Source organism: Streptomyces sp. NBC_01260, from assembly GCF_036226405.1.
In the GTDB taxonomy this organism is placed as follows: Bacteria; Actinomycetota; Actinomycetes; order Streptomycetales; family Streptomycetaceae; genus Streptomyces; species Streptomyces laculatispora.
The window spans coordinates 2810794-2925637 of sequence record NZ_CP108464.1; the positions used below are offsets into that span (position 1 = coordinate 2810794).

106 protein-coding genes and 1 pseudogene (2 of these 107 running past the window's edge) are annotated in these 114844 nt (G+C 69.5%); 47 read left to right on the plus strand and 60 right to left on the minus strand.

What is annotated here, in order from left to right; translation table 11 throughout:
- A protein-coding gene (locus tag OG322_RS12065) for a M18 family aminopeptidase (RefSeq protein ID WP_123462426.1) crosses the window boundary here: on the plus strand, positions 1-8 show its 3' end. It extends 1291 nt beyond the left edge of the window; 8 of the gene's 1299 nt are visible here — the last part of the coding sequence; its start codon lies beyond the left edge, outside the window; the stop codon is at positions 6-8.
- A 56-nt stretch (positions 9-64) separates the two neighbouring features.
- Here the strand turns inward: OG322_RS12065 and OG322_RS12070 are convergent, their stop codons facing one another.
- A complete protein-coding gene (locus OG322_RS12070; RefSeq protein WP_266411067.1) occupies positions 65-1591 on the minus strand; it encodes a ricin-type beta-trefoil lectin domain protein in 1527 nt (508 codons plus the stop codon).
- Between the two features lie 107 nt (positions 1592-1698).
- Here OG322_RS12070 and OG322_RS12075 point away from each other — a divergent pair, with 107 nt between their 5' ends.
- The 3 genes from OG322_RS12075 (at position 1699) to OG322_RS12085 (ending at position 6328) form a co-directional block, all read left to right on the plus strand.
- A complete protein-coding gene (locus OG322_RS12075) occupies positions 1699-3123 on the plus strand; it encodes a class II fumarate hydratase (protein ID WP_124284931.1) in 1425 nt (474 codons plus the stop codon).
- 182 nt (positions 3124-3305) lie between these two features.
- The gene (fomD, locus tag OG322_RS12080; protein ID WP_123461352.1) at positions 3306-4025 is read left to right on the plus strand and encodes a cytidylyl-2-hydroxypropylphosphonate hydrolase; all 720 of its coding nucleotides are present in this window, start codon (positions 3306-3308) and stop codon (positions 4023-4025) included.
- Between the two features lie 386 nt (positions 4026-4411).
- Entirely contained in the window at positions 4412-6328 is a 1917-nt protein-coding gene (locus tag OG322_RS12085; protein ID WP_123461351.1) for an ATP-binding SpoIIE family protein phosphatase, read from the plus strand.
- 92 nt (positions 6329-6420) lie between these two features.
- Here OG322_RS12085 and OG322_RS12090 read toward each other — a convergent pair whose 3' ends face one another.
- Positions 6421-8718, minus strand: a complete 2298-nt coding sequence (locus OG322_RS12090; RefSeq protein WP_123461350.1) for a transglycosylase domain-containing protein — start codon at positions 8716-8718, stop codon at positions 6421-6423.
- 222 nt (positions 8719-8940) lie between these two features.
- Here OG322_RS12090 and OG322_RS12095 point away from each other — a divergent pair, with 222 nt between their 5' ends.
- From OG322_RS12095 to OG322_RS12115, 5 genes are all read left to right on the plus strand, one after another.
- On the plus strand, positions 8941-9912 hold the full coding sequence (locus tag OG322_RS12095) for an SPFH domain-containing protein (RefSeq protein ID WP_123461349.1): 972 nt from the start codon (positions 8941-8943) through the stop codon (positions 9910-9912).
- Positions 9909-10151, plus strand: a complete 243-nt coding sequence (locus tag OG322_RS12100; protein ID WP_123461348.1) for a hypothetical protein — start codon at positions 9909-9911, stop codon at positions 10149-10151. The genes OG322_RS12095 and OG322_RS12100 overlap by 4 nt, the downstream gene beginning before the upstream one ends.
- Positions 10152-10261: 110 nt before the next feature.
- A complete protein-coding gene (locus tag OG322_RS12105) occupies positions 10262-10786 on the plus strand; it encodes a PadR family transcriptional regulator (protein WP_123461347.1) in 525 nt (174 codons plus the stop codon).
- The gene (locus tag OG322_RS12110; RefSeq protein WP_124284929.1) at positions 10783-11469 is read left to right on the plus strand and encodes an ABC transporter ATP-binding protein; all 687 of its coding nucleotides are present in this window, start codon (positions 10783-10785) and stop codon (positions 11467-11469) included. The genes OG322_RS12105 and OG322_RS12110 overlap by 4 nt, the downstream gene beginning before the upstream one ends.
- Positions 11466-13862, plus strand: coding sequence for an ABC transporter permease (locus OG322_RS12115; RefSeq protein ID WP_329306395.1), 2397 nt, complete (start codon positions 11466-11468; stop codon positions 13860-13862). Before OG322_RS12110 ends, OG322_RS12115 begins: the two co-directional genes overlap by 4 nt.
- 22 nt (positions 13863-13884) lie before the next feature.
- Here OG322_RS12115 and OG322_RS12120 read toward each other — a convergent pair whose 3' ends face one another.
- A complete protein-coding gene (locus OG322_RS12120; RefSeq protein ID WP_123461344.1) occupies positions 13885-14850 on the minus strand; it encodes a hydrogen peroxide-inducible genes activator in 966 nt (321 codons plus the stop codon).
- A gap of 132 nt (positions 14851-14982) precedes the next feature.
- Between OG322_RS12120 and OG322_RS12125 the strand changes: the two genes are divergently transcribed.
- Together OG322_RS12125 and OG322_RS12130 are read left to right on the plus strand one after the other, a co-directional pair.
- Positions 14983-15537, plus strand: a complete 555-nt coding sequence (locus OG322_RS12125; RefSeq protein ID WP_123461343.1) for a peroxiredoxin — start codon at positions 14983-14985, stop codon at positions 15535-15537.
- Positions 15538-15549: 12 nt separating this feature from the next.
- Positions 15550-16083, plus strand: coding sequence for an alkyl hydroperoxide reductase (locus tag OG322_RS12130; protein WP_123461342.1), 534 nt, complete (start codon positions 15550-15552; stop codon positions 16081-16083).
- Positions 16084-16157: 74 nt separating this feature from the next.
- On the opposite strand, the gene OG322_RS12135 is transcribed toward OG322_RS12130, so the two are convergent.
- From OG322_RS12135 to OG322_RS12150, 4 genes are all read right to left on the minus strand, one after another.
- Entirely contained in the window at positions 16158-17558 is a 1401-nt protein-coding gene (locus OG322_RS12135; RefSeq protein ID WP_123461341.1) for an AI-2E family transporter, read from the minus strand.
- 136 nt (positions 17559-17694) lie between these two features.
- Positions 17695-18408, minus strand: a complete 714-nt coding sequence (locus tag OG322_RS12140; protein ID WP_123461340.1) for a transglycosylase SLT domain-containing protein — start codon at positions 18406-18408, stop codon at positions 17695-17697.
- A 390-nt stretch (positions 18409-18798) separates the two neighbouring features.
- Positions 18799-20121 (minus strand): PhoH family protein, encoded by a 1323-nt coding sequence (locus tag OG322_RS12145; RefSeq protein WP_123461339.1) that lies wholly within the window; start codon positions 20119-20121, stop codon positions 18799-18801.
- A gap of 473 nt (positions 20122-20594) precedes the next feature.
- The gene (locus OG322_RS12150) at positions 20595-21356 is read right to left on the minus strand and encodes an isoprenyl transferase (protein WP_123462424.1); all 762 of its coding nucleotides are present in this window, start codon (positions 21354-21356) and stop codon (positions 20595-20597) included.
- 190 nt (positions 21357-21546) lie between these two features.
- On the opposite strand from OG322_RS12150, the gene mgrA reads away from it, so the two are divergent.
- A complete protein-coding gene (mgrA, locus tag OG322_RS12155) occupies positions 21547-22587 on the plus strand; it encodes an L-glyceraldehyde 3-phosphate reductase (RefSeq protein ID WP_123461338.1) in 1041 nt (346 codons plus the stop codon).
- Positions 22588-22926: 339 nt separating this feature from the next.
- Here mgrA and OG322_RS12160 read toward each other — a convergent pair whose 3' ends face one another.
- The 3 genes from OG322_RS12160 to OG322_RS12170 all read right to left on the minus strand — a co-directional run bounded on the left by OG322_RS12160 (position 22927) and on the right by OG322_RS12170 (position 25268).
- Entirely contained in the window at positions 22927-23385 is a 459-nt protein-coding gene (locus OG322_RS12160) for a hypothetical protein (protein WP_123461337.1), read from the minus strand.
- Positions 23386-23454: 69 nt separating this feature from the next.
- On the minus strand, positions 23455-24267 hold the full coding sequence (locus OG322_RS12165) for a class I SAM-dependent methyltransferase (RefSeq protein WP_124284926.1): 813 nt from the start codon (positions 24265-24267) through the stop codon (positions 23455-23457).
- A 107-nt stretch (positions 24268-24374) separates the two neighbouring features.
- Positions 24375-25268: a prepilin peptidase gene (locus tag OG322_RS12170; RefSeq protein WP_329306396.1), complete on the minus strand. Its 894-nt coding sequence runs from the start codon at positions 25266-25268 to the stop codon at positions 24375-24377.
- A 103-nt stretch (positions 25269-25371) separates the two neighbouring features.
- Between OG322_RS12170 and OG322_RS12175 the strand changes: the two genes are divergently transcribed.
- The 3 genes from OG322_RS12175 (at position 25372) to OG322_RS12185 (ending at position 27783) form a co-directional block, all read left to right on the plus strand.
- On the plus strand, positions 25372-25755 hold the full coding sequence (locus OG322_RS12175) for a DUF192 domain-containing protein (RefSeq protein ID WP_123462422.1): 384 nt from the start codon (positions 25372-25374) through the stop codon (positions 25753-25755).
- Positions 25756-26017: 262 nt separating this feature from the next.
- Positions 26018-27370, plus strand: coding sequence for a Hint domain-containing protein (locus OG322_RS12180; RefSeq protein WP_148085526.1), 1353 nt, complete (start codon positions 26018-26020; stop codon positions 27368-27370).
- Positions 27367-27783 (plus strand): DUF6188 family protein, encoded by a 417-nt coding sequence (locus OG322_RS12185; protein WP_123461333.1) that lies wholly within the window; start codon positions 27367-27369, stop codon positions 27781-27783. The genes OG322_RS12180 and OG322_RS12185 overlap by 4 nt, the downstream gene beginning before the upstream one ends.
- A 189-nt stretch (positions 27784-27972) precedes the next feature.
- Here the strand turns inward: OG322_RS12185 and OG322_RS12190 are convergent, their stop codons facing one another.
- From OG322_RS12190 to OG322_RS12230, 9 genes are all read right to left on the minus strand, one after another.
- Positions 27973-28746 carry a hypothetical protein gene (locus OG322_RS12190; RefSeq protein WP_329306397.1) on the minus strand — a complete coding sequence of 258 codons (774 nt, stop codon included), beginning with the start codon at positions 28744-28746 and terminating at the stop codon, positions 27973-27975.
- Between the two features lie 107 nt (positions 28747-28853).
- Complete coding sequence (locus tag OG322_RS12195; protein WP_124284923.1) at positions 28854-30059, minus strand: glycosyltransferase family 39 protein; 1206 nt, start codon at positions 30057-30059, stop codon at positions 28854-28856.
- 147 nt (positions 30060-30206) lie between these two features.
- Entirely contained in the window at positions 30207-30599 is a 393-nt protein-coding gene (locus OG322_RS12200; protein WP_329306398.1) for a hypothetical protein, read from the minus strand.
- Positions 30596-31051 carry a hypothetical protein gene (locus OG322_RS12205; RefSeq protein WP_266411073.1) on the minus strand — a complete coding sequence of 152 codons (456 nt, stop codon included), beginning with the start codon at positions 31049-31051 and terminating at the stop codon, positions 30596-30598. The genes OG322_RS12200 and OG322_RS12205 overlap by 4 nt, the downstream gene beginning before the upstream one ends.
- Entirely contained in the window at positions 31048-32610 is a 1563-nt protein-coding gene (locus tag OG322_RS12210; RefSeq protein WP_329306399.1) for a polymorphic toxin-type HINT domain-containing protein, read from the minus strand. The genes OG322_RS12205 and OG322_RS12210 overlap by 4 nt, the downstream gene beginning before the upstream one ends.
- Positions 32611-32876: 266 nt before the next feature.
- A complete protein-coding gene (locus OG322_RS12215) occupies positions 32877-33260 on the minus strand; it encodes a hypothetical protein (protein WP_206432360.1) in 384 nt (127 codons plus the stop codon).
- Positions 33257-33466: a hypothetical protein gene (locus OG322_RS12220; RefSeq protein ID WP_124284921.1), complete on the minus strand. Its 210-nt coding sequence runs from the start codon at positions 33464-33466 to the stop codon at positions 33257-33259. Before OG322_RS12220 ends, OG322_RS12215 begins: the two co-directional genes overlap by 4 nt.
- Positions 33467-33578: 112 nt before the next feature.
- On the minus strand, positions 33579-34943 hold the full coding sequence (locus tag OG322_RS12225) for a hypothetical protein (protein WP_123461326.1): 1365 nt from the start codon (positions 34941-34943) through the stop codon (positions 33579-33581).
- 2 nt (positions 34944-34945) lie between these two features.
- Positions 34946-37411, minus strand: a complete 2466-nt coding sequence (locus OG322_RS12230) for a Flp family type IVb pilin (RefSeq protein ID WP_329306400.1) — start codon at positions 37409-37411, stop codon at positions 34946-34948.
- Positions 37412-37824: 413 nt separating this feature from the next.
- Between OG322_RS12230 and OG322_RS12235 the strand changes: the two genes are divergently transcribed.
- Positions 37825-38415, plus strand: a complete 591-nt coding sequence (locus OG322_RS12235; protein ID WP_123461323.1) for a hypothetical protein — start codon at positions 37825-37827, stop codon at positions 38413-38415.
- 79 nt (positions 38416-38494) lie between these two features.
- Here OG322_RS12235 and OG322_RS12240 read toward each other — a convergent pair whose 3' ends face one another.
- Complete coding sequence (locus OG322_RS12240; RefSeq protein WP_123461322.1) at positions 38495-39088, minus strand: hypothetical protein; 594 nt, start codon at positions 39086-39088, stop codon at positions 38495-38497.
- A gap of 364 nt (positions 39089-39452) precedes the next feature.
- On the opposite strand from OG322_RS12240, the gene OG322_RS12245 reads away from it, so the two are divergent.
- Positions 39453-39956 (plus strand): DinB family protein, encoded by a 504-nt coding sequence (locus OG322_RS12245; RefSeq protein ID WP_329306401.1) that lies wholly within the window; start codon positions 39453-39455, stop codon positions 39954-39956.
- Here OG322_RS12245 and OG322_RS12250 read toward each other — a convergent pair.
- Positions 39953-40945, minus strand: a complete 993-nt coding sequence (locus tag OG322_RS12250) for a YihY/virulence factor BrkB family protein (RefSeq protein ID WP_443066541.1) — start codon at positions 40943-40945, stop codon at positions 39953-39955. The two genes, OG322_RS12245 and OG322_RS12250, sit on opposite strands and share 4 nt — an antisense overlap.
- 420 nt (positions 40946-41365) lie before the next feature.
- A complete protein-coding gene (locus OG322_RS12255) occupies positions 41366-42331 on the minus strand; it encodes an SMP-30/gluconolactonase/LRE family protein (protein WP_329306402.1) in 966 nt (321 codons plus the stop codon).
- A 207-nt stretch (positions 42332-42538) separates the two neighbouring features.
- Here OG322_RS12255 and OG322_RS12260 point away from each other — a divergent pair, with 207 nt between their 5' ends.
- On the plus strand, positions 42539-43567 hold the full coding sequence (locus OG322_RS12260) for a helix-turn-helix domain-containing protein (protein ID WP_123461318.1): 1029 nt from the start codon (positions 42539-42541) through the stop codon (positions 43565-43567).
- Here OG322_RS12260 and OG322_RS12265 read toward each other — a convergent pair.
- A complete protein-coding gene (locus tag OG322_RS12265; RefSeq protein ID WP_123461317.1) occupies positions 43491-44516 on the minus strand; it encodes a hypothetical protein in 1026 nt (341 codons plus the stop codon). The two genes, OG322_RS12260 and OG322_RS12265, sit on opposite strands and share 77 nt — an antisense overlap.
- A 121-nt stretch (positions 44517-44637) precedes the next feature.
- Between OG322_RS12265 and OG322_RS12270 the strand changes: the two genes are divergently transcribed.
- A complete protein-coding gene (locus OG322_RS12270; RefSeq protein WP_241200115.1) occupies positions 44638-44895 on the plus strand; it encodes a TetR family transcriptional regulator in 258 nt (85 codons plus the stop codon).
- Between the two features lie 7 nt (positions 44896-44902).
- On the opposite strand, the gene OG322_RS12275 is transcribed toward OG322_RS12270, so the two are convergent.
- A complete protein-coding gene (locus OG322_RS12275) occupies positions 44903-45886 on the minus strand; it encodes a nitroreductase/quinone reductase family protein (protein WP_123461316.1) in 984 nt (327 codons plus the stop codon).
- Positions 45887-46316: 430 nt separating this feature from the next.
- Here OG322_RS12275 and OG322_RS12280 point away from each other — a divergent pair, with 430 nt between their 5' ends.
- Positions 46317-47321: a hypothetical protein gene (locus tag OG322_RS12280; protein ID WP_329306403.1), complete on the plus strand. Its 1005-nt coding sequence runs from the start codon at positions 46317-46319 to the stop codon at positions 47319-47321.
- A gap of 170 nt (positions 47322-47491) precedes the next feature.
- On the opposite strand, the gene OG322_RS12285 is transcribed toward OG322_RS12280, so the two are convergent.
- Positions 47492-48004 carry an ATP-binding protein gene (locus OG322_RS12285; protein WP_329306404.1) on the minus strand — a complete coding sequence of 171 codons (513 nt, stop codon included), beginning with the start codon at positions 48002-48004 and terminating at the stop codon, positions 47492-47494.
- A 311-nt stretch (positions 48005-48315) separates the two neighbouring features.
- Between OG322_RS12285 and OG322_RS12290 the strand changes: the two genes are divergently transcribed.
- Together OG322_RS12290 and OG322_RS12295 are read left to right on the plus strand one after the other, a co-directional pair.
- The gene (locus OG322_RS12290; RefSeq protein ID WP_124284911.1) at positions 48316-49167 is read left to right on the plus strand and encodes a DUF5753 domain-containing protein; all 852 of its coding nucleotides are present in this window, start codon (positions 48316-48318) and stop codon (positions 49165-49167) included.
- Between the two features lie 11 nt (positions 49168-49178).
- Complete coding sequence (locus OG322_RS12295) at positions 49179-49370, plus strand: hypothetical protein (RefSeq protein WP_124284910.1); 192 nt, start codon at positions 49179-49181, stop codon at positions 49368-49370.
- A gap of 392 nt (positions 49371-49762) precedes the next feature.
- Here the strand turns inward: OG322_RS12295 and OG322_RS12300 are convergent, their stop codons facing one another.
- Positions 49763-50065 (minus strand): hypothetical protein, encoded by a 303-nt coding sequence (locus OG322_RS12300; protein WP_124285293.1) that lies wholly within the window; start codon positions 50063-50065, stop codon positions 49763-49765.
- A gap of 150 nt (positions 50066-50215) precedes the next feature.
- On the opposite strand from OG322_RS12300, the gene OG322_RS12305 reads away from it, so the two are divergent.
- The 4 genes from OG322_RS12305 (at position 50216) to OG322_RS12320 (ending at position 55769) form a co-directional block, all read left to right on the plus strand.
- On the plus strand, positions 50216-50485 hold the full coding sequence (locus OG322_RS12305; RefSeq protein ID WP_124284909.1) for a hypothetical protein: 270 nt from the start codon (positions 50216-50218) through the stop codon (positions 50483-50485).
- A 51-nt stretch (positions 50486-50536) separates the two neighbouring features.
- Entirely contained in the window at positions 50537-52444 is a 1908-nt protein-coding gene (locus tag OG322_RS12310) for a S1 RNA-binding domain-containing protein (protein ID WP_329306405.1), read from the plus strand.
- Between the two features lie 221 nt (positions 52445-52665).
- Positions 52666-53088 (plus strand): hypothetical protein, encoded by a 423-nt coding sequence (locus OG322_RS12315; protein WP_329306406.1) that lies wholly within the window; start codon positions 52666-52668, stop codon positions 53086-53088.
- Positions 53089-53093: 5 nt separating this feature from the next.
- Positions 53094-55769 (plus strand): KGGVGR-motif variant AAA ATPase, encoded by a 2676-nt coding sequence (locus tag OG322_RS12320; protein WP_124284907.1) that lies wholly within the window; start codon positions 53094-53096, stop codon positions 55767-55769.
- 53 nt (positions 55770-55822) lie between these two features.
- Here the strand turns inward: OG322_RS12320 and OG322_RS12325 are convergent, their stop codons facing one another.
- From OG322_RS12325 to OG322_RS12410, 18 genes are all read right to left on the minus strand, one after another.
- Positions 55823-58459 carry a TniQ family protein gene (locus OG322_RS12325; RefSeq protein ID WP_329306407.1) on the minus strand — a complete coding sequence of 879 codons (2637 nt, stop codon included), beginning with the start codon at positions 58457-58459 and terminating at the stop codon, positions 55823-55825.
- Positions 58456-59535, minus strand: coding sequence for an ATP-binding protein (locus OG322_RS12330; protein ID WP_241200114.1), 1080 nt, complete (start codon positions 59533-59535; stop codon positions 58456-58458). The genes OG322_RS12325 and OG322_RS12330 overlap by 4 nt, the downstream gene beginning before the upstream one ends.
- Positions 59536-59567: 32 nt before the next feature.
- Positions 59568-61706 carry a helix-turn-helix domain-containing protein gene (locus OG322_RS12335; protein WP_124284905.1) on the minus strand — a complete coding sequence of 713 codons (2139 nt, stop codon included), beginning with the start codon at positions 61704-61706 and terminating at the stop codon, positions 59568-59570.
- Positions 61703-62401 carry a TnsA-like heteromeric transposase endonuclease subunit gene (locus OG322_RS12340; protein ID WP_329306408.1) on the minus strand — a complete coding sequence of 233 codons (699 nt, stop codon included), beginning with the start codon at positions 62399-62401 and terminating at the stop codon, positions 61703-61705. Before OG322_RS12340 ends, OG322_RS12335 begins: the two co-directional genes overlap by 4 nt.
- A 235-nt stretch (positions 62402-62636) precedes the next feature.
- A complete protein-coding gene (locus tag OG322_RS12345; protein ID WP_329307730.1) occupies positions 62637-63284 on the minus strand; it encodes an OmpA family protein in 648 nt (215 codons plus the stop codon).
- Between the two features lie 8 nt (positions 63285-63292).
- A complete protein-coding gene (locus tag OG322_RS12350; protein ID WP_124284904.1) occupies positions 63293-63889 on the minus strand; it encodes a hypothetical protein in 597 nt (198 codons plus the stop codon).
- Between the two features lie 31 nt (positions 63890-63920).
- Positions 63921-64592: a pilus assembly protein TadG-related protein gene (locus tag OG322_RS12355; RefSeq protein WP_124284903.1), complete on the minus strand. Its 672-nt coding sequence runs from the start codon at positions 64590-64592 to the stop codon at positions 63921-63923.
- On the minus strand, positions 64592-64834 hold the full coding sequence (locus tag OG322_RS12360) for a hypothetical protein (RefSeq protein ID WP_124284902.1): 243 nt from the start codon (positions 64832-64834) through the stop codon (positions 64592-64594). The genes OG322_RS12355 and OG322_RS12360 overlap by 1 nt, the downstream gene beginning before the upstream one ends.
- Positions 64835-65116: 282 nt before the next feature.
- Positions 65117-66232 (minus strand): response regulator transcription factor, encoded by a 1116-nt coding sequence (locus tag OG322_RS12365; protein WP_124284901.1) that lies wholly within the window; start codon positions 66230-66232, stop codon positions 65117-65119.
- Positions 66233-66278: 46 nt separating this feature from the next.
- Positions 66279-67595, minus strand: a complete 1317-nt coding sequence (locus OG322_RS12370; protein WP_124284900.1) for a sensor histidine kinase — start codon at positions 67593-67595, stop codon at positions 66279-66281.
- A gap of 51 nt (positions 67596-67646) precedes the next feature.
- A complete protein-coding gene (locus tag OG322_RS12375; RefSeq protein ID WP_124284899.1) occupies positions 67647-68531 on the minus strand; it encodes a DUF5936 domain-containing protein in 885 nt (294 codons plus the stop codon).
- A 15-nt stretch (positions 68532-68546) separates the two neighbouring features.
- On the minus strand, positions 68547-69485 hold the full coding sequence (locus OG322_RS12380; RefSeq protein WP_124284898.1) for a type II secretion system F family protein: 939 nt from the start codon (positions 69483-69485) through the stop codon (positions 68547-68549).
- Positions 69486-69495: 10 nt separating this feature from the next.
- Positions 69496-70833 (minus strand): CpaF family protein, encoded by a 1338-nt coding sequence (locus OG322_RS12385; protein ID WP_124284897.1) that lies wholly within the window; start codon positions 70831-70833, stop codon positions 69496-69498.
- A 66-nt stretch (positions 70834-70899) separates the two neighbouring features.
- The gene (locus OG322_RS12390) at positions 70900-71250 is read right to left on the minus strand and encodes a TadE/TadG family type IV pilus assembly protein (protein ID WP_241200113.1); all 351 of its coding nucleotides are present in this window, start codon (positions 71248-71250) and stop codon (positions 70900-70902) included.
- A gap of 21 nt (positions 71251-71271) precedes the next feature.
- Positions 71272-71676, minus strand: a complete 405-nt coding sequence (locus OG322_RS12395) for a TadE/TadG family type IV pilus assembly protein (RefSeq protein ID WP_124284895.1) — start codon at positions 71674-71676, stop codon at positions 71272-71274.
- A 16-nt stretch (positions 71677-71692) separates the two neighbouring features.
- Complete coding sequence (locus tag OG322_RS12400) at positions 71693-72967, minus strand: AAA family ATPase (protein WP_124284894.1); 1275 nt, start codon at positions 72965-72967, stop codon at positions 71693-71695.
- 7 nt (positions 72968-72974) lie between these two features.
- Positions 72975-73682 (minus strand): Flp pilus assembly protein CpaB, encoded by a 708-nt coding sequence (gene cpaB, locus OG322_RS12405; RefSeq protein WP_123461302.1) that lies wholly within the window; start codon positions 73680-73682, stop codon positions 72975-72977.
- Positions 73683-73850: 168 nt separating this feature from the next.
- On the minus strand, positions 73851-74717 hold the full coding sequence (locus tag OG322_RS12410) for a hypothetical protein (RefSeq protein ID WP_123461301.1): 867 nt from the start codon (positions 74715-74717) through the stop codon (positions 73851-73853).
- Between the two features lie 697 nt (positions 74718-75414).
- Here OG322_RS12410 and OG322_RS12415 point away from each other — a divergent pair.
- The 3 genes from OG322_RS12415 (at position 75415) to OG322_RS12425 (ending at position 80755) form a co-directional block, all read left to right on the plus strand.
- On the plus strand, positions 75415-77148 hold the full coding sequence (locus tag OG322_RS12415; protein ID WP_311316955.1) for a chitinase: 1734 nt from the start codon (positions 75415-75417) through the stop codon (positions 77146-77148).
- Positions 77149-77415: 267 nt separating this feature from the next.
- Complete coding sequence (locus OG322_RS12420; protein WP_329306409.1) at positions 77416-79680, plus strand: serine/threonine-protein kinase; 2265 nt, start codon at positions 77416-77418, stop codon at positions 79678-79680.
- 143 nt (positions 79681-79823) lie between these two features.
- Positions 79824-80755, plus strand: a protein-coding gene (locus OG322_RS12425; protein ID WP_266411293.1) for an IS5 family transposase whose coding sequence is annotated in 2 segments (ribosomal slippage) — positions 79824-80171 and positions 80174-80755 — 930 coding nt in all. Because the reading frame shifts where the segments join, the coding sequence is not laid out codon by codon here.
- Positions 80756-80770: 15 nt separating this feature from the next.
- Here OG322_RS12425 and OG322_RS12430 read toward each other — a convergent pair.
- The 4 genes from OG322_RS12430 to OG322_RS12445 form a co-directional block, all read right to left on the minus strand.
- Positions 80771-82285 carry a GntP family permease gene (locus OG322_RS12430; protein WP_123461300.1) on the minus strand — a complete coding sequence of 505 codons (1515 nt, stop codon included), beginning with the start codon at positions 82283-82285 and terminating at the stop codon, positions 80771-80773.
- A 133-nt stretch (positions 82286-82418) separates the two neighbouring features.
- The gene (locus tag OG322_RS12435; protein ID WP_024493266.1) at positions 82419-82829 is read right to left on the minus strand and encodes a RidA family protein; all 411 of its coding nucleotides are present in this window, start codon (positions 82827-82829) and stop codon (positions 82419-82421) included.
- Positions 82830-82835: 6 nt separating this feature from the next.
- Positions 82836-83594, minus strand: coding sequence for an IclR family transcriptional regulator (locus tag OG322_RS12440; RefSeq protein WP_123461299.1), 759 nt, complete (start codon positions 83592-83594; stop codon positions 82836-82838).
- Complete coding sequence (locus tag OG322_RS12445) at positions 83591-84670, minus strand: sugar kinase (RefSeq protein WP_329306410.1); 1080 nt, start codon at positions 84668-84670, stop codon at positions 83591-83593. The genes OG322_RS12440 and OG322_RS12445 overlap by 4 nt, the downstream gene beginning before the upstream one ends.
- Before the next feature lie 220 nt (positions 84671-84890).
- On the opposite strand from OG322_RS12445, the gene OG322_RS12450 reads away from it, so the two are divergent.
- Together OG322_RS12450 and OG322_RS12455 are read left to right on the plus strand one after the other, a co-directional pair.
- Complete coding sequence (locus OG322_RS12450; protein ID WP_123461297.1) at positions 84891-86189, plus strand: alanine racemase; 1299 nt, start codon at positions 84891-84893, stop codon at positions 86187-86189.
- 114 nt (positions 86190-86303) lie between these two features.
- Entirely contained in the window at positions 86304-87923 is a 1620-nt protein-coding gene (locus OG322_RS12455; protein WP_329306411.1) for an N-acyl-D-amino-acid deacylase family protein, read from the plus strand.
- 12 nt (positions 87924-87935) lie between these two features.
- Here OG322_RS12455 and OG322_RS12460 read toward each other — a convergent pair whose 3' ends face one another.
- Positions 87936-88775 carry a siderophore-interacting protein gene (locus OG322_RS12460; protein ID WP_329306412.1) on the minus strand — a complete coding sequence of 280 codons (840 nt, stop codon included), beginning with the start codon at positions 88773-88775 and terminating at the stop codon, positions 87936-87938.
- A gap of 91 nt (positions 88776-88866) precedes the next feature.
- Between OG322_RS12460 and OG322_RS12465 the strand changes: the two genes are divergently transcribed.
- A complete protein-coding gene (locus OG322_RS12465) occupies positions 88867-89685 on the plus strand; it encodes a TetR/AcrR family transcriptional regulator (protein WP_329306413.1) in 819 nt (272 codons plus the stop codon).
- Positions 89686-89706: 21 nt separating this feature from the next.
- Here OG322_RS12465 and OG322_RS12470 read toward each other — a convergent pair whose 3' ends face one another.
- A complete protein-coding gene (locus OG322_RS12470; protein WP_185095377.1) occupies positions 89707-89874 on the minus strand; it encodes a hydrophobic protein in 168 nt (55 codons plus the stop codon).
- A 120-nt stretch (positions 89875-89994) separates the two neighbouring features.
- Between OG322_RS12470 and OG322_RS12475 the strand changes: the two genes are divergently transcribed.
- The gene (locus OG322_RS12475; protein WP_123461292.1) at positions 89995-90846 is read left to right on the plus strand and encodes a DUF1206 domain-containing protein; all 852 of its coding nucleotides are present in this window, start codon (positions 89995-89997) and stop codon (positions 90844-90846) included.
- Between the two features lie 60 nt (positions 90847-90906).
- Here the strand turns inward: OG322_RS12475 and OG322_RS12480 are convergent, their stop codons facing one another.
- The gene (locus OG322_RS12480) at positions 90907-91800 is read right to left on the minus strand and encodes a S1 family peptidase (protein ID WP_329306414.1); all 894 of its coding nucleotides are present in this window, start codon (positions 91798-91800) and stop codon (positions 90907-90909) included.
- A 298-nt stretch (positions 91801-92098) separates the two neighbouring features.
- Here OG322_RS12480 and OG322_RS12485 point away from each other — a divergent pair, with 298 nt between their 5' ends.
- The 4 genes from OG322_RS12485 to OG322_RS12500 all read left to right on the plus strand — a co-directional run bounded on the left by OG322_RS12485 (position 92099) and on the right by OG322_RS12500 (position 95179).
- Positions 92099-92311: a DUF4287 domain-containing protein gene (locus OG322_RS12485; protein ID WP_123461290.1), complete on the plus strand. Its 213-nt coding sequence runs from the start codon at positions 92099-92101 to the stop codon at positions 92309-92311.
- Between the two features lie 45 nt (positions 92312-92356).
- Entirely contained in the window at positions 92357-93190 is an 834-nt protein-coding gene (locus tag OG322_RS12490; protein ID WP_329306415.1) for an arylamine N-acetyltransferase family protein, read from the plus strand.
- A 258-nt stretch (positions 93191-93448) separates the two neighbouring features.
- Positions 93449-94660, plus strand: a complete 1212-nt coding sequence (locus OG322_RS12495; protein WP_123461288.1) for a pyridoxal phosphate-dependent aminotransferase — start codon at positions 93449-93451, stop codon at positions 94658-94660.
- 102 nt (positions 94661-94762) lie between these two features.
- On the plus strand, positions 94763-95179 hold the full coding sequence (locus OG322_RS12500) for an SCO4983 family protein (protein ID WP_123461287.1): 417 nt from the start codon (positions 94763-94765) through the stop codon (positions 95177-95179).
- A 125-nt stretch (positions 95180-95304) separates the two neighbouring features.
- Here OG322_RS12500 and OG322_RS12505 read toward each other — a convergent pair whose 3' ends face one another.
- A complete protein-coding gene (locus OG322_RS12505) occupies positions 95305-97131 on the minus strand; it encodes a phosphoenolpyruvate carboxykinase (GTP) (protein ID WP_123461286.1) in 1827 nt (608 codons plus the stop codon).
- Between the two features lie 213 nt (positions 97132-97344).
- Between OG322_RS12505 and trhA the strand changes: the two genes are divergently transcribed.
- The 3 genes from trhA to OG322_RS12520 all read left to right on the plus strand — a co-directional run bounded on the left by trhA (position 97345) and on the right by OG322_RS12520 (position 100373).
- On the plus strand, positions 97345-98040 hold the full coding sequence (gene trhA / locus OG322_RS12510; protein ID WP_123461285.1) for a PAQR family membrane homeostasis protein TrhA: 696 nt from the start codon (positions 97345-97347) through the stop codon (positions 98038-98040).
- Between the two features lie 171 nt (positions 98041-98211).
- Positions 98212-99729, plus strand: a complete 1518-nt coding sequence (locus tag OG322_RS12515; protein ID WP_266411097.1) for an MFS transporter — start codon at positions 98212-98214, stop codon at positions 99727-99729.
- 11 nt (positions 99730-99740) lie between these two features.
- Positions 99741-100373 (plus strand): TetR/AcrR family transcriptional regulator, encoded by a 633-nt coding sequence (locus tag OG322_RS12520; protein ID WP_123462413.1) that lies wholly within the window; start codon positions 99741-99743, stop codon positions 100371-100373.
- A gap of 6 nt (positions 100374-100379) precedes the next feature.
- On the opposite strand, the gene OG322_RS12525 is transcribed toward OG322_RS12520, so the two are convergent.
- Together OG322_RS12525 and OG322_RS12530 are read right to left on the minus strand one after the other, a co-directional pair.
- Positions 100380-102425: a thioredoxin domain-containing protein gene (locus tag OG322_RS12525; protein WP_329306416.1), complete on the minus strand. Its 2046-nt coding sequence runs from the start codon at positions 102423-102425 to the stop codon at positions 100380-100382.
- Positions 102426-102434: 9 nt separating this feature from the next.
- On the minus strand, positions 102435-103358 hold the full coding sequence (locus OG322_RS12530; protein WP_124284889.1) for a restriction endonuclease subunit S: 924 nt from the start codon (positions 103356-103358) through the stop codon (positions 102435-102437).
- 241 nt (positions 103359-103599) lie between these two features.
- Between OG322_RS12530 and OG322_RS12535 the strand changes: the two genes are divergently transcribed.
- Together OG322_RS12535 and OG322_RS12540 are read left to right on the plus strand one after the other, a co-directional pair.
- On the plus strand, positions 103600-103872 hold the full coding sequence (locus OG322_RS12535; protein ID WP_124284888.1) for a hypothetical protein: 273 nt from the start codon (positions 103600-103602) through the stop codon (positions 103870-103872).
- Entirely contained in the window at positions 103869-104276 is a 408-nt protein-coding gene (locus OG322_RS12540; RefSeq protein ID WP_124284887.1) for a PIN domain-containing protein, read from the plus strand. Before OG322_RS12535 ends, OG322_RS12540 begins: the two co-directional genes overlap by 4 nt.
- A gap of 32 nt (positions 104277-104308) precedes the next feature.
- Here OG322_RS12540 and OG322_RS12545 read toward each other — a convergent pair.
- Positions 104309-104465, minus strand: a pseudogene (locus OG322_RS12545) (DUF255 domain-containing protein); the annotation flags it as partial.
- A 402-nt stretch (positions 104466-104867) separates the two neighbouring features.
- Here OG322_RS12545 and OG322_RS12550 point away from each other — a divergent pair.
- The gene (locus OG322_RS12550; RefSeq protein ID WP_329306417.1) at positions 104868-108137 is read left to right on the plus strand and encodes a tetratricopeptide repeat protein; all 3270 of its coding nucleotides are present in this window, start codon (positions 104868-104870) and stop codon (positions 108135-108137) included.
- 137 nt (positions 108138-108274) lie between these two features.
- Here OG322_RS12550 and OG322_RS12555 read toward each other — a convergent pair whose 3' ends face one another.
- Positions 108275-108520: a hypothetical protein gene (locus OG322_RS12555; RefSeq protein ID WP_123461280.1), complete on the minus strand. Its 246-nt coding sequence runs from the start codon at positions 108518-108520 to the stop codon at positions 108275-108277.
- 1 nt (position 108521) lies between these two features.
- A complete protein-coding gene (gene mca / locus OG322_RS12560; protein WP_123461279.1) occupies positions 108522-109403 on the minus strand; it encodes a mycothiol conjugate amidase Mca in 882 nt (293 codons plus the stop codon).
- Positions 109404-109552: 149 nt separating this feature from the next.
- On the opposite strand from mca, the gene OG322_RS12565 reads away from it, so the two are divergent.
- On the plus strand, positions 109553-109969 hold the full coding sequence (locus OG322_RS12565) for a DUF4307 domain-containing protein (RefSeq protein ID WP_123461278.1): 417 nt from the start codon (positions 109553-109555) through the stop codon (positions 109967-109969).
- Between the two features lie 183 nt (positions 109970-110152).
- The gene (gene greA, locus OG322_RS12570; protein WP_024488974.1) at positions 110153-110650 is read left to right on the plus strand and encodes a transcription elongation factor GreA; all 498 of its coding nucleotides are present in this window, start codon (positions 110153-110155) and stop codon (positions 110648-110650) included.
- A 68-nt stretch (positions 110651-110718) separates the two neighbouring features.
- On the opposite strand, the gene OG322_RS12575 is transcribed toward greA, so the two are convergent.
- The 3 genes from OG322_RS12575 to ilvA all read right to left on the minus strand — a co-directional run bounded on the left by OG322_RS12575 (position 110719) and on the right by ilvA (position 113955).
- Positions 110719-111570 (minus strand): ABC transporter permease, encoded by an 852-nt coding sequence (locus OG322_RS12575; protein WP_123461277.1) that lies wholly within the window; start codon positions 111568-111570, stop codon positions 110719-110721.
- Positions 111567-112571, minus strand: a complete 1005-nt coding sequence (locus OG322_RS12580) for an ATP-binding cassette domain-containing protein (protein WP_123461276.1) — start codon at positions 112569-112571, stop codon at positions 111567-111569. The genes OG322_RS12575 and OG322_RS12580 overlap by 4 nt, the downstream gene beginning before the upstream one ends.
- Positions 112572-112725: 154 nt before the next feature.
- Positions 112726-113955, minus strand: a complete 1230-nt coding sequence (ilvA, locus tag OG322_RS12585; RefSeq protein WP_123461275.1) for a threonine ammonia-lyase — start codon at positions 113953-113955, stop codon at positions 112726-112728.
- A gap of 156 nt (positions 113956-114111) precedes the next feature.
- Between ilvA and OG322_RS12590 the strand changes: the two genes are divergently transcribed.
- The gene (locus tag OG322_RS12590; RefSeq protein ID WP_123461274.1) at positions 114112-114642 is read left to right on the plus strand and encodes a MarR family winged helix-turn-helix transcriptional regulator; all 531 of its coding nucleotides are present in this window, start codon (positions 114112-114114) and stop codon (positions 114640-114642) included.
- Positions 114643-114760: 118 nt separating this feature from the next.
- On the plus strand, positions 114761-114844 hold the start of the coding sequence (locus tag OG322_RS12595; RefSeq protein WP_123461273.1) for a sigma factor-like helix-turn-helix DNA-binding protein. It continues 411 nt past the right edge of the window; the window shows 84 of its 495 coding nt (coding positions 1-84); its start codon is at positions 114761-114763; its stop codon lies off the right edge, out of view.

Here is a 114844-nt window from a genome sequence, read left to right on the forward strand (position 1 = left end):
CCGGCTGACCGGGCACGGGGAGGGGCCGTGTGCACCCCTCCCCGCACCGCGGGGGTGCCGCCGGCTACGCGAAGCGCTGGTTCGCGCTCCCGTCGCAGGCCTGGAGCCTCAGCGGGTCATGGGCGCCCGCCAGGGTCGCGCACAGCCCCGTCGAGGCGGCCGGGCGCAGGGTGCCCGACTGCCGGACGAACTGCTGGTTGGCCGCGCCCGCGCAGTTGTAGAGGATGAGGGCGGCGCCGGCCTTGTAGCCGGCGCCCGGTACGTCCAGGCAGCGGTCGTGGCTCAGCTGGGTACGGACGGTCTTCGTGCCGGAGTCGTACCACCAGCCCTGGTTGCGGCCGCCGTGGCAGTCCCAGCCGGTCACTCCGGTGTTGTTGCGGGTGACCGAGGCGGGGGCGTCCAGGCAGCTGCTGGTGGCCTCGTTGGTCAGCGGCTTGAAGACGTCGTCCCAGGCGGCGGGCTGCAGCACGGGCTTGCCGGTGCTGGCCGGGTCGGCGCAGCTCGCCTCGCGCAGCCCCGAGTTGTAGATCTGGGTCAGACAGGAGGCGAAGGCGCCGTGGCCCGCGGCGTTCGGGTGGAAGGACTGCCGGACGGAGTTGGAGTCCGGCGGGAAGTGCGACAGGTCGATGAAGAGGCCGCGGGCCCAGGTGGACTCGCTGCACACCTCGTGACCGTGGAAGAGCCGGGAGTTGTCCAGGTAGACGGCTCCGGTGTCGGCGGCGGCCTTGCGCATCCCGCGCTCGAAGGCGGGAACGGCGGTGTTGCGGCCCCAGGCGGCGTCGGAGTCGTATCCGGCGCAGCCACCGGGAATCTTGCCGGGGAAGTTCGGGTTGTCGTAGAAGTCCGGGCCGATGGGGCTCGGGTAGCCCATGACGACGAGCTTGTAGTCGCTGCTGGCGTATCCGGCGTTCGTCATGACGGTCCGCAGGTCGCCCACGGTCTTCTCGACCTTGGGCACGAGGCCGTCCACGCGCGCCTGCCAGCCGCCCTCGTACTTCGGCTGGCACACGCCCTGGATGAGGACCCAGCGCTCGACGCAGTCCGTCATGACCGGGCCGAACTGGAGGTCGTCGTTGGCGCCCGCCACCAGCAGGATCATCTTGATGCGGGTGTTGCGCGCCTTGATGGCGAGGTTGTCGCTCTGCACCAGTTCGTCGGCGTACTGCTTCGATCCGCCGATGACGATGTTGCCGGTGTACGCGCCGGAGCAGGCGACGTTGTACGTCTCGTCGGCCGGGATGCCGGTGCGGTGGATGGCGGAGTCGGGGGAGCGGTGGCACCAGTTGTCGGGGCCGTTGGTTCCCGCCTCGTACGTGCCGACGCCCTCGCCCGAGATCTCGCTGTCGCCGAGCGAGATCAGCCCGGTCTTGCGGTCGGCGAGCGGGCGCTCGGCCGGGGTGCCGTACAGCTGGGTGGCCTCGCGGGCGCGGATGGCCTCCAGTTCGGGCGAGAGTGCGGTGGCTGAGGTAGTGGTGGTGCCGGACTGTGCCGCGCCTGCCGGTCCGGCGGCCGCGGTCATCCCGCCCAGTGCCGCCGCCGTGGCGGCGACGGCCGCGACGGTACATCGGAGTCTGAACCTTGTGCGCCTCATTGCGCCTCCCGAATTTGTTGTTACCCACGGTATTTACTGGTCGGTAGGCGACTTGGGAATACATAGAACAAGACAAGTGCTCATCTTTTTCAGGAGGTTGAACCAGAATGGACGACGCACAGACCCCCGCGGACGACGTCACGGCCGGTGGGACGTACCGCATCGAGCACGATTCGATGGGCGAGGTGAAGGTCCCCGCGGGCGCCAGGTGGCGGGCCCAGACCCAGCGGGCCGTGGAGAACTTCCCCATCTCCGGACAGCGCCTGGAGCGGGCCCACATCGAGGCCCTGGCCCGCATCAAGGCCGCCGCGGCCAAGGTGAACGCCGAGCTGAAGGTGCTCGACCCGGAGATCGCGCAGGCCATCCAGGACGCCGCGGCCGAGGTCGCCGGGGGGCGGTGGGACGCGCACTTCCCGATCGACGTCTTCCAGACCGGCTCCGGCACCTCGTCGAACATGAACACCAACGAGGTGGTGGCCACCCTCGCCACCGAGCGCCTGGGCCGCGAGGTCCACCCCAACGACCACGTGAACGCCTCGCAGTCCTCCAACGACGTCTTCCCGTCCTCCATCCACATCGCCGCCACGGGCGCGGTGACCGGCGAGCTGATCCCGGCCCTGGACCACCTCGCGGCCGCCCTGGAGCGCAAGTCCGTCGAGTTCGCGGACGTCGTGAAGTCGGGACGCACCCATCTGATGGACGCCACCCCGGTGACCCTGGGCCAGGAATTCGGCGGGTACGCCGCACAGATCCGCTACGGCATCGAACGGCTGTACGCCTCACTTCCCCGCCTCGCCGAGCTGCCGCTGGGCGGCACGGCCGTCGGCACCGGAATCAACACCCCGCCCGGCTTCTCGGCCGCCGTGATCGCCGAGGTCGCCCGCGTCACCGGGCTGCCGCTCACCGAGGCCCGGGACCACTTCGAGGCGCAGGGCGCGCGGGACGGTCTCGTGGAGACCTCCGGCCAGCTCCGTACCGTCGCGGTCTCGCTCACCAAGATCTGCAACGACCTGCGCTGGATGGCCTCGGGGCCGCGCACCGGACTGGCCGAGATCAGCCTCCCCGACCTCCAGCCGGGCTCGTCGATCATGCCGGGGAAGGTGAATCCGGTCATTCCCGAGGCGGTGCTGATGGTCGCCGCCCAGGTGGCGGGGAACGACGCGACGGTCGCCGCGGCGGGAGCCGCGGGCAACTTCGAGCTGAACGTGATGCTCCCGGTCATCGCGAAGAACCTGCTGGAGTCGGTGCGGCTGCTCGCCAACGTGTCCCGGCTGCTCGCGGACCGCACGGTCGACGGGATCACCGCGAACGTGGAGCGGGCCAGGGAGTACGCGGAGTCCTCACCGTCCGTCGTCACCCCGCTGAACAAGTACATCGGTTACGAGGAGGCGGCGAAGGTCGTCAAGAAGTCCCTCGCCGAGCGCCGGACGATCCGCGAGGTGGTGCTGGCCTCGGGTTATGTCGAGCGCGGGGACCTCACCGTGGAGCAGCTCGACGAGGCACTGGACGTGCTGCGCATGACCCGCCCGTGACGCGCGTCGCCGCGGTGGGGCCGTCCGCTCACCAGGCCGACCGGCAATCGGGGGGTACGTGCAGCCGCGAGGCGGAGGATTGCGGCAACGCGGAGCGTTGTTGATTGACGACAACGCCGCAGATGCGCGTACCCGGCCCGGCGACGCCGTCCCCCAATTGCCGGTCGGCCTAAGATCCCTCCATGACAGGTACCGGAGAGACCGAGCGCTGGGCGCCGGGTGATCAGATCCTGTGGCGCTACCGCGGCAACGGACCGCTGCGGCACGGTCCCGCGCCCGGCCGGACGCCGAACCCGGTGCACATCTGCCGACCCGTCACCGTCGTCCAGGACACCGACGAGCTGCTCGCCGTCTGGGTGGCACCCGGCACCGAGTGCGTGAAGCCGGTGCTGGCGAACGGCACCGAGGTGCACGCCGAGCCGCTCGCCACCCGCTACACCTCGCCGCGGACCACCGCCCGCTCGCCCTGGCTGGGCAACGGGGTGCTGAAGCTGGCCCGGCCCGGCGAGCCGTGGTCGGTCTGGCTGTTCTGGGAGCAAGGCTGGCAGTTCCGCAGCTGGTACGTGAACCTGGAGGAGCCGCGTACCCGCTGGGCCGGCGGCATCGACTCCGAGGACCATTTCCTCGACATCTCCGTCTACCCGGACCGCAGCTGGCTCTGGCGCGACGAGGACGAGTTCGCCCAGGCCCAGGAGGTCGGCCTGATGGCCCCCGCGACCGCCCGGCGGGTGCGGGCGGCGGGGCGCGCGGCGGTCGGGGTGATCCGCGACTGGGGGGCGCCGTTCCGGGACGGCTGGGAGGACTGGCGGCCGGATCCGCGGTGGCGGGTACCCGCACTTCCGGACGACTGGGACCGGCTTCCGGATGACTGGGACCGTACCCCCTCCGCCATGCCGTCGTGAGACCCTTGATGCACCCCAGGGGGAGAAACGTAGGATCGTCCCGAGGACGGACGATCCACCCCAACCCACGGGCGCCGCACACGAGCTGACCGTAAATCACCAAGTCATCGCGCTGGTTGCACGCTTCATGACCCGCATCAGTCGTATGAGTCGCACGAGTTGCCAGATTCGCATGAGCCACTACGAGGGGGTGGAGACGTGCTCACAGTCCGCCGCTCCACCGCCGAAAACGTTGTCACCGCTCCCGTTCGCGGACGTCCGGTTTCGGCCCGGTGTTCCGGGGCATGCGATGTCAGCCGTTGTTATTGCCGCTCATGCCGGGGCACAGTAGCGCCCCACAAGGTGATTGCCTCATACAACCGGCCCGGACGGACGGAACCCCAAGCGTGACGGAGCATCCCACCTCCCACGAAGGCCGGCAGCCTCTCGCCGCCCGGTCGCAGGAACGCGCCCGGCCGCGGCAGCGGGACGCCGCGTCGGCGCCCGCCGCTGCCGCCACAACGATCCCGGCCCCGGCCAAGGGCCCCGGTCCGGCCACCGGCGGGTCGGGCCCCGCGGCGGGCCCCGATCCGCAGGCGGCGGCCCGCCGCGAGGGCGACCGGCTGCGCTTCGTGGGCGCCGCGACCCGCCGGATCGCCCGCGGGATAGATCTGGACGAGATCGTCCTGGGTCTGTGCCGGGCCAGCGTCCCGACGTTCTCCGACGCCATACTGGTCTATCTCCGCGACCCGCTGCCGGTCGGCGACGAGCGCCCCGTCAACCCGTTCGTGCTGCGGCTGCGCCGCTCCGACCGGCTGCGGCTGAGCGACGAGATCACCGACGGGCTGTCGGAGAGCGAGCGGCTCCGGCCGGCCGCCATCGATCCGCAGACCGATCTGGCGCCCGCCGCCGAACTGTGCGAGGTCCGCCCCGGCGGTGCGCTGGCCGAGGTGCTGCGCGGGGTGCGCCCGGTCTTCGGCGACTCCGCCGCGGCCCGTGCCGCCCTGCCCGAGCTGCTCGGCGCGGGCCGTACGGTGCCGTCGGGGCACCGGGCGATCCTGGCCCCGCTGCGCGGCCGGCGCCGGGTGATCGGCGCGGCGGTCTTCCTGCTCGGCACCGAACGCCCGCCGTTCGAGGCCAACGACCTGCTGGTCGCGGCCCAGCTGGCGACGCACACCGCGCTCGGCATCGACAAGGCCGTGCTGTACGGGCGCGAGGCCTACATCGCCGACGAGCTCCAGCGCACCATGCTGCCCGACTCGCTGCCGCAGCCCACCGGGGTCCGGCTCGCCTCCCGCTACCTGCCGGCCGCCGAGACGGCCCGGGTCGGCGGCGACTGGTACGACGCGATCCCGCTGCCCGGAAGCCGGGTCGCCCTGGTCGTGGGCGACGTCATGGGCCACTCCATGACCTCCGCCGCGATCATGGGCCAGCTGCGCACCACGGCACAGACCCTGGCCGGCCTCGACCTGCCGCCGCAGGAGGTGCTGCACCACCTCGACGAGCAGGCGCAGCGGCTCGGCAGCGACCGCATGGCGACCTGCCTGTACGCGGTGTACGACCCGGTCGCGCACCGCATCACCATCGCCAACGCCGGTCACCCGCCGCCCGTGCTGCTCCACCTCGGCGGCCGCGCCGAGGTGCTGCGGGTACCGCCCGGCGCCCCGATCGGCGTCGGCGGGGTGGACTTCGAGGCCGTCGAGCTGGACGCGCCCGCGGGCGCCACGCTGCTCCTGTACACCGACGGCCTGGTGGAGTCCCGCCTCCGGGACGTCTGGACCGGCATCGAGCAGCTGCGCGAGCGGCTCGCCACCACCGCCCGGCTGACCGGCCCGGACCACTCGCCACCGCTGGAGGCCCTCTGCGACGACGTGCTGGACATGCTCGGCCCCGGCGACCGGGACGACGACATCGCGCTGCTCGCCGCCCGCTTCGACGGGATCGCGCCGAGCGATGTCGCGTACTGGTTCCTGGAACCGGAGGACTCCGCCCCGGGCCGGGCCCGCAGGCTGGCCCGCCGCGCGCTCAGCCGATGGGGTCTGGACGAGATGTCGGACTCGGTGGAACTGCTGGTCAGCGAGGTGGTGACCAACGCCGTACGGTACGCGGAGCGGCCGGTGACGCTGCGGCTGCTGCGGACCGACATCCTGCGCTGCGAGGTCGGCGACGACTCCCCGCAGCTGCCCCGCCAGCGCCGCGCCCGGGACATGGACGAGGGCGGCCGCGGTCTGTTCCTGGTGAACCGGCTGGCCCGGCGGTGGGGTGCGACGCGGCTGTCGACGGGCAAGGTCGTCTGGTTCGAGATGCCGACCCGGGGCCAGTAGCCGGGCCCCGCGGGGGGACCGTCAACGGCGGTTGAACGCCCGAACGGGCGGGGTACGAGGAGTTCTCCTCGTACCCCGCCCGTTCCGGTTGGTCAGCGCGTCACGCTGTTGTCGCCGTTGAGCCCGTTGTCCCCCGGTTTCACCGGGAGCTCGGCCGTGTTGGTGGGGCCCGGTTCGGTCGACGGATCGGTGGGCAGGTCGGTCGACGGGTCCCCCGACGGGGAGGGGGGCGGCGAGGACGCCGGGGACTGGGTCTCCTTCGGCGGATCGGACGACGGGGGCGGGCTGGACGGCCGCTTCGACGGGGAGACCTCGTCGGAGGGCGAGGTGGTCGGGCTCGGCGAGCTGGTGTCCGGCGGCGGGGCGACCGCCGCGCCCATGTCGGTGTCCAGGACGAACTTGCCCGGCTCGCCCATCGCCTGAGCGGTGAAGTCCGCCCAGATCTCGGCCGGGAAGCCACCGCCGTTGACCCGGCCGCCGCCGCCGGCGCCCTTCAGGGGCACCTGGGAGCTTGCCTGCACCTTCTTGCCGCTGTCATCGGTGCGGGTGAAGGCCGCCTCGCCGAAGAGACCCACGGAGGTGACCAGGTCCGGGGTGTAGCCCGTGAACCAGGCCGACTTGTTGTCGTCCGAGGTGCCGGTCTTGCCCGCGATCTGCTGGTCGGCCAGCCCCTCGGCGTTGCGCACCGCCTGGTGGGCCGTACCGTCGTCGACCACACCGGTCAGCACGGAGGTCACGGAGTCCGCGGCCTGGCGCTTGATCACCTGGTCGCCGATCGCGTCGGGCAGCTTGATCGGTGACTCGCCCTGCTTCTGGGCCGACTTCACGATCTGCGGGGTGACCTTCTTGCCGTGGTTGTCGAGGGTCGCGTAGATCCCGGCCATCTCCATCGGGCTCGCGCCCATGGAGCCGAGGGTCTGCGCCGGCACCGCCGGGAGCCCCTTCACATCCATGCCGAGTTCGCCCGCGGTCTGCATCACGCGGTCCATGCCGACGTCCACGCCCATCTGCGCGAAGACGGAGTTGATGGACTTGTTCATCGCGGTCTGGACGGTGACCTGGCCGTAGTCCGCGTCGTCCTCGTTCTCCGGCGCGAAGGCGACGTCGCTGCCCTTGACCGGGCGCTTGCTGGTGCCGTCGTAACGGGTGCTGGCGGTGATCCGCTGGTTGTCCTGGGTCTGCGACTCCTGGTCGAGTGCGGCCGCGAGGATGATCGGTTTGAAGGTGGAGGCGGGCTGGTAGTCGCGCCGGGTGGCGTTCGACGTCCAGTGCTCGGTCAGGCCGCGTCCGCCGTACAGGGCGACGACGGCGCCGGTCTTCGGGTTGACCGAGGCCGCACCGGCCTGGACGTCCTGGTCGAGCTTGCGGCCCTTGGTGTCCAGCTTGTCGGTCAGCTTGGTCTTGACCGACTTCTCCAGCTCCTGCTGCTTCTTCCGGTCGATGTTGACGGTGATCGTCCAGCCGCCGGCGTCGAACTGCGCGTCGGTGATGTTCTCCTGCTTCTGCACCGCCGCGCGCGCCGCGTTGACGATGTAGCCCTTCTGGCCGGAGAGCCCCTGCGTCGGCTTGGGGGTCTGCGGAACCTTGAACTTCATCCCCTGGCGCGCACCGGCGTCCAGCCAGTGCTGGTCGACCATGTTGTCCAGCACGTAGTTCCAGCGCTCCTTGACGAGCGCCTTCCCGTTCGGGGTGGCGACGGCCCAGTCGTACTGGCTCGGGGCCTGGAGCAGGGCTGCGAGGTAGGCGCCCTCGGTGACGTCCAGGTCCTTGGCGTCCTTGCCGTAGTACGCCTGTGCCGCGGCCTGGATCCCGTAGGCGCCGCGGCCGTAGTAACTGGTGTTGATGTACCCGGCGAGGATCTCGCTCTTGCTTCTCTTCTGGTCGACCTTCAGCGAGATGACCAGCTCTTTGAGCTTGCGGGTGACCGTCTGGTCCGCGTCGAGGTAGTAGTTCTTGACGTACTGCTGGGTGATGGTCGAGCCACCCTGCTTGCCCTTGCCGGAAACGGTGTTGATCAGGCCGCGGGCGGTGCCTTTGAAGTCGACGCCGTGGTCGTCGTAGAAGGACTTGTTCTCGGCGGCGACAAAGGTCCGCTGAACGTCCTTGGGTACCTCGGCGAGGCTCACGATCTCCCGGTTGACCTCGCCGGTCCGGGCCAGCAGTTTGCCGTCGGAGTACTTGTAGACGTTGGCCTGGAGCTTGGCCTGTGCGTTGCCCGCCGGCACCTGCACGACCATGTAGAGCACGGCGAACGCGCCCATGCCCAGCAGGCAGACCCCGAAGGCCGTGCCCAGTAGTTTTCGCCAGGTGAAGAGCCTGCGTATGCCGCCGCTCTTCACGGCCCGCCGCGACCCGTGCCGCTGGGCTCGTCGCGCATCCGCTCGACCCATTGCTGTGTTGCTCCCGTTTCTCTGCTCGACCGGATCAGCTCGGACCTGCCAGCTAACACCGTTGGCAAGGACAGAAAGCCAACGATCCACCCTTTTCCGGACGTGACAATCAGCACCTGTCTTCAAGGGAACCGACTCACGAGGGGTGCGCAAGGTTGCCACATCGGTTAATGTGTAATCACATTGCTAGCGCTGAGCTAGCCCGTACAAACGGGGGATTCCATGACCGATCCACAGGTTCCGACCACTCCCGCCGCACCGTCGGCCGACCTCACGCCGGACGCGCCGCAGATGCCGGAACCGCAGGTCCGCGAGACGACGGCGCACAGCATCGCGGGCGGCATCGGCCTGCTGCTGACGGTGATAGGGGTGATCGTCGGCGTCGGACTGGCCATCGTCGGCGGCGTCGTCGGGTCGAACGGGAACAACGGCGTCGGCATCCCCGTCTGCATCCTCGGGGTGCTGCTCGCCATCGCCTCGTTCTTCTGCATGGGCGGTGTGAAGATGGTCGCACCGGGCGAGGCCCGGGTCATCCAGCTCTTCGGCCGGTACGTGGGCACGATCCGCTCCGACGGTCTGCGCTGGATCAACCCGCTGACCTCCAGCCGCAAGATCTCCACCCGGGTCCGCAACCACGAGACCGCGGTCCTCAAGGTCAACGACGCCTACGGCAACCCGATCGAGCTGGCCGCGATCGTCGTCTGGAAGGTCGAGGACACCGCACAGGCCCTCTTCGAGGTCGACGACTTCCTGGAGTTCGTCGCCACCCAGACCGAGGCGGCCGTCCGGCACATCGCGATCGAGTACCCCTACGACGCCCATGACGAGGGCGGCCTCTCGCTGCGGGGCAACGCCGAGGAGATCACCGAGAAGCTGGCCGTGGAGCTGACCGCACGGGTGCAGGCCGCGGGGGTACGGATCATCGAGTCGCGCTTCAGCCACCTCGCGTACGCCCCCGAGATCGCCTCCGCGATGCTCCAGCGCCAGCAGGCCGGCGCCGTGGTCGCGGCGCGGCAGCAGATAGTGGAGGGCGCCGTCGGCATGGTCGAGATGGCGCTCACCCGGATCGCCGAGCAGGACATCGTCGAGCTCGACGCGGAACGGAAGGCGACCATGGTGAGCAATCTGATGGTGGTGCTGTGCGGTGACCGCGCGGTGCAGCCGGTCCTCAACACGGGCACGCTCTACCAGTGACCGAGGAGACGCCGCGGCGCAGGCCGCCGAAGCCGCAGCAGCGCAAGCAGATGCTGCTGCGGCTGGACCCCGCGGTGCACGACGCACTGGCGCGCTGGGCCTCGGACGAGCTGCGCAGCGCGAACGCGCAGATCGAGTTCCTGCTGCGGCGGGCGCTCGCGGAGGCGGGGCGGCTGCCGGGCGGGGCGGCGCCGATCCCGCGCCGGGGGCGGCCGCCGAAGGCTCCCGGGCCGGAATGACCTCCCGGGGGCCCGCCCCGGAGAGTCACCCGTGGGCCCGGCCCCGGGCCCACGGAGGACGGCACAGCCGGTATACACACCAGGTATACACGCCGTGTACAGTGCTCCGCATGTCTATCGGCCACACCCTGCTCGGGCTCCTTGAGTCCGGTCCCCGCCACGGTTACGACCTGAAGCGGACCTTCGACGAGAAGTTCGGTCACGACCGCCCGCTGCACTACGGACAGGTCTACTCGACCATGTCCCGGCTCCTCAAGAACGGCCTCGTCGAGGTCGACGGTGTGGAGACCGGCGGCGGTCCCGAGCGCAAGCGCTACGCCATCACCGACGCCGGCGTCACCGATGTCGCCACCTGGCTGGCGCAGCCCGAGAAGCCGGAGCCGTACCTCCAGTCGACCCTGTACACCAAGGTCGTCCTGGCGATGCTCACCGGCCGCAGCGCCGCCGACGTGCTGGACGCCCAGCGCTCCGAGCACCTGCGCCTGATGCGCATCCTCACCGACCGCAAGCGCCGGGGCGACCTCGCCGACCAGCTGATCTGCGACCACGCCCTGTTCCACCTCGAAGCGGATCTGCGCTGGCTGGAACTGACCGCCGCACGGCTCGACAAGCTCGCCGAGGTGGTGGCCCCGTGACCCCCGCCGGCTCCCTGCTCACCGCCCACGACCTGTACAAGACCTACGGGTCGACCCCCGCGCTCGACGGCGCCTCGTTCTCCGTCCACCCCGGCGAGGTCGTCGCCGTGATGGGCCCCTCCGGCTCCGGCAAGTCCACCCTGCTGCACTGCCTCGCCGGGATCATCACGCCCGACTCCGGCACCATCACCTACGCCGGCCGCGAGCTGTCCGCGATGTCCGACGCCGAGCGCAGCGCCCTGCGCCGCAGCGAGTTCGGCTTCGTGTTCCAGTTCGGCCAGCTGGTCCCCGAGCTGACCTGCGTGGAGAACGTGGCCCTGCCGCTCCGGCTGAACGGCACCCGGCGCAAGGCCGCCGAGCGCACCGCCCTGGAGTGGATGGAGCGCCTGGAGGTCGAGGACCTCGGTGCCAAGCGCCCCGGCGAGGTGTCCGGCGGCCAGGGCCAGCGCGTCGCCGTGGCCCGCGCACTGGCCGCCTCCCCGAAGGTGATCTTCGCGGACGAGCCGACCGGCGCCCTGGACTCCCTCAACGGCGAGCGCGTCATGCAGCTGCTCACCGAGACGGCCAGGTCCGCCAACGTCGCCGTGGTCCTGGTGACCCACGAGGCCCGGGTCGCCGCCTACTCCGACCGCGATGTCACCGTCCGCGACGGCCGGGCCCGCGACCTGGAGCACGCCGCATGACGCTGCTCGACGAGAAGAGGCCCCCGGCCGGCCCGGTGCCTCCTCCGGGACCCCCCTCCCGCACCGCTCCCTGGCTGCGCGATCTCGCGCTCGGCATCCGGTTCGCCGCCGGGGGCGGCCGCGAGGGCTGGACCCGCACGCTGCTCACCGCCGTCGGTGTGGGACTCGGCGTGGCGCTGCTGCTCACCGCGGCTTCCGTGCCGCACATGCTCGACGAACGGTCCGCCCGGGACCAGGCCCGCTCCGAGACCAAGATCTCCGACTCCCCCGACGCCTCGGCGAAGAAGTCGGACAGCACGGTCCTGCGGATAGAGGCGAGCACCGAGTTCCGCGACCGCTCCATCACGGGTTTCCTCATGCGCGCGGACGGCGGCCACCCGGTCGTCCCTCCGGGCATCGCCGCCTTCCCCGCCCCCGGCGAGATGGCGGTCTCCCCCGCGCTCGGGAAACTCCTCGACGCCCCGGAGAACGCGCTGCTCAAGGAGCGGCTGCCGTACAAGGTGACCGGCACGATCACGGAGGCGGGGCTGCGCTCGCCCGGCGAGCTCTGGTTCTACGCCGGCAGCGACACCCTGACCAGCGCGTCGGGCGGCCACCGGATCGCCGGATACGGCGACCCCGGACCGTCCGATCCGCTGCCGCCGATGCTCATCGTGCTGGTCATCATGATCTGTGTGGTGCTGCTCGCCCCCGTGGCCATCTTCATCGCCACCGCCGTGCGCTTCGGAGGCGACCGCCGCGACCGCCGGCTCGCCGCCCTGCGCCTGGTCGGCACGGACATCCGGATGACCCGCCGGATCGCGGCCGGTGAGGCGCTCTTCGGCTCGGTGCTCGGCCTCCTCATCGGAGTGGCCCTGTTCCTGACCGGGCGCCGGTTCGTCGGCCATGTCGAGGTCTGGGACGCCAGCGCCTTCCCCTCCGACCTGGCCCCCGACGCCCGGCTGTGTGCGCTGATCGCCCTCGCGGTTCCGCTCACCGCGGTGCTCGTCACCCTGGGTGCCATGCGGTCCGTGGTGATCGAGCCGCTCGGCGTCGTACGCAACAGCCGCGGCGGCAGGCGCCGCCTCTGGTGGCGGCTGCTGCTGCCGGTCGCGGGGCTCGCGGTCTTCGGAATCACCGGCAAGTTCGAGGCGTACGGACCCGTCAACCCGTACCCGATCGCCGGAGGCGCGGTGCTGGTCCTGGTCGGGCTGGCCCTCCTCCTGCCCTGGCTGGTCGAGGCCTGCGTCAACCGGCTGCGCGGCGGCCCGGTCCCCTGGCAGCTGGCCACCCGCCGGCTCCAGCTGAGCAGCGGTACCGCCGCCCGCGCGGTCAGCGGCGTCACCGTCGCCGTGGCCGGTGCGGTGGCCCTGCAGATGCTGTTCGCCGCGATGAACGACGACTTCAACAAGGTCACCGGGCAGGACCCGTTCCGCGCCCAGTTCTACGCCCACTCCGAGATCGTCAGGGGCGACGCCGCCATGCACTCGATCAAGGAGTTCCGCGCCACCAAGGGCGTCACCCAGGTCATCGGCACGGTCGAGGCGTACGCGACCAAGCCGGGAACGTACACGGACGACGAGATCCAGCCCACCACCTCGTTCACCATCGGGGACTGCGCGACCCTGCGCGAGCTCGCCCGGATCCCGTCCTGCCGGGACGGCGACACCTTCGTCTCCCACCCCGCCGACAAGGGGCAGGCCGGCTGGGTCGACCAGACCGCCCGCAAGGGCAAGGTGATCGAGTTCGACACCTACGGCCGGGGCAAGCCGCTGCACTGGACGCTGCCGGCCGACTCCCGGACCGTCAGGGCCCGGACCGACCCGATGGGCGAGGAACACTCGGGCATCCTGGTCACGCCCGGGGCGATCGACGCACAGACCCTGCCGGGAGCCTCGACCGTCTCGCAGATCCGCATCGACGAAGACGTCCCGGACGCCGCCGAGTACGTACGCAACACGGCTGCGCGGCTCGACCCCGGTATGCGCCTGGCCACCATCAACTCGGTCGAGCGCGACCGGCAGTACGCGAGCATCCAGACCGGTCTGCAGGTCGGCGCGACCGCCACTCTGCTGCTGATCGCCGCGTCCATGCTGGTCTCCCAGCTGGAGCAGCTGCGTGAGCGCAAACGGCTGCTGTCGGTCCTGGTCGCCTTCGGCACCCGCCGGACCACGCTCGGCTGGTCGGTGCTGTGGCAGACCGCCGTCCCGGTGGTCATCGGGCTCTCGGTGGCCGTGGCGGGCGGCCTCGCCCTCGGTGCCACCCTGTGCTGGATGGTCGACAAGGCGGTGACCGGCTGGTGGCTGTTCCTGCCGATGGTGGGCGCGGGGGCGGCCCTCATCCTCCTGGTGACCCTGTGCTCCCTGCCGCCGCTGTGGCGCATGATGCGCTCGGACGGGCTGCGCAGCGAGTGAGACCGGCCGGCCGGACCTGTGCTCAGGTCCGGCCGGCCGTCGCCACCCGTACCGGAAGCGTCGCCATCGCCCCGCGCAACGCCTCGGCGAACTCCTCGAACTCCTCGTGCCGGGCCGCCCCCGTCCGCATCCCCAGCGCCACCCGCCGGGCGGGCGCCGGATGCGCGAAGTACCCGGTGGTCAGCGCCTCGTTGCGGGCGGTCTCGACCGTGACCGCGGTGCGCGGCAGCAGCGTCACCCCGAGTCCGCCGGCCACGAGCTGCACCAGGGTGGAGAGCCCGGCCGCGGTCGTGGTGACCGGCGCGCCCTCGGTACGTCCCGCCTCCCGGCAGATGTCGAGCGCCTGGTCGCGCAGGCAGTGCCCCTCGTCCAGGAGCAGCAGCGGCAGCTCGCGCAGCGCCTCGCGCGGGATGTCGGCCCGGCCGCCGAGCCAGTGGCTGCGCTCCATCACCAGCACGAAGTCCTCCTCGAAGAGCGGGAGTTCACTCACCCCGGGCACTCCGAGGGGCACCGCGAGCAGCAGCAGATCGAGCCGCCCGGCAGCCAGCCCCTCCAGCAGCGAGGACGTCTGCTCCTCGTGCACCTGGAGGTCGAGGTCCGGATAGCGCTCATGGACCAGCCGCAGCACGGTCGGCAGCAGGTACGGGGCGACGGTAGGGATCACGCCGAGCCTGAGCACCCCGGTGAAGGGCGCCCGCACCGCCTCGGCCTCCTCCATCAGCTCACCGACGGCCTCCAGCACGGCGCGGGCCCGCACCGCGAGCCGCTCCCCGGCGGGCGAGAGCAGCACCTTACGCGTCGTACGCTCGATGAGCTGGACACCCAGTGCCTCCTCCAGCGCCGACACGGCCCCGGAGAGCGCGGGCTGACTCATCCCGATTGCTGCCGCCGCGTCCCGGAAGTGCAGATGTTCCGCCACCGCCGTGAAGGCGCGCAGCTGCGAGAGGCTGGGCTGTTTGGGCCGATTGCCCTGGTATATCTGCGCCACTGATAGGCACCTCCGATCATCACGACCGAGTGTAGCTATTTCCGTGATCAATGCACTCTGTGCCAAGGTGGAGGTCGTCCAACCCTCAGGAACTCCCCCAAAAAGGGAATTCCTACGCTGCAAGGAGAACGCGTGCTCACTGTCGGTGACAAGTTTCCCGAGTTCGATCTGACCGCCTGCGTTTCGCTGGAGAGCGGCAAGGAGTTCGAGCAGATCAACCACAAGACCTACGAGGGTCAGTGGAAGATCGTCTTCGCGTGGCCGAAGGACTTCACCTTCGTGTGCCCCACCGAGATCGCCGCCTTCGGCAAGCTGAACGAGGAGTTCGCCGACCGCGACGCCCAGATCCTCGGCTTCTCCGGTGACTCCGAGTTCGTGCACCACGCCTGGCGCAAGGACCACCCGGACCTCACCGACCTGCCGTTCCCGATGCTGGCCGACTCCAAGCACGAGCTCATGCGGGACCTCGGCATCGAGGGCGAGGACGGCTTCGCGCAGCGCGCCGTCTTCATCGTCGACCAGAACAACGAGATCCAGTTCACGATGGTGACCGCCGGTTCCGTGGGCCGTAACCCCAAGGAGGTCCTGCGGGTCCTCGACGCCCTGCAGACCGACGAGCTGTGCCCCTGCAACTGGACCAAGGGCGAGACGACCCTGGACCCGGTCGCGCTCCTCTCGGGCGAGTGAGCTGACACCCACATGGCACTCGACGAACTGAAGGCCGCCGTTCCGGACTTCGCCAAGGACCTGAAGCTGAACCTCGGTTCGGTCATCGGGAACAGCGAACTGCCGCAGCAGCAGCTCTGGGGCACCGTCCTCGCCTGCGCGATCGCCTCGCGCTCGCCGAAGGTGCTGCGTGAGCTGGAGCCGGAGGCGAAGGCCAACCTCTCCGCGGAGGCGTACACCGCCGCGAAGTCGGCCGCCGCCATCATGGCGATGAACAACGTCTTCTACCGGACCCGGCACCTGCTGTCGGACCCCGAGTACGGGACACTCCGTGCGGGCCTGCGGATGAACGTGATCGGCAAGCCGGGCGTGGAGAAGGTCGACTTCGAGCTGTGGTCGCTCGCCGTCTCCGCGATCAACGGCTGCGGCCAGTGCCTGGACTCCCACGAGCAGGTGCTGCGCAAGGCCGGCGTGGACCGTGAGACCATTCAGGAAGCCGTCAAGATCGCCTCGGTGATCCAGGCGGTCGGCGTGACCCTCGAAGCCGAGGCAGTCCTCGCCGAGTAACACCAGCAGTACCCAGGTACGAGAAGGGCCCCGAGGACGACCGACCGTCCACGGGGCCCTTCTTCTGTGTCCGCTCAGGGTTCCTTCGGCGCGTCCGCCACCGGCTCCTCGTCGCTGCCGTCGTCGATCTCGTCCGGCGGCGATCCGGGCGCCGGGGTCGGCGCCGCGTCCAGTGCGGTCGCCCCGTGCGGCGGCGGCGCATGGCGCTGGGACTCCTCCTGCCCGTACGACCGCAGGTAGCCGACCACGGTATTGGTCACCGCGACCAGCGGCACCGCGACGACCGCACCCCCGATGCCCGCGATCATGCCGCCCGCGGCGACCGAGAGCACCACGGCCAGCGGGTGCACGCGCACCGCGCGGCCCAGGATGAACGGCTGCAGGATGTGGCCCTCGATCTGCTGCACCGCCAGGACCACCACCAGCACCATCAGCGCGGTGAACACGCCCTCGGTGACGAGCGCGACCACGACGGCCAGTGCCCCGGAGACCACCGCTCCGACGAGCGGGATGAAGGCGAAGAGGAAGATGAAGACGGCCAGCGGTACGGCCATCGGCACATTGAGGAAGTAGATCCCGAGGCCGATGAAGATCGCGTCGATCAGCGCGACTATGACCGTGCCCCGCACATAGGCGGTCAGCGTCCGCCAGGCACGCGGACCGGCTCCGGCGACACCCGGCCGCGCCTGGGCGGGCACGAGCTTCAGCACCCAGTGCCAGATGCGTTTGCCGTCGTACAGCAGGAAGAGCGTGGAGAACATCGCCAGCAGCATCCCGGTGAGGAGCTCCACCATCACCGTGACGCCCTGGAGTCCGGCGGAGGTTATGGCCTCGGTGTTGGTGCCGACGGTGTCGCTGAGGTTCTTCGCGATGTCGTTGATCTGCTGGTCGGTGACATGGAACGGGCTGTCCAGCAGCCAGTTCTTCAGATCCTCGATACCCGTCCGCACCTTGTCGGAGAGGGTGTCGATGTTGTCCATCACCTGCCAGACCACGAACCAGCCGACCAGGCCCATGATCACGAAGCCCAGGACCGCGGTGACGGCGGTGGCCAGTCCGCGCGGCAGTCCGTACCGCCTCAGCCGGGCGACCGTCGGCTGGAGCATCGCGGTGACGAGCAGCGCGGCGACGAAGGCCAGCACCACCAACTGCACCGCGCTGATGACCCGCATGAGCACCCAGAGGGTGCCCGCGAGCACGAGCAGCCGCCAGCCGGCCTCGGCGGCGACCCGCATCCCCCAGGGGATCGCGGCTACCGGATCGGGGCGCGCGGCGACCGAGGGGGCGTACGCGGGCGGCGGCGGCACATGATCGGCGGCAGCGCCCCCCGGCTCGGTGCGGGCCGTCGCCGACGAACCCTCGCGTGCCGCCTTGTCGTCCTCGTCGTCCGCCTCGACGCGGCGTTCCTCCAGGCGCTCACCCATCCTGGTCAGTTCAGCACCCAGTTGTCCGAGCCATCCCGGCAGTTTTGACATAACGGTTCCTCTACCCCCGTCCGCACTCCCCACCGCTCCCCCCGGGAACGGTCCCGCACGACCGTACATGCGCGAAGCCCCCCACCGTAGGACGGAGGGGGGCTTCGTGAGGTTGAGAACTGAACCTCGGAAGGTTCTAGTACCAGCTGTTGGCCTGCCAGAAGGACCAGGCACCGCACGGGCTGCCGTAGCGGCTGTCCATGTAGTTGAGGCCCCACTTGATCTGGGTGGCCGGGTTGGTCTGCCAGTCGGCACCGGCGGACGCCATCTTCGAGCCGGGCAGCGCCTGCACGAGGCCGTAGGCACCGGAAGACGGGTTGCTCGCCCGGTAGTTCCAGGTCGACTCGTGGTTCACGATGTTGCTGAAGCACTGGAACTGGTCGCCAGGAATCATCTGACGGGCCATCGCCTGAACCTCGGACACGGAGTACGAGCCCTGGGTGGCGAAGGCGGAGGCACTGCGGACCTCGGAACGGCTGGCACGCTCGGCCGCGTCCTTCTTGTCCTGCTCGGCCTTCCGCTCCTTCGCCAGCTGGTCCTCGGCCGCCTGCTTCTTCGACTTGGCGTCCTTGGCAGCCTGGATGCGGGCCGACTCCTCAGCGGACTTCTTCGCCGTCGCGTCGGCCGCGGACGCCTGGGCGTCGGCCTGCTGCGTCAGGGAAGCGGTCTGCACCTGGGCCTGCTGGCCCGCGGGGATGTCGGCGAGCAGCGTGGTGTCGGCTGCGGTGGCCTCGAAGTTGTTGTCGCCGACAGCAGGAGTGCTGCCCGCTGCAACTCCTACGACGGCGCCTACGGTGGTTACAGCTGTGGCAGATGCCACGGCGAACCCCCGGACCGAGATCCGGCTCACACGGTGTCCTTCCAGCATCGCCCGCTTAGGTGACCTCGCGGGCGCAATCGTGCCCCTGACGCTGGCCTCCCTACTGCTTGGGTCACGGGAGGCACGGGCCCGGTGGGCGACTCCCCGGAGGGAACGCCGCGTGGTGCTCGCGGGCGGCATACGGACGGCGGCTGTTGAGTTGTGTGCTGCGTTGCACCTCTGGAGGTGCGGGTGTGCCGTATGCGGGGCCTGACGGAAGCAAGACTCTGCCGGAACGGGACGCCGGGAAGCAATTCTCTGTTGCGTGTGAAAGCTCACACCTCGTTTGGAGCAAGTGAATTACGGAAATGGCACCGCAACACAGTGCCGCCCGGCTAAGCTGCTTCGCTCGCCGGGCGGCACCAACTGTCCTATCCCCTGTCAGATGTGGCCTTCCTCCAGCATTTCGGTCACCAGCGCGGCGATGGGGGAGCGCTCGGACCGGGTGAGCGTGATGTGCGCGAAGAGCGGATGGCCCTTCAGCTTCTCGACCACGGCGACCACTCCGTCGTACCGGCCGACCCGGAGGTTGTCCCGCTGGGCCACGTCATGCGTGAGCACCACCCGGGAATTCGCCCCGATCCGGGACAACACGGTCAGCAGGACGTTCCGTTCGAGCGACTGGGCCTCGTCGACGATCACGAAGGCGTCGTGGAGCGACCGGCCCCGGATGTGGGTGAGCGGCAGCACCTCCAGCATCCCGCGCCCCAGGACCTCCTCGATGACCTCGCGCCCGGCGACCGCCGAGAGCGTGTCGAAGACGGCCTGCGCCCAGGGGCCCATCTTCTCGGCCTCGGAACCGGGCAGATAGCCGAGATCCTGCCCGCCGACCGCGTACAGCGGCCGGAAGACCATCACCTTCTTGTGCTGCCCCCGCTCCAGCACGGCCTCCAGACCGGCGCAGAGCGCCAGTGCGGATTTACCGGTGCCGGCCCGGCCGCCGAGCGAGACGATGCCGACGTCCTGGTCCAGCAGCAGATCCAGGGCGATGCGCTGCTCGGCGCTGCGTCCGTGGATACCGAAGGCCTCCCGGTCGCCGCGGACGAGCCGGACATCGCCCTCCGGCGTCACCCGGCCGAGCGCCTTGCCGCGCTCGGACTGGAGGACCAGACCGGTGTGCACGGGCAGATCGGCGGCCTCGGGGACGTACAGCGTCTCCTCTCCGAAGAGCAGGTCCACCTGTTCGGCGGAGAGCGGCAGTTCGCCCATCCCCATCCAGCCCGAATCGGTGATGGCGAGTTCGGCGCGGTACTCCTCGGCGAGGAGGCCGACCGATGACGCCTTGATGCGCAGCGGCAGGTCCTTGGAGACGACCGTGACGTCGTACCCCTCGGCCTGGAGATTGCGCGCGACCGCGAGAATCCGTGAGTCGTTGTCCCCCAACCGGTAGCCGGCGGGCAGTACGCCGGGATCGGAATGGTTGAGTTCGACGCGCAGCGTCCCGCCCAGATCCCCGAGCGGGATCGGGGCATCCAGCCGGCCGTACCGGACCCGGAAGTCGTCCAGCAGGCGCAGGGCCTGCCGGGCGAAGTACCCGAGCTCCGGATGGTGCCGTTTGGCCTCCAGTTCCGTGACCACGACGATCGGGAGCACGACTTCGTGCTCGTCGAACCGGGACATGGCGTTCGGATCGGCCAGCAGGACGCTGGTGTCGAGAACATAGGTGCGCCTGTCGGGCATGCGGCGCTTTGTGCTGGTCACCACGGAAGGACGTACCCCCTCGGACGAGGTTGGGGTGCGACGACGTCGCGGAGCATCCCAAAGGGAGAGGACGGACCGGGCTTCGGCCACCTTGCACGGGCCGAGCGCCGGCCCTCGACGTCAGCCGCACTGTATGTACGGTCCTTCGTGTGCAAAGGGCCTCCCGGGCGAGCGGACTCCATGCCGCTCACTTGGTGACGACATCCGCCTGGTTTCTGACCGGACGTCGACCTGTCAGGGGTATTCCCTCGAACACGCGAAGCCATGCCGCCCGAGCCGCTCAAGCCCGTCCGGCATTGAGGACGCAACCGGTAGGACAGTGGGCGGCGGCCCGTCGGGCGGGTTCGGGCACACCACCCGAACGGCCCCTTCCCCGGCCGCAGGGCGGGCCTGAAAAGGACGCGGCCCGCCCGGACACGCGGGGCGGGCCGGAGAGGCCGGGCCCGGACACGCCGGGCGGTCCGGAAGGGCTGTCGTCAGCCGCCGTAGCGGCGGTGGCGGGCCGCGTAGTCACGCAGGGCCCGCAGGAAGTCGACCCGGCGGAAGGCCGGCCAGAAGACCTCGCAGAAGTAGTACTCGGAGTGCGCGCTCTGCCAGAGCATGAAGCCCGACAGGCGCTGCTCCCCGCTGGTCCGGATCACCAGGTCCGGGTCGGGCTGGCCCCGGGTGTAGAGGTGCTCGGAGATCAGGTCGGTGGAGACGATCTCCGCCAGGTCCTCGAAGGACGTGCCCTTCGAGGAGTGGTCGAGCAGCAGGGACCGCACCGCGTCGGCGATCTCCTGGCGGCCGCCGTAGCCGACGGCGACGTTGACCAGTATTCCGTCGACCCCGACCGTGTCCTGCTCGGCCTCCTTGAGGACCGTCTGGGTGTGCGCGGGCAGCAGGTCGAGCGTGCCGACGTGGTGGACCCGCCACCGGCCGTCCGCGACGAGGTCGCGCACGGTGTTCTCGATGATGCCGAGGAGCGGGATGAGCTCCGACTCGGGCCGGTCGAAGTTGTCCGTGGACAGCATCCAGAGGGTGACGACTTCGACGTCGGTCTCGCTGCACCAGCCGAGGAGTTCCTTGATCTTGTCCGCACCCGCTTGGTGCCCCTCCGCGGCGGTGCCGCCGGACGCCTTCGCCCAGCGCCGGTTCCCGTCGAGGATGACACCGATGTGCTTGGGCACCTGGGCGTGATCGAGGCGGGCCTCCACCCGGCGGGCGTAGAGCCCGTACACCAGGTCGCGCAAGTTCACTGAGTCCACCTCTCGGTTCCGTGCGGGCCCGCCCGCCGCCTCGCCCGGGGCTGACCCCCTGGGGATCGTCGCACCGGTAGAGGGCCGATCGCCCCGCCGTGCCGTGGCAGTCCCGAAGCCGCCACATTACTGCGCAGGCGCCGCACCGGCCCAACCCGGCCTGTCACAAGTCCGTGATAAAGAGGGAAACGTGACTGAATCCTCTTCCTCTTATCTGGCCGCAGGGTCGCGCTACGACTCCATGGAGTACCGGCGCACCGGCCGCAGCGGCCTCAAGCTCCCGGCCGTCTCCCTCGGCCTCTGGCACAACTTCGGCGACGACCGCGCGCTCGACTCGCAGCGCGCCATCCTGCGCCGCGCCTTCGACCTCGGCGTGACGCATTTCGACCTGGCCAACAACTACGGCCCGCCGCCCGGCTCCGCCGAGCTCAACTTCGGGAAGCTCTTCCGGCAGGACTTCGCCCCGTACCGAGACGAGCTGGTGATCTCCACCAAGGCCGGGTACGACATGCACCCCGGTCCCTACGGCGAGTGGGGCTCGCGCAAGTACCTGCTGTCGTCGCTCGACGCCTCCCTCAAGCGGATGGGCCTCGACCACGTCGACATCTTCTACTCGCACCGCTTCGACCCGGACACCCCGCTGGAGGAGACGATGGGGGCCCTGGCCTCCGCCGTGCGGCAGGGCAAGGCGCTGTACGTCGGGGTGTCCTCGTACAACTCCGAGCAGACCGCCGAGGCGGCCCGGCTGCTCAAGGAGATGGGGGTGCCGGCCCTGATCCACCAGCCGTCCTACTCGATGATCAACCGCTGGACCGAGGACGACGGCCTGCTGGACACGCTGGAGGCGGCCGGCATGGGCTGCATCTCCTTCGTGCCGCTCGCCCAGGGGCTGCTGACCAATAAGTACCTGAAGGGCATTCCGGCGGGTTCGCGCGCCACCCAGGGCAAGTCCCTCAACCCGGACCTGCTCTCGGACGAGGTGGTGCGCCGGCTCAACGGGCTGAACGACATCGCGCACCGGCGTGGCCAGTCGCTGGCCCAGCTGGCCCTCAACTGGGCGCTGCGCGACAGCCGTATGACGTCGGCCCTGATCGGCGCGTCGAGTGTGGAGCAGCTGGAGGAGAACGTCGCGGCGCTGGCCGGTCCGGCGCTGTCCGCAGGGGAGCTGAAGGAGATCGACACCTTCGCCGTGGACACCGCGGGAACCAATATCTGGGCCGGACGGGCCTGACGGGCCTCACCTCGGCGGGTGCCGCGCCCCCGTTCGCGCCGGGGCACAAAAAAAACGGGCCGGTCCGTGGGGGGGGGTTACGGACCGGCCCGAGGGGGGGTTTCCACCATAACCCTTCGTAAGTGATGCTGCGTGCATCGCCGCCGAATAATTACTCTCCGGATGTGCGGGACTCCGTTGTGAGCACGGAATCCGGGGCTCCGCAGCCCTTGGACCTGCACGGACGCCCGGGGGTGTCGCCTTGACGCCGAAAGCGTCCACGAGACGTGCACAGGACGTGCACATTCCGGCTGCGGGCGGCCGCCGGCGGGGTCCGCACCCCCCGGCCGCCGCCTGCCGTCAGGTCGCCGACGCCGCGCCCCGGTGGCCCCGGGTGAACCTGATTCCCACGGTGTCGCCGCCGATGACCACGAAACGGCCGCCCTCGCAGCGGATGACGGCCTCGTGGACCTCACCCCGCTCGTCCCGGCGCTCCTCGGTGCTCAGCACCGTCCAGCCGCCCTCGGGCGGCTGCGGCAGATTCGCCATCGTGGCGAACTCCCACTGCGCGGCCGGTACGCACCAGTCGGGCAGACGCGGCCAGGTACCGGCGCCCACGTGCAGGGTGCCGTCGGAGGCACAGGTGAGAAGCACCGACTGACTGTCGGACAGCAGGAATTCAACGGCCTCCGGCTCGCCCATCCGCCCCTCGGGGCGGTAGAAAACGCCGAGGACGCCCACGATCCGTGCGCCTCTGAGCCATTCGGAGTTCCCCTGCCGCGGGCTGCGCGTGGCTTCCTCGTCGCTGCCGACCCTCATGGCCTGCTCCTTCCCCGTGCGCTCAGCGACCAGAGTGCCATTCTTCGGGCGCGGGAAGGGCATACGGCCTCAGACCGGCCGCCCCGGTTTGCGGGCCTCGATCAGAAAGCGGGTGGTGTGTGCGACGAACGGCCCCTCGTCCTCGATCTGCTGGTGCAGCGCGGCGAGTTGCGGCCGGTACCGCTCGACGGTGAAGCCCGGCACCATCCAGATCACCTTGCGCAGGAAGTAGACGACGGCGCCGATGTCGAAGAACTCGGTACGCAGTCGCTCGGGCCTCAGGCCGACGACTTCGAGACCGGCCGCCTCGGCCGCCGCGCGCGCCTGTTCCGGGTCGCGTCCGCCACGTACCTCCGGCGGCTGCGGGCCGAGGAAGTACTCGACGAGTTCGAAGACGCTGGCGGGGCCGACCTGCTGCGAGAAGTACGTGCCGCCGGGCACCAGGACCCGGGCGATCTCGTCCCACCAGGTGGTCACCGGATGCCGGCTGACGACGAGGTCGAAGGCCGCGTCGCCGAACGGCAGCGGCGGCTCGTCCGCGTCCGCGACGACGGCCGCGCCGAGCGGGTGCAGCAGGGCGGTGGCGCGGGCGATGTTCGGCGGCCAGGACTCGGTGGCGACGGTCAGCGGCGGCAGCTTCGGCGCGGAGGCGAGCACCTCGCCCCCGCCGGTCTGGATGTCGAGCGCGGCGCTCGCCCGGCCCAGCCGCTCCCCCATGGCGCGGGCGTACCCCCAGGAGGGCCGTTCCTCGGTGGCCCGGCCGTCGAGCCAGGAGAAGTCCCAGCCGGCCACGGAGACGGTGTCCGCCTCGGTGACCAGGGCATCGAACCGGGCACGCCGGGCCGCCTCTGCCGCTTGCGTGTCTTCGGGTGTTCCGGGCATACGGAAATGGTCTCAGCCGGGCACCGCCGCGCGCGAGCGTAATAGGGCGAGGCAGGGCGGGGGCGGAAGACGGACGGGGACGGGCTCAGAGGCCGCCCGACAGCCTCTCAGGCGGCCAGGCCGCCGAAGAGGATTCCCAGCAGTGCACCGGCGATCATGAACGGGCCGAAGGGGATGCCCGTCTTGCGCCCGGCGCGGCGCATGATCATCAGCGCGAGACCGTACGCCGCACCGAACAGGAACCCGGCGAAGCCCCCGGCGAACACGACGGCCCAGCCGTACCAGCCGAGTGCCACGCCCAGCGAGAGCGCGAGCTTGACGTCGCCGAAGCCCATTCCGTTGGGGTTGATGAGGAAGAGCAGGAAGTAGAAGGCGCCGAGCGCGACGCCGCCGAGCAGGGCGGACAGCCAGGAGCCGCCGTGTTCCGGCAGCAGTACGGCAATGCCCAGGAGGACGGCGGCGGCTCCCGCGGCCGGCAGCGTCAGCTCGTCCGGCAGCCGGTGGACGCGGCGGTCGATGGCCGCGAGGAGCACGGCGACGGGGGCGAGCAGCAGCCACACGGCGAGTTCGGGGCGGGCCCCGGTGGTCGCGGCGACGGCGGCGCAGCCGAGGGCGGAGACGACGGGGACGAGGAGGGAGGGCGCGTAGCGCGGGCCGCCCCGGTACGGCGTCGGGGCGACTGCGGCCGAGTCCGTGCCGCTGTCCGCGCCCGTACCGATATCGGTGCCGGTGTCCGTGTTTGTCTCGACATCCGGGCCCGGCCGGGCGACTCCCGACCCGGTGGCCGTGTGCACGGCGACGGCCGCCCCCACCTCCGCGCAGGTAGTACAGCGCGTGGAGCCGAGCCAGCCGCGGCCCGGCCCGGTGAGGGCGTGGCCGGCTGGGCAGGCGTCCCGCCATGCGTCCTCGGGTTCGACGGAGAACCGGTAGGCAGCGCGCGGAACCAGCAGTCCGGTCGCGGCACCCCAGAGGGCGGCGACCCCTATCAGCATGGCGTACACGTCATCGACCCTAGGTGCCGGACGCACAGCGGTCATGGGCCCTGGGGCCCACTGCCCGCCGTTACGGGCCCAGAGGCCGTCACGTGGCGCTACCGTCATGGCCATGGCTCGATGGCGCAATGGCACAGGAACGCTGACGATCACGGACCCGGAGGGGGAACGGGAGACAGGGATACCGCTGCGGATCGCGGCCTCGTACCGTCACCGCAGCCGTGGGCTGCTCGGACAGGACGGCATCGACGGCGCGCTGCTGATCACGCCGTGCGGGAGTGTGCACTCCTTCCGCATGCGGTTCACGATCGATGTGGCCTACCTGGACCGGAAGTTGAACGTGGTGGCGGTCCACACGATGAAGCCGGGACGGCTGGGCCTCCCCCGGCTCCGGGCCCGGCACGTGATCGAGTCGGAGGCCGGTGCGATGGCGAAGTGGGGGCTGCGGCCGGGCGTGCGGGTGGGAATCACCCAGAGCGACGGGCCTCTCGGCTGAACGACCGCTGCTGAGACCGGAGATGGGGCCTGAGGGCCCAAGACACCCGGGTACCCCGGCGCCTAGTGTCGAAAACATGTCACAGCTGGGGGACGTCCGTCGGGTACGCCGAGTACATCGCAGGTTTCGGCATGCCGTGCCGCGGACGGATGTGCGGTTGTTGGGGTTGCGTGGTGGGCGTGGGCGTGGGCGCCGTGGCCGGGGTGGGCGGTGTGACCGGGGTCAGGGTGCGCTGGAGTATCTGGGTCTGGTCCTGGTGGTCGTGGCGATCGTCGGCGCGTTGGTCGCGACGGGGATCGGCGCTGATCTGTCGGAGAAGATCGGTGTTCAGGTCTGCCGGATCAGTGGCGGTGGCAACTGTGGCGGTGACGGCAACGCCGACGCGCAGGGCGGTGGTTCGAACAGCCCGGGCAACGGTGACCCGGCCTCCGACAAGAATCCGGACGGTTCGCAGAAGTCTCCGGCGCAGATCGAGTACGACAAGGCACTGAAGGGCCTTGAGGACGCGAAGAAGGACGAGAAGTCCAACGGTGACAAGGCGCTCGACGCGGCGAAGGAACTCGCGAAGATCCTCGCCGACGAGCTGGGCATCACCGACGCCCTGGACTGCATCACCAAGGGCGACATGGGTGCCTGCACCGAGACCCTGATCAACGTCCTGCTCAGCCTGATCGGCGGCGCGGTCGGGAAACTCGGGGCGAAGTACGGGGCGCCCTGGAAGTGGAAGAAAGCCTACAAGCTCATCAAGAGCCTGAAGAAGCACGGCGGCGACCTCTACGACGGCCTCAAGGGCCTCATCAAGAGCCGCAAGAAGGTCAAGGACGCCGAAAAGGCCCTGGAGAACGCCGGAAAGAAAGTCGACGGCGAGAAGAAGAGCCCACCCAAGAAGGACGACAAACCCGACGAGAAGAAGCCCGAGAAGCCGAACTGCCCGGTCAAGCACAGCTTCCCGGCAGGCACCCCGGTCCTCCTGGCCGACGGACGCACCGTGCCCATCGAGGCGGTCCGCCCCGGCGACCTGGTGACCGCAACCGACCCCTCCAGCGGCACGACCGCCGCGCGGCGCGTCGAGCGGGCCATCACCACCGAGGACGACAAGGACTTCACCCGGCTGACCTTCCGCACCCTCGGCGGGCCCGCGGTGATCACCGCGACCGACACCCACCCGTTCTGGATCACCGGGGAGCGGCGCTGGGCCGACGCGGGCGACATCACACCCGGCATGAAGCTGCGCACCCCCGACGGGTCCGTACTCGCCGTCGCCGGTGTCTCCCGCTACACCCAGCGCCAGACCACCCACGACCTCACCGTCAGTGGCATCCACACCTACTACGTGGTCGCCGGCGGGACGTCCGTGCTCGTCCACAACGACGACCCCTGCGGGATGGTGTCCAAGCCGAACGCCTTGTCGCAGAAGACTGGGTACACGGTCAAGCAGATCAAGGAGGCCATCCACAAGGTGAAGAACCAGGGTGGCTGGCGCGGCAACGGCGCCAACCGGAATCCGGACATGCTCATCGACCCGAATACCGGCGAGGTCTACCCGCAGATGCCCGACGGGTCCCCCGGTGACAGCATCGGTAACATCTTCGATCATCTTCCGGAGGAACCGTGAGCGAACCGTCCCTCGACAGCAGCGCGGACCGCTGGGTCCTGCGCGGTCTGAGATCCGCGCGGGTGCTGGGCGTCTTCGGCGCACCGGACGGCTCACGGCTCGACCTCACCCTGGACGGCGGGACCCGGCTCACGGTCGTCGGGCCCGTGCGGATCACGCACGGCCCGGCCACCGCACCCGAGCCGGTTGTCCTGCCGCCCGGGGAGGCCGGCGTGCTGAACGGCGCGACGGTGCTGTCCGCCGTCGCCTTCAGGAGCGGTTCGTTGCGTCTGGTGTTCAGTACCGGCCATCATCTGACCGTCCGCGGCAGCGATCCCGGTGTACGGGCCGAGCTGTGCCGGCCGGGAGAGTTCACCTGGGTGACGCAGCAGGGGGTCGGCCAACTGACGGAATCCGGTCCGGGTTCCGCGTAACGCCATCCGGTCTCGCTTCCGCGACACGGCAATGCGCTGCGGGCGGCCGCCCGAATGGACGGCCGCCCGAATAGGTTCCCTCGTCCGCATGAGAAGCGGTGGGCTGCCGGCCCGGTCGGGGGCCCGATCGCGGTATTCGGGCCCGCGGTGAGAGCCCGTGGACGACGCCACGTGCGCTCCCGCCCCGGGTCAGGGCAGCTTCGCGGCCTGGGCGGCGACCAGTTCGGCCGGGAGCTCAGGAGTCTTCGGGTCGATGAAGTTGGCCACGTAGAAGGTGACGACGGTCGATCCCGTCCGTACCAGCTGGAAGACCAGCGGCACCTTGTCCCCCTCGATGCCCCCGGTCACCTGGTAGGCGATGCTCTCCTGGCCCGCCCGGGGCAGGTTCAGCTGCTTGACCTGGGTGTACGAGGAGGGGCCGTCCTCACTCGATGTACGGAATCCGCCCTTGCAGGCCTGGACCGCGTCCCGGACACCGCGCATGAGCTGCTGCGCGGAACCGTCGGGGTGCGAGGTGAGGATCTCGGTGACGACGGTCTGGTCGTCCTTGCCCTCTTCGGACTTGTCCATGACGGTACGGAAGACGGTGGCGGTCGCGGCGGGTTCGGGGGCGCCGTTGATCACGGCGACCAGGGGCCGGCAGTCGTCGTTCTCGGACTTCTCGGTGCCGGTCTCGTCGCCGCCCTGCATCGGCGTGACCTCGTAGTCCGCCACCTCGCCGGTGGTCAGGGCGGCCTTGGCCAGCTCGGCCTTGCTGAGGACCTTGCCGCTGCTGGAGGGCGTCGAGGTGGGGGCGGCGGAGGCACTGGCGGCCGGGTCCGGGGTGTCCGTACCGCTCGGCTTCGCGGAGGTGGCGGCCGCCTTGCCGTCCTTCTCGGACTTGTCGTCGGAGGGGCCGCAGGCGACGGCCGCGAGGCAGAGCACTGCTGTGGTGGCCGCCATGGCTGCCGTACGTGCCTTCATTTTCTCCCCGTTCCTGCCCGGCGAACCGTTGCGCCGGCACTCATACCGCACGGACTCCGCACGCTAACAACTGATGCCCTGCGGATGCGTGGGTCCGTGGGCCCAACTCACGGCGGGCCGGAGCCGAGCAGCGTCCACGCACCGTACGCCGCCGAGGCCGCGGCGAGTACCGCGAGAACCGTCGCCGTGCGGACCGCGGAACGCAGCCGGAGCAGTGCGACGGCGGGCGGCAGCAGGAGCGGGAACGCGGGCATCATCAGCCGGGGCCGGGAGCCGAAGTACCCCGATCCGATGAGCGAGATGACGACGACGGCGATGCCGTAGACGAGTACGGGGAGCGGCTGGCGCTGCCGTACGCACAGGTACACCAGCGACCCCAGGCCCGCCAGCGCCGCGCACAGCCCGAGCGCCCCCGGCAGCGGAAGGCCGAGGATGAACGAGGCGAGGGCCACGCCCCCGTCGATGCTGTTGCCCCACTGCGCCTGGACGTCGAAGTAGGCGAACGGGCTGCCCTCGCGCACGGCGACGAAGACCACGTACGCGAGCCAGCCCAGCGGCGCGAGGATCACCCCTGCCAGCATCCGGCCGTTGCGACGGACGATGCCGTCGGTGGCGCCGGCCCGGTACTCGCGTACGAGGGTGGCGGCGGCGGTGATCGCGAGGGCGGCGATGAGCGCGGCGGCGGACGGCCGGGTCAGCCCGGCCAGTACGCACAGCGCACCGGCCACGATCCAGCGCCGGGTCAGCACGGCGTACAGCGACCAGGCGGCGAGCGCGGTGAACAGGGTCTCGGTGTACGCCATCGACTGGACGAACGCCGTCGGGTACACCCCCCACAGCGCGGCCAGCACCACCCCGGCCCGGCGCCCGTACAGCCGTGCGCCGACGGCGAAGATCCCCCAGGCGGCGAGGAGACCCGCCACCCACGCGACCAGCAGTCCGGCGCCCGCGAGCCCGAGCGGGGTCACTTCCGCGATGCCGCGCTCCAGTGCGGGCAGCAGCGGGAAGAACGCCAGGTCGGAGTGGATGGCGCCGTCCGCGAGCGTGACGGTGTACCCGTAGCCGTTCTCGGCGACCCGCTGGTACCAGACCGAGTCCCAGCGCTCACTGAGCAGATGCGGGGCGTCCTTCCCCGCGACGGACGCGGCCACCCAGAGGACGACGAGCCCGACGATTCGCACGGCCGCGTAGACACCGAGCACCGGCGCCGCCGAGGCCAGGGCGGCAGCGGCCCGGCCACGGACCGGCCGGTGCTCCGGGGGCCGCGGGTGCGGCCGGGAGCGGGTGGCCTGCGGGGAGGGTTCAGCGGACATACGGCCGATTATCTCCGTGCCGGGGTGCTCGCCGGTGGCCGCCCCGGGTCGGCCGCCGGCTCCTGCCGTGCCCGGCTCACCCGGCGGGGCGGATCCGCGCGGATTCCGCCGCCGGGCCGATCACCGGCTGTACGTCCGCGGTCCGGCTCACCGGCCCCGGCCCGAGGGCGGTGCGGCGAATCCGCGCCGGAGTCCGTGGGCGACCATCGCCGTGTGGTCGCGGTAGTGGCCGGTTCGCTCCATGAAGGCCTGTTCCGACGGGATGAGAGCGAGCAGGGTGACCAGGAGGGTGTGCGCCGCCCGCAGCCCGTCCTCCGTCATCGGAAGGCCGGCCTCGGCGGCCGCCACCGGATCCGCGGCGAAGAGCGCCGGCAGGCTCTCGCCGCACTCCCCCAGCACGAACTCCCGCTGCTCACGGTCGGGCATCGCCGTCTGGAACGCCTCGGTGCAGCGGCGCAGCAGTGCGAGCTGGTCGGACCCCGGCATCAGCAGCCAGCCCGTCCCGTCGTCCGCCCGCCGGCCCCGCAGACGCGCCCTCACCCGTGCTCCCCCTGTGTCATCCGCTGGTCCCTGAACCCCCATCGCAGCAGGCCGGCCATCCGGAGCACGGTCTCCCGGAAGTCGCCGACCCGCTCCACGAACTCCGGCTCCGGCCAGATCGTCGCGGCCGGGAGCGTCGTGAGGACCGCGTGGAGCGCGTGCAGCTGCTCGAAGGTGAGCGTGATGGGGCCGGGCACCGCGTCGTCGTACGAGAGCCCCAGCTGGAGCGGCCCGTCGAGGGACACCTCGACTGAACCCAGCACGAGCGCGCGCACGGCGGGGGACGTCTCGTCGTACGCGAGGGTGAGTACCGCCCGCCGGAGCAGATGGAACTGCCGCTCGGTCACGTCCAGCACGTACCGCGCGCCCGGACCGCCGCGGCCGCCAGGGCCGTCCGTACCGTCCCGCCGGATGCGGACCTCGGCCAGGGGATTCGACTCAGCCTGCGTCAATTGCGCTTCGCTCCTGCCGTGAACCGGGCCTTGAACGCCTCCTGCGACATCTTGTACCCGTGGATCATCGTGCCGTCCTTGACGATCACCACCCCATTCTCCCAGAGCGCGTCCACCTGGGCGCTCGGGTTGTTCGGGTCGGGCGGGTTGGCGTCGTGATGGGTGAACTTCCTGTCCTTGTACTTCGCCAGGTACTCGGCCATCTTCGTCGGGTCCCCGTCGGTGCCGGGAAGGACGTGGTCCTGTGCCCGCTTGACCCGCTTCGCCGCCTCGGCCGCCGTCTCGCCCGGCTTCGCCTCCCGCATGGTCTTGATGACCTGTGCCTGGTAGTCCACGCCGCGGGCCAGTTCGGGGCCGTACTTCGCGTCGATCTTGTCGTAGACCTTGTCCTTGATGCCGTAGTCCGGATCGGGGTCGTAGTCCGGGTTGTCGCAGGGGTCGTTGTTGTGGACCAGGGCGCTGCTCCGGACGCCCACTCCGACGTAGTAGCTGTGGATGCCGTCCACGGACAGGTCGTGCGTGGTGCGCCGGCCGGTGTACTCGCGGGCGGTGAGGACGCGCAGCGTCCCGCCGTCCGCCGTGCGCAGCGTGTCGCCCGGCCCGATGTCGCCCGCGTCCGTCCAGCGGTGACGGCCGGTGAGCCAGAACGGGTGGGTGTCGGTGGCGTCCAGCAGTGCCGTGCCGGATGCGGTCCGCACGGTCAGCCGGACGAAGGCCTTGTCCTCGTTCGTGGTGAAGGTCTGCGTGATCCGTCGGGCCTGGGTCAGGCCGCTGTACGGGTCCGTGGCCTCGACCCGGTCGCCGACACGCACCTGCTCGATGGCGATGCGACGGCCATCGGCGAGAAGCACCGGGGTGCCCGGCAGGAAGCTGTGCTTGACGGCGCAGGTGGGACGTTCGTCGTCGGGCTTCTTCTCGTCGGGTTTGTCGTCCTTCTTGGGTGGGCTCTTCTTCTCGCCGTCGACTTTCTTTCCGGCGTTCTCCAGGGCCTTTTCGGCGTCCTTGACCTTCTTGCGGCTCTTGATGAGGCCCTTGAGGCCGTCGTAGAGGTCGCCGCCGTGCTTCTTCAGGCTCTTGATGAGCTTGTAGGCCTTCTTCCACTTCCAGGGCGCCCCGTACTTCGCCCCGAGTTTCCCGACCGCGCCGCCGATCAGGCTGAGCAGGACGTTGATCAGGGTCTCGGTGCAGGCACCCATGTCGCCCTTGGTGATGCAGTCCAGGGCGTCGGTGATGCCCAGCTCGTCGGCGAGGATCTTCGCGAGTTCCTTCGCCGCGTCGAGCGCCTTGTCACCGTTGGACTTCTCGTCCTTCTTCGCGTCCTCAAGGCCCTTCAGTGCCTTGTCGTACTCGATCTGCGCCGGAGACTTCTGCGAACCGTCCGGATTCTTGTCGGAGGCCGGGTCACCGTTGCCCGGGCTGTTCGAACCACCGCCCTGCGCGTCGGCGTTGCCGTCACCGCCACAGTTGCCACCGCCACTGATCCGGCAGACCTGAACACCGATCTTCTCCGACAGATCAGCGCCGATCCCCGTCGCGACCAACGCGCCGACGATCGCCACGACCACCAGGACCAGACCCAGATACTCCAGCGCACCCTGACCCCGGTCACACCGCCCACCCCGGCCACGACGCCCACGCCCACGCCCACCACGCAACCCCAACAACCGCACATCCGTCCGCGGCACAGTCCTCCGTGACCACCGACGCGCACGACGACGTAGTTCCCCCACCCGTGTCATAGCACGACAGTAATGAGCGGACAGGACGGGCGTCTTGGGCCCACAGACCCATCATTCCCGCCGACCGGGCCGATGCGTCCCCTGCCTCAGGCGCCCGGACTCCTCCCGTAGTACGGCCTGACCGTCCTGCCCAGCTTCCGCTGCACCGACCGCAGCGTCCGGATGGTCGGCTCGTCGGCGAGCCCGGTGGTGACGGGCCATTCGGTGCCCGTACCCGCGAGGTCGCTGACGAAGACGATCTCCGTGGCCAGCAGCACGCGTGCCCAGTCCGCAGGGGAGAGCGGGACGTCGTCGCCGAGTGCGTCGCGCAGCAGGCAGGTCCGGTCGACAAGGCCCTGGGCATCCGCGAATCCCATGCCGACGGCGAGCTGATCGCCGCACCGGGCCGGGCCGCCCCATTCGAGGAGCGCCCGCCGCAGCAGCCGGATCTCGTCCTCGGAGAGCAGTCCGCTCGCCGCGAAGGACGTCAAAGTCCGGGCACCCCTTCCGCGGCGAGGCTCCGTACCTCCGCTTCGACCGCCGTATCGACGGCGATCTGCTCCAGCGCCGCAATGCTCTGCGGCACTTGAGCGGTCCAGCGGAGCATCCACACGGCCTGCTCCCCCACATACCGGCGTTCGACGAAGCGCAGTGCCAGCTCCATCGCCCAGGGTACGAGCCGGGCTTCCTCGTCCACCTGCGCGATCCACTGGAATGCCCCGCACAAGGCGCAGCAGTTCTGCCTCGTCCTCCTCCCCCGACGCGTTCAGGCGGACCAACTCGCACACGTCGTCGCCGCGCCCTCGTGGTCAGTAGAGATCGACGCCATCCGACACTGCGTCGCGCAGGGCGCCGGGAAGGCCGGTGTCCGATTCGATCTGTGCCAGGGCCCTGCGGCTCAGCTCCGTGTCGGACCAGAGCAGCAACTGCATGGCCCGCTTGTCCGCCACACCCCGGCGAACAGCGCGCATGGCGGCTTCCACTGACCAGCGCTCAGCCGACTCCGGCTCCGGGTTGCGCGCCAGCCAGTCGAAGGCACCCCCAGTAATCGCCCTGACAAGACAGAACACGGCGGCGGAGACGAACGGCTCCTGAACGCCCTCCGCACCACCATCCGGCTCCGCGACGATGCCCAGCAGCCGGCATTCCCGCTGGGCCACGGCCAGGTTCTCCCGAGTGAACATGGAGGCGTAAGGGACCACTGCGGCCAGCACCGTGTCGAGCTCCACGAGAGAGAGGTCCGGGTCGTTGTCCGGTACGGGAGTATCAGGCGGGAATTCCGACCAGGGAGGTACATCGACTGCCTCGCAACCGGCCAAAGCACGTTGGACCAGGCGCAGATTCGCCGGCGTGTACGGCAACGGCTCGTGCGGCACATCCGGATCGACGAAGCCGCAGGACCAGGGAATCGCTGCCTCACTCAGCGCCGACGGCACGAGTGACTCACCGGGCCGGACCCGCAGCGAGGAAGAGTCCGGATACGAACGCCGTCGAAGCCCCCAGAGGGCCTCCCTCGCCGCCGTCCTGTCATACACATCGAGCGGCCCCGCACAGAGCCGTGCAAGAGACGCCTCCCCCTGCGGACCGCCGATCGCACGGAGCAGCGCGAAGGACTGCACTCCGATCCCTTCGTGCACGCTGCGCTCCGCGGCGGACGCCAGCGCGGCTCGGTCCAGGGCCGGCCCGGACCACGCCTCGGTGTCCTCGCACTCGACGCAGCGCAGCAAGTAGGTAAGCGTCCGATGGGCGAGGGATGCCTTGATCCACCGCACCCAGGCCCCGGTGATGTCATTGAGCAGATCACAGTCATCCGGCCCCAGCAGGACCGGTCCCTCCCCGCCGAATTCTGCGAACCACGCAGTGATGGCATCCACCACTCCGTCCCAGGTCAGATCAGCTGTGGTCGGCATGCCCGAGACAACCAGCAGCCGCCATTCTCCGTGCATGGCGTCCAGCAGCTCAAGTTGCTCCTCCGACCACCCGCGGAGCCGAAAGCGGGTGGGTACGAACAGCGCTCGCAGCGCTGCGAGCGCTGTCTGCGCACCATCCGCCGTGTGCGGGAACTCAGTGGAATCGGCCCGGCCACGCAGGTCGTTCCAGGGAGAGTGGATTTCACGCAACTCCCGAGGAATCGCGGTTCGGTCTGCGTCTTTGATCTCAGCGCTGTCAGTCACGTTCAAGACACCCCAAGGTATTCCAGTGCCGCGGCCGGTGTCTTCATCTTGCCGGAGCCGATGGCCGCATCTCGTTCGGCACGGCTCTTACCACGCCATGCCTGGTCCATCTCTCGCAACTGCCGCGCCGACAGATCCTGACCGGCGACCCTGGCCCCTACGCCCTCGTCTGCCATTTTCGAGGCGGGGGAACCCTCCACCCTCGGCGGTTCAGCCCCTGCCCGCTTCTGCGCGGCACTCATTTTCTTGGGCTGGAAGTCGAGGAATATCTTCTCCCATCCGTTCTGCGAGTCGATCTCATAGCGAGCCGCCCGCGCAGGAGCCCCTGGCGGTCGCTCACGCTGCCACCTGCCCAGCCGTTCGATCTGCTGGTGAATCTCGAACTTGGTGGTGCCCCCGCCCGTGTTCTTCACTTCGACGAGGTGGTCCCTGCCGTCCCTCCCGCGGTACGCCACGTCGGCATCAGGGATACCCGAGACATCGAGCACATCTCCCTGCCCCAGGTCGACCTTCGCTCTCCCGCCCTCCGTACCGATCGATGCGTAGACCTTGGTGCCTTCGGCAGCCTCGCTCTCGGCAGCCCGTCGCACGGCCTTCACCTCTGCCAGCTTCTCGGCGAGCTCGGTCCCCTGCTTCGAGTCCAGAGTCTTCCCGGTCAAGGATCCCCGGCTCTTGCCGTCGATGTTCTTCTGCCGCAGCATGGTGGTGACTTCCTCAATCGCGTCCGCAGCGTCCTTCTTGCTGATTCCGTTCTTCCCGGAGTCGGGCGAGTCCTCGGCACGCTTGAGCAGGCGCTCCAGCGCTTGGGGGTCGAACTGCTTGGCTCCGTCCTGCTTGGCACGCTTCATCGCCTCACGCAGAACGTCCGCGCGGGCGTCCAGTGCCTTCTGCTGCGCCTCCCTCGACGCCTTGACGTCGTCGTCGTCCGGACCGCAGCTACTGGTACCCGCACGGAGAGCGCCGGCCAAGGAGGGGCTGCCGTGGTACACGGCCGATGTCGTGGCACCGGCACCGGCGCCGACGCGGCTGAAGTCCGCGAAGGGCACCCGGGTCTGCGGCATCGCGATGTTCTTGCAGGCCTTCTTCTGGCCCTTGCGGGCCTTGTCCGCAGCCTCGTCGGCGGCCTTCTGAGCCTTGTCGGCATACTTGGCCGCTGCGTCGAGATCGCCCTTCTCGGCGGCCTTCTTCGCCTTGTCCGCCGCCTCTGCGGCGCGCCCTACCGGCGTGTTCGGGAAGTGCAGCTTCTTCGTCTTGCCGAGCTTGGTGAACTTCTTGAAGGTCTTGGGGGAAAAGATGCCCACGAGCCCCAGGATCGTGTTTCCGCTCGCCGCGCCGTAGTTGCCCTTCTTCCAGTTCTCCTTGTCGACGAACATGTCGATGGCGAAGTCCTTGGTAAAGCTCAGCCCCTTCTTGGCGCCGTCCCAGGTGGCACCGAGCTTGTCCCCCCTCTTCCACTTGTCGGAGACGCTGCCGCCCTTTTTCTTCCACCAGTCCTGGCTGTAGGTCTTCAGACCGTTCCAGCTGTCCGTGGCAACCTTCTTGGGGTTGGTGATCACCGCATACGTGTCATTGACGAGTCCGGTGAACGGGGCGACGACGAACCCACGGGTGTGGTCCCACCAACTGCGGTCATGCCGCTCGCCAGGGATCAATGGTTCGTCAGGGTCGTCCTTGAAGTCGTCGTTGTCGACCTCACGCTCCAACGGGCCGGGCGCGACGGGGTGAGTGTCGCCGTCCCCGCTCACGATGACTACATCGCTCGTGTCACCCGCACCGCCTGTACCGCCAGTACCGCCCGCGCCACTCGTGCCCGCGTCGCCCGTTTCGCCGCCGGAGCCGGTCCCGCCGCCCGGGCCCGTCCCGCCGCCCGCGTCGCCGGTCTTCGACGGATCACCCGCTCCCGCGTCCCCGCCGCCCTCACCGCAGTCGCCGCCCCCGCCGATCCGGCACACCTGGGCACTGATCTTCCCCGTCAGCTCCTGGCCGATCCCCGTCGCCACGAGCCCCCCGATGATCGCCGCGACGACCAGGACCAGGCCCAGGTACTCCAAGGCCGTCTGGCCCCGGTCACGCCGCCAGAGAATCATCCGCTCGACACGGAAAGTCCTCGGCGCCTCTCGTTCCCCGACCGGCAGCGCGAACCAGTCGCGCACCTCCGGCCGGCGCAGCAGCACCAGCACCACGATCGGAATGAAGGCCTGGGTGAATCCGCGATAGTCCAGGTGCAGGAGGGACACGAACGACAGCCACACCAGCCAGCACTGGACAGCAACCAGCCCGCGGGCCACCCACACCCCGCCCCGCGCCGCACCTCGGGCCAGTACCACCCCGACCACGCTCGGCAGCGCGTCGTACAACAGCACCCCGAGAAGCTCACCGTTGACGTAGGACACCATCGACAGCACGGTCACTACGTAGAGCGAGGTCAGCCCGACCTGGAACCACTGCAGTGTCTGTATCCATAGCAATGAACGCGGCAACGGAACGCGCCCGGCTATCCATGGACCGGCAGCACCACCACCCTCGCCGCAACCGGACTGAGCTGCGATTTTCGATCCGGATCCTGCATTCACCGCGCGTTCGACGGACTCCGCCCAACCCCCACCCGCACCATTCATGTTCGTACACTAGTGCAAATTACTGAGGATCGCCGGGGATCTTCGGCCCCAACACCGCTGCAGAATAGGCCAGTTCACACCACAGACCCCCTCGAGTGCCGCAGCGCCTCCCCGTCTCCGTCTCCTCATACTTGGGCCCGACTTTGGGGCCAACGGCCCAGGTCACCCGGGGCCGCCCGCCATACGCTCGTGCCGCGCCCAGCGGTCGGGGCGTGCCAGGCACGGGCCGTGCGAGTGAACGTCGGAGAGGGAGAGGGAGAACCGTGAGCGGTGACAGCGGCTGGGGAAGCGGAAGCACGGGCCACATACCCCCCGGGCACGGACGCGGCAGACCCGGTGACAGCGGCTCGCTCTTCCCGCTGGCCCGCAGCTGGGCCGTCGGCGCCCTCGTCCACCTCATCGCCGGGTATCTGATCTCGCGCGGGCTCGTCGAACGACTGGACACCGACGGGCGGCTCGACGTGTTCACCTGGCGCCTGGCACTGCTGTACGTGCCCGCCGTCATCACCACCGCACTGACGGTGCTCGCCGCCGCCCGCGTCCTGCCCGGCGAACGGCGCTCGTCCCGTCTGCTGTACCCGCTCGCCTCACTCGCCGTTCCGCTGGTCGCGCTCGGCTACGGATACGCCGTTCCGTGGGCGGTCACGGGGGTCGAGGGCGTGCTGATGCCGGTCGTCACCCTGGTGACCGGCTCGGCGGTGGGCCTGGCCGTCGACCGGCTGATGGAGGACGACGGTACGCAGTCCGCCGCGCCCGGCTCGTACAACTGGCGCGACGGCGGCGCCACCGCCACGGACTACCTCGGGGTGATCCTGCTCGTCGTGACCACGGTCGGCGTCGGCGGCAGCATCTGAACCGGATCGGGTGCGCGGCCGGCGAGCTGCCGCTACTCCCCGATACCGCTGTCCCCTACTGCTGATACCCGCATTACCTCTACCTGCTGGGGACTTCACTGCCGTACACGACCCAGGGCGATTGTTCGAACGAACTCACGCCGGACAACTGGGGCTGCATGGAGGCGACTTCGGCCCGGACCGCCAGCGTGTCCGGCCAGCAGTCGAAGTACACCACTCCCTTCACTATGAAGCCTCTCCAGTCGGTCGCCGCCGACGCGCCCTCCCGGTCGACCACGAAGCCGATACAGAGCACCGAGGCCCTGCCTATCGCCTCCCGTATCGCGCGGACGACCGTCTCCCGCTCGTCGCCGCTCAGCGCGCCGAGGGCGAACTGCAGCGCGACCGTCCCGTCGTCCGTACGCCGGACCCGGGTGGGGATCTCGGCTCCGCTGCTCACCCAGAGCAGGAAGTCGACCTGGTCCAGCCGTTGCAGGCCGGCCAGGAGCACCAGCTGGTCCCTGGTCACCCACGACTGGGTGCCCGGCTGTTCCGCACCCGGGCTGACGAGCGTGATGCGCCGAGTCACCGGGTGCGCGGGACGTACGCCCGCCGCCTCCAGGTCCCCGAGCAGCGACTCGGCATCGGGGCGACTCCAGCCCACGTGGTACGAGTAGAAGAATCCGTCACTCATGACACCGCACCCCATAAAAGTGTGGGCACCGCTTCACCCGGACACGCCGGCTGAGAGGTGACCGCCCTGCAGATCAGGTAGAGCGTGTAGATCCCTGCGCACCGGAGCGCGCCTGATCGGCCGCCTGGTGAGGCGGCGTCGGACGGCTCGCAGTTGGTCACTCACGAGCGTAATCAGCCCTGCGGCCCGGGGCGTGGGCCCACGGGCCCACGGGTGGACCCCAAGCCCGCTCCCCGTCTCCGTGGCACGAGTGAGCGGTGACGGACGTGCGCAGGCCGGCGCCGGGGGCGGCACGGAGGAGGAAGCGGAGCCTCGCGTGATAAGCGGTGGACAGGCCGACGGCGAGCCACGAGGGTGTTCCGCGATGACACGAACCGATTCGCCTCCCGCCTGGGACGAGCGCACCCAGCTGACCGCTTTCCTCGACTACACCCGCGCGACCGCGCTGGCCAAGTGCGAGGGGCTCGCGCAGGCGGACGCCCGCAAGGCCCCGCTGCCGGGCTCGCCCCTGATGACGCTCGCGGGTGTGGTCAACCATCTCCGCTGGGTCGAGTACTACTGGTTCGAGGTCGTGTTCCTCGGCGGGGAGGACGAGGGCCCGTGGACGGACGAGGATCCCGACCGCGAGATGCGCATCGCCGTCGACATGCCGCTCGCCGACGTGCTGACGGAGTACGAGGAGCAGTGCGCCCGCTACCGGGAGCTCGTCGCCGCCCATGACCTGGACACTCCGGCCAAGCTTCCGCGAGTCGACGGCCGCCACCCCGATCTGCGCTGGATCCTGCTGCACCTCATCGAGGAGACCGCCCGGCACAACGGCCACCTCGACATCATCCGGGAGGTCATCGACGGCACCACGGGCTCCTAGGAACCACCCGGTGAGGCCTCGGACCCCGACTCGATCCCGGACTCGTCCTCGGCCTCTGGCTCGGTTCCGTCCTGGCCGCCGGTCCGGGTGCCGGTGCCCCGGCACCGCACCCGGTTCAGCTCCACGTTGAACTGGGCGCCCGTCAGCAGCGCCAGGTTGGTGAACCACACCCAGATCAGGAACACCACCAGCCCCGCCAGCGACCCGTACAACCGGCTGTAGGAGCCGATGTACGTCGCGTACAGCGCGAATCCCGCCGAGGCCACCAGCCAGAGCAGCGCCGCCAGTACTCCGCCCGGCAGTGCCCGCCGTGTTCCGCGCGCCGATGCCGGGCCGGTCCGGAAGAGGACCGTGATCAGGCAGGCGACCAGACAGAGCAGCACGGGCCATTTCAGCACCGCCCACACCGCGTCCCCCAGATGTGCCAGGCCCATCCGGTGCCCGAGCCAGCGGGCCAGCGGACCGGAGAGCACGAGGGCGAACGCGCTGGTCATCAGGAGCAGCAGCAGCCCGATCGCCGTCACCACGATGATGTGTGCCTTGCGCAGGGCGGGCCGGGTGTCCCGTATCCCGTGCATCGCGTGCAGCGCCCGCCGGAACACGGCCAGATAGCTGGACGCGGACCAGACCGCGCTGACGGTCCCGGTCGCGACCAGCAGCCAGACCGCGGTCCGCTGCTGGGTGGCCGCCTCCAGGGGCTGGCGCAGCGCGGCGCCGGACTCCGCGGGCGCGAAGGCGGTGATGTCGGCGATGAGCGCGCCCGTGGCCCGGGGATTGGCCAGCCCGATGACGGACACCGTCACCAGGAGCGCCGGGAGCAGCGCGAGGATGGCGTAGTACGTCAGGGCCGCCGCCCAGTCCGAGAGGTCGTCGTTCCACAGGGAGACGGGCGTCCGCCGCAGCGCGACGGACCAGCGCCGCGCGGGCCCGGGATGCCCGGCTGCCCGGGGCCGTGCCCCGGTGGCGGTGTCGCTGATCTTGCTGAACACGGATGAGTCTCCGGGGACGTAGGAGGTGGGCAAGCGAGGCCGGGCGCCTCCCGCTGCGTGGACGCAGGGGGACGCGGGAGACGCCCTGTGCTGCCTATCCTCTTCTGCTCGGGTTTGCCGCCGGTACTCCGGTACATCCCGCCGGTTCGTCGAGCCCTATGTGCCGGCAGCGCATCCAGGCCTGCGCGGGTGGTGCCCAGCACCGGTTCCAGGCCCGGCAGCTGCCAGGACTGCTCCGCGACGGTGCCGGTTCCGAGCGGGCGGAAGGTCCAGCACCATGGGACGAGGCCCTCCACGACGAAGGCGAACGTCTCGCCGGGCTCAGCCCTCAGTACCTGTGAGCGGCTGGTCCGCTCACGGTCGCCGCACCGGTCCCTGGACGGGGCCCGGCAACCGCCGGACCCTTGCGCTGACGGACCGTCAGCGACCCGTGTGGATACGGGCGGTGAGCAGGTTGGGGTCTCGCTTGGTGAGGTAGGCGGCCGAGGTCACGTACACGGCGCTGCCGCGCACGGCGACGGCCGTGGGGTTCTGCAGGCCGTCCTGGGCGCTGAGGACGATGGTGTGGGTACCGTCGGGCTCGACCAGGGCCACCTGGTCGGTCTGGTCGAGGGCGGCGAGAATCCGGTCGCTGCGGCCGATGAAGGCGAAGTCGTCGATTCCGGAGAGCTGTTCGGCCCTGATCCGGGCAGGGCCCGCCGCGCCGTTCCTCCTCACCGCGTATCGGACCACGGTGCCCTTGTCCAGGTTGGACACCCAGACGGCACCGTTGTGCACCTTCAGGCCGTTGGCGCCGAGGAAGCCGGTCGGGGCGAGCTCGGCGCCGTCCGCCCAGACCGTCGCGGTGCCGCCTGCGGCCGGTACGCGCCAGATGACGCCACGGACCGAGTCGGTGAGGTAGAGGCGGCCGGAGTCCAGCGCCAGCCCGTTGGGCAGGCCGTCGGCCGGCAGCGCGGCGATCCGCTCCGGGGCGCCGCCGGGCGTGAGCCGCCAGACGCCGGTGAGGTCGGCGGTGCCCGTGGCGTACAGGAAGTACAGCGTGCCGTGCGCGTCCCTGACCAGGCCGGTGACCAGGGGGAAGCCGAGCGCCGGCGTGTGCACGCCGTCATCGGCCGGTGCGGGCAGGGTCGCCAGCACCCGCACCTTTCCGTTGCGGGTGACCTGGGCGATCTGGCGTGCGGCGGAGAAGGACAGATCGATGCTGCCGTTGGGTTCCAGGACGATGTTCTCCGGCATCTGCCCGCCGGGCAGGTCGAAGTGCTCGGTGATGCGGGTGTGTGACAACGGCGCCGTGGCAGCCGTCGCCGGACCGGCCGGGCCCACGACTGCGAGCGAGGCCGTCGCGATGGCGGCGACCAGCAGGTTCCTTGCGAACTTCGATGACACGTCTCGTCCTTGCGTCGTGGGTGAGGGTGCGGTGCGGTCCTGCCGCGCGGGGACGTTCCCGTCATGTGACGTTCCCGCCACGCCGTGACGGCCGGGGCTCGCTGAGGCCCCACTGTGTGTCCGGTCGGCGGTGGGCAACCAGCCCCGGCTCTGCCTATCCCCGGCAGGGGCAGGCTGTGTGCGCCTCGGCACTGGATACTCGGAGCCATGGACGCACACGGACAGCTCGGCGCCTTCCTCCAGGCGCGGCGGGCCCAGTTGCAGCCCCAGGACGTCGGGCTGCCGACCTACGGGGACCGCCGACGGGTTCCGGGACTGCGACGCGAGGAGCTGGCCCTGCTGGCGGGCGTCAGCTCCTCCTACTACACGCGTCTGGAGCAGGGGGCCTCGTGTCACGCCTCCGTCGAGGTGCTGGACGCGATCGCCCGGGGCCTGCGCCTGGAGGAGACGGAACGGCTGCACCTGCATGACCTGGCCACCGCCTGCCGGCACCGGACCACGGCCCGCCGGCCCCCGGCCGAGCGGCTGGCCCCGGCCGTGCGCGAACTGGTGCGGTCCCTGGACGAGGTGCCCGTCGTGGTGACCGGGCGGCGCAGCGACGTACTGGCCTGGAACAGCGCGGGGCACGCCCTGCTGGCCGGGCATGTGGACCCGACCGGCCCGGACCGCCCGGCGGACCGTCCGAACATGGCGCGGCTGGTCTTCCTGGACGCCCACGTCCGTGAGCTCTACGTCGACTGGACGGCGAAGGCCCGAGCCGTGGTCGGCAATCTGCGACTGGTCGCGGGGCGGCATCCGCAGGACGCCCGGCTGACGTCGCTCATCGGCGAACTCACGACCCGGAGCCCGGAGTTCGCCGGCATGTGGGCCGACCACCGGGTTCGGGCGTGCGACACCGCCGAGTACGAGCTACGGCACCCGCTCGTCGGTTCGCTGACGGTCAGACAGCAGACGCTGACCGTGCCGTCCGAACCCGAGCAGTCGCTGGTCATGGTCACCGCCACCCCCGGATCGGCTTCACGGGCCGCGCTGAGACTCCTCGCCCAGGCCATCGGGGCCGGGTCTGGGACTACGGCAGTGGCCGGGACTGAGACCATGGCCGAGGCCGAGGCCGAGGCCGGGGTGCGTCCGTCGCGGCGGGACGCCGCCACTGCGGACTTCAGCGCTCCCGGTGGTAAGGGTCGGCGACAGCGGCGAACGCGGCCTTCGGTTCCCACGGCAGGCCGGGAAAGGTGACCCCGAGGCGGTCCTCGTACACCTTGACGATGCCGTAACTGGCCAGGTCCAGGTCCTCTCGGGGGGCACCGTCGGGGCGGTGCACATGGTCGTACAGCGCGAAGGTGAACACGAAGGCGCTGTCGACGCCTCCGGTCTCGAACGTCTCCAGCAGCTCGCGCAGGTACGCGGCCTGACCGGCCTCGTCGCGGGCGTATTCACCGTTCAGCCGGACAGGCCCGGCGTCCTTGTCGTACTCGACGATCTCCAGCCCATGGGCGCCCCGGTCCCCCGCGCCCCGGAAACCGGCCGAACCGAACTCCGTGATCGCGACCGGCTTCCCCTGCGCGACGAGATCACGGACGCCGTCGGCGAACCGGTCGGCGATTTCGGCCGACCGATAGAGGTCCATGGACATGATGTCGAAGGGCGCCCAGTCGATGCGTTCGAACGGCACTGCGGCATACGTGACCTTGCCACCGAAGCGCTCACGGACGAGCGCCACGGCCTGGCCGAGGAAGCCGTTGACGTGCGCGCTCACCGCGCCGAGGTGCTCGCGCGCGAAGTCCGGCCGACGGAGCGCGGCGACCCGTTCGTCGGTGCTGTCACCGGGCAGGAACCCCTTGTCCATCAGGCTCAGTTCGGCACCGCTGACGAACACGACCTCGGCTCCCCGCCGCCTGAGCCGCTCCGCCCGCTCGGCGCAGTCGGCGAAGAGCGACAGCATCTCGTCGGTTGTCAGTTCAAGGGGATAGGGGGAGAACCAGACCTCCAGGCCGAGGTCCGCGGCGTATGTCGCCGCGAGCTCCACCCGGTCCGGGTCGCCGCCCATGACACGGACCGCGTCGCAGTGCAGCTCGTCCCGGATGATGCGCAGCTCGCGCTCGACCACCGCCGGGTCGAAGGACTTGCGGGACGTCGTCCCGTTTCTGACGAAGCCGGTGTCGTAGCTGATTCCTCTGGCTCGCATGCGTCGCGTCCTCTCCCACCCATCGCGCATATTTACGGTACCGACCGTGCCCTATTTGCCGCTCCACAGGCACGGCGAACAAAATGGGAGGGTACGACCGGTACCGCTAGCAGGAGGCGCCATGGCAGGGGACGCGACGGGGCAGCCGGCCGCCGGGCAGACGCGGCGACGCGGAGCCGTCATGGGCCGCGCGGTCGCACGCGGCGAGGCCTCCCCGGAGGCGCTGCACCCCAGGGTCGCCACCGCGGCCATGGTCCTGCTGCGCAACGAGTTCGTCGTACGCGGGGTCCCTACCGCACCCGACGACGTTCTCGTCGAGATCACCGACGAGGTGTACCTGCCGCTGGTACGGCAACGGGGCCCGGCGACGCCGAACTGAACCGCGATCAGGCGCTACCCGCCCCGTCGCCGTCGCCTCTCCCGGCCCCGTCGCCTCCGTCGCCACCGGGGGCGCTCGCAGGCGGGACGGGCGGAACCGGCGGCCAGGGAACCTCGGCCAGGAGCGGGACGATCGTCTCCTCCTCGTAGTCGAGATGCGCGTTCAGCTCGGCCGACATCCGCGCCAACTCACTTCGGAAGCGTGCCGGTTCCGCGATCCCGATACCGGCGAGCAGCTCCACGAGCGCCGCCTGAATCCGTGCGACGGTGCGGTGCTCGTCCGCGAGCCGGGCGAAGGTGTCGCCCAGGTGCGGGTGGTAGCGGGCGATCCCGGGGAACAGGTGCCCGTCCTCGCTGGTGTGGTGGAACTCCAGGGCCTGGCAGAACGCCAGGCAGCGCTGCCGGATCTGCAGCCCGAGGCTCGGCGCCGGCGGCTCACCGGGCCCCCGATGGGCCGCGCGCTCGGCGAAGTGGGCCTCCACCTCTGCCGCCACCTCACGCAGTTGGCCGCGCAGCCACGTGTGAACCTCCATGACCTTGTCGGCCAGGGTGCGGACCTCGCCGGGGCCCTGCCACCCATCGGGATCGGCGCGCTCCAGCACGACGACGGGCAGGAGCCGGGTGGTCCGGGCCTGGTAGTCGCCGTACCCGGGAGCCGACCGCACCGCGTGCGCGAACAGTTCGTCGCGCCTGTCCCCCTCGGCGGGAACCGCGAGGGCCTGGAAGGTGCGGGTCCCGATCTCCACCCGCACCACTGGGTGGGCAAGCAGGTTGTGGTACCAGCCGGGGTGGCTCGGGGCGCCGAGGTTGGACCCGACGAGCAGGATCAGCCCGCCGTGGCGGACGTACCCGAGGGGCGTGGTCCGCTGGGTGCCCGACCTCGCGCCGGTGGTGGTCAGCAGGAGGAGATCGCCACCCTCGAAAGGACCACCGACCTTCCCCTCGTTGGCGCGGAACTCCTCGATAACCGTTTCATTGAAAGACGTGGGCATACGGATGCGTATCTCCGGGAGCTTCAGTGATTCCGCAGTGACTGCGGTCATGGCGTGTGGTGACGTGCCCAGGACGAAGCGACCGCACGACCTCTCGCCGGACACGGCGGCACGCGGGGCGAAGGGGTGCGGTTGCGTTACGTCAGGTACAGGGCGCGGAGTACGAACTCATGACGGACCCTTGAGTGAAGGGTGCTCGCCCGATCACCGGCCGGCCCACTGCTCTTTGGCCGGCGTCACGCGACACCGCCGCCTATTACACCCACCCGCCGACCACCTGTCAACGCGATCTCACTCAGTACCGCGTTGACCTCAATCACCGTGGCCGGGGAAGGCGGACGGATCACCGCAGAAGGACGCGGCCCGCACCATCACCCAGGGTTATCCACAAGCGCATACGCCTCCGCGCCATCCGAGGAATCGTGGCTCCATGAACACAGCAGGCATCACCCCGCCACCCGTGAGGCCGCGGGCGCGACAGCGAGCAGCCGAAGTACGGGAGTTGGCGGATCTCGCACCGGACGGAATCCTCTTCACCGCCAGGGCCGTCGCAGCGGGCTGGACACGGCGGCAGCTCTCCCACCGACTCCGGTACGAGCAATGGCAGCCGATCCACCGAGGCGCCTGGGCCGCCCCGGGGCTCGGGGTCGACTGGTTCATCCGGGCCTGGGTCCTACAGAACCTCCAGCCGAACCTCGTGTGCAGTCACCGCACCGCAGCGGCTCTTCACCGCCTGGAGCTTCTACGCGGCAGCCCGGTCCACGCCGCCGAGACAGAGTTCACCGACCCGCGCCCCGGCCCGTACCGCGGGCGTCCCGGAACCCGTATCCACCGGCTCCCCCTCTCCCCCGCCGACCGAACCGTTCGACGAGGGCTCCACGTCACGTCCCCGGTCCGCACGGTCGGTGACCTGATGCGGCATCTCCCCCGTGACGAGGCGGTCGTCCTCGCGGACTCCGCCCTCTCCGCACGCCGGGTCGGGGGAACCCGCCGCCCCGCACTCATCCGGCTCCGGGCGCTCCACGCCGAACTCGCGAGCCCCCGGAACGGCGCAGCTCACGCCCGGGGCCTCCTCCCCCTCCTCGACCCCCACTCCGGCTCCCCCGCCGAAACGGTCGCCCGCCTCCTGATCCACGACGCCGGACTCCACCCCGAGACACAGGCGACCCTCCGCACACCGGATCGCCGCTGCCTCCGCCCGGACTTCTTCTTCCGGGCCGAGGGCCTCGTAGTAGAGGTCGAGGGCTACGCCTTTCACGGCACCCGTGAAGCGCACGCCGAGGACGTCCGCCGATTCAACGATCTCCAGGGCTGCCCGGAGGTCCGCCGGATCCTCCGCTTCACGGCAACGGAGATCTACCGCCACCCGAAGAGAGTCGTCGCCCAGATCACCGCGTCCCTCCATTCCCTCCGCGTGAGCCGGAGTTGGGAGTGATACGGACATTCGCCCGTACGCCCGAGGCCGTCCGGTCCGTCCTCCACGCGCCTATACCTCTCCCGATTGCCCTTCCCCTGTTTCCGTCTTCTCTGTGCTCGACGACGACGCAGGTCGGGCCGTCGGTGAGCCTTCGCGCGGCGCGGCACGGCACGGCACGGCACGGCATATCAACGAGGCAGGAGAACCCAGGATTTGGTACCCGGCTGCGACTGCGGCGCCTCGCACACGCCCCACTCGCCTCCCCAGTCGTCCACGACAGCAGCCAGCAGCCAGAGGGCCCGCCGCCGGCGCGTCTCGCAGAGTGCGGCCGTATCCGGTTCGACGTGGTGCGGATGCTGGTCCCAGACGAGGAGGCGCACCGCGTCCTCGCGGTGCCGCAGGAATACGTAGAGCTCCCTGCGGGGGCTCATCCTGGCTGTCACCGCAATGAGTTCGGACGCGGCGTGCGTGGTCGGCCAGACGTACGGGGCAAGCCCGTGGGCTTTCAGCGCGGCGGCGATCGCCGCGCGGCCGATGAACGCGCTACGGGTGTCGCCGGGAAGCGTGAAGCTCAACGTGAGCCCGCGCTCCCGCCCGCTCCCGGCGTGCCCTTTCGGGCGCAGATAGGGGCGCGGGCGTGCCGACGTCCACGTCTCGGCGGCGGCGGCCGGACAGAGCGCGGTGAGCGGAGATGAGTGCATGGCTGACTCCCCTGGTTCGGGTGACGAGTTGGCGGTGTGCCTCTTCCTCATGGGTGCGCACGAATGGCTTCGCGTGACGGACGAGCAGTGGCCTGTCTCCCTGACGCGGAACCGCCCCTCCCAGGGAAGGAGGACGCGGGCAGGACCGCGCGATGCACTTCCAGCTCGCCGCTGCGTGAGCGGTGCGTTACTTAACGTAGCGCAGCGCGGGCACTCGTGTCACAGAAATGGAGGCAATTGCCTCTTCGCTTCTGGACTGGCACACCCCTGCAGAGACAGACTGTGTCCACCGTCGGCGGAAGAAGGGGCCCATGCCGAGCAGTTCCACCCCCAGCGAGCGTCAGAAGCGGCTAGGAGCTGAGCTACGCAAGATGCGGCTCGCCGCTGAAGCAACCACTGCGTATGCGGCCGGCCTACTTGGAGTGGACCGGACGAAGGTCTCCAACATGGAGGTCGGGGTCCGCCCCGTGAACTCCGCTCGCGTACGGACTCTCGCCTGCAATTACGCCTGTGCCGATGACTCTTACGTCGATGCGCTGGCGCAGATGGCGGAACAACGCGACCGCGGATGGTGGGAGCAGTACCGGGGCACGTTGCCATCGGGCCTCCTGGACATCGCGGAACTCGAATGGCACGCAACGCGCCTGCGCACTGCGCAGACTGTGCACCTCCCTGGCCTGCTCCACACCGACGGGTACGCCCGTGCAGTGTTCGGCGCCGTACTGCCCGCGCTGTCGCGACTGGAGATCGAATTGCGGGTGGCCCATCGGATGGAGAGACAGCAGGTACTCGACCGCGAGACCCCGACCCCCTACGTCGGATACGTCCATGAAGCGGCCCTGCGGATGCAGTTCGGGGGCCGACAGGTCACGCAGGAACAGCTCCGCCATCTCTGCGATGCGTCCGAGCGCGATCACATCGACATCCGCGTCGTACCGATCAGCCGCGGAGCCTTCCCCGGAGCCGGTCACGCGCTCCTCTACGCCCACGGTGCCGTACCCCAACTGGACACCGTGCAGCTCGATTCCGCACATGGCCCGGAGTTCATGCACGCAGATGGGCAGCTCACCAAGTACCGGGCACATCTCGATTGGATGGAGCAGGCATCGCTCCCCTCCGCCGAGTCGCGAGACCTCGTCCACGCCATAGCCAGCCAACTGTGAGGACGTTCGACATGTCAGAGATCAACTGGGAAGAGCCCTACTGCGGTGAGGGAAACAACTGCTTCAGGCTCGGCACGGACTCGGACGGAAACGGATTCATCACCGTTCTCGGTCAGGAGGACCAATACGTCACCGACAGCCGTGAGGCGCTCCAGCAAATGATCCGCGACATCAAAGCCGGCAAGGCCGACCACCTGCTGTGACACAGCAGCAGGGCCTGGCACCGGTCACGGCGCCAGGCCCTTGTAGGGTCTCGCCGCTCGTGGCACAGGCCGTGCGCGTCGACCTGCGGTTCTTCATCTGTCTCAGGTCGATGGCACAGCGGCTCAGTCTCACGCACCGTGGCATTTCCTACGGCGTCGGCTGGCCCGCCCAACCCGGCGAGCCGTTGAACTGCGGTTTCTCTGTTCGATGCCGCGTTCGATGCCAAGATCGTGAGATTGTGCCGCGGGATTTGAGACCCCACAGCCGTGTAGGGTCTCGCGGCACACGGCATAGGGCGTCGCGCTGACCAGCTGTTTCTCAGGTTGTCTCACGCAGTGGCCGCGGCTCTTGTCTCAGGACCGGTGGCATTTCCTCACGACGGGTGTGGCGCTCATGACGGACGGGCGGCGATGTGCTGGCGGGCGGTCCCCCAGACCTCTTCGAATTCCTCGGAGGTGAGCGGCAGCGGGTCGTGCCCCTCCCACTCGGAGACGGGAAGTTCGGCAGTGATCTCGAATCTGCTGTCGTACTCGTCGAGGCGGCCTGCGTCATGGGCTCGCTGCCATTCTTCGAGGGAGGCAGCCGCAATCGGCGTTAGGTCAGGTCCTTCGAGCTCGATCTGCCGGATCACCCAGCCTTCGGCATCGACCTCGAAGTAGAACCAGGTGTCTTCCTCATCCCAGTAGCAGCGCATCCATGTGGTCACCAGCCAATGGTCCCAGGCGGTGTTCTGTCCGCTCACTGAGGCGCTGTCAGAGCCACGGTGGAGGATCACGCCATGCTGATTGCAACCAATGCGGCTGGGCGAGTGACGAAGACGCCCTCGAAGCCAGCAATAGGCAGGATGCTGGCGAACCTCCATCGTGGGAACGCGCATCTGATCCTGGAGAACGTGGGGGAGGACATCGAGGGCAGCTGGTACATCCAGGTGCTGCTGCGCGACGACAACACGTACCAACTCGAGTTCCGGGACGGCGTAGCGGCCGAGCACTATCAGACGCGGACCATCTCCCAGGAGAAGATCCTGACCGCCTTGCTCGGCTGGGCTGCCGGCAGGACGGACTGGAGAAGCGACTTCATGTGGAACAACATCGGCTCGGAATTCGCGGACTGAGTGCTTGCCCCCTCGATGCGTAGTGGCACTGCGCGTTGCCGCGTCCGAACCATGCTGGAAGATGGGGGCGTGCTGCCCTACGTCTATCGCGTCACCAAGTACGACCCCGCCGACCGTGATGAACACGGCCACTACACCGGCGCCGAGGACACGGTCAGCGACCACGGCCAGGTCGAGGGTGCCTACCTTCAAGCAATCGAGGCGTTCGCCGCGGGCACCGGCATCGAGCGCCTGGCGGTGCGCGAGCCGCACCTCCCGGTGCCATTCGTGAACTTCGGGCTGGAGCCACCGATGGACGGCTTCGGGCTGGACGGTGTCTTCCCGACCGGGCCGGACGGCTTCCACGATGGTGCGGAGGTCTCGGTCGGCACCGCGATGGATCTTGTACGGGTCATGCTGCGCGACGGTGGCGCCTGGTGTCGGCTGGAGGTGGAGGACACCTTCGCCGTGCACGTGGGCTGGGACCAGTACGTGTACATCGGCAGCAGTCGGCCCTGCGAAACCGCGGTGGCCCGGACCCGCGCGCTCGGGTTGTTTCCCGAGCGGATCGACGCCTCGCCGTACGACTTCGAAGCCGAGGGCGAAGGTCCCCAGCGGCCGGCCGACGACGAATTCTGGGCTCAGTTGCGCTGGTCGATGGCGGGGACCAACGCCAGGGTCCTGGAAGAGCAGTCCGCCAACAACTCCGAGCGATGGCACCGCCTCACCCCCGACAACATCGACACGATCCGCGCCGGCCTCGCTCCCCGAGCCCGGCTGGCTATCTGGCCGGACCTGTCCTCCGACATCGACGCGGTACTCGCCACGCTCCCCGCCGAGGGCCACGTCGAGTGTGTCTGGCAGGGCAGAGATGGGCGGATGCACAGCGCCACCGCCGACGAAGACGAGTTCCCGGAGCTGGCCGCCCGTCTCTCCAGCGCTTCCGCCGCGATGATCCTGTCCATGTACGCCGACGACCGCGTCCCGCTGCTCGCCGCCGTCATGCCCGACAGCGACGGAGTGGTACGCGCCCGCTGGGAGATCGACCCCACCCCGAGCACCCGGAAATGGGCCTTCCTCAAGACCCTTCACCGAGGTGAGATCATCACCGGCCGGGTGACCCTGATCGCCGATTTCTTGGTCACTTTCGTGGACATCGGCGGCTTCGAAGCGATGATCAATATCCCCGAGCTGTCATGGCGCCCCTTCAACCATCCCTCCGAGGTCATTGCCGTCGGCCAGGAGATCAGTGCCGAAATTCTCGACGTAGACCCGATCCGCGAACGCGTGTCGCTGTCGCTCAGGGCCCTGCACGAAGATCCGATGCCACTGCTCGCCGGGCAGGTCGGCCAGACCGTCGTCGGCCGCGTCACCAAGCTCGTGCCGTTCGGCGTGTTCGTACGCATTGAAGAGAAGGAGAACGGCTTCGAGGGGCTGGTGCACAACACCGAACTGGGCGACGGGCAACCAGACCATCCACAGTTGGCTGTCAACGTCGGCGACGCACTGCCAGTCAAGATCCTGGACATCGACCCGGCCCAGCGCCGCATCTCCCTCTCGCACCGGCAAGCTATGCCAGCCGCCCCGGCCGAACGCGATGAAGTGACAGATCAGGGCGTCGGTGCTGCACTCAACGCCGGATGGGACGGGGTCTACTACCGCGTCCGTGCGGGAACGCTGGAGATGCTCTTCCTCCTCAACCGAGAGGAGACGCTCGACGAGGTGTGCAACGTCGATGTAGAGGTGCGCCTGCCGGACGGCTCCCGCTGGAGCGCGACGATCTTCACCGTCGCTGAGGTCGAGCGGCTGATGGCCCGGTGGTCCAGCACGGGCGAGGCGTTGAATGGCCGGTACTTCCGGTGCTCGGACGGCCTGATCGTCAAAGAGCCCGGGGTCATGCCGATGGCCGAAGTCATTGTTGGTCTGCTCGACAGCGGTGACCTTCAGCAGGTCCTTCAGCGGCTGGACGATCCCATGTGATTCGTTCGTCGATTGACCAGCATGTCCCCAGCTCAGGGCATCGATATGAGGTTTGCAGTCTGGTCGAGCAAGGCTGGGGAGCGGAACTCGGCTGATTCTCAGCCCTGAGCTAGCGCCAGCGGTCACCGCCTGGGCGGCTCGCTGCATACGGTCGACGACGCGAGTCCTGGCTGCCACATCCGAGGATCTCTGGGAGGAGCCGCTCCTCCGCCAGTAGTCTGATGCGATGGTCGACGTGGGGGGTAGGCGAGCTGCGGCGAAGCCGCGAGCGGCTCGCGAAACAGGGTGAGGCCGCCGAGCAAACGGGGGATGGGGCGAGCAGCGGGTTGCTGCTCTTCTACGCTGCCGAGTGCGGATTGAAGGCCGAGGTGCTGCGCTGGATTCTGCAGCGTGAGGACACCTCTGCCCTACCCACTGACCTGCGATCGCACAATCTGCGCCGCTTGGCCAAGGCACTGAACCTTCAGGACCCCGCCCCCGGGCAAGACCCTTTGCGCTGTCGTCGGCACAAGGACAGCAGTTGGATCGAGAGCCATCAGCTGCATGAGGCATGGCGTTATGGTGCAGAACTGTGCGCAGATCATCAGAAAGCTGCGCTGGAAGCTTTGAAGTCACTGGTGAAGGACGCCAGGAAAGGATCTTGAGCGTTATGGCCGGCAAGCTCTTCACCTGGGTGGACATCGATTCTCAACTGGCAGAGGCAGCTGCCGAGGGCCAGTGGCCTCAGTGGCTGCTGGAGGTCGACGCCTGGTGGGACGCACTGGAACTGACAGTTCGCCCAGGTACTGAGAGTGCGGCCGTCCGCGACTGGCTGGACAGCCAATTCGGCCTCGGATCAGCAGCCGAACATGACGCGGGCCTGGAACTCACCTTGGATCGCCCCACAGCTCACGCCCCTCAGTCGCTACCTGTGCGCTTGGTCGAAGCGAACGATTCCGGAGCGGCCCCACGCCGTCCAAAACTCAGCGAACGTCGTGTCACCTCGGCGCTGGGGGACGCCCTGCCACGTCCAGAGGACGCACAGTTCGCCGGCGACAAGCAACTCATCGCATTCCACTCCTTCAAGGGCGGCGTGGGACGCACGTTGCACGCCGTGGCACTGGCTGACTTCCTGGCCTCCCAAGGCCAGCACGTTCTCCTCGTGGACGCAGACCTGGAGGCACCCGGCATCACCTGGATGTACCAAGCGCAGGGGGGCCGCTGCGATATCGCGTACGAGGACGTCCTCGCCCTCCTGCACTCTTCCAAGCAGGGTGACCCCACGCAGGCAGTGGAAATCGCTGCCGCGTATCTTCCCAACCAGCGTGTGTCGCGCTACCCGGGGCCAGGCCGCGTGACCGTGCTTCCCGTCAGCCGACGTACTCGGCTCGGCCCGCCGCGCATCGGCCCCACCGACCTGTTGACCGAGGACCGCTCACCCTACTTCCTCAGCGAATCCCTTGCGGCCCTCGCTGTCGCGGCCGAAGTCGACACCGTCGTACTGGACTTGCGGGCCGGCGCGTCCGAGCTGGCGGCGCCCATCTTGTTGGACCCTCGCGTGACGCGGATCTTCGTCACCACAGTCAGTAGCCAGTCCCTTCAGGGGACCGAGACCATGATCCGGCAGCTGGGGGCCCAGTCTCCAGCGGTAGCACGAACGGATCCGACTCCCGGCGCGATCGTGACGCAGTACCGACCCGACGTCCATGACACCCACGCCGAGGAAGCCCGAACGGGTCTGGCCGCAGCGCTGTCGTCCACCATTGCCATGGCGGCAACCGACGAGTACACCTCAGAAGATCTTGTGGTGGACGAACAAGTTCTGACCGAGCCGCTGCTGAGCCGATTCCGCGAAGAGCTGCTCGCGCTTCCGCAGAGCTGGGACGCGGTCGTGGAAGTCATCCGGCGCTGCGGTCTTCCCGAATTGCTCAGCGAGTTCGCACCCAGCGTCGCCCCGCTAGTACCAACGTCCGCAGACGAGCCGACAACTCTGGACGAGCGTCGGCGTTCGCTGGAGAGCACGGCGGGCCGTCTCGTATTCGCTGAGCGACAGGGCATGGACTCCAGTCTCGGCTTCCTCACGACCGAGCCGGTACGTCGCCTGATCTCGGACCACAGCACCGACCTTCCGGTATCGGTCGTCGTCGGCGCGAAGGGAGCAGGCAAGACGTTCACGTTCGCCAGGATGTGCACCGCGGGGACATGGGATGCTTTCGCGCGCGAGAACGGTCAGAACGTCGAACGGACAGCGATGGTCATCCCTGTCCTGGACCCGGCCAACATCACGGAGCCGCAACCCGATGCGCTTTCACCGCAGGCGCTGAGAGACCGCGCTGCAGGTGGGCCAGGCGTCACTGCCGATGAAATCCGCAGCCATCTGAACGCCGGCCTCAGGGACGCGCGGGCCGATGACGCAGAGTTCTGGAAGCAGCGCTGGCTGGAATGCCTGGCGTGGTCAGCCGGTGCGGCCCGTGAGGAATCAGCTGAAGAATTCCTCATCCAGCGGACCCTAGGCACGTCCGGAGCCTGCCTCTTCGTGATCGACGGCTTGGAGGATTGGCTGGAGTCTCTGGAGGCGGAGCCCCGGCGCATCGCCCTGCGCACACTGCTGATTGAAGTTCCGGCCTGGCTCCGTCGCCTTCGCAACCGCTCGCTCGGCCTGGTGGTGTTCGTGCGTCAGGACCTAGTTCGAGCAGCGATCAAGCAGAACCTCGGGCAGTTCCTCGACCGCTACGCCCCCTACGAACTCCGCTGGGACACCGAAGACGCCCTCAGGCTTTCGCTGTGGATTGCGTCAAGTGCCGACGCTGTAAGGACGCCAGAATCTCCGATCGCAGACATGGCTTTCGACGAGATCGTCCAAGCACTCCTTCCCCTGTGGGGCGCGAAGCTCGGTACCGAGAATTCACGTGAGGCATGGACAGAACGGTGGGTCCCTGCGGCTCTCGCAGACTTCAATGAACAGATCCAAGCCCGCGACGTCGTCCGCTTCCTGCGCGAGGCGGCTGCCGCTTCCACTGGTGACGAGCGCTGGCCGGACCGAGTACTGACCCCGGCGGCCATGCGCCACTCACTGGGTGCGTGCAGCCGTGCGAAGGTGGAGGAGATCAACCAGGAGAATCCTCGCCTCGGAAAGCTCTTGAGGCACATGGCAACCTTCTCGGACTCGGTCAAGATGCCCTTCGACGCAGCTGACCTGAACCTGATCCCTGATGATGTCGAAGCCCTGGAGCAGTGGGGCGCAATGGCAAGAGACGCCGACGGGCGCTACCGCATGCCTGAAATCTACCGACATGCCCTAGGTTTCCGCACACAGGGCAGGGCACGCGTGGTGCGGGGGGTGTGAAGCCCAGAAGCCCGTTCGCTCCTGGCGACGGCGCTTGCCGAAGGACATCGGTGTCAGGGTTTGGGTAGCCAGTCCATCGCGGCCCTGACGACCCGCTTGCCGAGTGGCGTGAGTCTCATGGGGCGGCCTCGTTCGGCTCGTTCGAGCAGTGGGCCACCCAGTTCGCGGGCCAGCCGGTTGATCTGAGTGACGAGGGTGGGCCCGTTGACCCCCATGTCCCGGGCTGCCACGCCGAGGGTGGGGTAGGCGGAAGCCTTCACGAAACGCAGGAGTCGCTCTTCGGCGGCAAGGCCGTTGAGTGCGGGTTGCAGCAAGCGGGGAGCCTCCCTGGCCTTGTCCTCGATGCGGAGGCTCTCGTCATGGCTTGCGCCGCCGCGAGGACGCAAGGGGATCTTGTGCATCCTGGCCCACTTGGCGACGTTCGACATGGTCATGCCGGTCTCTTCAGCGATGTCAGCGAGGGTGCGACGGCGTGTGACGTACTGCTCGTGGAGCCATTCGCGAGTGATCTCCTGACGGTGCCGGTACTCCTTCGGAGCGCGGATCGGGATCCTGTACTTGTCGGCGATACCTCTGATCACGTCGGCCTTGACGCCGTAGAGCTCCCCGATGGCGCGCAGAGACATCCGCTGGTCTATGTAGAGCCGCGTGAAGGTGGCTGGGTCAAGGGCTGCACGGACGGCATCGGAGACGGGGGCGGGCCACGAGCGTCGCTCGCTTGTATCGGGTGCCGGGTGCCGGTCAAGGAGGCAGCGCACGACGTCGATCGTCGTATGCAGGCGGGCGGCGGCCTGGGTGGCCGTCATTTCTTCGTGGCGGATCAGCCTGTGCAGTTCCTTGATGTCGATCTCGGAGGGGTGATGTCCGGGCAGGCTGAGGTCGTGGAGGAGATTGTCCGGCGGGTACCAGGTCACTGGTTCGTCGGTGATGCGGTTGCGATGTAGGAACTCCTCGGCCGCATGGTCGAGATGCGCGAGGAGTTCCGGCGTCAACCGTCGGTACCGCATGGCGTGTTGGGCGCGGGCCGAGTCGTTCTCAGGGGTGCAGGTGGGTGGTGCCATTCGGGCTGGCAGGCCACTGATACGCAGGAACAGGTAGCTCCTGAAGAGCCGGGCAAGCGTGCCCGTGCCGCGGACGACGTCGCATTCTCTAGCGATATCGGCCCACTGTTCATCGGGGAGCAGGAGGCTGTAGTCGATGCGCTGGCGCCGTTGGTAGTCGATCGGGGCCGGGTGGGTGTCGAAGTAGTCCGCAATGTGGATCAGTGCGGCTTGGATATCCGGCCACTGCTGATGCTCTCGCAGGTGACCGAGCAGGCGGGAAGCCATGAATCCGGTCGTGGCCTTGCCCAGGCGTTCGGCGATGACGTCAATGGACTGGCGGTTGCCGACAAGTCCGAGGAGACAGGACAGGGCCGGCCTCATGATCCGGTAGTCGTGGAGCTCGAGCGGTACGAGGGGTAGGGCAAGTTCGGGCCAGAGTGCGGCCGGAAGTGAGCGGAGACGCCGGGCAGGAACGTCGTGCAATTGAGTGCCTGGACGGGGGGCCTGAACGCGGTACCGGAGCTGGTAGACGGCCTGGAGCTGAGGGCCGACGGTCGCGAGCTGAATCGCACGGAGGGTTTCGGTGGTGCCCCTGCCCCATGGGGCGAGGAGCCTTCGACCGAGTGACAGGCGAGATTCGCGGTCGTCGCCTTGGGTGATCCAACGTGCAGCGGTGCCGGCTTGCTGGATGTCCGGTCGGGTCAGGATCTTCACTGCGAGGACGACACCGGCTGCAGTCATGGCAGCGCTCTTCGGGCTATGCATCCCCAAACGAGGCTGAGTGCCGACGTTGGACGGGGCGAAGACGGCGTTCAACTCGTCGGCGCTGATGGGGAGGTCCGTGGGTAGTCGTTCGGCCAGGGTTTGGCGGGGAGCGTGGAGGAGGATCTCCCCAACGAGCGCTCGCAGGTCGGCGAGGGCTTCGAGTGCGGATCGCGGGTGGTCAGCGTAGGGGCCGAGGGCTGTGGTGCCGGAGTCGGCGATCGCGTACACGAGCCGCTGTGCGTCCAGTACGGGATGGTCGGCGTCGAGGAGCGGGGTGGCCGCTTGGGCGAGATCGGCGTCGCATCGTCGTCGGCCGGGAGCGGAGCTGACCGCTTGCACAGTGTTCGGGCAACGCCCGGGGTGCGGGATCTCGCGGGTGGCCGTAGCCCGGGTTCTCTGTAGGCCTCGGCACTGAGGGCAGTGGTCGGCCAGCAGCCGGTTGTGCCTGATGCAGGCGAACGACCAGCCCAGTCGCCAGCTCAGCTGCCAGCGTCCCCCCGATTCGGCCAGGCAGTCCGTGCAAAAACGCGCGCCAGTGCCCTTTCCCCAGCGCGTCGCATTGAGCACCAGGCCAGAGCGGGGGTCAAGGTCCAGAACCCGCTGGTCGTAATGGGCCAGGGTCATCGCGTGCAGGGTCTCGACGGGTGTACCAGTGGCCTCGGCGATGGACGCGGCCATGCCCGAGGTGAGGCGCCTGGTCAGGATCTCGGTCGAGGTGCTGCCGACCGGGAGTTCATCATCGAGCGCGTGCAGCCCCAGGCCGCTGAGAACATCGCCAAGGGGTGTGTGAAGGCGGTGTGCGAGTGCCTCGAGCCAGGAGTCGAGCGCCTCACCTGGTAGCGCCTTGATCCTGATGGGAAACGTCCCCGGGGAATTCCTCATGCGGACTGGCGTGACCGGGGGCGGCTGGTCAGACGGCGAGCTTCCAGGGCTGCTTCGAGTTCACGCCGGGCGTTCTCGGACGCCTCGTCGCTTTTCACACGGTCGAGCAGTTCCTTGTCCAGGCACTCGCTGCCGCTGCGGACGGCCCGCTGGCAACCACGGTTGATCAGTGTCATGAGTGAGCCGATGTGGCCAGTGCTGCGGGAGAAGAGGTAGTCGGACAGGTCGTTGGCGAGCATCCCGGGGTACTTGTCCGTCAGGACGATGCGCCGTTCCAGCGCCAAGAGCATCTGCTTCCACTCTCGCCGCCCCATCTCGTTCGTGATCGTGAAGGGGCGCACGTCCAGCCGGGTGGTACGGCGGCCCGTCTGGGCCAGCGCAGTGTCCCCCGCTGCGGATCCCTCGCTGAAGAGACCCTTGTCGGCCAGTCCGACCCCGACCATCAGCAGGGTCACGGGGAACTCGTTGGCGATCCACTTCAGATGGTTACTGACCTCGATGCCGCTCGTCTTCCCCCACTTGAGGAAGTGCAGGTCGTCAAGGGCAAGCACGCGGACCTCACAGGACAGCATGCAGTCCAGAGCCCGTCGGCCGAGTTGGACGGTGGTGCCACGAGATCGGCCCGGATGCTCGAAGAACTCCAGCATGGCCCGGTTGAGGTCCTTCATTCCGGTGTTGCCGGTCAGCCCGACCCGGCAGACCGGCCACCGCTCGTGCCCATGCTCGGTGAACTCGCCCTTCTCGGCGATCTCTCTGCGGTGGAACTCGCGCAGGAAGGCCAGGACCGATGTGGTCTTGCCCAGCCCGGGAAAGGCATCGATGGCCACCGCTCCCTTGGCCTTGTCGCCGTCCTGCAAGTTGCTGTCAGTGATGTCCCACAGGTCCTCGTGCAGTTCGACCAGCTGCGGGGTCTTGATCGGCCCGAGGTTGGCATGCCATTCGCGTCGTGACCGGTCGTACTCAGCCCGCGCCTGCGTGCCGAGTTCCTTGAGCTGCTTTCGCGTAAGCGCCTCGGGCTGCTGTCGCCGGGGCGCGTCGGCGAACGCCTTGAAGTCCTCCTTCTTCGACAGAGCCAAGTTGCCTGGGTTCGACAGTCCGGCAACAGGGCTCACATGTCCTCCAGGGCATCGGCGTAGAAGTCGTCCTCGTCGGTGAGGTCTTCGAGATCGGCAGCGTCGTCATCGCCGGCTTCGGCCACGGCCTCCGGGTCCGCTGCGACCGGCTCGGACAATCCCTCCCCCAGTGCCTTGCGTACGGAGGGCAGCGAGACGACCGGATCCGTCGCGCCCTCGGTCTCCGGCAATTCGATGCCCGCCTGTTCCCGCGACAGCCGCAATGCCATCCGCCGCTCGGCGATCGAGGTTCCCAGACCGAGGTTCCAGCGCTCCAGCAGATCGGCGACGGCCAGTCGGTCATCGGGGTAGCGGTACTTCGCCGCGGCCAGCTTCCGGGCGAACGCCAGCGCGTCCTCGCTCAGTGGCATATCGGCCGACGGCGCGTGCTCCCAGATCAGTGGGTGCCAGCGGCGATCGGCTGGATCACGGAAGTAGATCCGGGTGATGTCATCGGGGTCCACCTGGAAGGGCCAACTGCCCTCGGCCGGGCCCCGGTGAGGGCTCTTGGCATTGCGGTACGGATTGAGCGCGGGCCCGTTGTAGCGGCGACGGCCGATCTCGACGCCGTAGTGCTGGATGGTGCGCCACTCGGTCCGCAGGAACTCGAAGGCCAAGTCCCGGTCCCGGGGTACCTCGATATAGCCGGCCCTGGCCATGCCGTGCTCGAACATCGCGGCAGGTGACAGCCGCAGCCCCGGTACTCCGGGATCGACCAGCCCCGCGTGCGGCCGACAGTGGTACACCGTGGCGGTCCACTCCCGGACGATCTCCTCCAGCTCGTCCAGAAAGAAGAACGCGTCGTCCTCCGGGCTCTCGCCCCGAGAGTGGATGTCCGGCCCCTTGTAGCCCGGGAGAGCCTGCAACAGCCCCTCCCGCAGGGTCCGGAAATACCGCTCCACGGGCCCCTTGTCCCTGCCTGTCCGCAGCCTCGCAGGCTGCACCGACACCCCCAACCGACGGCAGACACTGGTCAGATGCTCCGAGACGTAGACCTTGCCGTGGTCAACCACCAGCGTCTCCGGAACCAGCGCCGGCGAGGCGAACCCCGGCCCCTCGGCCGCCTCGACGTCCACCAGGACCGTTCGCGGAATGCCGTGCTCGGGCCAGACCGCGTGCCGCGGCCAGTCACGCCCCGCTGGACGGGGACGGAACGACTGATAGAGCACCGCACTGATATCCACCGCCTTCGTGGAGACCGGCGTGATCCGAATCCCGGTGATGCATCGCGTGTACCAGTCCATGCCTACCGAAAGCTCGGCCTGCAGCCACCTCAGCGTGACCGGATCGAATGCGAAAACGTCCAGTCGCGTGGAGTCCATCACCAGGTACTCACCCGGCCGCGTCGGCCGCAGCTTCCCGTACACCCCGTCCGGACGGTCCGCGATGTCCCGGTTCCGCTTCGTACTCAGCCGGAACAGCGGATGCTGCCGCTCCAGATCCTCAAGGAGACGAAACGCAGTCGCCCGGCTGGGCAGCTTCACCACGTCCGCCCCGAACCGCGCGATCACCCGGGCCCGCGTCCTCTCGATCACCATCGTCCGCGACGGCTTCGACTCCCCGGTGTGCTCGACCATCACCTCCAACGCGGTTTCCACCCACCGCTCATCCGTCTTCGCCTGCGATCGGCGGGCCAGCCCCTTCTTCGGCGCCAGACCGGCCTCGCCATGGCTGCGGAAGTCGGCGACCCACTGCTTCACCGTACGAAGAGACACCCCCAGTTCGGAGGCCTTTGCCGCGTACCGGGCTTCCCAGGACCGGTCCGAGGTGTACTCCTGGCGGGGCTCTCCCTCCCGTGCCAGCTCTGAACTACCTGACCGGAACCCTGTGATGATCTCTCGCACGTGCTCGGACCGCTCCAGGAGTTTCGCCCGATCCGCCGTCCCCAGCTGCCCCAGCACCACGGACGCGATCTCTACGTCGTCGTCGGCCGACGGGCCCGGCCCATCAGGAATGACGGCCGCCCGATCGGAGAACAGCAACTCCGCGAGCGACAGTCGCAGCAGCCGTCCCCTGCCATTCTTCAGGACCACTTCATTGCCTGCCGTGGTCGCAGCCATCTGCACCACCTCGACGGTCTCCCCGTCGTAGCGGAACCGCGTACCGACTCCGACCCGTGCTCCAGCGTCGCTCATGCCGACCTCCGGCAGACTCGGGACGGGCGGAGCGGGCGGTCGAGGTCTACGAGAAGCTCGTGAGTCCAGAGCAAGTGGTGTACAGCAGAGCGCACTTGCTGCTCCGCGTATCCCGGAATCCGGCTCGCGATCTGCCCCAGCCGAACATCATCGAGATCGACACCACGCAGCTCGGCCAGGAGATCGGCGCCGAACAGCCAGGACCGCCGATAGCCGGCCAGGAAACGGATGTTCTCCAACTCCGCTGGTGGAGGCTCGCTCCAGACCTCGTACTGCCAGCCGCGCGACTCCACCACTCTGCGGGTCCAGTCGAAGGTGAAGGCCACTTCGGGCTTGGACACGCGACGCAGCGGCTTGACGTCTACTACTACGGGCCCTTGTCCGGTGATCAGCAAGTAGTCCGGGATGTGCTTGCGGACCTTCCCCTCCAGCGCCGCCTTCAGCAGGAACGGCTGGGCCACAATGTGGCGTACAGAGGGATCGAAATCGGCGAAGAGCAGGCGTGCCAACTCCAGCCGTGACTCGTAGATCACGTGGTCGTTCGTCGTCGCCGACCAATAGATTCCTGAGTAGTGCTTCTGCCCCTTGAACCAGCGGAACGTTCGCCACGGCGTCGCCGATGCAAGGAGCTCGACGGGCACCTCGCTCCAGGCCCGGTCCTCGACCACCGCGCGCCCCTCGGGACGGACGCTCACAGACGCAGCGAATTCCCCCACCGCACACCCCCCAGCCACAGATCAACTTTCTGTGCAGCCAAGGTGCCAGCGCAGCGAACGCAGGCGGGATAGATCACCGTTCTCGTCACCCGAATAGGTGACGCTCCGACCTGCGAGTCTCACGGCGACGGCATAAATGCCGCCGCCGTGCAATTCTCACTGAGATTATGCAGCGAGTTTTGAGACCCTACAGCCCTGCTGCGTTCAGGTCGGGTCAGGAAGAGCTGCCGCGCGGGAAGGAGACCTCCACGCGACGGTTCTTCTTCCGGCCCTCTTCCGTGCTGTTGTCGGCGATCGGGTACTCCTCGCCGTAGCCGCGGATCTCGAAGGTGATGCTCGAACCGAGTTCCTTGGACAACACCGTGTTCACCGATTCGGCACGCTGCTTGGACAGGACGTCGCCGTGCTCGGAGGAACCGAGGTCGTCGGTGAACCCGAAGATCCTGACCTTCGTGGCCTTCTGCTTCTTGATCTCGTCGGCGATGGCCGAGATACGGGAATTGGCCGCGCCGCTCAGCTTGGCGCTGTCCTTACCGAAAAGGACCTCGGACTGCAACGCGAACTTGATGTTCGCGTTCGTATCCTCGCGACGCTCCTGACCCCCCTCGTCCTCAACCACCTGGATGATGTCGAGGACTCTGGCCGGAGCGAGCTTGCTGCCCTCTGGCATCTTGAGATCGGGATCATTCCCGTCCAGGTCTACCGGTGGCTTCTCCGAAACTTCCGTTCCCGGAGGCACACTCGGACCTTCATCCGCCTGAGCCGCTGGCGCACCGAGGACCGACACACAAGACAGCAGGAGGGCAGAAGCAAATACTTTTCCTGCAACCTGCCTTGACTGACGCAGAGATGTGTAAGTCATTTCAGCCATCACCCAGAGATCTTCAGCGAAGTGGTCGCGAACGTCGGCAGGGTGAAGTCAACCTCAGTCGTCGTACTCGGCGGCGCCGGGAACTGCATGAATACAGGGGTGGACTTGCCGGGCTGGACTGCCGACATGTCCGTGGTGCAGAGGCACCGCCCATCGGTGTCACGGAGGATGTAGTAGCGCTTCTTACCCGTCTTGTCCACCAACGTCGCGCCACCGACAGAGTTGAGATTGCTGTTCACGATGGTGGTCTCGGCGCCGGCCCAAGCGGACGGGTTCACAGGGGTGTCACCCTTGTTCGTCAGTTCTCCCTGCACGGTGACGAACCCACCAGAGTCACGTTTCACTTCGTTGATGACCAGCAGCATGCCCTTGTCACCGTTGACTTGTGCGAGTTTCACATTCGGGTCCACCTGGTCCCCGGCGGCGGTGTCCTGCTTTGCTCCCTTGTCCCCGCCCGAGGTCTTGGACGACGAACCTGGGTCCTTCGTCTCTACACCGTCGTCGCCGCCGCAACCGCTGACGACGAAGGCCAGAGCGGCCACCATCGAAGCAGCCGCTACAACCCTTCGGGACTTTGTGGTGCGCCGAATGCTCATGGGTTCAGAATCCTTTACTCGTCGTTCGCTGTCAGTCGTCGATCAGGTGCACGGCAAAGAGCAACTTCATCAGGCCAGCCAGGGGGTCACTGTCACTCAGGTCGATGGTGACGTTCCGTCCGCCACAACTGAATGCAACAGGACCGGGTGTGTCCTTCGAGCCGTCCTTGCCCTTGTCGTCGCCTTGACCCGGATCGGGTACTTCGGGGGCAGGCTTCGAGCTGCACCGAAACTTGATCACTGCCGTTGCCGTCGCTGTGGCGTGCTCGTTCTCCGTACCGGGGAGGAGAGAGTCGCCGACGGTGTAGCGGGTCTTGACTCTGGCTGTGACCTTGTCCTGCAGATACCCGGGGACCCAGTGGCACCCTCGAGGGACGCGGTCGTTCCCCTCAAGATCCGAACGATTGTCGGACGCGAGTATCTGGGCCTCGTTGCAACCGTCCCAGCCGTACTGGTGGAATTCCAGGAATTCCTCCAGCCCGTCGGGGGTCCGGAGAGCCTCCAGGAACGGAGGACCAAGCCCGTCACGGGCGGTCTGGGCAGCCGCAAGCGCGGCAGCGTCGGCTGCGCCTTGAGCTCCATTGCGCGTAGCGGAAGCCTGACCAACAGCAAAGAACGCGAACGCGAGGAAGAGCAGGCCCACCACCATCATCATGTAGATGGGGAAGGCCTGCCCTGCGTCGCTGCGGTCCCTCGCGGCCATTAGCCCGCCTTGATCTGGTCCACCAGCTTGGTGATACGGCCCGTGATCGCCCCGCCGATGCCCGAGGCCACCATGCCACCGATGATCGCGACGACCACCAGGATGATGCCGAGGTACTCGAAGGCCGTCTGGCCGCGGTCCGCGGTCTCGTAGCGCTTCTGGATCTTGGAGACGGCGGTGTTGGCCCAGCCGGCCACGCGGATCTGGGTGTTGACGGCGGTCTTCAGGGTGATGTTCGACATGGTGTTCCCCTCCAGATTCGGCCGACCGTTTGCCGGTCGACTCACAAGTTCTTTCGCTGTCACACCCGTTACCGGCTTCCTCCTGGCCGGTGCCGTTTGCGACATGAGAAACATACGGCGGAACACCATGCCCGCCAGAGGGCCCCAGGACCCATTCCCGGGCCCAATCCACCACATGGGCCCTGCAGGACCGATGCTGAACCCCCGGACTCTCGCTCATTACGCCGCCCACACCCGCGCTCGTACCCACGACGTCTCGCCGACTCCCCCGCTCCGACACGGCTACCTGCCCCCCTGTGCACCGGGACCCGAGGCGGGCGCCGTTCCAAGCCATCGGGCGATTGCCTCGCTGCGGCTGCCGCTGTGCAGCTTGGTGAAGATCCGGTTGATGTGGTTCTTCACAGTCTTCTCGCTGATGAAGCAGGTGGCGGCGATTTGCTGGTTGCTCATTCCCGACGCGATCAGCTCCATGACCTCCACCTCCCTCGAACTCAACCCGTACTGCTGCTTGTTCTGGGCCATGCCGGGCCCCCCGGATACAGAAGACTGTGCCACACCCGATTGCACATGCGAAAGACCTTGCTGGTGTTGAGGTGGTTGCGCCGCAGGTGGAGGCATCGACGATGCCATGCCCGGCGGGGGCATCTGTGCATACGCACCGTGTTGCGGCAGCACGCCTGGCCCAGGCACATGGCCGGAGCCATGACTGTCGTAGCCGGGGACCTGGTAGGGCACACCCGTGGTCAGGGCGGACCCGAGTCCCTCCGGAAGCGGTGTGCCCTGCGGTCCGGGGCCCTGCCGCATGTGGGCGAGCAGCGCGTTGGCCGCCGTGGCCGTGAAGTGCGCGCGGCCGCTCTTCGTATCGCGTACTGCCTGCACGAGCTGGTTCGCCGTGAACTCGCCGTGGACCAGATAGCCGCTCGCGCCCAGGCGCAGCGCCTCATGGACGATCTCGCTCTCGCGGCTGTAGGTCAGCATCATCACGGGTGCAACCTGTACCAGGTGAGGCAGGGCGGAGATACCGTCCACGCCGGGCATCCGGACATCGAGCAGGACGACGTCCGGACGGTGCTGCAAGGCCATGTCATAGGCCTGACGGCCGTCCGCGGCCTCGGCCGCGACCTCGATGTCCTCGCGGCCGGAGAGCAGGGCACCGAGGCCGGCCCGAACCACGGGGTTGTCGTCGGCGACGACGACCCTCAACGGTCCGGGGGCCGGCAGGTCGGGGGCGGGTGGGAAGGCGGGCAGGGCTCCGGATGCCGCGGTTTGCTGCGGAGCGGGGAATCCTGGGGAGCTGGATTCCGAATTGATGGGCGTGGCGTGCGAGGACGTGTGCTGGGAGGCGTGATGCTGTGCTTCCCAGTTCTGGCCCGAGGCGTGCGAGATGTCGTCCGGCATTCTGCGACCTCCTCTCAGACTCTGTGGGGGGACGGTGTGGAGTGGGTTAGTTGAACTGCTGTACGGATGGTGCTTGGGACACGGCCGCCAACGGCAACTCCAGGCGGACTTCCGTGCCTTTGGCCGCCTTGCCCTTGCCGATGCGGATACGGGCACCGATGGACGCGGCGCGTTCGACCATGCCGACGAGGCCGAAGTGGCCGGCCCGCTTGAGGTCGTCGAGCGTGGTGCCTGCGGGGAGGCCCTGCCCGTCGTCGTACACGCTGACGCGCAGGACATCGCCCTTCACTCCGGCCAGGACGACCACGTAGGAGGGGTGGGCATGGCGCTGCGCGTTCTCCATCGCCTCGGAGGCAATGGTGAGGAGCTGGCGGCCGACCACCTGGGGTACTGGCGGGACCGGAATCTCATTGAGGGTCCTGAAGGTGGCGGTGAGGCCGTGGCGGCGTGTGAAGTCGTCAGCGCGGGCGCGGAGTTCGCCGACTATGTCCACGCCGCCGTCCAGGCCCGACTCCCTGCGGAGGTCGGACAGGAGTTCGCGTGATTCCGCTGCCGCCCGACGGGCCGACCGGGCGACCAGTTCGGCCTGGTGCTTGACCGTGAGCGGGTCCATCCGGTCCGACGAGTGGGCCAGACCGTCGGCGGCGAGTGCCAGCCCGTGGAGGGTCTTGGCGACCGAGTCGTGCATCTCGCGGGCCAGCCGGGTGCGCTCTCCCTCGACGGCCTCGTTGACCGCGAGCCGCGCTCTGGTCTCCGTGAGGGCCTGACTTGCCGTGCCGAAGCGGAGCAGCAGATTGCGCAGGGTGACACCGACGGCCCCGGCGATCACACAGAATCCGGGGAGGAGCAGCGCGGTCGCCTCACCGGCCTCCAGCTGCGGGTCAGTCCCGTAGACGCCGAAGATGATCAGCGTCTGAAGTGCGGTGAATGCCGCCGCACCCCGCCATCCGTAGACCAGACCCGCAAGCAGCGGCGTGCAGACCGTCACGTATGCCAGGGTGGACTCCGGCGTGGCCGTGATCAGCAGCAGGGCGCCGAAGGTGGCGTCGACGCCGAGCAGCCAGCGGTGGCGCAGGAACAGTGGGCCGAAGCGCTCCCAGTCCCGGAAGAGGACGTAGGAGCCCATGAAGGTGACGAGGATGGCCGCGCCGATCAGCCAGGTCGCGAGACCCGGTGCCGTGCGGTCGACGGCGAACGGGGTCGCTATGGCCGTCATCGCAAGACGGAATCCGAAGACCTGACGGCACATGGCCTGAAGCGCGTTGAGCTGGATCGCGAAGGCCGGCTGGGCGCCTGGATTGGCGAGTGCCTGGCGCACCTCGCTCGTCAGTCCCGGTTGTGAGTCGCTGAGTTGAAATGCCATGCGCCTGTCACCTCCCCCTGCTCGTGCTGCTCATCATCCCCGTCGTGCGTGTCATCCGCCGAGGAATGAGAAGTCGACGTTGGCCCCGTACACGAATCCGACCGTCAGGAGCACCAAGGTGCCCGGAAGCAGGAAGGAGGTGACCGCGAAGGTCGCCTTCGGGACGGCCTTGGCCGCCTTCCTGCGGGCGTTCTGGGCATCCGTACGGCGCATGTCGTTGGCGATCTGGATCAGCGTCTCGACGATCGGCGCACCCAGTTCCTCGCCCTGCTGGAGTGTCGTCACGAACATCGCCACCTGCTCCGAGTCATTCCGTTTACGGAGCTCCTCGAAGGCCTGACGGCGGCTGACTCCCATGTCCATCTGGCGCAGGGTGATGCGCAGTTCGTCGGCCCAGGGGCCCTCGTACTTCTCGGCGACACGTTCCAGCGCCTGACGGAATCCGAGGCCCGCCGAGACGACGACCGCGAGGACGTCGAGGAAGTCGGGGAGCGTGCGCTCGATGTGGTCCTTGCGGACCCGGATGGCCGACCAGATGCCGACCTCGACCCAGAAGGCACCGAAGGCGAGGAGCAGAACGGCGAGGAAGACCTGACCGCGCATGAGCATCGACAGTGCGCCGAACGCACCGAGCGCTCCGTAGACGGCACGGCGGGCGGCGTACCGGTCGATGGTGAGCCCGCCGGGGTTACCAGCCATGTCGATCTGACGGCGCTTCTTGTTGACGGCTTTGGGGCCCATCATCCTGAGCACCGCGGGGGCCCACCGCATGCCCATCCGGTCGATGCCGGAGCCGACCGCGCTGGTGCGGGTGGAGCCGACCTCCAGGGCGATGGCGAGGTCGCCGGGGAGCTTGGCGTCGGCTCGGTACATCCGGATGCCGGCGATCGCTCCGTACACAGCGAGACCTATAACGAGTGCGAGCAACAGGTCCATGTCCGCTCCTCCCCCTCAGACGTCGATACGGGACAGGCGGCGGATCACTATGAATCCGATCGCGTACAGGATGAGCGAGACGATGACCGCGGCTTGGCCGACCAGTGCGCCGGTCATACGGTCCAGTGCGCCCGGCATCACGGCGTTCATCAGGAGCATGGCGCCGAAGCCGAAGCCCGGAACGGCGTACGCCGTGACGGTCACCTGCGACAGCTGGGTCTTGACCTCGCGCCGGGTCTCCTTGCGCTCCTCCAGCGTCTCCGTGAGGTTGCGCAGGGAGCTGACGACCGTACCGCCAGCCCGGTTGGACAGGACGAGCGTCGTGACGAGGACGACGAGTTCACGGGACGGCAACCGCTCGGTCAGCTCACTCAGAGCGTCGTCGAGCGATTCGCCGACTCCGAGACGGCGTGCGACACGGGCGAGTTCCTCGCCTGCCGGGTCCTCCAGCTCGTCCGCTGCCATGGCGAGCGCGGTACGCAGGGCCAGTCCGGCCTGGGTGGCGTTGGCGAGGATGCGGGAGAGCTCGGGAAGCTGATTGATGAAGCGGTCGGTGCGCTTGGTCCGCTGCCAGTTCAAGAAGGCGTTGGTGCCCCAGAGACCAATGAGGGCGGCCACCGGGCCGAAGAAGGAGGCCAGGATCGACGAGGCGGTCAGCCACAGACCGGCCATGGCGACCAGTGCGTAGACGAAGAACTCGCCCGGCGTGATCTCCAGCCCGGTGGCCGCGAGCTTCAGCTCGATCTTGCGGCCCAGACTCGTCTTGCGCAGCCTGCGGTCGACGCCCTGGAAGCGGCGGTGGCGTCCTGCGGCCGGTACCCGGCCCGTGTGCGAGAGGCGGTCGACGAGGGCGTCGCGGTCGGCCTTGCCGCCGGCGTATGTGTGCAGGCCCACAACGCCGAGTACGCCGCAGACGAGTGTGACGCCGATCGTGAGAAGGGGGAGATTGGTCATGGCGCGGTACCTACTTGGCCTCTCGGGTGGCGAGCTGTTCGTCGGACGAGGCGACACCGAACGCCTGGGGAATGGGCTGGCTGGCCATATAGAGCCGTTCGGCGATCTTGCGCGGAAGCGGAAGGTACTGGAACTGGCCGTAGATCCGCCCGTCGGCGGCCATCGGCTGGGGGATGAAGCGAGCCACGCTGACAATGCGGTAGTTGTCGCGGCCGTGCGAGTCGAGGATCGCGATCTCGGTGATCTTTCGGCCACCGTCGGCATGCCGGGTGAGCTGGACGATCACGTCGACCGCGCTGTTGATCTGGTCGTGCAGCGCCTCGAAGGGGATCTTGATCTCGGACATCGAGGCGAGGGTCTGCAGACGCATGAGCGCGTCCTCGGCGTTGTTCGCGTGAACGGTCGCGAGGGAACCGTCATGACCGGTCGACATCGCCTGGAGCATGTCGAGCGATTCACCGCCACGGACCTCACCGACGACGATGCGGTCGGGGCGCATACGCAGGGAGTTGCGGACCAGGTCGCGGATGCTGATCTGGCCCTTTCCTTCGACGTTCGCCGGGCGGGACTCCAGCCGGATCACGTGGTTCTGCTGGAGCTGGAGCTCGGCGGAGTCCTCGATGGTGACGATGCGCTCGTTGTTCGGGATCAGTCCGGACAGTGCGTTGAGCAGGGTCGTCTTGCCCGTGCCGGTGGCGCCGGAGACGATGATGTTGAGCTTGGCCTGGACGAGGCCGGAGAGCAGGATCAGCATCTGCTCGTCGAGCGAGCCGAAGTCGATCATCTCCTGGAGGGTGAAGGCCCGCGGGAACCGTCGGATGGTGAGCGTCGCGCCGGTCAGTGAGAGCGGCGGGATGATCACGTTGACACGCTCGCCGCTGGGGAGGCGGGCATCAACCATCGGGTTCGCCTCGTCCACGCGCCGGTTGACGGTCGACACGATGCGCTCGATGGTCTGCATCAGCTGTTCGTGCGAGCCGAAGCGCATCGGGAGCTGTTCGACCTTGCCGCTGCGCTCGACGAAGATCTGGTCCGGTCCGTTCACCATGATTTCGGTGATGGACGCGTCTTCGAGAAGTGGTTCCAGGATGCCGAGGCCGAGGGCCTCGTCGACGACCCGGCGGATCAGCTGCGAGCGTTCGAGGGTCGAGAGGACCGGGCCTTCGCGGCTGATGATGTGCCCGAGTACGCGCTCCAGGCGGGCCCGCCGGTCGGCGGCGGCCAGCGAGGACATCTCCGCGAGGTCGATCTCCTCAAGCAGCTTGGCCCGGTAGGAGGCGACCATGTGGCCGTCCTCCCGCCCCCCACCGTGCTCCTCGGGGGCGGTGATGCGTGCCCGCAGGCTCATTTCGCTGACTCCTAGGTCCGGCTTGCCGGTGGTGCGGTGTGGGGGCGGGTGGGGATGAGGCCGATATCAGTCGCGGGGCATGGTGGAGCTGCGTGTGGCCTTTCCCCATGACAGACCGGGGATGACACTGGGGATCTCGACTCTGGCCGTGTACGTCACTTCGTCGTCTCCACCCGATGTCTTCCAGGTCAGGCCGTCCGAAAGCCAGCTGCTGATCGCACGTTCACCTGCCTGTTCAGGCCAGAGCTCCGGACGGTCGTGACTGGCCGTACGGGCAGCAACCCGCGCGGCAGTGCCTGCCTGGTTTGCCGTGTACGCCGCGACCCCAAGCTGGATGGCGCAGAGGCCGACCAGCAGGAGCAGCGGAATGAACCCCATGTACTCGATGGCGACCTGACCGCGGTCGCGGCGGCTCATGTCTGTGGCCCGTTCCATCAGTCAGCCCTCCAGCACCGAGGCCGCATCGCCCTCGACCTCGAACGGGAAGTTGAGTACACCCGGGACCAGTACCGGCACCGACAACGTCACCTTGGCCCGGTACAGGCCTCGCTCTGGTCCACAGTCGGGCTGAGCCGCACGCGCCCAGGCATCAGGCAGATCCTCCTTCGCTGCTTCGATGCAGTCCGTCTCCGGATTCCCGGCTGACCCTGACCCCGCCCGCGCCCCCACGTCCGCCGCATTGCCGGCCAGGCTGAACGTGTAGCCGATCAGGGCGCACTGCCAGAGCGCAATGAGCAGCAGAATGATCAGCGGCGTAACCCCGACGAATTCGATCGCGGTCTGTCCGCGGTCGCGGTCACGCCCCCTGCCTATCCGGGTGTCCGCCATCTCCGTGGTTGCCATGGATCAACCTGCCCCCTCAGTCGGTCTTGCCACGGCCCGTGGAATCGCCGCGCCTGCGCGCGCGGCCGATCGAGCCTCGATCGTTTCGGTACTTTCCGCCGCTCTTGTCCGAGCTCTCGGCGGCACGGACGATGCCGAGTTCTCCCGCCAGAGCCCAGAGTGCCTGCTTCACGATGCTCTTCGGGTCGAGTTCATGCATCCGCCCGGCATCGACGACACCTTGAAGTTCCTTGAAATTCGCGGGAATTGCCGTGCCGGCGATGCGGGTGCCGGTGATCTTCTGGATCAGCGGCGGCTGGATCTCGGTGTTGCGGTTGAAGCGGTTGACGACTGTCGTCGTCTCCTCCGCCTTGCGGATCTGCAGCCGGTCCCACATCCGTACGATGCGCTTCGCGCCACGTACCGCGATCACGTCCGGCGTCGTGACCAGCAGCGCGATGTCCGCCATTTCGATGGCCGCGGCGTTGGCGCCGTTCATCTGGCCGCCGCAGTCGATGAGCACGACCTCGTACCGCGAGCGCAGCGCGCTGACGATCTGCCGGGCGGACCGGTCGCTGACCTCCTCGCCGCGTTCACCGTCACCGGGCGCCAGCAGCAGCGCGATTCCGGTGCTGTGGCTGAACACGGCGTCGGACAGGACGCGTGGCGAGATGTCGGTGATCGCCGCCAGGTCCACGATCGAGCGCCGGAACTGGACGTCGAGATACGAGGCGACGTCCCCGGACTGGAGGTCCATGTCGACCAGCGCGACGGTCCGGCCGGAGGCCTGCGCCGCCAGGGCGAGCTGCACGGCGGTCACCGTCGCACCGACCCCGCCCTTGGCGCCGCTGACCGTCACGACGGTGCCGCCGGGCCCGGTGAAGACGTCGCCGCCGGCGCCGAGGTGCCGGCGTACTCCGACGGACCACTGGGCGGCCGACTGGACCCGGTTGACCAGTTCCTCGTAGCTCAGCGGCAACGTGACCAGGCCACGTGCGCCGGAGTCCATCGCCGCGGAGAACAGGCCGGGGCTCGCGTCGGCGGTGATGAGCACGACCCCGATGGCGGGGAAGCGCAGGGATACCTCCCGGATCAGCTCCAGGGCCGGCACCGGACCGATCCGCTCGTGGACCAGCACGACCTCGGGCAGCTCGTCGAGGGACTCGCCCGCGAGGCGCGCGAGCGTGTCGATGAGCTGGGTCGAGTCGCCGACCGGAGCGGCCGGCTCCGCGTCGGGGAGCTGGCTGAGCAGGGTGGTGACGGATCTGGCCGCGTCGGCGTCACCGACGGCCGGGAGGATCCTCGTGGTCATGCAATCCTCACTTGTCCTTGTTGAGCGTGTAGGTGCGGTCGCCCGGACGGATACTGCTGTCGCTGCCGGTGGCGATGAGCGCGAGGCGTACGTGCTCCGCGAACGACTCCGCGTACGCGATGCGCTGGGTGTCGAGTGTGTTGAGGGCGAAGGTGATCGGAACGGCCTCGGTGGCCTGGCTGCCCTTGCCGTCGCTGCTCGGGTCCAGGGCGGTCAGCTTGCCGACGTCCAGGACCTTGGCGTTGGAGACGATGACCTTCGACTGTGCCGGTTCGCCCTCGCGCTCGCCCGCGAACGTGGCGTAGACGTTGACCGTGGCACCGGAGGTGATCTTCCCCGCGACGCCGGTCGCGGCGTCGATCATGATCGCGATCTCCTGCTCACCGGGCTGCAGGGCGGGACGCGACTCCATCATGTCGGACTGGAGCAGCGAGCCCTCCTTGAGCGTGGTGAGGGCGATCTTGCCGTTGACCTCGGAGAGGTCGGTCACCGCGTTGGAGGAGAGCCACCGCTTCGGCATCGAGACCTTCTCGAACTTGTCCGGGGTCAAGTTGGTGAAGGGTGCGACGTCGCTCTTCAGCTTGTAGGCCGAGACCTCGGGTCCGACCTTCGAGTTCACGTCGCTGATCACCGAGAGCACTCCGGCGAAGGCGCCGAAGGCGCACAGGACCGAGAGGAGCAGGAGTATCACGCCGCGGCGCTGGCGGGAGTTCATGGGCCGGACAACCTCGTTCGGGTCGGATGCGTGGGGCAGCGGACAGAAGAATGCGCGGGGGCTGTGGGAACGGTTCGGGCTGTTGTCTGGAGAGCGGGCTGAGCCGGGTGTGCGGCACGGACGGTGTCCGGACCGCGAGGGCGTCCGCGGAGGAGGAATCCGCGGTTGCTACGACCGTGGCGGTGCAGGCGCTCCATGGTTCAGGACACCGGACGACGGAATTCGGTTCTCGGTAGCGGGAAGCGGTGAGGAACAGAACCCGCAACGATCACCGATCAGCTCCATTCCGCACCAGTGGCAGGTCTCTCGCCTTACTGAGGAAACGAGTTGGTACAGGACGGAGATATCCGGAAGGAAAGCCGCGAATTCGATCAACTTCCCGGTTCCCCACCATCGGGAGGAATCGGCGGGCAGCGTTGCGTCCTGAATCGCCTGCACCTTCCAGGCGGGCGCCAGGGTCTGCTGCACCCACTCGGACTGCAACTGACCCTTGGCGACCAGCAGATGAGTACCGAAATCCGGCCCGGCCAGCGGCTCCGCGTTCGGGCCGACCTTGACGAGCTGGGGGTTCGGTCCCGCGAGTACGGCGAACTGGGAGCCGGGGACCCAGGACTTGGCGTGCGTCTTCAGGCTGACGGGGACGCGGTCGAGCTTGGTCACCGAGTTCAGCAGGGCGCCCGCATGGATGTAATGGGAGAGAAGCCGCGCGGAGGAGGCAACCACTCCGGGGCTGAAGTCACAGATGGACAGCTGCCGCAACTGCCTGACCAGCACAGCGACTCCCAGTGGCGGCAGATCCACCTTGAGCAGCGCGATGCGATCGCTCTCCAGCACGGACCGGACGGCGTGAAGTCGCCGCTCGTGCGCGAGGGCGATGCCCGTCGGATAGACGGCGATCACATACCCGTGCTGCTCCAGCATCAGGTGCATGTCGCCGATCGCCAGGTCCATCGCCTGGGCGTCGGGCGCCTGCAGCAGGGCTGCTGTCGGCGTCTGCTGATCGGTCGGCGGTAGGACCAGATCAGCGCTGGTCACTGCTATTGCGGTCGGCACGCTGTTCCCCGTTCGGCTCCGGCCGGCGTCGCCATGACGTCGGCCGCAATCGCTCCTGCTCCGTGCTTCTGCCTCAGCTTCTGCTCCAGCACTTTAACCGCGTCCTACACGGCAGAGAACACCCAGCGGAACCCGGTACGGCAACACCCTTGCATCAGCCACCCAACACTCACGTACGAAATCGGACCAAACCGAAAGTTGTTAACTTCTGTACCACTGCGGAGGGTTACTGTCAGGCATTCCCATTTCCGGTCCGTTGAAATTCATTTGCCCACGTCAATGTAGATTTTGGCATGTTCGCGCCATATTGGTGTGGCCGAAAGTCGTTACTGTCCGGCCATGTTGCCCACGTCACCCGTGAGGGGTCGCTCGCATCGGTCCGCCGGTTGCCATCCTCACGCGGGCGGCGTGTGCGTGTGCCGTGCGGGGCGGGTGCAGATAACGCGTGGGCGAAGCACGGGCTGTTGGCGCACCGCCCGCATGTGTACGGGCAGCTCACGCCCGCACCGCCGCGCCCCGGGGAGACGTCCCATGCGGCCGTCGCTGCCAGAGGTCTTGACAACTTGATTGGTCTGGACCAGTTTATCGGCCAGCGGTGGCCACCGTTCCTCGATTCCACACCCCCTTTCATCCCCGTGTCGCTCCCCCGCCATCCCCAACTCCCCCACGGAGGCAGCAAGTGGAACGTTCCCCCGTAACCAGCCGCAGACGGCGCCGCACCCGCCAGGGACTGGGCGCCGCCGTGGCGGTCGTCGCCGCGGGCGCCCTGAGCGTCACCGGTCTCGTCAGCAGCGCGCAGGCCGCCGACGTCAACGTCGCCAAGAACGCGGGCTTCGAGTCCGGCCTCGCCAACTGGACGTGTTCCGGCGGCTCCGGCGCCACCGTCTCCTCCCCCGTGCACGGCGGCACCTCGGCCCTCAAGGCGACCCCGGCCGGCCAGGACAACGCCAAGTGCACGCAGACCGTGGCGGTGAAGCCCAACTCGACCTACGCGCTCAGCTCCTGGGTCCAGGGCGGGTACGCCTACCTGGGCGTCAGCGGCACCGGAACCACCGACGTGTCCACCTGGTCCCCCGGCTCCAGCAGCTGGTCCCAGCTCTCGACCAGCTTCAAGACCGGGGCGAGCACCACCTCGGTCACCGTGTACACGCACGGCTGGTACGGCCAGGCGGCGTACTTCGCCGACGACCTCTCGGTCAGCGGCCCCGACGGCGGCGGCGGCACCGACCCCGGCCCGGCGATCCCCGCCGCCCCGGCCGGTCTCGCGGTCGGCGCCACCACGTCCTCCTCCGTCTCGCTGTCCTGGGGCGCGGTGTCCGGCGCGACCGGCTACACCGTCTACAAGGACGGCGCGAAGGCCACCACCGCCACCGGGAACTCGGCGACCGTCACCGGACTCGCGGCCAACACCGCGTACCAGTTCACGGTGACCGCCACCAACGCGGCCGGTGAGTCCGTCAAGTCCGCGGCCGTCAGCGGCCGTACGGCCGTCGGCGGCGGCACCGACCCGGGCATCCCGTCCACCTCGGTGCCCAAGCACGCGGTCACCGGCTACTGGCAGAACTTCAACAACGGCGCGACCGTGCAGAAGCTCAGCGACGTACCCGCGAACTACGACATCATCGCGGTCTCCTTCGCCGACGCCACGACGACGCCCGGCGCCGTCACCTTCAACCTGGACTCGGCGGGTCTGAACGGCTACACCGTCGACCAGTTCAAGGCCGACATCAAGGCGAAGCAGGCGGCCGGGAAGAACGTCATCATCTCGGTCGGCGGTGAGAAGGGCTCGGTCTCGGTCAACAGCGACGCCTCCGCGACCAACTTCGCCAACTCCGTCTACTCGCTCATCCAGGAGTACGGCTTCAACGGCGTCGACATCGACCTGGAGAACGGCGTCAACTCCACGTACATGACGAAGGCGCTGCGCTCGCTGTCGCAGAAAGCGGGCTCCGGTCTCGTCATCACGATGGCACCGCAGACCATCGACATGCAGTCGACCGCGGGTGAGTACTTCAAGACGGCGCTCGGCATCAAGGACATCCTGACCGTCGTCAACATGCAGTACTACAACAGTGGTTCGATGCTCGGCTGCGACGGCAAGGTCTACTCGCAGGGTTCGGTGGACTTCCTCACCGCGCTGGCCTGCATCCAGCTGGAGGGCGGCCTCGACCCGTCGCAGGTCGGCCTCGGTGTCCCCGCCTCCACCAGTGGCGCGGGCAGCGGCTACGTGTCCCCCTCGGTCGTGAACGCGGCCCTGGACTGCCTGGCCAAGGGCACCGGCTGCGGCAGCTTCAAGCCGTCGAAGACCTACCCCGGTGTGCGCGGCGCGATGACCTGGTCGACCAACTGGGACGCCAAGTCGGGCAACGCCTGGTCGAACGCGGTCGGCCCGCACGTGCACGGCCTGCCGTAACCGGCGCCCGGAGCGATTCGGGCACGTCAGCCACCGGCCGGACCCGGTGTGCGCCGTCCCCCAACGGCCGTCCGCCGCCCGGCATCCATGACCAGCAGTGCCGCCGCTCCCCCGGCGGCGCTGCTGCGCGTCATGGCCCGGCGCCGCCCCGGACACTCTGTCGCGGGCCCGCAACAGAGTGTCCGGGACTTGGCACATTCCATGGCTGTCCGCGCGTCCTCGTGGCACCGTTGTGAGGCACGGTGGTGGTGCGACGGGGGGAGTGACATGGCCGGAGCGCGGCTTCGGACTCTGGGGGCGGACGATCCGGCGACGCTCGGACCGTACCGGCTGATCGGACGGCTGGCGTCCGGCGGCATGGGGCGGATCTATCTGGCCCGCGGCGCGCAGGACGGCGGCCGGGGCCTCGTCGCGGTGAAGACCCTGCTGGCCGAGGGGCACGTCAGCGAGGTCGACCGGCGGCGGTTCGCCCGCGAGGTTTCGCTCGCCCAGCGGGTCGACAGCGCGTACACGGCGCGGGTACGGGACGCCGACCCGGACGCCGGGCAGCCGTGGATGGCCATCGACTACATCGCCGCGCCCCCGCTCTCCGAACTGGTCCGCAACTGCGGGGTGTTGCCCGCTTCGGCCGTACGGTGGGTGGCGGCGGGCACCGCTGAGGCCCTGGTCACCCTGCACGGGGCGGGCATCGTGCACCGCGACGTGAAGCCGCAGAACGTACTGCTGCCGCTGGACGGCCCCCGGGTGATCGACTTCGGCATCTCGCACGCCAGTGACCTCACGCTCACCGGTCTCACGCTCGGCACGATCGCCTTCACCTCGCCCGAACAGGCGCGCGGCGAGCCGTCGACGGCCGCCTCCGACGTCTACTCGCTCGGCGCGACGCTGTTCCTGCTGGCCACCGGACGGCCGCCCTACCGTGCGGACGGCGACACCCTGCGGCTGCTGGCCCGGGTCCAGCGCGGCGAACTCGACCTGGACGGACTGCCCAAGGAGCTGGTCGCGACGATCCGGCCCTGCCTGGCCGTCGCTCCGCGCCACCGCCCCAAGCCCGCCGACCTGCTCGCCCGCTTCCGCGAGGAGCAGGCCGGCCTGCCGGCGACGCACGGCGGCGCCCGGTGGCTGCCGCCGCGGTGGACGGCGCTGATCGGCGAGTACGCGGCCCAGGGCCTGGAGCTCACGAACGCCCCTCGCACGGATCCGGCCGCGGTGACCCTCGATCAGCGGACGAACGTGATCCAGGCGCCTCCCCCGACGCTGGTCTACTCACCGGCGCGTGAGGCACGGGCGGCCCGCGACCGCGCCCGCCGCGAGCGCGCGCGGCAGGATCTGGCGGTGCTCGCGGAGCTGGCGGAGCGGCAGCGCGCGGAGCACGCCGAACGGGAACGACGCGAGCAGTTCGAGCGTGAACAGCGGGAGCGGGCCGAGCGCGATCGCCGGGAGCGGGCCGAGCGCGCCGAGCAGGAGCGCGCGGAGGTCGAGCGCGCGAAGGCCGCCCGCCTGGAGGCCGCTCGTCTGGAGGCCGAGCGGCAGGCGGCCCAGCACGCCGAACGGGAACGGGCCGAGCGGGAGAAGGCCGAGCGGACGCGCGCCGAGCGGGCCGCCCGCGCCGCACAGGCCCGTGCCGCACAGCCGCGTCCGACCTCGCCCACCGCCTCGCCCGGCGCCGCCACCGCCTCCTCCCCCGCCCCGGGTCCGGCCGGCCGCACTCCCGCTCCCGCCGGTTCCTCCGGCGGCTCCAAGGCCGGTGGCTGGCTGCTCGCCACAGCCGTCGTCATCGCGCTGCTCATCTGGCAGCCCTGGGAGATGTCCGGGAGCGAGCGCGTCGGCGGAACCGCTTCCGGCAGCACCGGTTCCGGCTCCGCCACGGCCGGCAGCGAGCTCGACACCCATACGGCTGACGGCGGCACCGACAGCACCGATGACCCCGGCGGCACCACGGACGACTCCGACAGCAGCACCGACGAGCAGACGCCGACCCCCACCCCTACTCCGACGCCCACACCCACGCCCACCCCCACGCCGTCCCCCACCCCGGACGCCACGGACCGGGCGTTCCGCGCGGTGCGCGCCGGTGACTGCCTCGACGTGTACAGCGACGGTCGCGGCAACATGAGCGCCCGTGCGCCGGTCCGGGTCGGCTGCGCGGCCTCGAACGCCTTCATGCACGTCAGCCGCGTCACCTCCGCGGCCGGGGGCTCCGGTTCGTGCGACCGGGGGCAGGGCTACACCTGGTGGCACAAGTCGGGTCAGGACGGCGTCGAGAGGACGCTCTGCCTCGATCGGGTGTACCGGGTGGGCCAGTGCTTCCCCGCGCAGGTCCAGGGGGCCACCAGTGCCGATCTGACGGTGGTGCTGAGCTGCGACGCGACGAGCGTGCCACTGGCCGGCCAGTCGATCCTGCGGATCACCGGGTTCTACCGGGCCCCCGCGGCGGACACGAACTGGACGTGCCCGGCCGGGAACGGAGGGCGGTTCTGGTACTGGCCGGTGAACAACGGCCGGAGCGTCATCTGCGCGTCGGCGGCCTGAACCGGCACGGCACAGGGGAGAAGGAGCGGGGCTGGGCGCGCACCCGGCCCCGCTCCCTGATCCGGCGTGGTCCGAACGAGAGGTCTAGGTCCTGTTTCTCGGATCTCCTGACCTGCGAGGGGTGTTGGGGCCAGGCTGGGTTCATGGGCCGTGGGGATCTGACGAATGCGGAGTGGGATCGGCTGGAGTCGTTCCTACCTCCTGGTGGTACGCGTGGAGGTCGGTGGAGCGATCACCGCCGGGTGATCAACGGGGTTCTCTACCGGGTGCGGACCGGCGTGCAGTGGCGGGATCTGCCGGAGCGATTCGGGCCATGGGAGACGGTCTATAAACGACATCGTCGCTGGTCAGCCGATGGAACCTGGCAGATGCTGCTGTCTCGCATCCAGGTAGCCGAGGACGCCGAGGGCGGCATCGACTGGGACGTGTCGGTGGACTCGACAGCCGTGCGAGCCCACCAGCACGCCGCCGGTGCGAGGAAAGCGCCCCCGGCCGCCGTCCCTCAAAGGGGGGCCAAGTGGGGGACGAACCAGGTCGATCCGGTACTGCGGAGACTGACCATCCGCCTGGAGGAGGTGGTCAGGTCGGCGAATGTCTGGGACGTTCCCGCGGAGGATTCACCACCAAGATCCACCTCGTTGCCGAGGGACGATGCCGGCCCCTCGCCTTCGTCCTGACACCCGGACACTACGGAGACGGACCCCAGCTCGAGCGGGTGCTGGAACAGGTTCTGGTGCCGCGAGCCGGAGTCGGCCGGCCACGCACCCGGCCCGACCATGTCTTGGCGGACAAGGCCTACACGTCCCGGAAGAACCGCCGCTACCTGCGACGACGCGGAATCCGGCACACCATCCCCGAACGTCTCGACCAGCAGAGACACCGCAAGAACCGAGGTTCACGCGGCGGTCGGCCTACCGGTTTCGACAGCGAGCTCTACAAGAAGCGCAACACCGTCGAACGCACCATCAACCGCCTCAAAGGCTTCCGCGCCGTCGCGACCCGCTACGAGAAACGCGCCTACATCTACCTCGGCACCGTCACACTCGCAGCACTCATGATCTGGCTCCGTACATGATCCGAGAAACAGGACCTAGATCACCAGGCTCAGCAGCGCCGCCACCACGAAGCCCGCCACCGACAGGACCGTCTCCAGCACCGTCCAGGACTTCAGGGTGTCGCGCTCCGAGATGCCGAAGTACTTCGACACCATCCAGAAACCGCCGTCGTTGACGTGCGAGGCGATGATCGAACCGGCCGAGATCGCCATGATGATCAGCGCCAGGTGCGGCTGCGACATGCCCTGGCCCTCGACCAGCGGGACGACGATGCCCGCGGTGGTGACGATGGCGACCGTCGCGGAACCCTGGGCGATGCGCAGCACCGCGGAGATCAGCCAGGCCAGCAGGATGACCGGCAGGCCGACGTCGTTGAACGTGTCCGCGAGCGCGTCCGCGATGCCGCTGCTCTTGAGTACGGCGCCGAAGATCCCGCCCGCGCCGACGACCAGCAGGATGTTGCCGACCGGCTTGAGGGAGGAGGTCGACACCGACTCCAGGGACTTGCGGGACCAGCCGCGCCGGATGCCGAGCAGGTAGTACGCGAGCAGCAGCGCGATCGTCAGGGCGACGAACGGGTTGCCGAAGAACTCGACGACCGAGCGGAGCGTCGAGGGGTCCAGGGCGATGGAGGAGAACGTCGCGGCGAGGATCAGCACCAGCGGGGTGCCGATGATCGCGAGTACGGTGCCGAGCGCGACCGGGGCCTCGTGCGGGGTGACTCCGGCGGCGCGCTGCTCGGCGACGACCGCGGCCTTCGCCTCCTCGGCGGCCTCGACCATGTCCTGCGGGACATCGACGAAGATCCGCTTTCCGATCCAGGCGGCGTATCCCCAGGCGGCCAGTACGGACGGGATGCCGACGACGGCGCCCATCAGGATGACCCAGCCGAGGGAGACGTGGAAGAGGCCGGCGGCGGCGACCGGGCCGGGGTGCGGCGGCAGGAACGCGTGGGTCATGGACAGGCCCGCCAGCAGCGGCATCGCGTACAGCAGGATCGACTTGCCGCGGGGGGTCCCCCCTGGTCGAGCGGAGTCGAGAGCTTGGGGGCGCTTGGCGGCGGCGTACACGATCGGTGCGAGGACGAAGATGCCGACGTCGAAGAAGACCGGGATACCGAAGATCAGACCGGTCAGGCCCATGGCGAGCGGGGCGCGCTTCTCGCCGAAGAGATTCAGCAGCCGGGCGCTCAACACCTCTGCTCCGCCGGAGACTTCGAGGATCGCGCCGAGCATCGTGCCGAGGCCGATGATGATCGCGACATGGCCGAGGATGCCGCCCATGCCGGATTCGATGACGGAGACGGCGGCCGACTTCTGCACCGTGCCGAAGAGCTCCGTGACGGAGAGTCCGGCGCCCAGGCCGACGGCTATGGAGACGGCGAGCAGCGCGACGAACGGCTGCAGCCTGACCTTGATGATCAGGAAGAGGAGGAGGGCGATTCCGAGTACGGCGACGGTCAGCAGACCGGCCGTCCCGTCTATCAGCAGGAGGAGTCCACCGGTGTGGGGTGGCGTCTCGACCGGTGGGGGGCTCGCGGCGAGCAGCATGGGTAACTCCGTTGTCGGCCATGGGTTGCGGGTAGGGGGGAGCGCGGCACGGCGCCCCGGTGGGGCGGGGCGCCGTGCCGTACGGCGTGGTGCGGTGGAGCGGGAGCGGCAAGGGGATCAGGCTCGGTCGGTATCAGCCGAGGACCGCGAGGGCGTCGATCTCGATGAGCAGGCCCTTGGGCAGGCCGACGTAGACCGTCGTCCGCGCGGCGGGGGCGGCCTTGAGGTTCTGCTCGCCGAAGTAGGTGTTGTAGATCTCGTTCATCTCGGCGAAGTGGTCGACGTCGGTGAGGTAGACGCGCATCATCATGACGTCGTCCCAGCTCGCGCCGCCCTCCTCCAGGATCGCCTTGACGTTGGCGAAGGTCTGGAGGGTCTGCTCGCGCAGGGTGGGACCGGCCGGGGTCGGTGCCTGGCCCTCCACCGCGGGCAGGAAGCCGACCTGGCCGGCGACCTGGAGGATGTTCCCCTTCTTCACTCCGTGCGAGAACTTCGCGGGCGGGGCGGTGTGGGTGCTCGGGGTGAGTGCGGTCTTGTCGGTCATCGCTGATCAGACTTTCTTGGGTCGGGTGGTGCCGGAGTACTCCCGGCTGATGGTGTCGGCGGTGCGCCGGACCAGCGGGAGCAGGGTGAGGAGTTCCTCCGCCGTGACGACCACGTTCGGTGCGGAGACCGACATGGCGGCGACGACACGCCCGTCGGCGCCGCGGATGGGGGCGCCGACGCAGTTGATGGACTCCTCGTGGCCACCGAGGTCGGTGGCCCAGCCCTGTTCGCGTACGGCGGCGAGTTCCTTGAGGAACGCACCGGCGCCGGGGGTCGAACGGGACGTGTACATGGGGTAGTCGAGCTTCTCGGCGACGGCGCGCCGTTCCGGCTCGGTCAGGTCGGCGAGCAGGAGCTTGGCCACGGCGGCGACGGTGATCGCGACGGGTTTGCCGATCCGGGAGTACATCCGTACCGGGTAGCGGCTCTCGACCTTGTCGATGTAGAGGACCTCGTTCTCCTCGTACACCGCGAGGTGGACGGTGTGTCCGCAGCTCTCGTTGAGTTCGGCGAGGTGCGGGTGGGCGATCTCCCGGACGTCGAGGTTCTCGACGGCCTCCTGGGCGAGCGCGAAGAGCCGTGCGCCGAGGCGGTAGCGCTGGTCCTGCTGGCGGTAGACGAGTCCGTGCTCGTGGAGCGTACGGAGCAGCCGCAGCGCGGTGGACTTGTGGACGCCGAGCCGCTCGGCCACCTGTCCGAGGTCGGCGGGTCCCTGCGCGAGCAGTGGCAGGATGCTCAACGCCCGGTCGACGGTCTGGCTCATGTGCTGCGTACCTCCGTGTCGTCCCCCGTCCAGCCGGGGCCGAGACGCAGTCTCCCCCAGGCGGCGTCGTCGAGGGCCGCGAGGTGGTCGGCCCGGTCGCGGGCGGGCGGGTCGGTGAGGTCGCCGGGGACGGTGAGGACGGCGGCGGCCATCAGGTGACCGTGCCGGGCCCGGTCGCGGACGGGCAGTCCGCGCAGGGTGGCGGAGAGGAATCCGGCCGCGAAGGCGTCACCGGCGCCGACGGGCGCGACGACGTCGACGCGCAGCGCGGGGACGTCCGTGACCGAATCGGCTCCCGGGGAGGCCGAAAGGCCGGCCCCGGGGCGGAGCCGGGAAAAGACCGTGGCCCCTTCCGCGCCCCGCTTCACGACCAGCACCGCCGGTTCCGGCAGCGCCGCGCGGATCGCCTCGGCCCCCACGACGCCCCACGCCTCCTGCGCCTCGTCCTCCCCGACGAAGACGAGGTCCGCGCCGCGGGCCAGGTCCAGCAGGACGCCGGGGGAGGCGTCGCCGCCCCGCCACAGTCCGGGCCGGTGGTTGACGTCGAAGGAGACGAGCGGGCGGCCGGGCCGCGGGGCCGTCAGCTCGCGCAGCAGCGCCAGGCAGTCGGCGGAGAGCGCGGCCGTGATGCCGGACAGGTGCAGCACCCGGCGGGCGAGCAGGGCCTCGCGGGGGACGTTGGCGGGCGACATCGCGGAGGCCGCGGATCCGGCCCGGTAGTACGCCACCTCGTGGACGTCGGCCGCGCGGTCGGTCGCCGTGCGGAAGTAGATGCCGGTGGGGCGGGCGGGATCGCGCCGCACCGCGGAGGTGTCGACCCCGTAGGCGGAGATCGCGTCGACGAGATGGTCGCCGAAGCCGTCCGCCCCGACCCGGCTCACCCAGGCCGCCCGGTGCCCGGCCTTGGCGAGCGCGCAGGCCACGTTGGACTCGGCGCCCCCGATCCCCCGGCCGAAGGACGGTACGTCGGCGAGGCGTCCCGGCTGCGAGGGCAGGAACGTCACCATGGACTCACCGAGGCACACGACATCACTGGTCGCGGTGTCGGCGGCGGTCCTGGCCGGGGTTCCGGACACTCGGGGCTCCTCTTGGTCTGCGGGCGGCACCGGTTCTCACCATTGACCGGGCATCGGCTCGGATGTTAGACAGCCCTGAGCGATATACGCAATGGGTGTTGCATATGTTGCAACGCAATACAGTACAGACGTCTGCGGCGCACACGGCTTCTGCGGTGCACACGGCTGACGACGACTGATCACGACTGACGACGACCTACTTCGATCGAGGAGGCACCCCATGGCTGCCGACCGTCCCGTGGCCGGACCGGCCGGACTCGCCGATGAGCGGGTCGACCACCGGTTCAAGGCGCTCCCGCCCGACGCGGAGGGGCTGACCGTCGGCGCGCTGGCCGCCGAGCGGCGCAACCTCTTCACCGGCGGGTTCACCACCCCGGTGCTCGCCCTGTCGGCCGAGTCCGTCGAGCACAACCTCGCCCTGCTGGAGACGTACGCGCGGCGCCACGGTCTCGTGTTCGCCCCGCACGGCAAGACGTCGATGTCCCCGCAGCTGTTCGCCCGCCAGCTGGAGCACGGCGCATGGGGCATCACCGCGGCGGTGCCCCACCAGGCGCGGGTCTACCGGGCATACGGGATCCAGCGGATCTTCCTGGCCAACGAGCTCGTCGACGCCACCGCGCTGCGGTGGCTCGCGGGCGAGCTGGACGCCGACCCCGGCTTCCGGTTCGTCTGCTACGTCGACTCGGTGCGCGGCGTCGAGCTGATGGACGAGGCCCTGCGCGCGGCCCGCGCCTCCCGCCCGGTCGATGTCGTCGTGGAGCTCGGCGCGGGCGAGGGCGCCCGCACGGGCGCCCGTACCGAAGCCGACTGCGCCGCGGTCGCCGACGCGGTGGCCGCGGCCGGGAGCCTGCGCCTGGTGGGCGTGGCCGGTTATGAGGGCGAGGTGCCGCAGGCGACCGGCGAGCGGGTACGGGACTGGCTGCGCCGGCTCGTCGCGCTGGCCGCGGCCTTCGACGCACAGGGGCGGTTCGCCGCGCTGGACGCCGGTGAGCAGATCGTGATCAGTGCGGGTGGCAGCGCGTGGTTCGACGCGGTGGCGGACGTGTTCGCCGGCATCCCGGAACTGTCCTCCCCCGTCTGCAAGTTGCTCCGCTCAGGTGCGTACGTCTCGCACGACGACGGCCACTACCGCCATCTGACGCCCTTCAACAGGGTCCCCGAGGAGGGCGCGCTGCAGCCCGCCTTCCGGCTGTGGGCGCAGGTCGTCTCACGCCCGACTCCCGAGCAGGCGTTCCTCAACGCGGGCAAGCGGGACGCCGCGTACGACCTCGATCTGCCCCAGGCACAGGTCGTGCGGTCGGGGCGGGACGGCTCCGTGCGGGCGGCCACGGGGATCGAGGTCACCAAGCTGTCGGACCAGCACGCGTGGGTCGGGACCGAGGAGGGGACCGGGCTGGAGGTCGGGGACTGGGTCGGGATGGGCCTTTCGCACCCGTGCACCAGCTTCGACAAGTGGCAGCTGATTCCGCTGGTGCAGGCGGACGGCACGGTCACGGACTACATCCGCACGTTCTTCTGAGCCCGCTTGCGAGCCCGGAACCAAGCCCCTCCGGCGGCTGAGAGGCCGTCGGGCGCCCTCTGAGGCGCGGGGGTCCGGGGCAGCGCCCCCGGACCCCCACTGAAAGGCACTCCCATGGACCTCGTCATCCGCGACGCCCGCGTCATCGACGGCACCGCCACCCCCTCCTACCGCGCCGACGTCGCCGTACGCGACGGCCGCATCGCGGAGATCCACCCCGAGCACGCCCCGGGCCCGCGTCCCACCGCCGCCCGCACGCTCGACGCCGACGGCCTCGCCCTGTCCCCCGGCTTCGTCGACATGCACGCCCACAGCGACCTCGCCCTGCTCCGCGACCCCGACCACAGCGCGAAGGCCGCGCAGGGCGTCACCCTCGAAGTCCTCGGCCAGGACGGGCTGTCGTACGCCCCCGTCGACGACCGCACCCTCGCCGAGGTCCGCCGCTCCATCACCGGCTGGAACGGCGACGGGAGCGACATCGACTTCGACTGGCGCACCGTCGGCGAGTACCTGGACCGTCTCGACCGCAACTTCGGCGGCCGGGGCATCGCCGTCAACGCCGCCTATCTGATCCCGCAGGGCACCGTCCGGATGTACGCGGTCGGCTGGGACGACCGGCCCGCCACCGACGCCGAGCTGACCCGGATGAAGCAACTCGTCGCCCAGTCCATGGCCGAGGGCGCCGTCGGCATGTCCTCCGGGCTCACCTACACCCCGGGCATGTACGCGGACGACGCCGAACTCACCGAGCTGTGCCGGGTGGTGGCCGGACACGGCGGCTACTACTGCCCGCACCACCGCTCCTACGGGGCGGGCGCGCTGGAGGCGTACGAGGAGATGGTGCGGCTCACCCGTACCGCGGGCTGCGCGCTCCATCTCGCGCACGCCACCATGAACTTCGGCGTGAACGAGGGAAAGGCGCCGGAACTGCTCGCCCTCCTCGACCGGGCCCTGGACACGGGCGCCGACATCTCCCTCGACACCTACCCGTACACCCCGGGCTGCACGACGCTGGTCGCCATGCTGCCGAGCTGGGCGAGCGAGGGCGGACCGGAGTCGGTCCTGTCCCGTCTCGCCGACGGCCCGACGGCCGCGAGGATCCGCCACGCCATGGAGGTCGTCGGGGCGGACGGCTGCCACGGCGTGCCGATCGAGTGGGACCGCATCGAGATCTCCGGCGTCAGCGTGCCCGGCCTCGGCGAGTACGTCGGCCGTACGGTGGCCGAGTCCGCGCGGCTGCGCGGCGAGGAGCCCTGGGTGACCGCCCGGCGGCTGCTCCTTGACGACCGGCTCGGCACGACGATCCTTCAGCACGTGGGCCACGAGGACAACGTCCGGCAGATCATGCGCCACCGCGTCCACACCGGCGGCAGCGACGGCATCCTCCAGGGCGACAAGCCGCATCCGCGCGCGTACGGCACCTTCCCGCAGTATCTCGGCCGGTACGCGAGGGAGTTGGGCATCCTGCCCCTGGAGGAGTGCGTCGCCCACCTCACGTCCCGCCCGGCGGCCCGGCTGCGGCTGGCCGACCGCGGTCAGGTACGCGAGGGGTACCGCGCCGACCTGGTGCTCTTCGACCCCTCGACGGTGGCCGCGGGCTCGACGTTCGACGAGCCGCGCGCCCTGCCCTTCGGTATCCCGCACGTACTGATCGACGGCCGCTTCGTCATCGAGGACGGCAAGCGGACCCAGGTCCTGGCCGGCCGGGCCGTGCGCTCCGCGCCCCGCGGGTAGCAGCCGCTCCGCTCAGGCCCCGGCCGCCCGCTCCCGCGCCCACGCCAGGTCGTCCTCGGTGGGTGCGTCGTCCTGGGTGAGCGCCCGCCGCCAGTAGCCGCTGAACTCGACGGCGGACCTGGGCAGTCCGCGTTCCTCGACGAGATGGCGGCGCAGCGCCCGGACCGTGCCGGCCTCCCCCGCGAGCCAGGCGGCCGCGCTCCCCCCGGGCAGCGCGGCCGACCGGACCGCGTCCAGCAGCGATTCGCCCCGGTCCCGGTGCACCCAGCGCAGGGTCAGCTCGGCCGCGGTGTCGAACCGCTGCTCCTCGGCCGCGTCGGCGACCTCGGCGCAGACCGTCACCGGCGCCCCGGCCGACAGGGATTCGAGGATCGTCCCGATCGCCGGGAGCGCCGACTCGTCGCCGGCCAGCAGCAACCGGCCGGCCTCGGGCAGCGGCCGCGCGTACGCCGAGGACGGGCCGACCATGCCGACCACGTCCCCGGGCCCGGCACCGAGAGCCCAGCGGGTGGCGGGCCCGCCGTCGCCGTGGAGCACGAAGTCGACGGCCATGAGGCCGGAGCCGGGATCGTACGAGCGGACGGTGAAGCTCCGCATGAGCGGCCGCTCCGGTTCGGGGATCGCGAGGCAGGCCTCGTACCAGCGCATTCCGTAGGTGTCCTCGGCGTCCGGCTCCGGCAGCCGGGGCGCGTGCTGCCCCTGCCTCGGGAAGCAGAGCTTCATCTGCTGGTCGGGCCGGTCCTCCATGACCGACGCCAGCGCGTCCCCGGAGAAGGTGACCCGCAGCATCCGCGGGCTGATCCGCTCGACACCCGCGACCCGCACATACGACACAGTCAAGGTCCGCACCACCGCTGCGACACCAGCCTCTCATCGGAGTTTGATACTTTACGGCATAAGGAGTTGCGGGAGCGAAGTTACTTTACGACGTAAGGAGTCGCAAGTGGTGGTCTATGCCGGGCAGGGCGATGCCCGACGGTCGATGTCCCTGCTGTGGCGCTCGGCCGCACCGCAGGAGCCGGGCCGCACCCCCGGTCCCGGCCCCAGGCCCGGACTGACGGTCGACGCGATCGTGGCCGCCGCGATCGCCGTCGCCGACGAGGACGGCATGGCCGCGCTCTCGATGCGGGCGGTGGGCGAGCGGGTCGGGCGCACGGCGATGGCGCTCTACACCTACGTTCCCGGCAAAAGCGAACTGCTGGACCTGATGTACGACGCGGTGCACGCGGAGCTCCCCGGCGACCGGCCCGCAGGGGGCGACTGGCGTACGGAGCTGACGCGTTGGGCGCAGGACACACTCGCGTTCTTCCTGCGCCACCCCTGGGTGCTCCAGGTCTCGCAGGCCCGTCCGGTGCTCGGCCCGCACGAGTACGCCGCACTGGACACGCTCGTGCGCTGCCTCTACGGCACGGGGCTCGACGCCGCGGTGCTGCGGCGCCTGGTCGGGACGCTGTTCCACTTCGTGCGGGGCGCCGCACAGACCGTCGCCGACGCGCGCGAGGCGGCGTCGGCGACGGGGCGGCCGGACGAGGAGTGGTGGTACGCCCGCTCGGCGGCGCTCGTCGAGCTGGTCCCGGACTTCGCGGACCGCTACCCGGAGCTGAGCCGGATGGAGCGGGAGTCGGCGCCCCCGCAGCCGACGGGGGACGACACGGTGCCGTATCCGGAGCGGGAGGCGCGGGAGACGTTCACCGCAGGGCTGGACGTACTGCTGGACGGCATCGAAGCGGCGGTCCGGCGGGGCCGGGGGCCGGGCGCGTGAACACGCCCTGACCCCCTGGAGTCACCAGCGGTACCAGCGGCCGCGACTGGCGCCGGAACCCGAACGCATGACAAAGCCGAGCAGCCATACCGCGAGCACGATGGCCGCTATCCACCAGAGCAGATTGAGCGCGAACCCGGCACCGAAGAGAGCCAGGACGACCAGAAGAACTACCAGCAGGGGAACCATGTTTATCAACCTCCATAAATTCGAGTGCCCCGGCTCTGCCGATCCACACCTCCTTGCCCGAGCTCCTGTCGCACTCGGGCGAAACAGTTTCCCAGCCGTTTTCACGGGCACCCGGGGCACATGAATATTTCTGCGACAGCCCGAAAAGGGCACGGAAAGGCAAGACGCGCAGGAAATGGTTCAACGATCGAGGCGGGCGGCCGTGCGGGATTCGTGGCCCGTGGGTTGATCTACTTCCTGGTCGGCGTCCTGGCGCTGCGCATAGCGTTCAACGACACCGGTGGCGGTGGCGGAAAGACGGCCGACCGGGGCGGGGCGCTCTCGGAGATCGCGCAGAAGCCCTTCGGATCGGTCCTGTTGTGGGTCCTCGGTGCCGCACTGGCGGGCATGGCCCTGTGGCGGCTGTCCGAGGCCGCCTTCGGGGCCGCGGGCCCCGACGGGCAGAAGACGACCAAGCGGCTGGCATCGGCGGGGCGCGCCGTCTTCTACGGCTTCGTGTCCTACTCGGTCCTGATGTTCGCGGCGGGCGACCGGGGCAGCGGAAGCGGCTCCAGCGACGCGCAGTCGCAGGACGTCACGGCAAGGGTCCTGGACATGCCGGGCGGCCGCTGGCTGGTGGGGGCGGGCGGCGTGGCCGTCGTCGGCGCGGGTCTGTGGATCGCCGGCCGGGCCGCACTCCGCAAGTTCCACAAGCATCTGCGCATGGGCGAGATGTCACGCACCGAACGACGGGCCGTGGACATCACCGGCGTCTTCGGCGGGGTCTCCCGCGGGCTGGTCTTCGCGGTGGCGGGCGGTTTCGCCGTGGCCGCCGCGGTGAAGGCCCGGTCCGGGGAGGCGAAAGGTATGGACGACACGCTGCGGTCCTTCAGCGCGACCCCGGCCGGCCCGTGGCTGCTGGCCCTCGTCGCGGTGGGGCTGGCGGCCTTCGGCCTCTTCTCCTGCGCGAACGCCCGGTGGCGCCGGATCTGAGCGAGTGGGGGCAGGGCGGGAGTGCTGCTCCTCCCGCCCCGCCCAACTGCGCCTCAGCCGTTACGGCTTGGGCAGCTGGCACCCTGCGGCGCTCAGGTCGAACTTGTTGCCTGCGCCGATGCACGGCACGATGCCGTAGGTCTCCTGGGCGTAGTTGATGCCCTTGCGGACCGTCACCTGACCGTTCTCATCGACCTCGCACGGGTTGTTGTCCGTGCACTTCTGCCCGTCCTCGTTACCGGTGTTGTTGACGGCGACGACCTTGCCGGTGGTGTTGTCGATCACCGGCGAGCCCGACGTGCCGCCGATGGTCTGGCAGGCGGAGGTGTAGCGGACCGAGTCCTTCCAGGTCCACTCCCCCTCCTTGAGGCGGTAGACGAACCCGTCGACGTTGCAGCTGTACGTGCGCTTCCAGTACCCGGACGCCACCGTGATCGCGGCGCCCTGCACCGGGTGCGCGGTGTTGAGTTCCAGCGCCTTGATCCCGTAGCGGCTCTCGATCTGGGCGTACGTGGAGGTGAGTTGGTACACCGATATGTCGGTGTCCGTCATCGTCCCGTACGCGATCTTGCTCGCCCGCAGCGTGCCGACGCCGCCGCCCGAGGAGTTCAGCAGGGTGAAGCTGCGGGTGGACGGCTGGTTGAGCACGACCTCACCGGGCCCGGGGAAGCCCGACTCCATGCAGTGCCCGTTGGAGAGCACGAGCGCGGGATCGCCCGGCTGGGAGCCGGGCGTACGGACGACCGATCCCGAACAGTTGCTGAGCGCCACCGTCCCGGCGAAGCCGATGGCCTTGGCCCCGGCCTTCGCCTTGACTGCCGCGCGGCTCGATGATGCTGCCGCCTTGACCGTGCTGGGCGCTGCCGCGTCGTGGCTTGTGGCCGCGGTTGCGGGCGCGGTACCGGCTCCGAGGAGCAGCACGGCGAAGAGCGCACCGACGAGAGGCTTTTTCATGTGGGGGTCCCCTCCAGTGACCTGCGCAGAGCGTGTGGAGCCTCTGCGACCGAAGTTCTTCCGGTTTTGACATGCGCATGGTGGCGTATTGAGGGGAGCCGCACAAGGGGCGGATTCACGCCGACCGGGCGGTTCCGCGCCGACCGGGCCGTTCCGCGGGCCGGGACGGGATCGGCCGGGGCCAGGTGGCGGTGGTGATCGGCGAGCGAGGCGTCGCCCGTCACCACCGCCACCTGCCCGGCGGGGATTCATCCGGCTTTCCCGGGCGACTGTCATACCCAGCTGACAGACTTCCGTCATGACTGACGCAGTGAAGGGCCCCGCCAGCTATTTCCCGTCCATCGAGCAGAAGTACGGCCGCCCGGTCGCGGAGTGGAAGGACCTCATCCGCGCCTCGCCGCTGACGAAGCACATGGAGCTCGTGGCATGGCTCAAATCCGAGCACGCGATGGGGCACGGCCACGCCAACGCCCTGGTCGCGCACACGCTCGCCGAGGACAAGGGCGAGTAGTCCGGCCGTGGGCGCGGGGCCGCCCCGGCTGCGTACCGTCGGAGCATGACTTCCGATCACGAGCACGTGCTGGACCTCGACGCCTATCTCGCCCGCATCGGCTGGAGCGGGGAGCGCCGGCCCACCGCGGCGGTGCTGCGCTCGGTGCACCGTGCGCACGCGCTGGGCATCCCGTTCGAGAACCTGGACCCCGTCCTGGGCACCGTGCCCTCGCTCGCCCCGGCCGATCTGGAGGCGAAGCTCGTACACGGTGAGCGCGGTGGCTACTGCTACGAGCACAACACCCTGCTCACCGCCGCGCTGCGGGCGCTCGGCTTCGAGGTCACGCTGCTCTGTGCCCGGGTCGTGCTGGGCGCGCGCCCCGGGGACATCCGGCCGCGGACACACATGCTGTTGCGGGTCGGGGTGCCGGGCGAGCCGACGCCGTATCTCGCCGATGTCGGCTTCGGCGCCCGCGGCTCGCTGCTGGAGCCGATCGCGCTGGTCGCGGGAGCCGAACTGCACGACACCCCGCGCCGCCACCGGCTCGTCCACCCGCCGCACGACGGGCCGCTGGAGCTGTGGGAGCTCCAGGCGGAGACGGACGGCGGGGCGTGGGAGGCGCAGTACGCGTTCACGGTGGAGCCGTTCGAGGCGCCCGACTTCGAGGTCATCAACTGGCACATCGCGACCAACCCGCGCTCGCCGTTCGCGCATCTGCTGTACGTCCAGCGCACCACCGAGGACGCCCATCTGGCGCTCGCCGGCCGCAGCCTCGTGGTGACGGCGAACGACGGCGGGCGCGAGGAGCGGGAGCTGGCGGACGCCGCCGAGGTGGAGCGGGTCCTCGCGGACGCCTTCGCGATCCGGCTGCCGGAGGGGACCCGGCTGCCGGAGTGACGCGGCGTCCGCCCGGTGTACGGGGGGTGGGCCCCTGCTCGACCCGGCGCCCCGTGGCGCATCTCACCCGCTCTCGTCCGTCACGCCCCGTCCCCACCCCTTTCCAAGCCCGGCCCCCGTCCGCGCCCCGGGTTCCCACGGTTCGCGGGCGGTGCGCGCATGGGATGGAAGCCGGGCCGGACGGGCGGGCGACACGGGTGGGTCAACCTGCGGGGAAAGGCCGGGCACCCCGCGAAACACAGTCGTAAGCTCACAGACATGCAGGTCATCCAGTCCACGAAGCTCGCCAACGTCTGTTACGAAATCCGGGGCCCCGTGCTGGAGGAGGCGATGCGGCTGGAAGCAGCAGGCCATCGCATCCTCAAGCTGAACACCGGCAACCCTGCCGCGTTCGGTTTCGAGTGCCCGCCGGAGATCCTTGAGGACATCCTGCGCAACCTCTCCGGGGCGCACGGCTACGGCGACGCGAAGGGGCTGCTGTCCGCGCGGCGGGCGGTGATGCAGCACTACCAGACCAAGGGGATCGACCTCGACATCGAGGACGTCTACCTGGGCAACGGGGTCTCCGAGCTGATCCAGATGTCGATGCAGGCGCTGCTCGACGACGGGGACGAGGTGCTCGTACCGGCTCCGGACTATCCCCTGTGGACCGCGTCGGTCTCGCTGGCCGGCGGCACGGCCGTGCACTACCGCTGCGACGAGCAGTCCGACTGGATGCCGGACCTCGCCGACATCGAGCGGAAGATCACCGACCGCACCAAGGCCATCGTGATCATCAACCCGAACAATCCGACGGGTGCGGTGTACGACGACGAGATGCTGCGCGGGCTGACGGAGATCGCCCGGCGCCACAACCTGGTCGTCTGCTCCGACGAGATCTACGACCGGATCCTGTACGACGGGGCGACTCACACCCCGACCGCCGCCATCGCGCCCGATCTGATGGTGCTCACCTTCAACGGGCTCTCCAAGAACTACCGGGTGGCCGGATACCGCTCCGGCTGGATGGCGGTCTGCGGGCCGAAGGCGCATGCCTCCTCGTACATCGAGGGGCTCACGATCCTGGCCAATATGCGACTGTGCGCCAATATGCCGTCGCAGCACGCCGTGGCCTCCGCGCTCGGCGGGCGGCAGTCGATCAACGAACTGGTGCTGCCGGGCGGCCGCATCCTGGAGCAGCGGGACGTGGCGTACGACCTGCTGACGCAGATCCCGGGCGTGACCTGCGTGAAGCCGAAGGGGGCGCTGTATCTCTTCCCGCGGCTCGACCCCAAGGTCTACAAGATCAAGGACGACCGGCAGATGGTCCTCGACCTGCTGCGGGCCGAGAAGATCATGGTGGTGCAGGGGACGGGGTTCAACTGGCCGGAGCCCGATCACTTCCGGGTGGTGACGCTGCCCTCGACCGAGGACCTGACGGACGCGATCGGCCGGATCGCCCGCTTCCTGGACGGGTACGGCCAGGTGTAGACCCGGTCTCGGCGACGGCCTTCACCACCCGGTCCCGAATCTGGACAACTTTAGACTGAATCCAAGCTAGGATGGATCCACAGCAACACCAGGAGGCCATCCATGTACGAACCGATCCGCACCAAATCGGTCCACACACCGGCCGACCACGCCGACGACTTCCCGCACCGCACCCGCGAGGAAGAGCTGGACATCCAGCTCGCCGGACATCTGGCCGCACTGCTCGCGGTCACCGACGAACTGGGACTCGGCGAGGCGGGCGACCGCATCGCCGAACAGGTCGCACGGTTGCGCGGCGCGCCGCCCGCCCGGCACGCCGGTCTGACCGAGACACCCGCACCCGCCCTGCACCGCCGCGCCCACGCCCTCGCGGGCCGCGCGCTGGTGGTGGCGGCGTCCCGCGCCGACACGGCCGTCGCGATCCTCTCGGCCGAGCGCATGGACGCCCACGCCGCAGCGGCCCCGGCCACTGCCGACGACTCCTCCGCCGCCCCGTCGCGCCTGGTCGGCGCCCTCTGACGGCCCCGGTCCACGGGCCGTAGAGGCGCGTGGACCGGGTGCCACCTACTCGCGGGCGCCGCGGCGCCCGCGTGAGGACCGAACCTCCTGCCCGGGCTGTCGGCCCGAGGGATCAGCCCGAGGGATCAGCCCAGGCGCTGGACCAGCGCGCGGTACTCGTCCCACAGCTCCTTCGGCGTGTGCTCACCGAAGGTGTTGAGGTGCTCGGGGATCAGCGCCGCCTCCTCGCGCCAGACCTCCTTGTCGACCTTGAGCAGGAAGTCCAGGTCCGACTCGGAGAGGTCCAGGCCCTCGGTGTCGATCGAACCCTTGGCCGGCAGGATGCCGATCGGGGTCTCGACACCCTCGGCCTTGCCCTCCAGGCGCTCGACGATCCACTTCAGGACCCGGCTGTTCTCGCCGAAGCCGGGCCAGACGAACTTGCCCGCGTCGTTCTTGCGGAACCAGTTCACGTAGTAGATCTTCGGGAGCTTCGACTGGTCGGCCTTGTCCGCGCCGACCTTGATCCAGTGGTTCATGTAGTCGCCCATGTTGTAGCCGCAGAACGGCAGCATGGCGAACGGGTCGCGGCGCAGCTCGCCGACCTTGCCCTCGGCGGCGGCGGTCTTCTCGGAGGCGACGTTGGCTCCGAGGAAGACACCGTGCTGCCAGTTGAAGGACTCGGTGACCAGCGGTACGGCGGAGGCGCGGCGGCCGCCGAAGAGGATGGCCGAGATCGGCACGCCCTTCGGGTCCTCCCACTCGGGCGCGATGATCGGGCACTGACCGGCCGGGACGGTGAAGCGGGCGTTGGGGTGGGCGGCGGGCGTACCGGACTCGGGGGTCCAGTCGTTGCCCTTCCAGTCCGTGAGGTGCTCGGGGAGCTCCTCGGTCATGCCCTCCCACCAGACGTCGCCGTCGTCGGTGAGCGCGACGTTGGTGAAGACGGAGTTGCCCCACATGGTCTTCATGGCGTTGGCGTTGGTGTGCTCACCGGTGCCGGGCGCGACGCCGAAGAAGCCGGCCTCGGGGTTGATCGCACGGAGCCGGCCGTCCTCGCCGAACCGCATCCAGGCGATGTCGTCGCCGATGGTCTCGACGGTCCAGCCGGAGATCGTGGGCTCCAGCATGGCGAGGTTCGTCTTGCCGCAGGCGCTCGGGAAGGCCGCCGCGACGTACTTGGACTCCCCGCGCGGCGGAGTGAGCTTGAGGATCAGCATGTGCTCGGCGAGCCAGCCCTCGTCGCGCGCCATGACGGAGGCGATGCGCAGCGCGTAGCACTTCTTGCCGAGCAGGGCGTTGCCGCCGTAGCCGGAGCCGTAGGACCAGATCTCGCGGTCCTCGGGGAAGTGCGAGATGTACTTGGTGGAGTTGCAGGGCCACGGAACGTCCTCCTGGCCCTCCTCCAGGGGTGCGCCCAGGGTGTGGACGGCCTTGACGAAGAATCCGTCGGTGCCGAGCTCGTCGAGGACGGGCTGCCCCATGCGCGTCATGGTGCGCATCGAGACGGCGACGTACGCGGAATCGGTGATCTCGACGCCGATCGCGGAGAGCGGCGAGCCGACGGGGCCCATGCAGAAGGGCACGACGTACATGGTGCGGCCGCGCATGGAGCCGCGGAAGACGCCCTTGTCCCCCACGAAGATCTCCCGCATCTCGGCGGGGGCCTTCCAGTGGTTCGTCGGACCGGCGTCCTCCTCCTTCTCGGAGCAGATGAACGTACGGGTCTCGACCCGCGCGACATCGCTCGGGTCGGAGGCGGCGTAGTACGAGTTCGGGCGCTTGATCTCGTCGAGTTTGGTGAACGTGCCCTTGGCCACGAGCTCCCCGCACAGGCGCTCGTACTCGGCCTCGGAGCCGTCGCACCAGACCACCCGGTCCGGTTCGGTGAGGGCTGCGATCTCGTCGACCCAGGAGACGAGCTCCTGGTGGTTGGTGGGAACAGTGAGGGGAGCCGCGATGTCGCGCGCCACGATCGCTCCTTGATGAGGGTATGTGTTTGGTAGTTGCCCCGTGGGGGCTGCGACCCGGATGCTTCTACCCCTTCGAATTTCCCCTGGCGCTCATCCGGTGCCGACCGCACTCATTTGATCATCCGACCATTCCGCCCATATGTCCAGAGGGCCGCCCACGTGAGCATCACCACTCATATTCGCAACCTACGGTGGCGTAGGTACGATGCGGGAATGACTGCCGCCGCCGCGCCCGAACCTGCCGGGCTGGAACCAGCCGAGACCGACGCCGTCCCGCTGAAGCCACGGATGCGCGGCTGGCTGCACGCCGGCATGTTCCCCGCGGTCCTCATCGCCGGCATCGCGCTCATCGCGCTCACGGACACCACGCGCGGCCGGATCGCCTGCGGCATCTACATCCTGACCGCGTGCCTGCTGTTCGGCGTGAGCGCCGTCTACCACCGCGGCACCTGGGGGCCGCGCGGCGAGGCCGTGCTGCGCAGGCTCGACCACGCCAACATCTTCCTGATCATCGCGGGCACCTACACCCCGCTGACCCTGCTGCTCCTGCCCCGTTCCACCGGGACCCCTCTCCTGTGGGCGGTCTGGGGCGCGGCGGCCGCGGGCATCGCCTTCCGGGTGTTCTGGGTCGGCGCCCCGCGCTGGCTCTACACGCCCTGCTACATCGCGATGGGCTGGGCCGCGGTCTTCTTCCTGCCGGACTTCATGCGGACCGGCGGGATCGCGGTGCTCGTCCTGATCGTCGTCGGCGGGCTGCTCTACAGCGCCGGCGGCGTCATCTACGGCATCAAGCGGCCGAACCCGTCACCGCGCTGGTTCGGGTTCCACGAGGTCTTCCACTCCCTGACCCTGGCGGCGTTCGTCGTGCACTACGTCGGCATCTCCCTGGTGGCGTACAGCCAGGGCTGAGCCCAGCAACCCCCACAAACCCTCCCTCACCTCACGGCCGCGGCTTCCGAGCCGCGGCCATTTCGTATGCCGCGCCCCCCCCCGGCGGCAGGAAAGAGCACGGATCGGATTGACACTCCACATCTTTTGATAGTTATTGTCACTTGACAGTAACTATCAAAGGAGCTGGACATGACCAGACGCTGGTGGGCCCTGGGCGCACTGATGGCGAGCATGCTCGTCCTCGGCTTCGACATGACGATCCTCAACGTGGCACTGCCGACCATGGCCGGAGACCTCGGCGCCACCACCGGCGAGCAGCAGTGGATGGCCGACGCCTATGTCGTGGTGTTCGCCGCCCTGATGCTTCCGGCGGGCCTGCTCGGCGACAGATTCGGGCGCCGCCGGATGCTCATCACCGGTCTGGGCATCTTCCTCGCCGGCTCGGTCGTCGGCGCGCTCGCCGACGGCGTGACCTCCGTCGTGGCCGCCCGCTGCGTCATGGGCGTCGGCGCCGCACTCGTGATGCCGCTCGCCATGGCCGTACTGCCCTCGCTCTTCGGCGAACCGCAGGACCGGATCAAGGCCATCGGCATCGTCTCGGCCGCCTCCGCGCTCGGTATGCCGCTCGGCCCGATCCTCGGCGGCTGGCTGCTCGACCACTTCTGGTGGGGCTCGATCTTCCTGGTCAACATCCCGATGGTCGGCATCGGCATCACCGCCTGCGTGTTCCTGCTTCCCGAGACCCGCGACCCCTCGGCACCGCGGGTCGACGCGGTGTCCACCACGCTGACCGCGGTCGGCCTCGGCGCCCTCATCTACGCGATCATCGAGGCGCCGGGCCGCGGCTGGGGCGACCCGCTCGTGCTCGCCGTGCCGGCCACGGGCGCGGTGCTGCTCGCCTTGCTCGTCCTGCGGGAGCGCAAGGCCGTGCGCCCGATGCTCGACATGTCGCTGCTGCGGCAGCGGCCGTTCCTGCTGAGCGCGCTCGCCGCGACGCTCGTGATGTTCGTGATGGCGGGGCTGATGTTCATCCTGCCCGGGTACCTCCAGGCCGTCCTGGGCAACGACGCCTTCGGTACGGGGGTGCGGATGCTGCCGATGATGGGCGGGCTGGTCGTCGCCGCGAAGGCGGGCGGCCCGGTCACCGCGCGCTTCGGGGCCCGCGCCACGATGTCCGCCGGGCTGATCGTGCTCGCCTTCGCCGCGCTGCTCGGCAGCCGCACGACGGTCGACAGCGGCTACGGCTTCACCGCGCTATGGCTCTCCGTCGCCGGGCTGGGCTTCGGCTTCGCCGTCGTGCCCGCCATGGACGCCGCCCTGGGTACCCTGCCCGCGGACCGGGCGGGCAGCGGATCGGGGCTGCTGATGACCGTACGCCAGACGGGCAGCGCCCTCGGGATCGCGCTGCTGGGGAGCCTGCTCGCCGGCACCTACAGCGGGCGGCTCGACACCACCGGCGTACCGGCCGCCGCCGCGGACACCGCCGGGGACTCGGTCGTCGCCGCCCACGCCGTCGCCGCACGGCTCGGTGCGCAGCGGCTCGCGGACTCCGCCGACGCGGCGTACGTACACGGCATGAGCCTGGTCCTGCTCGTCATCGCCGCCACCGCACTGGTCAGCGCCCTGCTGGTCGGGGCGTTCCTGACCGACGCCCGTCAGGGGCGCAGCGAGCAGCCCGACGTGGTCGCCTCGCCTGTCGATGCCTGACAATGACGACCATGGCCGCCACCCCCCGTACCCCGTCCCCCACCGCCCCCGGCGCGCAGCCCCCGATGGGGCTGCGCGAGCGCAAGAAGCTCAAGACCCGGGTCGCGATCCGGCAGGCGACCTACCGTCTGATCACCGAGCAGGGGTATGACGCGACGACCATCGAGCAGATCGCGGAGGCGGCCGAGGTGTCGCCCAGCACGGTGTTCCGGTACTTCGCGACCAAGGAGGACATCGTCCTCACCGACGAGTACGACCCGGTCATGGAAGCCGCGCTGCGGAGCCGGCCGGCCGATGAGCCGCCGCTGGTCTCACTGCGGTTGATGATGGCCGAGACGCTGACGTCGTTCATCGCCGAGGAGGACGAGGAGCTGCGCCAGCGCACCCGGCTGATGGTGGAGGTCCCCGCCATCCGGGCGCGGATGACGGAGACCATGTCGGAGACGGCGAAGGTGCTCTCCCGGGTGCTCGCCGACCGCAGCGGCCGCAGTGCGGACGACCTGCGCGTCCGGGTCTTCGTCGCGGCGGTGCTGGGTGCGCTGCGCGAGGTGGCGCTGTACTGGGGCGAGCACGGCCAGGAGGGCGACCTCGTCACCATGGTCGGCGAGGCCCTGGACTCGCTGGAGGGCGGCCTGCGGCTGTGACGCCGGTCAGGACGCGGCGCCCCCCAGGGCGCGCGCCAGCTCCTCCCGGTCCGTGGTCGGCGCGTCGCAGACGAAGTGCCGGCACACGTACGCGGTCGGCGCGCCGTCCACCATCGGACGGTCCGCCAGCAACGGGAACTCCGCACCGGACGTCTCCCCCGCCGCGACCACCGCACCCGGCGCCCGGCCCAGCAGCGCCGTACGGTGCAGCTCGCCGCCGACCGGTCCGGCGACGGCCACCTCGCGCGGGCCGTCGAGCAGCGCCTCGGCCACCGCGAGTCCCCAGCCGATGAACCGCGGCGCCTTCGGCCCCAGCGCCTTCACCACGCCCAACGCCCTCTCGGCGGCGGTGCGGTGGGGCTCCGATCCGGTGTGGGCGGCGTACGAGAGCAGCGCGCCGGCCGCCGCGGTCCAGCCGGCCGGGGTGGCGCTGTCGGTGGGGTCCTGCGGGCGGCGGATCAGCTGCTCGGCATCGTCCGCGGTGTCGTAGAACTGCCCGCCCTCGCCGGTGAAGTGCTGGAGCACGATGTCCAGCAGGAAGCCCGCGAACTCCAGCCAGACCCCCTCGCCGGTGACCGCGGCCAGCGCGAGGAAGCCCTCCGCCACATCGCCGTAGTCCTCCAGCACCCCGGCGTGCGCGCCGGCGCGGCCGTCCTTCGAGGTACGGGCCAGCCGGGCGACCGGGCCCATGTGGAGCCGCACCAGCAGGTCCGCGGCCTCGGTGGCGCGCTCGATCAGGTCAGGGCGGTCGAAGTACGCGCCCGTCTCGGCGAGCGCCGCGACGGCCAGCCCGTTCCACGCGGCGACCACCTTGTCGTCCCGCCCCGGCCGCTTGCGCAGCTCACGGGCGGCGAGCAGCCGGGCCCGCACATCGGCGGCCCGCGCGTCGTCCACGACCTGGCCCGTCCGCGGCGGGCGGTGCGGGCCCTTCGGCGGGAGCTGGAGCACCGAGGAACCCTCCTCGAAGGTGCCTTCCTCGGTCACCCCGAAGTGCTCGGCCGCGAACGCGGCGTCGTCCTCGCCCAGCACCTCGCGCAGCTGCGCCGGCGTCCAGACGTAGTACGCGCCCTCGACGTGCTTGCCGTTGGCGTCCTCGCTGTCCGCGTCGAGCGCGGAGGCGAAGCCGCCCTCGGCGGTACGCAGCTCCCGGACCATGAAGTCGGCGGTCTCCAGGGCCACCCGCCGGGCCAGTTCCGAGCCGGTCGCGCGCCACAGGTGGGCGTACACGCGGCAGAGCAGCGCGTTGTCGTAGAGCATCTTCTCGAAATGCGGTACGACCCACTCCCGGTCCACCGAGTAGCGGGCGAAGCCGCCGCCGAGCTGGTCGTACATCCCGCCCCTGGCCATCGCCTCGCAGGTGTCGGCCGCCATCTGGAGCGCACCGTCCGCGCCGGTACGGGCGTGGTGGCGCAGCAGGAACTCGATCGTCATCGACGGCGGGAACTTGGGGGCGCCGCCGAAGCCGCGGTTCTTCTCGTCGTACTCGCGGGTGAGTCCGAGCAGGGCCTGCGCCAGCTCCGACTCGGCCGGAAGGCCCTCCCCGCCGTGCGCGAGTGAGCGCTGCGACAGATCGCGGACGATGCGTCCGGCGACCTCGCCGACCTCGTCGCGCCGGTCGGTCCAGGCGGCGACGACGCCTTCGAGCACCTGCCGGAAGGACGGCAGGCCGTGGCGGGACTCGGGCGGGAAGTACGTCCCGAAGTAGAAGGGTTCGGCGTCGGCGGTGAGGAAGACGGTCATCGGCCAGCCGCCCTGGCCGGTCGCCGCCTGCACGGCCTCCATATAGACGGCGTCGACGTCGGGGCGCTCCTCGCGGTCGACCTTGACCGGCACGAAGTGCTCGTTCAGGTACGCCGCGACGTCCTCGTCCTCGAACGACTCATGCGCCATCACATGGCACCAATGACACGCCGAGTAGCCGACCGACAGCAGAACGGGCACATCGCGCCGGCGCGCCTCGGCGAAGGCCTCCGGCCCCCAGGGCCACCATTCCACCGGGTTCTCGGCGTGCTGCAGCAGATACGGCGAGGTCGCGCCCGCGAGACGATTCACGCCGTCACCCTACTCATGGCAGGCAACGGGACAACTATCGAAACGACGGCCGATTCGCCCGAGTGCCGGCGGTACCCCGGGCAGGCTTTCCCCATAGGCGTCGAAGCTCGCCATGGCTTCGCCGATGGACCGCTGGGTGTCGAGATCGGGAAGGGCAACGGGAAGCATCCCGAGCACCTCGAGCGAGACGGTCCGCAGAGCCATGCTCCCGGTCGAATGAGTGTCGAGCCACTCCCGAGCTCCGGGGCTGCGCAGGAACGCCACCAGGTAGTGGGAGTCAACGATGCCGGGAGGGCTGATCACAAAACAGCCGGTGCCGCAGACCCAGCCTCGCTGCTCGTCTCCGACCACGGCGCATCGCCCGAGATCGCCCCGGCGGGCGACCACGATGTCACCGCGATTCAACCGAAAGCGGTCAAGTCGTTCGGCCTGCTGCTCGGAGATGCACTTGATGCCGTCCACGATGAAGCCGATGTCCGAGATGTCCTTCGGCATCACAACGGGAACCCCGCCGGCCTCCACGTCGTCCTGAGCCCGGACCAGGCTTCCCGAGGGCCCAGCGAGCAGCCGCACGGGACGACCACCGACCGTCGACCCGCCGCTCACCACGTCCTTCAGCGGCAGGTTCTGGCATCGGACGCCGTCCCGTGCCAGCTGATCCTGTGCCCCGGCGATCTGCGCCAGTTCCGCTCCGAGTTCCGATGTCTCGCGGTTGCGCCGCTCGAAATCGGCCAGCATGGCGCTCAGGTCTGCGGCCCCGCCCGGCCCGCTCTCCGTCCGGAGGTAGGTCCTCGGATCCAAGTTGCCGGCGTTCTCGATGAGTTCGGAGTAGGCAACCGATCGGGAAAAGCCCGGCTCGTCCACCTCCTCCGAGGCTCCGAGCCATAGCCGGAAGCGATCTGCGATGCGATCGACCTCCTCGCCCGACAGCACGCGAGGCCGCTCCGACGACCGGCCCCCCACGCTGCGCGCAGCCCAGATCACATCAAGAGGGCGGCTCAGGCTCTCCTGCCCACAGGCCGACCCACGGCTCCTCGATCGGGCCCAGAGATGCCGCTTGCCGGCCGGGATGGCCGACCTCGCCCGGATGCACTGTCAGCGGAGGCCGGTCGGCACACGAAGGGGAGCACGGAAGATCTCCATCATGTAATAGAACGTGTCTTACACTATGGGCATGAAGCCGACCAGAGCTGGGACCACAGAGAACATTTCCGTGTCCATGCCCACAGAGCTGATCAGCGAGCTCCGCTCTCGGACCGGTCGCCGCGGGCTGTCCAGCTACATCGCCGACGCTGTCAGACACCAGCTCGCCATGGACGGGCTCGCCGAGATCGTCGCGTCGCACGAAGAGGAGCACGGCACGCTCACGGAGCAGGAGATCGATGCAGCTCGCCGCGAACTCTTCGGGGAAGAGAACGCCGGGGACGTCGAACGGGGCGCTGCGTGAAGGAGCAGCCGGCCCGCTCCCTGGTGCTCGCCTCCGAGGCACTCTCCCTGCTTCTGCGCAACGACCGCAGAATGGCAGCTCGCATCGAGGCGTCCCGGCAGGCCGGAGTGCCTGTCCTCGTCTCTGTGCTGACCATCGTTGAAGCAGCACAGGGGAAGACCGATCTGGCGCGCTTGAAGTGGGTACTCTCCCGGCTGCGAGTGGAACCGGCCAGCCAGGAAGACTCCCTGACCGCGGTGGCGCTACTCCGGGACGCGGGTGGGCTGCACGGGCACAAGTACGCCATCGACGCTCTCGTCGCAGCGCTGGCGCTCCGAGCTCCGGCCCCCGTGATCGTCCTGACCTCCGACCGCGACGACTGGTCGAAGCTCTGCGGAGGCCGCGTGATCATCAGAGAGGTGTGAGGCCGCGTACTACTCGGTCTGCGAGTTCACCGGCACCAACGACACGCCGAGTAGCCGACCGACGGCAGAACGGGCACATCGCGCCGCCGTGCTTCCTCGAAGGCGTCCGCTCCCCCAAGGCCACCAGTCGACGGGATGCTCAGCATGCTGAAGCAGATGAGGCGAGGTCACACCGGCCAACCGGTTCATGCGATCCAGCCTCTCGCAACGCCCAACCCCGTCGGTGAAGCCTGCGTGGACCCTGCCTCGCTTGGCCGAACGGCACTTGTGCGCCATCACGTGGTGGATGTCAGCCTCACCACTGGGTAACAACTCGCCTCCCGCGATGACGGCCGCTTCTCCACGGCTTCGACGATCTCTGCCACGAGGGCACGCGCGGAGGGACGGGGCCATCGCGGTGGGGTGACGCCGGTCGGGCACGGGTCGCCGTTGCCGCGGCCGGTCGTGGTCCCGCGCCCCGTTTCCCGCGCAGGGCTGTCGGCGCAGTCTCGCGGGCTCCCTGTTGCGCACGGGCCCGAGGCAGGAGACTGGTACTCCGTGGGACCGGGTGCCGGCCGGCCGACGGGCTGGAACCGAGGGGGACTTATGCGGATGCGGGACAGCCACCGGGCGGACGCCGAGAGGCTGTTGGTGCGGGCCGTGGAGGAAGAGGCGCGGCGCACCGGCGGACGAACGGACTCCGGCGTGCTGATGACGCGTGCGCGGGGCGCCCTGGACACCATGGCGTCGGGTGCGGCCGAGGAGTACGCCTCGTACGTCCAGGCGCTCGACGCCGCGGCGGCCGGGCAGATACCGCTGGCGGCCCGCCTCAACCGGGCCACGCTGGGAACACCGCTGCTGGTCACGGGAGTTGCCGCGACCGCGGCCTTCGGTGCGGATCTGGTGCTCGGCACGGCGTCGGGCCTGGCGCTCGGCGCGGGGGCCGTCGTCGCGGTCGCGGGCGCCACCGCGACCGTCGCCAAGGTCACCGCTTCGCACTGGCCTGCCGCCTCCCGCCGGGCGGGAGCCCTCGGACAGCCGGGCGGGACCGAGCAGTTGCGGCTCCAGTGGCTGACGGCGCTGGAGGTACGGGGCATCCGCCCGTTCCTCGACCAGCAGCGGATGCTGACCGCCTCGTCCCGCACCCCGGCGAAGAAGGCCGCCTCCGCACAGACCCGCACCGCCCCGGCCCTGCGCGGCGGGGACCGCAGTGCGGCGGCGCGCATGCGCTCGCTCCTTGAGCAGTCGTTCGGCCATCTCCCCTCGCCCGACAGCCGGTTCGCCGGGCGCCGGGCCGAGCTGGCCCGGATCGGCCAGTGGGTGCACGCGGCCCGTGCGTCGACGGAGACGAAGCCGACCGTGGTCGTGCTGCACGGCCCGCCGGGCGCCGGGCGCACCACGCTGGCCGTGCGGGCGGCGCACGATCTCAAGGACCAGTTCCGGGGCGCGTGCGTGGTGGACCTGCGCGGCGGCGCGGACGGTGAGCCGCCGCTGCCGACCCGGGACGCGCTGCTCCATCTGCTGAACCGGCTGGGCGCCCCCCGCGAGCAGCTGCTGTTCCGGGACGGGGGCTCCGCCGGCGCCTCGGGAGCGGGGGCCCGGGGAGGGTCCTCCGCCGAGCAGCAGGTGCGCCGGCTCAGCGAGCTGTACCACCAGCATCTCACCGGCACGCCGGTGACGATCGTCCTCGACGACGCCAGTGACGCGGAGCAGGTCCGCACGCTGATCCCGGAGCGTTCCGACAGCCTCGTCCTGGTCACCGCCCGCGAGCCGCTCGATCTGCCCGGGTCCCTTCCGGCGTGGGTGCACCAGCTGGAGGTCGGGGCGCTGGACCCGGCGGGCGCGGAGGAGCTGCTGCGCGAGGCGTCCCAGGAGGAGGACCAGGGCCCGTACGACTACCCGTCGAGCGAGGCGGTCACCGAGCTGTGCGGCGGGCTGCCGCTGGCGCTGCGGATCGCGGGTTCCTCGCTCGGGGCCCGTACCCCGAGCGCGCTGGCCGCCGATCTCGCCGCGTACGGCCCGGTGCCACCGGTCGAGCGGGCCCTGTGGCTGCGCTACACCGACCAGTCCGAGCAGGCGCGGCGGCTGCTGCGCCGGCTCGCGCTGGCCGGACGGGCCAGTCTGGGCGCCGCGGCGGCGGCCTCGCTGCTGTCGGCCGACGAGCAGGAGGCCGAGCGGCTGCTGACCGCCCTGTCCGGGGCCGGGCTGCTGGATCACGTACGGGGTTCGCGCTACCGGCTGCACGACCTCGTACGGGGCTTCGCCCTGGCCCGGCTGCTCGACGAGGAGGAGCCGGCCGAGCGCACGGCCGCGCAGGAGCGGCTGATCGTCAACTACGCGGAGCTGGCCGGTGCGGTGATCCGGATGGTGGACGGCAAGATGTCCACCCGGGCCGGGCAGTTCGGCTCCCACGGCTTCACCTCCCTGGACGCGGCGCTGCGCTGGCTGGACGAGGAGTCGAGCTTCATCACGTCCGCGCTGCGGCACGCCGAGGGCGTCGACCAGGCGGCGGTGCTCGATCTGCTGGGCGCGCTGTGCGACTACTGCCTGCTGCGCGGCGACCTCTACCGGCTGGGCGAGATCAGCGAGTTGACGCAGGCGGTCGACCAGGGGCTGCTGGAGCGGTCGGTGCAGTGGCGTACCGGGATCGCGGCCCGCCAGCTCGGCGAGCTGGACAAGGCGCGCACCACGCTGTCCTCCGTCGTCGGCCTGTACCGCGAGGCGCAGAACGACTCGGGTACGGCGCTGGCGCTCTGTTCGCTCGGCATCACCCTGCACCACCAGGGCAATCTGACGGAGGCGGCGGCGCGGCTGCGGGAGGCGCTCGAACTGCAGACCTCCGACGGCCAGGCCGCGGACCGGGCCTGGTCGCTGCACGCGCTGGCCGCGGTGGAGCGCGACCGGGCGCACCCGGCCGAGGCGCTGACGCTCCTGGACACGGCACTGGTCCTGCACCGCGAGGGCGAGTCGCTGCACGGGGAGGCCTGGACGCAGTTCCAGCTGGGTCAGGTGCGCTTGCGGCTGGGCGATGTGGAGCGGGCCGAGCTCGCACTGCGTACGGCCCTCGACCTGTACGGGCGCACCCGCGACGAGCGCGGCGAGGCCTGGGCGCTGACCCAGCTGGCCCGCGCCAGGCTGCTGGACGGCGATCCGGCGCCCGCGGTCGAGCAGCTGAACGCGGCCCTGTCCCGGCACCGCGACAACGAGGACGCGCGGGGCGAGGCGTGGACGCTCTACTACCTGGGCCAGGCCCTGGAGGAGACCGGCGACACCGATCAGGCGGTACGGCAGCTGGAGCGGTCCCGCACGATGTTCTCCCGGATGCGGGACGTGTACGGGCTGGCGTGCGCCCGGCACCACTCGGGCCGGGTCACCCGCGACCAGCGGGCCGCGCAGACGGGCAACCTGCGCAACTCCGGCTTCGCCCGCCAGCTCCTGGTGGACGCGCGGGCCGACTTCCGGCGCATCGGGGTCCCCCACGGGGAGGCCTGGACGTGTCTGGAGCTGGCCCTGATCGACGCGGGCAACCATCGCGCGCCGCAGGCGCTGGACCTGTGCGGCGAGGCGGCCGAGCTGTTCGACTCGTACGGCGACGCACGCGGCGCGGACTGGGCCCGCTTCCTGCGCTGCACGCTGCTGCCGTACGCGTCACCGGGCGGCATCGAGGTGGGCACGGTGGTGGCCCAGCAGGAACTCGCCGACCTGATCGCGGCGGGCCACCCGACCCGGGACGGCAAGCTGGAGGACTGCGCGGAGGCGTTCCGGGTGGTCCTGAACCGCGGAGTGGACCTGGAAGACGGCTGGCAGGCCTGGCGCCTGGGCCTGACCCCGACCCGTCACGCCCGGGAAATCATGGGCGTACGGATCCCGGCAAGGCCGTAACCCCGGCCGGCCGGAACAGGCCCGCCCGGCGATCGAGGGCATCCCTCAAGCCCGTCCGGCGCTTGAGGACACCCCCAGCCCGCCCGGCGACCGAGGGCGGAGCGGCCACCGGACCCCCGGTGCCGCCCCGCCCCCCACTACTTCTGCTTCGCGGAACCCGCGGAGCCCGAGGCACCGGCCCCGGCCCCCACACCCTCCGGCGCCTCCGGAGCTTCCTCGAAGTCGACCTTGCCCATGTGCCGGTTCATCGACTTCATCAGCAGCCACACGCCGACGGCGAGCGCAGCGAAGACGATGAAGCCGAGGACCCCGGGGGTCACCTTGTTCTTGTCCAGTTCCTCGGCGAGCGGGACGAGGTGCGTCAGTGCCTGAGTCGCGTACATATCAGGCATTGTCGCGGATGCCCGCGAAGAGGTCGCTCTCGGGGAGGGAGGTATCGACGAGGGACTTCGCCAGCTCGTACTCCTCGGTCGGCCAGACCTCCCGCTGGATGTCCATCGGAACCCGGAACCAGCCGCCCTCCGGATCGATCTGCGTCGCGTGCGCGATCAGCGCCTTGTCGCGGATCTCGAAGAAGTCCGCGCACGGAACATGCGTGGTCAGCGTGCGTTCGGCGCGCTCGAACTCCTTCCAGCGCTCCAGCCAGTCCCCGTACGGGGACTCCAGCCCGCGGGCCAGCAGCGCCTCGTGCAGGGCCACCGTGCGCGGCTTGTTGAAGCCCTGGTTGTAGTAGAGCTTCTGCGGCGTCCAGACCGGACCGAACTCCGCCTCGGGGAACCTCTCGGCGTCTGCCGCGCCCTCGAAGGCGATCATCGAGACCGTGTGGGTCATGATGTGGTCGGGGTGCGGGTAGCCCCCGTTCTCGTCGTACGTGGTGATGACCTGCGGCCGGAACGCGCGGATCTTCGCGACGAGACGCCCCGCCGCCGTCTCCTCGTCCTCCAGCGCGAAGCAGCCCTCGGGCAGCGGCGGCAGCGGGTCGCCCTCGGGCAGCCCGGAGTCGACGAAGCCGAGCCACTCCTGCTTCACGCCCAGGATCGCCCGGGCCTCGTCCATCTCCTTCCTGCGTACCTCGTGGATGTTCTCCTCGATGTACGCGTCGCCCTGGAGTTTCGGATTGAGGATGGAGCCGCGCTCGCCGCCCGTGCAGGTCACTACCAGCACGTCCACCCCCTCGGACACGTACTTGGCCATGGTCGCCGCGCCCTTGCTCGACTCGTCGTCGGGGTGGGCGTGCACGGCCATCAGTCGAAGCTGCTCAGTCAAGACTCGATCCTCAGTGATTGGTCGCCATCAGGGTGCCGTCCCGCAGGGACGTCGGTGTGGGGTGCCGGTCGGGTGGCGGGTGGAGGCTTCTATAGTGACCGAACCGGGGGGCGGAAAATTCCTCAATCCCCGGTACGGGAGGAACGATCATGACTGCGGTGCGCGAAGCGCCCCCCGAGAACCGCTACGGCCGCTCCGCGGACCAGCGTGCGGACCGCAAACTCAAGATCATCGGCTCGGTGCTCGGCATCGCCCTGCTCGGCGTGCTCGGCTGGATCGGTTACGACTACATCGCGGGCCAGGGCGTCAGCGCCGAGGTGATCAAGTTCAAGGTCGTCTCGGACGACCGGGTCGAGGTGCACCTGGAGGTCCGAAAGGACCGGGACGCCAAGGGCTACTGCACGATCCGCTCGCAGCGCGAGGACGGTACCGACGTCGCCCGCAAGGACTTCCGTTTCGACGAGGACACCGACCGGATCGACCGCGTCCTCTCGCTGCGGACGACGTCCAGGGCGACCAGCGTCGAACTGCTGGGCTGCACGGACGACGGCGGGGCGTCGCGTTGACCGCCGCACGCACCTCCTGACCCGCTCTTGGCGGTGCTGACCTGCGGTTCGACAGTCGCAGTCGGTTACCTTCTCCCCCTTTTCCTGGGGAATTGTTAGGCTCGTGGTTTCGCCCACCCGTGGAAGCGCATGCTTCGGGGTAGGGCGATGCTTTGTATTCCCAGTACCGACGAGGAGCACCCTGTGACCCAGACCAGCGAAAACGTCACCTGGCTCACGCAGGAGGCGTACAACCAGCTCAAGGCCGAGCTGGAGTACCTGTCTGGTCCCGCGCGCACGGAGATCGCCGTAAAGATCGCGGCGGCCCGTGAGGAGGGGGACCTGCGTGAGAACGGCGGGTACCACGCGGCCAAGGAGGAGCAGGGCAAGATGGAGCTCCGGGTGCGCCAGCTGACCCAGCTCCTGGAACACGCGAAGGTCGGCGAGGCGCCGGCCGACGACGGTGTGGTCGAGCCCGGCATGGTCGTGACGATCGCCTTCGACGGCGATGACGACGACACGACGACCTTCCTCCTGGCCTCCCGCGAGTACGCGAGCGCGGACATCGAGACCTACTCCCCGCAGTCCCCGCTCGGCGTGGGCGTGAACGGCAAGAAGATGGGCGAGACCGCGGACTACGAGCTGCCGAACGGCAAGACCGCGACGGTGAAGATCCTTTCGGCGAAGCCGTACTCCGGCTGATCCGCGCACAGCGAAAGGAGCCTCCCGCCCACCGGGCGGGAGGCTCCTTCGCGTGGCCCGGACGTGGGTCAGACGGTGACCGAGCGGTACTTGCGGACCGCCAGCGTGCGGAAGACCGCGATGATGACGACGGACCAGATCAGCGAGGCCCAGACGGGATGCTGCATCGGCCAGGCGTCGGACGGGGAGACGCCAGGGTTCCCGAACAGCACGCGGCACGCCTGGACGGTGGCGCTGAACGGGTTCCAGTCGGCGATCGGCTGGAGCCAGGAGGCCATCATGCTGGAGTCCACGAAGGCGTTCGAGATGAAGGTGACCGGGAACAGCCAGATCAGTCCCCCGGACGTGGCCGCCTCGGGCGTGCGTACGGACAGACCGATCAGTGCGCCGATCCAGGAGAAGGCGTAACCGAGCAGGAGCAGCAGGCCGAAGGCGCCCAGCGCCTTGGGCACACCCTCGTGGATGCGCCAGCCGACGAGCAGCGCCACGATCGTGAGCACGAACATGGTGAGTACGGTCTGGACCAGGTCGGCCAGTGTGCGGCCGGTCAGCACCGCGCCGCGCGCCATCGGCAGGGAGCGGAAGCGGTCGACGAGGCCCTTGTGCATGTCGTCGGCGATACCGGCGCCCGCGCCGGCCGTGGCGAAGGTGACCGTCTGGGCGAAGATGCCCGCCATCAGGAAGTTGCGGTAGACCGACGGGTCCGTGGTCCCGCCGACGGTCATCGAGCCGCCGAAGACGTACGAGAAGAGCACCACGAACATGATCGGCTGGATGAGCCCGAACAGAATCACTTCGGGAATCCGGGTCATCCGGATCAGGTTCCGCCGGGCGATGACCAGCGAGTCGCGTACGGCCTGGCCGATGCCGCCGCCGGCGCGTGGGGCGGGAGCCGCTGCCGTCTCGGTGGGTGCGCTCACTTCGCCGTCTCCGTCCCGGCTGCGACGGACTGCGCCGCCTCGTCCCCGTCGTTCTTCTGCTGTTCGGCCGCATGGCCGGTGAGGGAGATGAACACGTCGTCGAGGGTGGGGCGGCGCAGCCCGATGTCGTCGATCTCCACCCCGCGGGCGTCGAGGTCGCGGATGATCTCGGCGAGGAGCTTGGCCCCGCCGTCGACCGGGACGGTCAGTTTGCGCATGTGCGGGACAACCGCGGCCTCGCCCTTGCCCAGGTGGCCGAGGACGGCGCGGGCCGGATCGATCTGGTCGCTCTGGTGCACCACGACCTCGACGCGCTCGCCGCCGGTGCGGGACTTGAGCTGGTCGGAGGTGCCGCGGGCGATGACGAGGCCGTGGTCGATCACACAGATGTCATGGGCGAGACGGTCGGCCTCCTCCAGGTACTGCGTGGTCAGCAGCAGCGTCGTACCACCTGCCACGAGCTCCTCGATGACCTCCCAGAGCTGCTGCCGGTTGCGCGGGTCGAGGCCGGTGGTCGGCTCGTCCATGAACATGACCGGCGGGGAGACGATGAGCGCCGCCGCCAGGTCGAGACGGCGGCGCATGCCGCCGGAGTACGTCTTGGCGGGGCGGTCGGCCGCGTCGGCGAGGTGGAACCGATCCAGCAGCTCCCCCGCGCGGGCCTTCGCGTCGCGCCGGCTCATCTGGTAGAGCTGGCCGACCATCCGCAGGTTCTCGCGGCCGGTCAGGTATTCGTCCACGGCGGCGAACTGGCCGGAGAGCCCGATCGAGCGCCGTACCTCGTGGGGTTTCTTCAGTACGTCGATGCCGGCGACGAAGGCGCTGCCGCTGTCGGGCATGAGCAGCGTCGTCAGGACGCGCACAGCGGTCGTCTTGCCGGCGCCGTTGGGGCCGAGAAGCCCGAGGACAGTGCCTTCGGGCACGTCGAAATCGACACCGCCGAGTGCAGTGACGTCGCCGAAGGTCTTCACCAGACCTTCGGCGTATATGGCGCCTGGCATATGGGCTTCCCCCAGTGCGTTTGGGTGGCTTCCTCACAGATCCTAGATTTGCCAATCTTTCCTCGCCCGGCGAACACACGAAGCGAACGCGTGTACGCCCTCGAGCCGAGCGAGGGCACAGTAACGCGATACATCGCGATACACAAGGTGCGGCTCAGTTCAACACCAGGTAGCCCGCGTCGCGCAGCGCCGCGGCGACCTCCTCGCAGTGCTCCGGGCCCTTCGTCTCCAGATGCAGCTCCACCTCGGCCTCGGTGAGGCCGAGCCGGGGATCGGTACGCACATGGCTCACGTCCAGGACGTTGGCATCGGCCACCGAGAGCACGGCCAGCATCGTCGCCAGCGCGCCGGGGCGGTCCGTCAGCCGCAGCCGCAGGCTCAGATAGCGGCCGGCCGCCGACATGCCGTGGGTCAGGATGCGCTGCATCAGCAGCGGGTCCACGTTGCCGCCGGAGAGCAGCGCCACCACCGGCCCGCGGAACGACTTCGGGTCGCTCAGCAGGGCGGCCACCGGGCTCGCCCCGGCCGGCTCCACGACCATCTTCGCCCGCTCCAGGCAGAGCAGCAGCGCACTGGACAGCTCGTCCTCGGAGACCGTACGGACCTCGTCGACCAGGTCCCGGACCAGGGCGAACGGGACATCGCCCGGCCGTCCCACCTTGATGCCGTCCGCCATCGTCTGGAGCGAGCCGACCGACACCGGGTGGCCGGCGGCCAGCGAGGGCGGGTAGGCGGCCGCGCCCGCCGCCTGCACGCCGACGATCCGCACATCGGGCCGGATCGCCTTCACCGCCACCGCGATCCCCGCGGCGAGTCCGCCGCCGCCGATCCCGACGACGATGGTGCGCACCTCGGGGCACTGCTCCAGGATCTCCAGGCCCACCGTGCCCTGCCCAGCGATGATGTCCGGGTGGTCGAAGGGGTGGATGAAGACCGCGCCGGTCTCCCGCGCGTACTCCTGCGCCGCGGCCAGCGTCTCGTCGACGACATGGCCGTGCAGCCGCACCCGGGCCCCGTACTCACGCGTCGCGGCGACCTTCGGCAGCGGCGCCCCGACCGGCATGAAGACCGTCGACCGTACGCCGAGCAGCGCAGACGCGAGCGCGACACCCTGCGCATGGTTTCCGGCACTCGCGGCCACCACACCCGCCGCCCGTTCCACCGGGGAGAGTCCGGCGATCCGCACATAAGCACCCCGCAGTTTGAACGAGCCGGTCCGCTGCAGGTTCTCGCACTTGAACTGGACGGGCGCGCCCACGAGGTCGGTCAGATGGCGGCTGCCCTCCATCGCGGTGACCCTGGAGACGCCGGAGAGCATCTTCTGCGCCCCCTTGATGTCATCGAGGATCAGCGGGGGAAACGGGGTGGGCGGCGGGAAGTTCATACCGCGAGTCTTGCAGCTGAAAGGGGTTGTGGCCGCCGCGAGCCAGGCCGTCCTGCGCCGATGTCCGCAGGTTTGTGCAGCGCTGGTACGCGTTGCCCCGGGGCCGCGTACTCTGTCCCCCACCCATCCGACACCGCACGAAGAGAGCCCCCGGCCATGCCCCCTCAGGACATGACGACTGCCGCGTCTCCCTCCGGGGGCGCCACCCCGGAGAATCCGGGTCCCGACCCCCTCCTCGACACCCTGCAGCACCAGGTGGCGGTCTTCGCCCGCCGTGCCGAGCAGACCCGCCTCGGCGGCGTCGGCCAGGTGCGCAACTCCATGGACCGGGCCGCGTATCTGCTGCTCAACCGGCTGGACCGGGAAGGGCCCATGGGCGTCAAGGCGCTGGCCGCCGGGATGGGGATCGACTCCTCGACCGTGACCCGGCAGGTCGCGCCGCTCGTGGACACGGGCCTGGTCAAGCGGACCTCGCACCCGGAGGACGGCCGGGCCGTCGTGCTCCAGCTGTCCCCGCGCGGCCAGGCCCGGCTGGACGAGGTCCGGGCCTCGCGGCGCGAGCTGATGTCACAGGTGACGGGCGACTGGGACGAGGAGGAACGCGACACGTTCTGCGCGCTGCTCACCCGTTTCAACGCGGCACTGGCCGCCCGGCAGAGCGCGCACCAGCCGCCCGCCGCGGGCTAGGTTCTTCCGTTTGGATCATGCTGGGCTCGCGGGGTCCGGCACCGCTCCCCGGTCGAGCCTGATCCAAAGAAAGACCCCAAGCCTTGACCCCGGGCCCGCGGAGCGCTCGGATGGCAGGGTGCGAGAGCGCCAGGCGGGCCGACAGCGGCGCCGCGCCCAGGAGTTCGAGGCCTTCGTGGCGGGCGCGGCAGGCAGGCTGCTG

Bases quoted from the DNA above. Each gene is read 5' to 3' on its own strand.
- OG322_RS12070 (WP_266411067.1), bottom strand. From the start codon at position 1,591: ATGAGGCGCACAAGGTTCAGACTCCGATGTACCGTCGCGGCCGTCGCC.
- OG322_RS12075 (WP_124284931.1), top strand. From the start codon at position 1,699: ATGGACGACGCACAGACCCCCGCGGACGACGTCACGGCCGGTGGGACG.
- fomD (WP_123461352.1), top strand. From the start codon at position 3,306: ATGACAGGTACCGGAGAGACCGAGCGCTGGGCGCCGGGTGATCAGATC.
- OG322_RS12090 (WP_123461350.1), bottom strand. From the start codon at position 8,718: ATGGGTCGAGCGGATGCGCGACGAGCCCAGCGGCACGGGTCGCGGCGG.
- OG322_RS12095 (WP_123461349.1), top strand. From the start codon at position 8,941: ATGACCGATCCACAGGTTCCGACCACTCCCGCCGCACCGTCGGCCGAC.
- OG322_RS12105 (WP_123461347.1), top strand. From the start codon at position 10,262: ATGTCTATCGGCCACACCCTGCTCGGGCTCCTTGAGTCCGGTCCCCGC.
- OG322_RS12115 (WP_329306395.1), top strand. From the start codon at position 11,466: ATGACGCTGCTCGACGAGAAGAGGCCCCCGGCCGGCCCGGTGCCTCCT.
- OG322_RS12130 (WP_123461342.1), top strand. From the start codon at position 15,550: ATGGCACTCGACGAACTGAAGGCCGCCGTTCCGGACTTCGCCAAGGAC.
- OG322_RS12135 (WP_123461341.1), bottom strand. From the start codon at position 17,558: ATGTCAAAACTGCCGGGATGGCTCGGACAACTGGGTGCTGAACTGACC.
- OG322_RS12160 (WP_123461337.1), bottom strand. From the start codon at position 23,385: ATGAGGGTCGGCAGCGACGAGGAAGCCACGCGCAGCCCGCGGCAGGGG.
- OG322_RS12165 (WP_124284926.1), bottom strand. From the start codon at position 24,267: ATGCCCGGAACACCCGAAGACACGCAAGCGGCAGAGGCGGCCCGGCGT.
- OG322_RS12175 (WP_123462422.1), top strand. From the start codon at position 25,372: ATGGCTCGATGGCGCAATGGCACAGGAACGCTGACGATCACGGACCCG.
- OG322_RS12190 (WP_329306397.1), bottom strand. From the start codon at position 28,746: ATGAAGGCACGTACGGCAGCCATGGCGGCCACCACAGCAGTGCTCTGC.
- OG322_RS12195 (WP_124284923.1), bottom strand. From the start codon at position 30,059: ATGTCCGCTGAACCCTCCCCGCAGGCCACCCGCTCCCGGCCGCACCCG.
- OG322_RS12240 (WP_123461322.1), bottom strand. From the start codon at position 39,088: ATGAGTGACGGATTCTTCTACTCGTACCACGTGGGCTGGAGTCGCCCC.
- OG322_RS12245 (WP_329306401.1), top strand. From the start codon at position 39,453: ATGACACGAACCGATTCGCCTCCCGCCTGGGACGAGCGCACCCAGCTG.
- OG322_RS12260 (WP_123461318.1), top strand. From the start codon at position 42,539: ATGGACGCACACGGACAGCTCGGCGCCTTCCTCCAGGCGCGGCGGGCC.
- OG322_RS12265 (WP_123461317.1), bottom strand. From the start codon at position 44,516: ATGCGAGCCAGAGGAATCAGCTACGACACCGGCTTCGTCAGAAACGGG.
- OG322_RS12270 (WP_241200115.1), top strand. From the start codon at position 44,638: ATGGCAGGGGACGCGACGGGGCAGCCGGCCGCCGGGCAGACGCGGCGA.
- OG322_RS12275 (WP_123461316.1), bottom strand. From the start codon at position 45,886: ATGCCCACGTCTTTCAATGAAACGGTTATCGAGGAGTTCCGCGCCAAC.
- OG322_RS12280 (WP_329306403.1), top strand. From the start codon at position 46,317: ATGAACACAGCAGGCATCACCCCGCCACCCGTGAGGCCGCGGGCGCGA.
- OG322_RS12285 (WP_329306404.1), bottom strand. From the start codon at position 48,004: ATGCACTCATCTCCGCTCACCGCGCTCTGTCCGGCCGCCGCCGCCGAG.
- OG322_RS12290 (WP_124284911.1), top strand. From the start codon at position 48,316: ATGCCGAGCAGTTCCACCCCCAGCGAGCGTCAGAAGCGGCTAGGAGCT.
- OG322_RS12295 (WP_124284910.1), top strand. From the start codon at position 49,179: ATGTCAGAGATCAACTGGGAAGAGCCCTACTGCGGTGAGGGAAACAAC.
- OG322_RS12300 (WP_124285293.1), bottom strand. From the start codon at position 50,065: ATGCGCTGCTACTGGGATGAGGAAGACACCTGGTTCTACTTCGAGGTC.
- OG322_RS12305 (WP_124284909.1), top strand. From the start codon at position 50,216: ATGCTGGCGAACCTCCATCGTGGGAACGCGCATCTGATCCTGGAGAAC.
- OG322_RS12310 (WP_329306405.1), top strand. From the start codon at position 50,537: ATGCTGGAAGATGGGGGCGTGCTGCCCTACGTCTATCGCGTCACCAAG.
- OG322_RS12315 (WP_329306406.1), top strand. From the start codon at position 52,666: ATGCGATGGTCGACGTGGGGGGTAGGCGAGCTGCGGCGAAGCCGCGAG.
- OG322_RS12320 (WP_124284907.1), top strand. From the start codon at position 53,094: ATGGCCGGCAAGCTCTTCACCTGGGTGGACATCGATTCTCAACTGGCA.
- OG322_RS12325 (WP_329306407.1), bottom strand. From the start codon at position 58,459: ATGAGGAATTCCCCGGGGACGTTTCCCATCAGGATCAAGGCGCTACCA.
- OG322_RS12335 (WP_124284905.1), bottom strand. From the start codon at position 61,706: ATGAGCGACGCTGGAGCACGGGTCGGAGTCGGTACGCGGTTCCGCTAC.
- OG322_RS12345 (WP_329307730.1), bottom strand. From the start codon at position 63,284: ATGACTTACACATCTCTGCGTCAGTCAAGGCAGGTTGCAGGAAAAGTA.
- OG322_RS12350 (WP_124284904.1), bottom strand. From the start codon at position 63,889: ATGAGCATTCGGCGCACCACAAAGTCCCGAAGGGTTGTAGCGGCTGCT.
- OG322_RS12355 (WP_124284903.1), bottom strand. From the start codon at position 64,592: ATGGCCGCGAGGGACCGCAGCGACGCAGGGCAGGCCTTCCCCATCTAC.
- OG322_RS12360 (WP_124284902.1), bottom strand. From the start codon at position 64,834: ATGTCGAACATCACCCTGAAGACCGCCGTCAACACCCAGATCCGCGTG.
- OG322_RS12365 (WP_124284901.1), bottom strand. From the start codon at position 66,232: ATGCCGGACGACATCTCGCACGCCTCGGGCCAGAACTGGGAAGCACAG.
- OG322_RS12370 (WP_124284900.1), bottom strand. From the start codon at position 67,595: ATGGCATTTCAACTCAGCGACTCACAACCGGGACTGACGAGCGAGGTG.
- OG322_RS12375 (WP_124284899.1), bottom strand. From the start codon at position 68,531: ATGGACCTGTTGCTCGCACTCGTTATAGGTCTCGCTGTGTACGGAGCG.
- OG322_RS12380 (WP_124284898.1), bottom strand. From the start codon at position 69,485: ATGACCAATCTCCCCCTTCTCACGATCGGCGTCACACTCGTCTGCGGC.
- OG322_RS12385 (WP_124284897.1), bottom strand. From the start codon at position 70,833: ATGAGCCTGCGGGCACGCATCACCGCCCCCGAGGAGCACGGTGGGGGG.
- OG322_RS12390 (WP_241200113.1), bottom strand. From the start codon at position 71,250: ATGAGCCGCCGCGACCGCGGTCAGGTCGCCATCGAGTACATGGGGTTC.
- OG322_RS12395 (WP_124284895.1), bottom strand. From the start codon at position 71,676: ATGGCAACCACGGAGATGGCGGACACCCGGATAGGCAGGGGGCGTGAC.
- OG322_RS12400 (WP_124284894.1), bottom strand. From the start codon at position 72,967: ATGACCACGAGGATCCTCCCGGCCGTCGGTGACGCCGACGCGGCCAGA.
- cpaB (WP_123461302.1), bottom strand. From the start codon at position 73,682: ATGAACTCCCGCCAGCGCCGCGGCGTGATACTCCTGCTCCTCTCGGTC.
- OG322_RS12420 (WP_329306409.1), top strand. From the start codon at position 77,416: ATGGCCGGAGCGCGGCTTCGGACTCTGGGGGCGGACGATCCGGCGACG.
- OG322_RS12430 (WP_123461300.1), bottom strand. From the start codon at position 82,285: ATGCTGCTCGCCGCGAGCCCCCCACCGGTCGAGACGCCACCCCACACC.
- OG322_RS12435 (WP_024493266.1), bottom strand. From the start codon at position 82,829: ATGACCGACAAGACCGCACTCACCCCGAGCACCCACACCGCCCCGCCC.
- OG322_RS12440 (WP_123461299.1), bottom strand. From the start codon at position 83,594: ATGAGCCAGACCGTCGACCGGGCGTTGAGCATCCTGCCACTGCTCGCG.
- OG322_RS12450 (WP_123461297.1), top strand. From the start codon at position 84,891: ATGGCTGCCGACCGTCCCGTGGCCGGACCGGCCGGACTCGCCGATGAG.
- OG322_RS12455 (WP_329306411.1), top strand. From the start codon at position 86,304: ATGGACCTCGTCATCCGCGACGCCCGCGTCATCGACGGCACCGCCACC.
- OG322_RS12470 (WP_185095377.1), bottom strand. From the start codon at position 89,874: ATGGTTCCCCTGCTGGTAGTTCTTCTGGTCGTCCTGGCTCTCTTCGGT.
- OG322_RS12475 (WP_123461292.1), top strand. From the start codon at position 89,995: ATGAATATTTCTGCGACAGCCCGAAAAGGGCACGGAAAGGCAAGACGC.
- OG322_RS12480 (WP_329306414.1), bottom strand. From the start codon at position 91,800: ATGAAAAAGCCTCTCGTCGGTGCGCTCTTCGCCGTGCTGCTCCTCGGA.
- OG322_RS12485 (WP_123461290.1), top strand. From the start codon at position 92,099: ATGACTGACGCAGTGAAGGGCCCCGCCAGCTATTTCCCGTCCATCGAG.
- OG322_RS12490 (WP_329306415.1), top strand. From the start codon at position 92,357: ATGACTTCCGATCACGAGCACGTGCTGGACCTCGACGCCTATCTCGCC.
- OG322_RS12495 (WP_123461288.1), top strand. From the start codon at position 93,449: ATGCAGGTCATCCAGTCCACGAAGCTCGCCAACGTCTGTTACGAAATC.
- OG322_RS12500 (WP_123461287.1), top strand. From the start codon at position 94,763: ATGTACGAACCGATCCGCACCAAATCGGTCCACACACCGGCCGACCAC.
- trhA (WP_123461285.1), top strand. From the start codon at position 97,345: ATGACTGCCGCCGCCGCGCCCGAACCTGCCGGGCTGGAACCAGCCGAG.
- OG322_RS12515 (WP_266411097.1), top strand. From the start codon at position 98,212: ATGACCAGACGCTGGTGGGCCCTGGGCGCACTGATGGCGAGCATGCTC.
- OG322_RS12520 (WP_123462413.1), top strand. From the start codon at position 99,741: ATGGCCGCCACCCCCCGTACCCCGTCCCCCACCGCCCCCGGCGCGCAG.
- OG322_RS12535 (WP_124284888.1), top strand. From the start codon at position 103,600: ATGAAGCCGACCAGAGCTGGGACCACAGAGAACATTTCCGTGTCCATG.
- OG322_RS12550 (WP_329306417.1), top strand. From the start codon at position 104,868: ATGCGGGACAGCCACCGGGCGGACGCCGAGAGGCTGTTGGTGCGGGCC.
- OG322_RS12555 (WP_123461280.1), bottom strand. From the start codon at position 108,520: ATGTACGCGACTCAGGCACTGACGCACCTCGTCCCGCTCGCCGAGGAA.
- OG322_RS12565 (WP_123461278.1), top strand. From the start codon at position 109,553: ATGACTGCGGTGCGCGAAGCGCCCCCCGAGAACCGCTACGGCCGCTCC.
- OG322_RS12580 (WP_123461276.1), bottom strand. From the start codon at position 112,571: ATGCCAGGCGCCATATACGCCGAAGGTCTGGTGAAGACCTTCGGCGAC.
- ilvA (WP_123461275.1), bottom strand. From the start codon at position 113,955: ATGAACTTCCCGCCGCCCACCCCGTTTCCCCCGCTGATCCTCGATGAC.
- OG322_RS12590 (WP_123461274.1), top strand. From the start codon at position 114,112: ATGCCCCCTCAGGACATGACGACTGCCGCGTCTCCCTCCGGGGGCGCC.